This is a genomic window from Candidatus Symbiopectobacterium sp. 'North America' (assembly GCF_015762685.1).
In the GTDB taxonomy this organism is placed as follows: domain Bacteria; phylum Pseudomonadota; class Gammaproteobacteria; order Enterobacterales; family Enterobacteriaceae; genus Symbiopectobacterium.
The window spans coordinates 1-87,784 of the sequence record NZ_PEHF01000053.1 but is presented as its reverse complement, the minus strand read 5'-3'; the positions used below and the strand labels follow the sequence as shown (position 1 = coordinate 87,784).

The following is an 87,784-nucleotide window of genomic DNA, read 5'->3' as shown; positions in this document are numbered from 1 at the left end:
ATTGATCAGATCGCGCAAGTCGGACTGAGTTCCCTTCAAGTGATCTACTATTACGCAAAGTTATATTTAGCACAGTGAGTTACCACGCACGGGCACTGACTCTGCGGAACAGGGCAGAGCTAACAGGGATACGATGATTAACATTGTAAAAACCAAGGACGATCTGTAATCAATAGTGACAAAGGGAGATGATCATTCGCTGCGGAAATTGAATTATGGAGGCATGGCAATTACATCACACTACGGACAGAATCTGACATGTGCATCGGCACTGTCTGAGTGTGCAAGTATTACTTTCCATGCCTATCTAAAGCATGGGCTCATTGGTAATGCATTTAAACAATCAATAAGCTCTTATTAAAGGAAAAAAAAGGAACCAGTCGTGGTATCTTAGGGTTTAAGACGCTTTCAGACATAATCATAAAAAGTGCATTCAAATCACCATATATCGCTGTGCTGTGATGAAGTAAGTGGGTGCTCAGAATTTTCTTAAACTGATCTATAGTCTGAATGAAAGTCATGTAGGGACTTTCAACGCTTGGATGCTTAGATTGATAGAATGACGGTTTGTCTGCCAGTTGGTTCACTTCGCAAATGATTTCATAGAGGTTGACTAGACTTTTAATGTAGTGGTCGCGATCATGGATTGTGCAATGTTCCGCCAAAGTACCATAAACATCCTTGGTATATTCATTATGTATGACGAAGGTATTATTTCTTTCGTGATTTATATTCTCAATCATTCCTTCCACAACTACTTTAGCATTTCCTTTTAACGAACACCACTCTTCATCGTTTTTCGCAAGCTTCATTTTAGAGACTATTTCAGAAATGTATTTTCGTTGGCTATCACCCGGATCTGGCTTATGGTAGGCGTTTAATTCAGTTACGTAAGAATTAATGATTCCTTTGTTGTATGTTGCTGCTCCTGGGTTGGTTGCTACGTCGTCACGTAATGCACGCCTCATTGAGTGTTCATAAGGTTCGGAACCGATTCTGCTCATCGATATCTCCTTAACTATTGATGAGTATCATCGCTTATTGTCCCTCTAATAACAGAAGTCCGCCTCGAATATAATCATGAAAAAGGGAATAAGTAATATAAAAAAACATTATCGAGACACGCAAGCAGGTGCCTGCGTGTGAAGAACGAAAAGCGGAGATGGAGCATTTATCGCATGCGTCATTGACTAATCGATTGATGTGTATTTATTCTTTTCGGTTGCTCTATCGAAGGGCATACCATTCCTTATGTTTAAGTGAGTTTGCCATTGCGCCCCAAATATCGGACAGCACATTGACCGTAATTACCATCGCTCCGACGACCATGACCCCGGCGGATATCGCGGAGTAATCCTGCTGGCGAATCGCATCCACCAGCCAGCGTCCTAAACCGGGCCAACTGAACACCACTTCAGTAATGATCGCCAGCGCCAACATGGTGGAAAACTGAAGCCCCAATTGCGGTGCGATCGGTGGCAGTGCATTACGCAGCACATGGCGGCGAATGATGGCCAGGCGCGACAGGCCTAGGGTGGCGGCAGCTTTGACATAATTTTTACTGAACACGTCCGTCGTGCTGATGCGCATCAGTCGGATAACTTCCATCGTGGGGCCGACGGCTAGCACAATGATGGGCAAAATCAGATGGCGCACGGCGCTGATCAGCATTTCATCGCGATAAGGGGTGTCGGATAACCAGGCGTCAATGAGTGCAAATCCGGTCACAGATTCAACCTGATAGAGCAGATCGAAACGGCCTGAAACTGGCAACCAGCCGAGTTGCAGCGAAAACAGCAGCGTGAGCAATAGAGCCAGCCAAAATACCGGAATAGAAAAGCCCACCAACGCGATGGCGCTGATGATGATGTCAGGCGTTTTATTGCGCATCACGCCCGCGGTTACGCCGAGCGGGATACCCACCAACAAAGAGAGTGAGAATGCCAATACGCACAGTTCAATGGTGGCGGGAAGCACCTCCTTCAATTGCACACTGATCGATTCGCAGTTAATCGACGAAATGCCCAGATCGCCGCGCATCAGGCTGCGCATAAAGAAACCGTAGGCGTCAAACAACGTCGCGCCGCCCAGCGGAGCGTTGGGGGTGTAATAGCAGAGGCTGAAGCCGACCAGCGTCAGCAGCAGCAGGGTTATCAGCAACAACAACAGGCGACGCAGCGTAAAAATGATCATGGCTGTTCTCCCTCTTTACCCACCTGTGGTGGCGCTTCTGGCGTCGGGGTGTCACCAAACTCGCGATATACCCCGGCGAAAGAGGCATTGCCAAACGGACTTAATATCAGCCCTTTCATGTCATAGCGATAAGCCAGCATACGCAGCGAAGAGGCCAACGGTAGCACCGGTAACTGCTGTGCCAGTATCTGCTGGGCTTGCTGGTAGTACTCAATGCGTTTGGCCAACTGCTGTGAGGTGAGGGCGCTTTGCAGCACGCTGTCGAACGTAGGATCGCACCAATGCGTATAATTGGTTTGCGAGTGAATCGCGGCGCAACTGAGCAGCGGGTGGAAAAAACTATCAGGATCGTTACTGTCGGTGGTCCAGCCGGAGAGCGTCAGGTCATGGCTCATCTCCATCAGGCGCGCCTCCTGAAAACGGCCTTCGACGGGGACAATGGTCACTTTCACGCCTACCTGTGCCAAATCCGCCTGAATCAACTCCGCGGTCTTTAGCGGGCTGGGATTATAGGATTGCGACGCAACCGGCACCCACAGCTTGAGGTTAAGGTCAGTTGCACCCAGGGTTGTCAGCAAGTGGCGGGCTTCTTCCGGATTGTATTCGGTAATGCGCGATTCGCTGTCATAAGCCCAGGACGCGCGTGGCAGCAGAGACGCCGCCGTTTCTGCCGTGCCGTAATAGATGGACTGCATCAAACGGTCATTGTTGATTGCCAGCGCAATGGCTCGGCGAATGCGCATGTCGTCCAACGGCGGTTTACGCACATTGAAGGCTAGATACGCGATGTTCATCCCCGGACGCAGCGAGAGTCGTAACCGCGGATCGTTGCGCAAAATAGGCAACTGGTTGGCGGCAGGATAAGCCAACACGTCACACTCGCCGTTAAGCAATTTAGAGAGGCGACCGGTGCCTCCGACGCCCAAATCGACGACCACCTGCTGCATTCTCGGTTTTCCACGCCAGTAGCGGTCGTTGCGCATCAAGCGCAGATACTGACCGCTGCGATACGCTTCCAGGCGATAAGGACCGGTACCGACCGGCTCACGATCTAACAGTTCCTTTCTGTCCTGTTTGATCAACTGCTTACCATACTCGGCAGAAAGTACCGGTGCATAGTGGGTCGCCAGATGCCACAAAAAAGAGGCATCCGGACTTTTAAGGCGGATTTCCAGCACATAGTCGCCCAGCTTGTGGATGCTTTGCACCACATCGGCAAACTGCAAACTGGTGAAATAGCGGTATTCACCGCCGTTCACGTCATGATACGGGTGGGTTTTATCCAGCATCCGTTGCAGGCTGAAAATCACGTCATCGGCGTTTAACGGGCGCGTAGGCGTAAACCAATCGGTAGTTTGAAACGGCACATCGTGGCGCAGGTATAAACGGTAGGTAGCACCGTTATCCAGAACTTCCCAACGTTGCGCCAGTTCCGGCATCAAACGGTAGGTGTAAGGGTCCACATCCAGCAGTCGGTCGTAAAGCTGTGCTGCCAGCGTATCGATGATCACGCCGCTGCGCGCCATTTGCGGGTTGAAGGTATTGACCACGTCGTTAACGCAGTACACGAAACCGCTGTGGCGGATATCTTCCCGCTGCACCTGTGCGGGGTCTGCGGCGAACGCAGACCCTATCAGGCAGGCGGAGAACAGCGCGCCTATTTTTATCAGGCAGGAGGTGTATCCAGACATACGATGCGCTTTAGTTGGCTGAAAATCAGAGTTGTCATTATAAGAGTGTACCGCACTCTGCTAAAGCTCCCCACTCCGTAGATGCTCACCTGCTGTATTTTCCGTAAAATTTGGAAAAATGCAGCGCTGAACGGGGTATCAGACGTCTACATCGCTGAGGATAGAGTGCTACCTCACGAAATGATAACTTTTGTTATTTTTTCACTAAGGAATGAACGCCAATTGCCGTTATACAAAAGATAACTCTGAATGGGCCACGAGAATGCAAGATAACAGGGAGAAATGCGTGTGAGTGTAATTTCAGCCTATCCGTCAGCCTTACCATTAACGGCAACCTACAATGCTACGAATAAGGTGTCTGAATCTGATGCCGTCTTAGTCGGACGACAAAAGTCGATCGAAGCGTTAGCCTCGGTAGACTTGACCCTATCGCCTGAAGCATTAGCGCGTCTTAAGGAGGATTTTGCAAATGCGACGCCTCCGAGCCAAGAAGAGCAGGAAGCGGCAAAGAAACAGATGTTGGAGATGAGGAATACTTATCTTGATGAATTGGAGCGCACAGCACCCGGGGTGACGCATCCGCTATACAGTACTGTGGGCTCTGACGTGTCATTGACGGATTTTCGCGCTTTTTTTGCTCTGGCACCCAATGCTACGCGTGAATCGACTCGAGTATTAGCGGATGCCCTTTATGATGCCGTGACCACTCCACTCGAGAGTTCGACAGACAGCACTCAGGCCGCAGGTATTGCATTGATGCGGGAGACGTTGGATTTCATCAACAGCAACTACATACCCGAAGAGTATCAGGCGCAGGTCCGTGCCGATATTGATAACTATATGGAACGGCAACTGACAGCGCGTGATAAAAGCATGAAGCGAATGCTGGATAATGAATTAGATTATGCCAACTTCTTGAAAGATGAGCCTCGTATAGAAGAAGCGCAGGAGAACGTCAGCGCCTATGCTCAGGGTAATTACTGTGCTCAGAGAGAGCTCGGGCAAATGATGGCAATAAGTGAAAGCACAGAGGATACGCAGGTCATGGCGGATAAGCTGACACAGTGGTATTCGCAGATATACAGAGCAAGACGAACAGTTTGATACGCTGATTTCCAGTTGGCAGCAATTCATCGAAAAGTATCAAAAATAGAGAAGAACCCTACCGTTACTACGGAAATGAGAAAAATTCTTAACAAAGTGCTTTTCAAATGATAATGATAACTATTATCACTCATCACGCACTCCAGAAGGCTTCTCGTAAGCGCGGAAGGGGAGCACGACATTGCTCACATTGCTTCCAGTATTATTTTAGCCAGCGTTTGCTGGCTTTTTTATCTGCAATTTATGCCTCATTGCTGGTGATATCGTATTTTTTTAACAGCCCACGCAACTGGTGGTAGGTCAATCCCAACAGCGTTGCTGCCTTACATTGGTTAAAACGCGCTTGAGACAATGCTTTCTCAATGAGGGCTTTTTCTTGTGTCTGCTGCCATTCACGCAGCGCCAGTGGTAAACGCAGTAGGGTAGAAACAACGCAAACTGGAGTAACCGGTGTTTCAGCGGTGCGTTGAAATGGGTTAATAATAATAGCATCCAAGGGTTCTCCCGTCGCGCCATGGCGATAAACCGAGCGTTCAACCACGTTTTTAAGTTCCCGCACATTGCCAGGCCAGGCATAATTTAACAAGGTATCACGGGCGCGCGCAGAAAATCCGGTAAACAGGGGGAGTTGCAATTCCCGGCACATCTGAATGGCGAGGTGCTCCGCCAATAACATGATGTCCTGCTGGCGTTCGCGTAACGGGGGCAGTTGCACCACATCGAAAGCAAGTCTGTCGAGCAGATCGGCGCGAAACTTACCAGCCATAGCGAGTGCGGGCAGATCTTCATTGGTGGCACACACCAGACGTACATCAACCTGAATCGGCTGGCTGCCTCCCACGCGCTCCAAAACGCCGTATTCGATGACGCGCAGCAATTTCTCCTGTACCAGCATTGGCGCTGTTGCTAACTCATCGAGGAACAGCGTGCCGCCGTCGGCACGTTCAAAACGCCCCAGATGACGGCGTTGCGCGCCGGTGAACGCCCCGGCTTCATGGCCGAACAGTTCTGAATCCAGCAGATTCTCATTAAGCGCCGCACAGTTCAGGGAAATAAACGGGCCTTGCCAACGTGGCGACAGGTAGTGCAAGCGGCTGGCAATCAACTCCTTGCCGGTGCCGCGTTCGCCTAACACCAGCACGGGCTTGGTAAGATGTGCCAATTGTGAAACCTGCTCCAGCATTTCAACAAAGCTGTTGGCTTCACCCAGGAGATTCTCCTGACCTTTTTCCATCAGATATCACCTTTTGTTGCGGTTAATTTTGCTAACTATTGGTGTATTTAACTAATCTATCCGATGGTGGCCATTTGTCAAAAATAATAATCAATAATTTCAGTTGGATAAATTTATCGCCATGTTGGCATGCATCTTGTAATAGCAAGGGTGAACGCTAAGGTTGGTCGACATCAAGCATGACGAATCAACATCACCGCCCAGTGCATGCGCACTGTGATATGACCAAGAGGACACTGTAATGGGTATTTTTTCTCGTTTTGCCGATATCGTGAACGCGAACATCAATTCGTTACTGGACAAAGCGGAAGATCCGCAAAAGCTGGTGCGCTTGATGATCCAGGAAATGGAAGACACACTGGTAGAAGTACGCTCCACCTCTGCGCGGGCGCTGGCGGAGAAAAAACAGATTGCGCGTCGTGTCGAGCAGGCTGAATCCCAACAGAGACAATGGCAGGAGAAAGCTGAACTGGCGTTGCGTAAAGACAAAGACGATCTGGCGAGTGCGGCACTGCTTGAAAAACAGAAACTGGCCGACGCGATTGCGGTGCTGACCCGTGAAGCGGAAAATGTGGACGAAACGCTGACGCGCATGAAACGTGAAATTGGTGAGTTGGAAAACAAACTCACAGAAACCCGTGCCCGCCAGCAGGCGCTGTCCCTGCGTCATCAGGCAGCTTCTTCTTCTCGCGATGTGCGCCGTCAACTCGATAGCGGTAAACTGGATGAAGCGATTGCCCGCATCGAACAGTTCGAACGCCGCATCGATTCGATGGAGGCGGAAGCAGAGAGCGTCGGTTTCGGTAAGCAGAAATCGCTGGATCAGCAATTTACCGAGTTGCAGGCTGATGATGAAATCAGCGCCCAGTTGGCCGCGTTAAAAGCAAAAATCAAACCGGAAGCCTGATGGCGACTTGTCTGTTGGGCCGCTCGCACCACATTAACACGCCTATCAAGGAGATATAATGAGCGCTTTGTTTCTTGCCATCCCATTGACCATTTTCATGTTGTTCGTGGCCCCGGTATGGCTTTGGCTGCACTACAGTCAGCGCAAGCAACGTGATGCGGCGCAAGGGGAGGCATCTTGGGGGCAAAGCGATCTCCAGCGTTTGACCACGCTGTCTCAAGAAGCGAAACAGATGCGCTAGCGGATCCAGGCATTGGAAGAGATTCTGGATGCAGAACATCCCCACTGGAAGCAATCATGATAAAAGGAAAATTGAACGCGATGATGAATTCGCACGGTCGCAAGCTGTACCGTTTACCGCAAGAGGGTATGATCAAAGGCGTGTGCGCCGGGCTGGCGCGCTATCGTCCTCGATCCGGCGCCGGCGGGCGCTTATGAGCACGATGATGATGCCGTGCGCCCAAGTCAAACACTGAGCGAGGCCGATGCGGTATTGCGTGACAGTGAAGCGCGTTTGCGTGACATGGAGCGCTATGTCACCTCGGAGACCTTTGCGGTACAAAGCCGTTTTCGTCAACTGTGATGTCATCTACTGGCGTATGAATCATGAGGTATAGAACAAGGAGTGACGGATTGCCCCTAAAGCAACCTTTGCATCATTTACAGCATGAATTTGAAGCCCTGGTTAATCGCAGTGCCGATCGCCAACTGCGATTGGCCGTTACCGGGCTGAGCCGCAGCGGTAAGACCGCATTTATCACCGGGTTTGTCAATCAAGTGCTCAACGTGCATAACGGTGCGCAGTTGCCGCTTTTTTCCGCGGTGCGGGAAGGGAGATTGCTCGGCGCAAAACGGGTTCCTCAGCGAAATCTGGCAGTGCCGCGCTTCGCTTATGACGAAGGCATGATGTCGCTGTTTGGCGATCCGCCTCAGTGGCCGACGCCGACACGCGGCGTCAGTGAAATCTGTCTGGCGCTGCGTTACCGCTCCAACGATTCGCTGCTGCGCCACTTTAAGGATACCTCCACTCTTTATCTGGAGATAGTCGATTATCCCGGTGAATGGCTGCTGGATCTGCCGTTGCTGGAGCAAAATTACCTCGCCTGGTCGCGGCAAATGCTCGGGTTGTTGCAAGGTGAGCGCGCCTTGTGTGCCAAGCCGTGGTTAGATTTGTGCGACAAGCTCGACCCGCTGGTCCCCGCTGATGAAAATCTTCTGGCCGAAATTGCGCAGCGCTACACTGATTACCTGCTGCGCTGCAAGCAGGAGGGGCTGCATTTTATTCAACCGGGGCGCTTTGTGCTGCCGGGTGAATTGGCCGGTGCGCCGGTTCTGCAATTTTTCCCGTGGCCGCAGGCGCAACAACTGGAAGACGTCGCGCTGGCGCAGGCGGATGAAAAAAGCACGCTCGGCATGCTGCGCCGTCGCTATGACTATTACTGTCAAACCGTAGTCAAAGGTTTTTACAAGCACTACTTTTCACGTTTCGACCGCCAGATTGTGCTGGTGGATTGCCTGCAACCGCTCAATCGCGGGCTACACGCTTTTACTGATATGCGTCTGGCGCTGACGCAACTGATGCAAAGTTTCCATTATGGCAAACGCACCTTATTGCGCCGTTTATTTTCGCCGTGCATCGATAAACTGATGTTTGCAGCCAGTAAAGCGGACCATATCACGGCGGATCAGCATGCGAATCTGGTGTCGCTATTGCAGCAACTGGTGCAGGAAGCCTGGCAGAATGCGGCGTTTGAGGGTATCACCATGGATTGCGCGGGCATTGCGTCCGTGCAGTCAACCCAAAGTGGTATCGTGGAATATCACGGGCAGAACCTGCCCGCGTTGCGCGGACATCGTCTTAGCGACGGTGAACCGCTGACGCTCTATCCCGGTGAAGTGCCCGCGCGTTTGCCCGGTGCCGCCTTTTGGCAGCAACAGGGCTTCCATTTTGAAGATTTTCGACCTCAAGCGATGAACTTTGATACGCCGCTACCGCACATTCGGCTGGACAGCGTCATGGAATTTTTATTGGGGGATAAATTGCGATGAGTGAACCGCTAAAGCCGCGCATCACCTTTGATGATGAGACTTTCTCGGCAACCGCACCCACGTTACGCAGTACCGTCGCCTTTGATGATGATGCGTCGCGTCACTTCTCCCCGACGGTGCCCGAAGCAGAATTGAGCAGCGAGGGTGAGGCGGAGGCCGCCGTTGAAGCGGTGTTGCGACCACGCCGCAGCCTGTGGCGCAAACTGGTGATAGCAGGTATCACCTTATTCGGTGCCAGCGCGGTTGCGCAGGGCATCCAATCGGTACATACCGCCTGGCTGGAACAGCAGTGGATCGCTCTGGGTGGGTTGGCGGCGGGCGGTATGATAGTGGCCGCCGGGGCAGGCTCCCTGATTGCCGAGTGGCGGCGTTTGTACCGTTTGCGGGCCCGTGCCGAAGCGCGCGATAAAGCCCGAGAGTTGCTCGGCAGTCACGGTGTTGGGCTGGGGCGCGATTTCTGTGAAAAGCTGGCGCAGCAGGCCGGATTGGATGATGGGCATCCCGCACTCCAGCGTTGGCGTGCCTCGCTGCATGAAACACACAACGATAAAGAAGTGCTGGTGCTTTACGCCAATCTTGTGCAACCGGTGCTGGATAACCGCGCCCGCCGTGAGATCAGCTGTTCTGCGGCCGAATCGACGCTGATGATTGCGGTCAGCCCACTGGCACTGGTGGACATGGCTTTCATTGCCTGGCGCAATTTGCGCCTGATCAATCGTATCGCCGCGCTTTACGGTATTAAACTGGGCTATTTTAGTCGCATTCGCCTGTTTAAATTGGTGTTGCTGAATATCGCTTTCGCCGGTGCCTCAGAGATGATCCGTGAAATCGGTATGGACTGGATCTCGCAGGATCTCGCAGCGCGCCTCTCGGCCCGCGCTGCACAGGGAATTGGTGCTGGTTTGCTGACCGCGCGACTCGGCATCAAAGCGATGGAACTCTGTCGTCCATTGCCCTGGCTCGACGACAAGCCGCAGCTTGGGGATTTCCGGCGTGAATTGGTCGGGCAGATCAAGGCTGTGGTACAGAAAAAAACCACACCAACGCCGCCGTAACGCCCACGAACGCTCGAAATAGCGCCAACGGGAAAAAAGATGTTGCCACCTGTCAACTTTTGCTGACAGGTGGCTTCATCCGTGGGATGGGACGCGTTATGATGCCGGTGATATCCATTCCCCTGGAAGAAGGTAGCTGTTAATGCGTTTGGAAGTCTTTTGTGAAGATCGAATTGGCCTGACGCGCGAGTTGTTAGATTTGCTGGCCTCGCGCGCTATTGATTTGCGGGGCATTAAAATTGACCCCGCCGGACGGATTTACCTGAATTTTGCCACGCTCGGATTTGATGATTTTCGCGTACTGATGGCGGAGATCCGACGTATCGAAAGCGTGCGCGATGTGCGCACCGTGGCGTTCATGCCTTCCGAGCGAGAGCAGCGCGCGATGAATGCCGTTTTGGAATCGATGCCCGAGCCGGTTTTCTCCCTCGATCTGAAAGGCAATATTGAATTGTTCAATCCGGCGATGTTGGCGCTGTTCGAACAATCGGCTGACAGCATCGGCGCTGTCACCATTAACCATTTGATCCCCAATTACAACTTCACACGCTGGCTGGAGCGCGACGATCGCCGGCTGGAGGCGGAGCGTGTGGTGATTCGCGGGCAAGATTTCCTGTTGGAAATCACCCCTGTGTATTTGGATAATGACGCGGGCGAAAGCGTGATTGCTGGCGCGCTGGTCATGCTGAAATCGGCGGTGCGTATGGGCCGCCAGTTACAAGATCTGGCGGTTAACGATGAGAATGAATTTAATCATATCGTCGCCGTCAGCCCCAAAATGCGTCAGGTGGTTGAGCAAGGTAAAAAGCTGGCCATGCTCGATGTACCGCTGCTGATCGTGGGCGATACCGGAACCGGTAAAGATATGCTGGCCCGTGCGTGTCATCTGCGCAGTTCTCGCGGCAAAAAGCCTTTCCTGGCGCTCAATTGCGCTTCACTGCCTGACGATGTGATGGAAAGTGAACTGTACGGTCATGCTCCGGGAGCTTATCCCAATGCGCTGGAAGGCAAAAAAGGCTTCTTTGAGCAGGCCAATGGCGGTTCTGTACTGCTGGATCAGGTGGGCGAAATGTCGCCGCAGATGCAGACCAAGCTGCTGCGTTTTCTTAATGATGGTACCTTCCGTCGGGTAGGGGAAGAGAACGAGGTGCACGTTGATGTCCGGGTGATTTGCGCCACGCAAAAAAATCTGCTGGAACTGGTGCAGCGCGGTGAGTTTCGTGAAGATCTCTATTACCGGCTTAACGTGTTGATACTTGCCTTGCCGCCGTTGCGCGAACGTCCGGCGGATATCATGGCGCTCACCGAACAGTTCGTGGCGCGTTTTGCCGATGAGCAAGGCATTGCCAGACCCCGCATTGCGCCGGAGCTGTATCATCTGCTACCGCAGTACGGATGGCCGGGTAATGTACGCCAGTTGAAAAACACCGTTTATCGTGCGTTGACCCAGTTGGAAGGGCGCGAACTGCGCGTGCAGGATATCGATCTGCCTTCGTTCACCCTTGATACTGTACAGAACGATGACTTGCTTGAGGGGTCACTGGACGATATCAGCAAGCGCTTTGAACGTTCGGTGCTGACCCGCCTTTATCTGGCTTATCCCAGCACTCGTAAACTGGCAAAACGTCTGGGCGTTTCCCATACTGCCATCGCCAACAAATTGCGTGAATACGGATTGAGCCAGCGTAAAGCCGCCGATGAGGCGGAGGAATAATCCAACAAAAACGGCTGCCGAGGCAGCCGTTTTTTTATCCGCTGAAACTTATTTCAGTGCAGCCAGCGCGGCATCATAATCGGGTTCGGTGGTGATTTCGTCCACCAACTCGCTGTGCAGCACGTTGTCTTGCTCATCCAACACCACCACAGCGCGCGCGGTCAGCCCGTGCAGCGGGCCAGCGGCGATAGCAACACCGTAGTTATTCTTGAATTCCGCACCGCGCAGCAGAGAGAGCACTACCACGTTGTTCAGACCTTCTGCACCACAGAAACGCGATTGTGCAAACGGCAGATCGGCGGAGATACAGAGCACCACGGTGTTATCCAGCTCAGAAGCCAATTGGTTAAATTTGCGCACGGAAGCGGCGCAGACACCCGTATCAATACTTGGGAAGATATTCAGGATCTTACGCTTACCGGCGAACTGGGTCAGCGCGACATCGGAAAGGTCCTTGGCAACCAGTGTGAAGGCGGGAGCCTTAGCGCCTTTCTCAGGAAAGTTTCCGGCTACAGCGACAGGATTGCCTTGAAAATGCACATTTTTTGACATTTCTTTGTCCTTCAATTACAGGTGGTTAACACGGACATTAGTGTAGGGCAACATTAGCAAAATTGATATAAAAACTTTTGTTGCAACAAGGTGACACACGGGGACAGATAGCGTTCGCTAGCATCATCGGCGGAAACCGCAGGCAGCTCCAACGTGATGCAGGGCAACTGACGTTCCGCGCACCAACTGCCAAAAGAGCCCGGCGTGGGGTAACCAATATGTTCGACCTGCGGCAATGAGAAAGCCTATGAAAGCCATCCTGCCAGCGAAAAACGGTCCGGATCGTCGACGCAGGCAAGCGGCTCGAGGAAGGTGACAACCCAGGCTGGTTCGAGACGTTCAATCAGCGTGCACAATGCCTGGGTTTCAGGCTCTGAGCCGGGATATTCACCGGTGGAAAGCTGCACGTCGCGTTCAGGCGTGGCGCTGTTCCAGCAGTAGACCGTATTGGCTTCCTGCCAGTTGGCGGTGGGAAAATTACGTTTCAGATCAACTCCATTGGCGTTGGCTCGCATACCAAGCTGGCAGCCATCCGGATTGACGCATAGCACCAGATGCTGATGGCGTTGTTCCGGGAGTAACGTTCGTAGGGCGCAGGAGAGAACGGCGATTGACGCGGCTTCATCACCGTGCGTGCCTGCGAGAATCAGACCGGTGTTGCTACTGGTGTTCTTGGCAGGAAAGTAGAGTAACGGGGCGCCCAACGAGGATGAACCATAGCGTTCACCGGATACCTTAAGAGGTCCACGCTGGTGGCGTGGTGTCAGCAAACACGTGCTCGTCATGATGGTGCCAAAGCCTCATTGTGGTCATTCATCCAGGTACTTCATCATAAAAAGTGCGATGAAAAAAGCCTTATTCGTGCCCCGTTTCGCATTGATACACACAGAGCGCCAATGCAATAAGGCGACATAGCCCATTTCCCGCTATCATGGAGCCTGCTGGCGGTTATTTTGGGCACGATAACGGGTAGTGCCGTGGCGGCCAACGTGCCTGCCGATGCGGTATTGGCGGATAAACAGGAAATCGTCCGCCATATCAAGGATGAACCCGCATCTCTGGACCCGATTAAAGCAGTTGGTTTGCCCGAGGCGCAGGTGTCGCGCGATCTGTTCGAAGGTCTGCTGAATCAGGACGCACAAGGACGGGCGATACCTGGCGTTGCATTGCGCTGGCATACCAATGACAAACGAACCTTTCTGTTTACGCTGCGCGATGATGCGCGCTGGTCGAATGGCGATCAGGTGACCGCACAGGATTTTGTCTACAGTTGGCGGCGTCTGGTTGATCCCGCCAACTCCTCGCCGTTCGCCTGGTTTGCTCGTCTGGCGGGGATCGTGAATGCTGAGCAGATCATTGCCGGGACTCAGACGCCAGACCAACTGGGCGTGACGGCGGTGGATGCGCATACGCTACGCGTGCAGTTTAATAAGCCGGTGCCTTATTTTATCAATCTTGTCGGCCATTTCAGCCTGTTTCCGGTGCACCAGAAAACCGTTGAGCAATTTGGCAACGACTGGACTAAACCGGGGAATCTGGTGGGTAACGGCGCTTTCGCGTTAAGAGAGCGCGTGGTCAATGAAAAGCTGGTGCTGACACCTAACCCTTACTACTGGGATCGTGCCAACACCCGTTTGACCAAAGTGACCTTTGTGCCAATCAATCAGGAATCCAACGCCACCAAGCGCTATCTGGAGGGGGATATCGATATCACCGAATCTTTCCCCAAGCAGATGTACCAGAAGCTGCTCAAGGATGTGCCGGGACAGGTGTACACGCCGGAGCAGTTGGGAACCTACTACTACGCGTTCAACACCCAGCGTGCCCCGACCAATGATGCACGCGTACGCCGGGCGCTCTCCTATGCGATAGACCGCAAAATCATTGCCAAAAAGGTGCTGGGCACCGGAGAAAAACTGGCCTACCGCTTCACGCCTGATGTGACCGCCGGGTTTACGCCGGAGCCTAACCAGCTACAGCACTACTCGCAGGAAGAGTTGGATATGCAGGCCAAAGCGCTGATGGCAGCGGCGGGGTATGGGCCCGATCGTCCGCTGACGCTCTCGCTGTTGTATAACACGGCGGAAAACCATCAGAAAATTGCTATCGCCATCGCCTCAATGTGGAAGCAAAAACTGGGCGTCAACGTGAAGTTGACTAATCAGGAGTGGCAAACCTATATCAATAGCCGTAACAGCGGTGATTTTGATGTAATCCGCGCGTCCTGGGTTGGCGATTACAATGAAGCCTCTACGTTTCTGTCATTGCTGACCTCAACGCACAGTGGAAATATTGCGCGTTTTCACAGTGCGGATTACGATCGCGTGGTCAATGATGCCAGCATGAAAACCGATGCGGCGGCGCGCAACGCGCTGTATAACCAGGCCGAAAATCTGCTGCTGGATGCCGCGCCTATCGCCCCTATCTATCAATACACCAATGGACGCTTGATCAAACCATGGGTAAAAGGTTACCCGATCACCAATCCCGAAGATGTGGCTTACAGCCATACCCTCTATATCTTGAAACATTGATTGTTACTGTCAGCGATTAGGCAGCCCGTTTTGCGCGGGCTGCCTACGGATAGCGAACGACAAGCACCGAACAGGTGGTGTGTCGCACCACGGCGGCCGCGTTTGAGCCCAGTAAAAAGGTGGTGGCGCTGGGGCGGTGGGAGCCTATGATGATGAGGTCAGCATCAAGTGAGTCAGCAAGCTTCAGGATTTGCTCTTTGGGCGTGCCGGTCATGATGTGAGGCATAATCCTGTCTTCCGGCAGGTTAAAACGCTTGATGACCTCGATAAATGCCGCGCTGGTGTTGCGTTTCATCTCCTCGATATCGGGCAGCCCGGGAGGATAGGTAACACCAAGGGTGGTGTAATAGGGGTATGAAGGGATCACGGTAAGAAAGTGCACGTAGGTGTCATGTAGTTTCGCCAACGCTTCTACGTGCGCAACAACGCGTTGCGTTAATTCATTTTCAGATATGTCGATGGGAACGAGCACGGTCTTATACATATCACCTCCTGTTCATCATCTGATGTGGAAACAAGAGCTCATTTACACTGTAGCGGGTTTTGGCAAATCGGCAGTGATATGTGTCAAAAATGTGCTATTCAACGATGACGCAGACGCGCAACGATCGGAAGCGATTTTGTTACTGATTGAATTTGCGAAAAATCTAATTATCGCTAGGCTTTAGCTGTTGTAAAACCGTTACGGTATGACCGTCATTGTGATGGGGTAGCGTAATAGCCGTGGGAGAGAAAACATGAAACCGTTTGAAGGAAAAGTATTGCAGGATTCAGAGGCGGTTCATGCCTGCCAGTTGGATGGGAAGGGGGGAATCAAACCGATTTCGGCCGAGGGCATGGTCGATAGCGCCAATCCTTGCTGGCTGCATTTGGATTACAGCCTACCTGGCAGTGCGCGCTGGTTGAATGAAACGCTGCTGCTGCCTGACGGTATTCGTAACTTGTTGGCGGGAGAAAGTGCGCGTCCACGGGTTACGCGCCTGGGGGAAGGGACGCTCATCAACCTGCGCAGCATCAATCTCAATGCTGATTCACGCCCTGATCAGTTGGTGGCCGTGCGGGTCTTTATTACGGATACGCTGATTATCTCAACGCGCCGTCGTAAAATTGCCGCCATCAATGATGTGCTGACTGATTTGCAAGAGGGCAACGGCCCAACTGACAGCGGTAGCTGGCTGGTTTTCGTGGCGGAAGCACTGACGTACCAAACCAGTGAATTTATCGACGATCTGCTGGAACAGAAGATTCCGGCGCGCGGTACGCTGGCATTGATTCGCAAGCAGCTGATTGTGCTACGGCGTTACATGACACCTCAGCGCGATGTTTTTTCCCGCCTTTCGGGTGAACGTCTGGCCTGGATGGGCGATGACGATCGCCGCAGGATGCAGGAGATTGCCGAACGCCTTGGGCGCGGATTGGACGATCTGGATGCCAGCGTAGCCCGCACCACCGTTCTGGCTGATGAAATTACCTCGCAGATGACAGAAGCGCTGAATCGACGCACCTACAGCATGTCTGTGTTGGCCATGATATTTTTATCTACCGCTTTCTTGACCGGGCTGTTTGGCGTCAATCTGGGCGGGATCCCGGGCGGTGGTTCATCTATGGGATTTATCAACTTCTGCGTTATGTTGCTCGTCTTGGTGGGGGGCGTTGACCTGTGGTTAAAGCGCAGTAAATGGCTATGAAATTTTCCTACGGGTTACTGCGCTTGCTATCACAATATGTTGAGTGTCTTCAAAAAAATTGAATATATTGAGAAATATCAACATTTCATGCACTCAGGTACGGCACTATCACTCTCGCAGGTGAATGCAACGTCAAGCTATGGGCGTTGCGCTCCATATTGTCTTACTTCCTTTTTTGAATTACTGCATAGCACAATTGATTCACACCATGCCAACCTTTATGTCGGCATTTTTTTTGCCTGAATATCAGGTGGGCACCGTAGTGCCCTGGCATTATTGATTTCGATAACGTTAAGGCGCTCAGGTTTGGCAACGGCGTCGTCCTCGGGGTGCCAACCGACTGGCTGGAGCGGAAGTGTTTCACGATCGAACGCTAAATCGCCACCGTCAATCACTTCACTGCCGTGCTGGATTCCCTTAGAAATCGAAGAGGTGATGATAGGCCAAATGAGAGGGCACGAAGTTTTGCATGGCCGTAAACATGGTTTCAATACGGCCGGGATGGCGTTTATCCCAATCGCGAAGCATGTCTTTGATTACCTGACGTTGCAGATTAGGCTGCGATCCGCACAGGTTGCAGGGGATAATTGGGAGCGCGCGCGTCGGCAAAACGTTCGATATCTTTTTCACGACAGTAGGCCAGCGGGCGGATCACTACGTGTTTACCGTCGTCACTCATCAGCTTCGGCGGCAAGCCTTTTAGCTTGCCACCGTAAAACATTTTGAGAAACAGCGTTTGCAGCATATCGTCACGGTGGTGACCGAGCGCAATTTTGGTGGCTCCCAGCTCGGTAGCCGTGCGGTAGAGAATACCGCGACGCAGTCGCGAACAGAGTGAGCAGGTGGTTTTCCCCTCAGGGATTTTTTCCTTCACAATGCCGTAGGTGTTCTCTTCGACAATCTTGTATTCAATGCCCAGGCTGTCCAGATACTGTGGCAAAACATGCTCAGGAAAACCCGGCTGTTTTTGGTCGAGATTGACGGCCACCAGTGAAAAATTCACGGGGGCGCTATGTTGCAGATTACGCAGTATTTCCAGCAGCGTGTAACTGTCTTTACCGCCGGAGAGACACACCATAATGCGGTCACCCTCTTCAATCATATTGAAGTCAGCGATCGCTTCACCCACGTTGCGGCGTAAACGCTTTTGCAATTTGTTGATATTGTATTGCTGTTTTTGGTTAATTTATTGATTTTATTCCATTTAATTTCATTTCCATACCCTTGATGGGCACCACAGGGCAAATTGATTCACGGGGAAGGCCGTTTACTCGGCAGTCTAACCCGATCTGCATTGAGGCCTTCTATCCATTTGCCGTAGAGTTCATACACCTATTGTGCATTTTCATGCCTCATCTGAGTAGTGATAAACGGGGGGTTTGGCTCTTGCAGAAAGTAACCTGCATAGATCAGTATGGCGCGTATGGTACGGATTACAGCGACGAATGCCAGATCGTTTTATTGATAAGTTCCATAATCGTGCAATCGATGTGAGGGCGTCACTGGGTTTCTGTTTGCTGTGCTTCAATTGCTTCCCGAAAGCGAAGGTCGAATCGCAGAAAACACCCGATCAGCTCACCTTATATCCCAACTCGCATTGGGCGGGGATATAAGGGCATTTGCTAAAATATTACTCTGTCTCGTAGTCTTTCAATTTTATCAAACAACTGGACTTGATTTCATAGTTATAACATTTCTGAATGTAAGTGTCAGGATTCTCCTTCAGGGGATAGGGTATACATAAACTATTCTTTTGTGTGCAGCTATCAAATTGTGTACTTTTCACCTTTTGCTTAATGTTAAGCTTCCCTGTGTCTATGTTTCTTTGGTGTTCAACGACGCGCACAACCGGCTTATTAACGTCTTCTGGTCTTTCACAGGGATTTTCTTTTGAGTAAAGGAAGCAGTACCTCTGATAATTATCAGCATTAATATGTCTGACATGACAATCTTTATAATGTGTTGTTGAATTATCACACACTTTTGTTTGTTTAAAGAAATCGCCTCTTGGGTTCTTTCTCATTGATTATATAGGTTTTATTGTGCTCATGGTTGATGTTAACGGTTCTGCTTTTTTCGAAGATTGAGCCGTGTCGGGAGTAAATGGCAAACTTTCGGTTGTTGACTGTGGTACAGGTGGTAGTGGCATTGAAAATAGGCTTAACGGTGAATTGTTACTGGGGGGACAACTATTACCAGGTATCAGGCCGTTTTGTTGTCGTGCCCACAAAAAAGCGCCGCAACTTACACTGGCACCTGTTAGTAACCCTAATCCAAATATCGTTTTCCATCCACATGAGGGTGTACTGGAAAACGAAAAATTACTGGATTGCTGATTTTGTTGCATTAACCTATCTCTTTTTAGTACCAATGATTTCCCTTCCTCTATGAACGTCAACTCCTCGGGTGTTGCTTTGTCTTTTGATGCTGATGATGACGGAGAAAAAAATTCACTTATAGAACGAAGCAATGAGCGTTGCGTATCGAATGAACTTGAACAAGGTGTGTTTATACTATGTTCTTCTTGGGTGTTAGAGACGTTGGATATTTGATTGAGCGTCTCATTTGATTTTGTTTTTGGATTGTAATTTTGTATTTCTGCATTTCCGTGAAGGGGGCATATGATAGCACTAGTCTGCATTGAAACTCCATTTTAAATATCGATTTTTAAGTTTTAATACTAAGGGTTATATCGTCATGATAAAATTTATGGTTTTAACGTGATAGGACTACAATTATGAATTAAACCGAATATGTACAATTGTTAACTTAGTTTAAATGATTCTAAATTTGTTACAAATAACGATACTGTATTTAATTTAAAGGATTTATGATATTCTTTATGGATTATTATTTGTTAGCAGAGTTTTAGGTAATTATTTGATATAATGAATTTTATTGCTATTGCTATTGCTATTGCTATTGCTATTGCTATTGCTATTGCTATTGCTATTGAGTATGTGGTAAAAAATTTTTAAAGCAAGCAACCAAAGGTTTCCATCGTCAATCATGTGAGTTTAAATGATTAAAGTGAGGGATTGTAATTTATCTGATATTTTATTTTGAAATGTTTCACCTCAATCATTTTCATGTAAACATTCATTCATTTAGCAATGTGTTTCAATCATTCTGGCGGCTTTTTCACTTGGTCGTTATTAATGGCTAAGGGGTATGATGCGTTGAGTAATGTATCAAATCAGTAATCAAAATAAATTAATTCAGCGTCCAACACTCCGGCCTTTTGTCAGTGAGAGAAAGAAATATAATTGTTCTTCCTGTCCCTCGTAAAAATAAACAGAAAATTGGCTATTGTCGTGATTCAGAGCGTTATGGCAATTAGCAAGGGTGCGGGAAAGTGCGGTTCGCTGATGGGGGAATGCCGTGGGGGGCAACGTGTAACTTCAATGCGAAGACTCTGTTGATCGGAAGGTGGCGCTAAGGCACAAAAAAAGCTGCTACGGCAGCTTTTTTTCGTATAAGCATGTGCTTAGAAAAAGCCACCTTTCGGGGCATTTTCGAATAATTTGATATAGAAATCGAGGATGTCTTTAAAGAAAGCGCGAATTTTCATTTTTGACTCCGTATAACGTTAATAAGTTGGCGATATCTGTTGTTGCCTTGTTGCTCTCTATAATATGACTTTCGTCACACAATGCAAGTTTTTTGTGATGTATTTCGCAAATTTATCACGTCACCATTCCGCCTGTGGGGCTGAAAAATGATAGTGCGGATGGCGTGACGTACCGTGGAATACAGACGGTATCAGCGTGAAAACCATAACGTGATGATAATAAAATAAGTAATGGAGCCAATGAATGAAAGGGTATCAATGGCTATTGGTCGGTATTGGCGCAGTGCTGGTAACCGCATGCAGCAGTGACACATCAGGCCGCACAGAGCGAGGCCAATGCGTTAAACCGGAATGAGACAGCATTGTTGCTGAAAAGCAGCTCTCCGGCAGAGGTTAATTGTACGTTGGCGGGCCGCAGTCTCGGCAATTGAACGGCAGTAATATCGGCACCTGCCAGCTAGCCAACGGTAAACGTTGCGATGAATCATCGTTACTGAATGGGATGTGTCCGGCGGGCTGAGTTGCTATTGCCCGCCGATCAGGGATATACGCTCAACTGATTAGGGCAGGGTTCACCGTGGGCAAGTTGCTTGATGTTGCTCAGGGTGGTTTGAGAAATGCTGAGCAATGCCTCTTCGGTCAAAAAGGCCTGATGACCGGTAAACAGTACGTTGTGACAAGAGGATAAACGACGGAACACGTCGTCCTGAATCACGTCGTTGGATTTATCAACAAAGAACAGGTCGCGTTCGTTTTCATACACATCCATCCCGAGCGCGCCAATCTTTTGCTGTTTCAAGGCGTCAATGGCTGCCTGTGAGTCAATCAACCCCCCACGGCTGGTATTGACGATCATTACACCATCTTTCATTTGAGAAAAGGCGTTAGCATTCAACAGATGGTGATTCTATGGGGTCAGCGGGCAGTGCAGAGAGATGACATCAGACTGCGCATACAGCGTGTGCAAATCAACGTACTGCGCACCCAACTCCAATTTGGATAGGGATCGAAGGCCAGTAGCTTCATACCGAATCCTTTCAGGATACGCATGGTCGCGATGCCTATTTTCCCTGTACCGATGATCCCTGCCGTGCGCTGATGCATATTGAATCCAATCAGGCCTTCAAGAGAGAAATTGGCATCGCGGGTACGCTGGTAGGCGCGATGAATGCGGCGGTTGAGGCTGAGCATCAGCCCAATGGCGTGCTCGGCAACGGCTTATGGTGAATAGGCGGGTAAACGCACCACATTGATGCCTAGCGCTTTTGCCGCATCCAGATCCACGTTGTTAAACCCTGCGCAGCGCGAGGGTTTTTACGCCTAACTGTGCCAGTTCGGTAAGCACCTCGCGGCCGCCGTCATCGTTGACAAAAATGCATACTGCCTGACTGCCCACCGCCGTTTTGGCCGTTTGCGCGCTTAACATAAAATCAAAAAATTCAAGCTCGTAACCAAACTGCTGGTTCGCTTTTTCCAAAAATTTACGGTCGTACTGCTTGGTGCTGTAAATAGCGATTTTCATCACGCGTCTCTCCGCAAGAATACTTCCGCTACGTTAGCAAGAAAACCAGGGTGAGACAAACCACCGACAGTCATGTCGTGGTGGTTTGCTGAAAAAGAAAGTACATAAAAATCAGGTTATTATCTGCGCACCGTGCTGAACACAGAAACAGCGTCTGCCATGATAGAAATCTGCTTTTCCAGACAGTCGATCGCGGAACTGGAGTGGGTGGCCAGCAGCGTATTTTGGCGTGTTAGCTCGTCAATGTTATTAACTGCATCAGTAATCTGATTGAGTCCAATGGACTGCTCTTGGGTTGCCAGACTGATCTGACCCACCAACTGTGTGACCTGCTGCACCTGAGTAAGAATATTACCCATCGAATCACTGGTGTGGTACACCAGTTTGTCACTACGGCTGATGTTATCGATGGTGGTGTAAATAATGCTCGCGATATCTTTGGCAGGGGTCGCACTGCGTTGCGCCAGCGTGCGCACTTCGCCTGCTACCACGGCAAAACTTCGCCCCTGATCGCCTGCATGTGCGGCTTCCACGGCGGCGTTGAGCGCCAGAATATTGGTTTGAAAGGCCAGATTGTCCAGCACGTTAATAATATCGTTAATCGCTTGGCTGGATTGCGTCATGGTGTCCATCGTGCTGGCAACTTGCTGCACCGCTTTTCCACCCACGTCAACGGCGCTGTTGGCATCCATGGCACACTGCGAAGCCATGTGGGAGGCGGTCGCGTTATTCTTCACTGTAGCGGTCAACTGTTCCATCGATGCTGCCGTATTTTGCAGGCTTTGCGCCGTATCCTCACAACGCTGGCTTAATGTCAGGTTGTCATGGGCGATAGCACCGCAGACGCTGCGGACTTCTCTCAGTTGTCCGTTCACGTCATCCACAAAGGTGCGAAAATTCACGCCTGATTGATTGACGGCACGCAGCAGCATGCCAACCTCATCGACACGATTTAATTGAAAATGGTTATTTGCCTGACCCGAGGCGGAGTTAATAGCCTGAGAGAGAATCTTTTCTAACGGGGCGGCAATGTGTCGTACCAGAAACTCACTGGCAAGTAAGGTGGCAAAAAAGAATGAATACACATAACCCCGCTCAGACTGATCAGCAAATGCTGAAAACCATGAGGAGGCTAATTACTTTTTTGTGATAATGGTGATGCGAGATAAATAACAAAAAACGACCCTGTTCATTATAGGTGACGTCCAAAATTTTGAAGGGTGCTACAGCGCTTTTCGTGTGAGAAAAAAAGGCCGGATAGTGATCCTATCCGGCTGCGAAACGAGGCCTTAACGCGGGGCGTTGAAAACGGAAATGGCGCGGGCCATATCGGCAATTTGCCGCTCCAATTGATAGGTCGCTCTGTGCGACTGGCTGGCTAATACGGTATTTTGATGGGTCAACTCATCAATCTTGGTGACCGCGCTATTGATCTGGTTTAGTCCGTGTGATTGCTCCTGCGTGGCCAGGCTGATCTCCTGCATCAAATTGGTGACACGTTGCACCTGTTGCAGGATGTTCCCCATGGACGTATGAGTATGAGAAACCTGATGTTCTCCGGCGCGGATGGTGTTGAACGTCTCATCAATGATGGCAGCGATGTCACGCGCTGATGCGGCGCTCTTTTGCGCCAACGAACGTACTTTGCCGGCTACCACGGCAAAACTTCGCCCCTGTTCTCTGGCATGTGCCGCTTCCACGGCAGCGTTCAATGCCAGAATATTGGTCTGGAAGGCAAGGTCATCGAGTACGCTAATAATATCGGTAATACGCGCGCTGGACTGGGTGATCGCTGCCATGGTGGCAGACACCTGACCTACGGCCTCCTCGCCACTGTTGACCGCTCGATTGACATCCTGTGTGAAATGAGACGCTTGCAATGTGGCATCCGCATTGCTTTTAATGGTAGGGTAAGTTGTTCTACGGACGCCGCAGTCTGTTGCAAATTGTCTTCGGTGTCTTCGCAGCACTGCGACAGCGTATGATTACCCTGCGCGATATCGCGGCAGGCGGTATTCAGCGCTTGCAGGTTGCTGTTGACGTCGTCAACGAAGGTACGAAAGTTCAGGCCGGATTGGTTGACTGCACGCATCAGCATGCCGATCTCATCGATGCGATCCAGTTGTTCCATGGAGTCTGCCTGGCCAGCGGCGGCGCGCATTGCCTGTTGCAAAATGTGCGCGAGTGGTGCTGCTACCTGACGAACCAGTAATTCACAGCCCTCGATGGAGCTGGCGGCAAGTAGCCCCAGCCATAAGGGCGCAGAGGGGGTGCGTGCAGGGCTGCGCCCGCCAGCGATAAGGGCAACAGACTGCACAGCAGAAAGCAGATACTAATACGCCAGCGCAAGGGTAAGGTTTTTGTCAGGTTTAACCATCCCCACAGGCCGCGATAGACTAACAGACCTTGAAAAAAGGTTTGGCGTGTAAGTTTACCGCTGTTGACCCGGTCATAAAGGGCTTAAGCCTGGGCGATTTCCTCGTGGGTGGCGGCGATCCGTACAGACATGTACCCCGTAAGCCGATCGCCCTTTTTTAGCGGTGTTGTACTGGATTTTACCCAGTAGAATTCGCCATTTTTGCGGCGGTTTTTAACGATGCCCGTCCAGATGTTGCCCTTCTTTAGGGTGTTCCACATATCCGCGAACGCGGATGGCGGCATATCCGGGTGTCGGATAATATTATGAGGCTCCCCCATCAATTCCTCTGCGTGGTAGCCGCTTACCTGAATAAAGTCTTTGTTGGCGTAGGTAATAAAGCTACCGGGTGTGGTCACAGACATAAGCCGTGTCTCTGCGTCCAATGAATAGCACTGCGAGAGGATGGGAAGATTTTTGCGCATGACGTAGTCCTTTAAATACAAATTCCGGGTACAGCGTGGTTAACACAAGAAACTCATTAACTAACCTGAATGCCGTAACCCGTGGCCGTGGCACTTTTATGCTTATCAATGTGCCTTAAGCCTGCGATGATTTTGGTGCTAAAGCATTGCAGCTTTTACGCGTAAGTAAACATTTTATCACTAATCTGTAAGTAATATGTGCGCTGAATGGTGCAAAGCGTGACTGAATAGGTTAACGAAGTTAATAATGACGTGTACACACTTCTGGACAGGTGAAAAAAACTGCTGTCGATCGGATCCCCAATGAGAAAGTGTCTGTTTGCCGCAGGGAGCGCAATGCTGCTTGTACTGGTTATCTGGTACACCTCACCCCAGTGGCTGGCCTCTGTGGCGAGAAGCGTATTGCCTGAAGGCGCATCCTTTACCTTGAAATCCCGCCCTGTCTGGCACCAGGGCGTGAACACGGCGGGCGTGCGGATTGCGGTGGGCGACTGTGTGCTACTTGATGTCGATAATATCCAGCGCGCGCAGCAGCGCTGGCGCGTGGACATTGATCGCTTAACGCTGGACACTGCCTGCCAGCGTCTTCCGCAGACGCCGAGCCGGAGTTACTGGCAAAGTGGCAGGCGCGGCTGTTCGCTGCCGACATCAATATCGGCCCGGCCGTCTGGCGGTTTTGCCATGGGACAGTTATGCCGGGAAGGTACAGCTAGTGATTGATCGCCAGCAGCAATCCCTGCGTTACCAAAGTGAACTGCTATCGCTGACGGCAAAAGTCGAAGATACGCATTTTACGTTGGAGAGCGCGGAGTTCTCTGCACCGGATGTCGCTTCTCGTTTGGTGCTACGCGGTGAGGCCGATCTGGCGGAGAGCGTGTCGCAGCCTCCATTGCGTGGCGCGTTGCAAGGGCGCATGGAAAGCGGCAGTATCCCCGATCCGCTCACGCTGGCGCTGAACTGGCAGGGACCTCAAGGGGTTCTGCGTTTGGAGGCGCAACATGACAGCACGCCGTTGGTATCGCTGCCGTGGAAAATGAGCCCAGACCGTATCGATATCGAAAACGGCGTTTGGCGTTGGCCATACGCCACACAACCCTTATCCGGTAATGTCTCAATGACGCTGCATGACTGGCTCGATGGCTGGCAGCAAACGCGCATTGATGCGCGTTTGAATATGCTGACGCAAGGGCATAACGGCAGGGCCAACTCCGTGCTGGTGCTGGGACCCGGTCGAGTGGGGTTGATTGACAGCGCCTTACGCTTTCAGCTTACAGGGTAGGCCAATCTGTCTGACATTTCGTTGAGTGCCACCATTCCCGGTGAGATCCGCGGTTCTGTTATCAATCCAACGCTGGCGCTGCTGCCGGGATCGCTACTGCGTGCCTGGGGGTGACCTTCGGCGCAGACGGTGCTGGAGGAGGCGCGCTGGCCGTTGGCCGGTGTGCGCTTGAATGCCAACGGCGTGAATGGTCGGTTACAGGCAATCGTCCGCGCTCAGGATCGCTACTGGGGACGTATCGCGCTGCACCTGGATGGGCAGGCGCAAGATTTCTGGCCGGACAAGGGCCGCTGGCAGTGGCGTTATTGAGGCGAAGGGCGGTTGCCGCCGCTCGGGAGCCAGTGGGATGTCGCCGGGCATGGACGTTGGGAAGATGCGCTTATCACGGTTGAGCAACTCTCCAGCGGGTTGACCTGGGGGAAGGCGGATACCTTCCCCCCTCACAGTTGCTGTTTAGCGTCGAAGGACGTAGCCTATCCCATTTTCAATGGCAGGGCGATCTCAATGCGGAAGCGATTGGACCGGTAGCGCTGCGTGGCCGCTGGGATGGTGAACGTCTGCGCGGTATTGGATGGTGGGCGGCGCAGCCGTTAACCGTGTTTCAACCACTGCTATCGCCGAAACTGAACATTAACGTCCGTTCAGGGGAATTTTATGCGCAGGTGGCCTTTTCAGCCGCTCGCAAGCAGAACTTCAGTGCAGGTGGGCTCTGGGTGGTTAAAAATGGCAGCGCCTGGCTGCCGGATGGGGGAAGTGCGCGGCGTCAATTTTGTTTTACCGTATCGTTTTGCACAGCACCGCTGGGAATTCGGTGTCAAACAGCCCGTCACGCTGCATATCGACAAACTGGTCAGCGTCTTCACCATGCAGGATATCCATTTGGCATTGCAGGGCGCATATCCCTTCAGTGAGCGCAATCCTCTGATTTTGTCGCAGGCGGAGATGGGGGGCTCGGGGGGAGAGTCAGTCTCTCTGCACTGCGTTGGCCGCTGCGCGATCCGGTGTTGTTTACCGTCGAGGGCGTTGATCTGAGTGAACTGGTGACCGCGCTCAAGATAAAGCAGTTTGCTCTTTCAGGAAAAATGAGCGGTGTACTGCCGCTCGATTTCACTGACCCGAACAAGATGATCACACGCGGACAGCTTCGTAACGACAAATCACTTACGCTGCGTCTTGACCAACAGCTGGCCGATGAGCTGGCGCAACGTAACATGGCGCAAGGTTCCGTGGTGAACTGGCTACGTTATCTGGAAATCAGCCGTGCCTATGCTTCTGTGGACATGACGCCGCAAGGTGAAATGGCGCTGCTGGCGCATATTGAAGGCAAGAACTCGACGCGTAGCAGGCAAAAACCGGTCATACTTAACTACCGCCACTGGCAGGATTTGAGCCAGCTTTGGCAAAGCCTGCGTTTTGGCGGCACCGTGCAGGACACACTAGAGCAACGAGCCAATGAACGAGAATAAATTCAGGAAATTAGGCAGTGCGCGCACGCGACATCGTTCTGTCCGCGCACCATACGTGGCTGCAAGCCTGCTGGCGGTGCTGCTGGCAGGCTGTGTGCCGCGCATTGAGGTGGCTGCACCTACCACACCGATCACCATCAATATGAACGTCCGGGTTGAGCACGATATCACTATTCGTGCTGATAAGGATGCCACTCGATTGTTGGAATCCGGTAATAACGCGGCGGAGGCAGTGAGTGAAAGCGAAAGCCGAGTGGAAACCACAACCCGAGAACAGACGCGTGCGCAAACGGTAGTCACACCTGCGGCGGCGGTTCAGGGGCGCTGAAGCAAAAAAAGCGCGTCGAAAGACGCGCAGTGGCTAACCAAACACACAATACTGAGACAGGGTAGTAATGATGAATCTGGGGCCTGATGGCGCATGCGCCATCAGGTAACGGCAAGCTGGGATTACGCTGCTGCCAGTGAAGAGAGCTGTGCTTTTGCCGTTTCGGTCGCCTTCTGAGCAACATCCGGGCCGTAGCCGTATCCTTCTGCAAACACAAATTCCACGTTGGTAATGCCGATAAAGCACAGGAACAGACGCAGGTACGGTTCCAGTAGATCAGACGGAGTACCTTTGTGGATGCCGCCACGGCTGGTCAGTACGATAGCACGTTTGCCTTTCACCAGATCTTCCGGACCTTGTTCGGTGTAGCGGAACGTCACACCGCCGTGGGCAACCAGGCCAAAGTAGTTCTTCAACTGGGTCGGGATATTGAAGTTGTACATCGGTGCGGCCAGTAACACCACGTCATGCGCCTGCAATTCTGCAATCAGGGTATCAGACAGTGCCAGTGCTTCTTGTTGACGCGGTGTCAGCGGCGCATCGGAAGGACGCTGTACTCCCACCAGTTCACCATCCAGCACCGGAATCGGGTTGGCTGCAAGGTCACGCACGGTCAGAGTATCGTTCGGGTGCGCGGCTTGCCATTCGGCGACGAAGTGATCCGCCAGTTGGTTTGACTGGGAATACCCTGCCAGAATGATGGATTTCAGAACTAGTACTTTGCTCATTGTGTCATTCCTTTTCTCGTTTGGATGGGGTATGTCTTGTCATTGCCCCCGGATGACTAGCATCTTATGCAGTGTACCAACAGGTTGAAAGTGCAATATTTCGAAGGCATTGTTCGATTTTATTGAACAAGAGAAAAAGGGCTCGGTGATAACAGCCGCGCCGGCATGTGATAACATTCCCACCGAATGATAAAACGCAGGCGCAGAGGCAGCCTGCGTAGCGCTTGCGCGATATACGTTTGAGGAACAGAATTGTGACATCACCCCTTACAGAATTGTCATCTCAGTTGGATGAGCTCATGTTGCGCGACAGGTTGCGCCTGCAACGCCGTTTACAGGGGGCGGCGAGAGTGCGTAACCCACAGGCGCAAGCCGCTATTGCGCAGGAACTCGGTGTAGAGATCGCTGCAGCGCAAACGCGCGTTGTGCAGCGCCGGGCCAGTTGTCCGGCCATCAGCTACCCGCCCGCGCTGCCGGTAAGTCAGAAGCGTGACGAGATTTTGCGTGCGGTGCGCGATAACCAGGTGGTGATCGTTGCCGGTGAAACCGGCTCAGGCAAAACCACCCAGTTGCCGAAGATCTGCCTGGAACTGGGGCGCGGTGTCAGAGGCATGATTGGTCATACCCAGCCGCGTCGTCTGGCTGCACGTGCCGTGGCCGATCGCATCGCGGCGGAATTGGATACGCCGCTGGGCGGCTGTGTCGGTTATAAAGTGCGTTTTAACGATCAGGTGGGGGAAACTTCACTGGTGAAGCTGATGACCGACGGTATCTTGCTGGCGGAGATTCAGCAAGATCGGTTATTGATGCAGTATGACACCATCATTATCGATGAGGCACATGAACGTAGCCTGAATATCGATTTCATATTGGGCTACTTTCGCCAACTGTTGCCAAAATGCCCCGACCTCAAGGTCATTATCACGTCGGCAACCATTGACCCTGAGCGCTTTTCGCGCCATTTCGGCAATGCCCCGATCGTGGAATTGTCAGGGCGTACCTACCCGGTGGAAGTACGCTATCGTCCGGTGGTTGAGGAGGCGGATGACAGCGATCGCGATCAGCTACAGGCGATTTTCGATGCCGTCGATGAGCTGAGCCGCGAAGGGCTGGGGGATATTCTGGTGTTTATGAGCGGCGAGCGGGAGATTCGTGATACCGCCGATGCGCTCAACAAGCTGGACTTACCGCACACTGAGGTGGTGCCGCTTTATGCGCGCTTATCCAATCAGGAACAGAACCGTGTTTTCCAATCCCACGCCGGGCGGCGTATTGTGCTGGCCACCAACGTGGCGGAAACTTCACTCACGGTGCCGGGTATTCGTTATGTGATTGACCCTGGCACGGCGCGCATCAGTCGCTACAGCTACCGCACCAAGGTTCAGCGCTTGCCGATCGAAGCCATTTCGCAGGCGTCCGCCAATCAGCGTAAAGGGCGCTGTGGCCGCGTGGCCGCCGGGGTTTGTATTCGGCTCTATTCTGAACCCGATTTCTTGTCGCGTCCTGAATTTACCGACCCGGAAATCTTGCGCTCCAATCTGGCTTCGGTCATTTTGCAGATGACATCTCTCGGGTTGGGTGATATCGCTGCGTTTCCGTTTGTTGAAGCGCCGGATAACCGCAACATTCAGGACTGTGTGCGTCTGCTGGAAGAGTTGGGAGCGATCACTACCGCTGAGAACGGTCACTACCGCTTGACGACGTCAGGACGGCAGTTGGCCCAGTTGCCTATCGATCCGCGCCTGGCGCGCATGGTGCTGGAGGCCAGTAAAATCCGCTGTGTGCGTGAAGTGATGGTGATAACCGCTGCGCTGTCGATTCAGGATCCGCGTGAACGCCCACTGGACAAAAAGCAGGCGTCCGATGAAAAACACCGGCGCTTTGTCGATAAATCCTCCGATTTCCTCACGCTGGTCAACCTGTGGAACTACCTGCGTGAGCAGCAGCAGGCACTCTCCTCCAGCCAGTTCCGTAAACAGTGCCGCAGTGACTACTTGAGCTACCTGCGCGTGCGCGAGTGGCAGGATATTTACACCCAACTGCGTCAGGTTGTGAAGACCCTGGGCATCCCGGTTAACAGCGAACCGGCTGACTATCTTAGCGTTCACTGCGCTCTGTTGACCGGTATGCTTTCTCATATCGGTCAGAAAGATGTAGAAAAGCAGGAGTTTACCGGCGCGCGCAATGCACGCTTCGCGCTGTTCCCCGGTTCTGCGTTGTTTAAAAAGCCTCCTAAATGGGTAATGGTAGCGGAATTGGTGGAAACCAGTCGCTTGTGGGGACGCATGGCGGCCCGCCTGGAACCGGAATGGATTGAACCGGTTGCACAGCACCTGATTAAGCGCAGCTACAGCGAACCGTACTGGGAAAAAGGGCAGGGCGTGGTAATGGCGCAGGAAAAAGTCACGCTGTATGGCTTGCCGATTGTGGCGGCGCGAAAGGTTAACTACAGCCAGATTTATCCGGTGCTGGCGCGTGAACTGTTTATCCGCCATGCGCTGGTGGAAGGGGATTGGCAAACGGGGCACGCCTTCTTTCGTACGAACCTCAAACTGCTGGCGGAAGTGAAAGATCTTGAGCACAAATCACGCCGTCGCGACATTCTGGTCGATGACGAGACATTGTTTGCGTTTTACGATCAGCGCATCCCGCACGAGGTTATCTCAGCCCGTCACTTTGATAACTGGTGGAAAGCCGCCAGTCGTGCAGACGCAGACCTGCTCAACTTCGAAAAGAGCATATTAATTAAAGATGGCGCGGAAAAGGTCAGTGCCTTGGATTACCCCAATTTCTGGCATCAGGGGGCGATTAAACTACGTTTATCCTACCAGTTTGAGCCCGGTGCCGATGCGGATGGGGTCACGGTGCATATTCCGCTGCAGATTCTCAATCAGGTGCGTGAGGACGGGTTTGAATGGCAAATTTCCGGTCTGCGTGAAGACCTGATCATTGCCTTGATCAAGTCCTTGCCCAAACCGTTACGACGCAATTTTGTGCCGGCACCTAACTATGCTCAAGCCTTTCTCGGGCGTGCCACGCCGTTGGAACGGGGACTACTTGAATCGCTGGAGCGCGAACTGCGCTTGATGACCGGTGTAACCGTGCCGCGTGAAGAGTGGCAATGGGAACAGGTGCCCGATCATCTGAAAATAACGTTTCGCGTGATTGATGAAAAAAATCATACGTTACGCGAAGGCAAAGATCTGGCGGCGCTGAAAACCCAGCTTAAAGAGAAAGTGCTGCAGACCTTATCTGCCGTTGCTGATGATGGGCTGGAGCAACAGGGACTGCATATTTGGAGCTTTGGCACCCTGCCGGAACGCTATGAGCAGAAGCGCGGCGGTTACTCGGTGAAGGCTTACCCGGCACTGGTGGATGAGAAAGAAAGCGTCGCAATCCGGGTATTTGATACGCCGGAACAGCAGCAGCACGCGATGCGTCACGGCCTGCATCGCCTACTTTTGCTCAATATCCCATCCCCCATCAAATATCTGCATGAAAAGCTGCCGAATAAAGCCAAGTTGGGGCTCTATTTCAACCCCTATGGCAAAGTGCTGGATCTGATCGATGATTGCATCGCCTGCGGCGTTGATAAACTGGTGGCACAAGCAGGGGGCGTGGTATGGGAGGAAGCCGCGTTCCAGCAGTTGCATGAAAAGGTGCGCGCGGATCTGAACGAAACCGTGGTTGATATCGCCAGGCAGGTGGAGCAGATCCTGACCACTGTTTTCGCTATTAATAAACGTCTGAAAGGTCGGGTCGATATGGCGCTGGCGTTGGCCTTAAGCGATATCAAAGCACAACTGAGTGGCTTGGTTTATCGCGGCTTTGTTACCGATGTCGTCTGGCAGCGACTGCCCGATGTGTTGCGCTATTTGCAGGCGATTGAGCGTCGGCTGGAAAAATTGGCACAGGATGTTCACCGCGACAGGGCGCAAATGCTGAAGGTGGAGCAGGTGCAGCAAGCCTGGCAGCAGTGGTGGCATAAGGTGCCTGAAGCGCAGCGCGATGATGACAATGTGAAAAATATTCGCTGGATGATTGAAGAGCTACGCGTCAGCTATTTTGCCCAGCAATTGGGCACACCCTATCCCATTTCAGATAAACGGGTACTGCAAGCCATGGAGCAGATTGTGCTATAAGAGTTAGCGGCGTATTGTGAAGCAAAATGCGGGCGGAGCGGAAACGGTACGTCTGCTTTTTTATGTCCGCTGCTTTAGCAAAGAGGGGCGTTGTGTGAGTGATACGCAGTGGTAAGCACGACGGGGTACTGGGAGAAGGATAGGCGTCGGTCGGTGATAAAACGACGGAGGATTACGATTTTATGCTGGCACCATGTAACTCTAACCACTGTGCAAAATTGTCGGCCACCAACGGGCGCGAGAAATAATAGCCCTGGCCCTGATCGCAATTGTACTGCCCTAAATAATCGAGCGTTTCCTCATCTTCAATCCCTTCTGCCAGCACCAGATAATTCAATTTATGCAGCATCTCAATGGTGTGCTGCACGATAATGCGGCTGCTCTTATCCGTCTTCATATCCTTTGATCAGCGACTTATCGAGTTTGATCACTTGGGCTGGAGTGTTTTTCAGGTAGTTAAGGTTGCTGTAATCGGTTCCAAAGTCATCCAGGGAGATCATGAAACCCTGGTCTTTCAGTTTTTTAATGGTGGAGAGCGCGGCGGAGTTTTCGACTATTTTTGCGTTTCAAGGCATTCAAATTCAATATCGTGGATGCTGAGTTCATTGGTTCGTAGGATGCGTTGTAAACGTTCAATCAAATCTTCTTCGGCGAAATTGGTAACGGTGACGTTGACCGAGACGGAAATATTAATGCCAGATTGTCGCCATTTTCTGACTTGCCGTGCCGCCTGCTGAATAACCCACTCCGTTAGTGGACGCATCAGGGTGGTATCTTCGGCCAGTGGAATAAATTGGTCCGGGTAGATTTCACCGAATTCGGGGTGTCGCCAGCGAATCAACGCTTCGGCACCGATCACGCGCCGCGTTTTGATATGCAATTTCGGCTGGTACACCAGATACAGCCCTGGATGGTCGTGCTGCAAGGTATCCGATAAATCGTTAAGCAGCGTGAAAGCGCGCTTTTGGTACTCATCACTCTCTTTGTGATAGGCCATCAGGCGCGTATTTTTCTTAAGTGCATCGTGTAGCGCACTCAATGCCTCACGCAGAATACGTTGCGGGTCATCAATCGGGATCTGAAATTCGGTATAGCCGATAAAAATTTCCAGTTTCAACGGGATATGGCTGGTGAGGCTTCGCTGAATTCGGTCAGCGCACGACATCAGTGTACTCAGTACCTGCTCTTGCTGCTCTTTTTTGACCAGCAGTGCAAAACGGCCCGCAGAAATACTGTAGATGCTGGCTTGCCGGCTGATATTCAGTCGTAGGAACAGACCGATATCTTTGAGTACGCTTTCTACCGTTGGCATCCCGAGAGAGCGCGCCATTTCATAGATATAGGTAAGATCGATACTATCGGGCAGGATAAGAACGAAATCTTCGAAAATATCCGTGGACTGGCTGATATCTTCGATAAGACTCTGGCGATTGGGTAATAGGGTCACGGCATCGATCAGGCCAATGGCGTTGCGGTATTCGATCAGTGCCATGGTAATGGATGCCAGCGTTTTTAAATCACGGCGCTGCATTTTTGAAAACGAACGTGCAACATAGTCGACAACGCTTAGGGTGCCGATTGCATAACCGGCTTTGGTAATCAGCGGGATACCTGCATAAAACCGGATGTGAGGCTCACCGCTGACATACGGGCTGTTCTTAAAGCGCTCATCCTGCGATGTGTCATTGCAGACCAGCAGTTCGTTGGTTTGCATGGTGTACTGATCGAGTGCGCCGACTTTGCGCATCTCGCTGAGCACGAAATTGTGTTTGGCTTTGATATGCAATGAATGGGTATCACTGACGGTGATCAGCGCGCTGGGCATATTCAATATCTTGCTGGTCAACGAAGTGATTTGGCTAAGCACATTATCTTGAGAGGTATCCAAGAGGTATCCAGGTGAAACAATAACCTATCGAGCGCATGCATCCGCTGCTCCTCATCATGATTCAACTGTCTTAGCATTGATGACTCCATTTATGCGCTATAAGAACACCTCATCTTAGCCTATTCAATAGGGGACAAACCTGTCATTAGGCACCGCTATTCATGATATTTCACAGGATAAAAAACCGGAGAAGTACCGCGTTTGCATTATCTGATGAAAACGAGAAGGGCGTAGTAAGGCGATTTTACATGAAACCGATCGCCTGGCTAGCGCTTGTATGTACAGCGTTTAGCTTTACGCCGCGTTTGGCGATAAATTATTCTGAAACAGCAGCGTTTTTCATCGCATGACGTGCCAGCGCCTTCAATTGCCGTTGAATGGCGGTGATGGCAACCGCATGATTGTCAGCGCGATCGCGTTCGCTGGCATCTGGCGCAGAGCTTTGAATACCAATCAATTGCCAGCCTTGTAGTGTTTTCAGCATCAGTGGAGAACCGCTGTCGCCGGGTAAGGTGTCACACTGGTGAGATAAAATCGCGGACGCGGCCCAACCGGTAATCACACAATCCTGATGGCGATAGAGCGCTTCCAGGTGGTCTTCGGGATAGCCTGCCTGCGTGACCTTTGCTTGTTGTTGCGCCAGTGCGGCATTCAGTTCTGACTGCGTGCCATTCCAGGTGGTTAATGGCGTGATGCCCGCAGGCGTATCGCGCAGCCAAATCAGAGCATAATCCAGCGGTGCGGCGGCAGGAGAGACAATCCACCCTTCGCCGTCGGGCTGCAATTTTTTGCGTAGCGCGCTATTGGTCACTGCTTCGATGGCGTGTGTTTCATACTTCCATTCGCCATCGACTGCAATAAAACGTAGTGCAATCGGCTTGTCGGGTTTTCCTGACGGCGGCGTCAAGACGCAGTGACCTGTGGTTAATGCCAGATGCGGAGCAATTAGCGTGGCGGTACACAGGCTGCCGCTTGCGGTTTCCAGTTGACCAATGGCCTGCCAGGGCCAAGCGTTGGGTGTCGGCACCGGATCGCGGTCGTCATGATTGAAGAAAAGGATTTTCTGACGTTCCGCTTCCTAGGGGGATTGTTCAGCCCAGCTCTGGGCTGCGGTTAACGCTATCAAACAGAAAAACCAAGCCAGTTTATGCATCAATAGGATTACCTTGCGGAAAAAGCGATATCTTTTTACGTTGCCCACTAACTATAGTCAGGTTTGCCAGGATGGTGGGTTCAGGTGCTATCTGGAATCGATTTTGTGTTCGTCATAAAAAGAACAACAGCGTGATAAACCTGCACACCAGCACCAACGTAAACGCAATTTCAAATGAGTAGCGATGGAACATCATCAGGCACCCCATTAAATATACCGTGTGCGTCCGGGCATAGGGCGGCTACCGGGAGGGGAGCGGCTGGAATGCCTGTTATAAAAAAACACCCGATTCACCGGGTGTCATACTCGCTAACTCTGCGTGAAACCCGCTGGTGTTGGCGGCATTTTATGGCTAACAAGTCCCTGCCGGAGCAGGGATCTTGAGACAAGAAACGGTGATGCGGTTAGGCTACGGTAGGAGCCGGTTTTTTAGCGGCTTTCTTCACGTGTTTTTTGGCAGCCTGAGCTTTCTGTGCGGCAGGCTTAGTGGCTTTCTTCACGTGTTTTTTGGCGGCCTGGGCTTTTTGTGCGGCAGGTTTAGCGGCTTTCTTCACGTGTTTTTTGGCAGCCTGGGCTTTTTGTGCGGCAGGTTTAGTCGCTTTCTTCACGTGTTTCTTAGCAGCTTGCGCTTTTTGCGCAGCAGCCGGTTTAGCTTTTTTCACGTGCTTTTTAGCCGCTTGAGCCTTTTGTTCAGCCGGTTTGGCGGCTTTTTTAACGGTCTTTTTCGCATGTTCCTGAGCATGTGCAGCAGGTGTGGTTGCTGGCGCAGCCGTGGTGTTCGCTGCAAACGCGACAGAGGAGAGACCCAGAGCGGCACCTGCGATCAACACTAATACTTTTTTCATCATCAATTCCTCATTATTCCGTTCACATGTGGGCTCTGAAGCGGCCCGGTGAAAGAAGCATAAGAAAAAGCCCGTTGAGGGTCTGTGAGTCATTGGTATCGGTGTGTAACGCAATGTACACCCTAAGGATGGGAGTGCAGGGCGAACGGGGATATCGGTTTTGATCGGCCAGCAGAAACGGAAACGTGCGCCGCCCCATTCATTGCTCTCCACCACAATGGTGCCGTCATACGCCTGCACGATGGCATAAACAATCGCAAGGCCCAGCCCACAACCGCCACTGCTGTTTTCCAACCCTGCCTCCAGTCGGATAAACGGCTCAAATACCGTTTCCCGGTCTTCCTGAGCAATGCCGGGGCCATCGTCATCCACCTGAAGACAGGCCATTGGCCCATCTCGGGATACGCTGACGGTGATGTGTGAGTAGCAGAAACGCAGTGCGTTATTGACCAGATTATCTAGCACCCGCTCCATCAGGCGCATATCTAGATAGCCAATATCTGTACCGGGCAGCATCGACAGCGCGAATACCTTATCTGCGTGCAGCATGAGCCACTCATCGATTTTATTTTGCAGCCAGACCGTCACATCAATTTGCGTCAGGTGGAGTGAGACTTGTAGGCGATCGAGGCGTGCATAGGTCAGCAACTCGTCAATCAGCGCTTCCAATTGCCCAATGTCGCGGTTGAGCGCAGTTTGTTCATCCTCACTCAAATTGTCGCTCATGGCGAGGCGATAGCGCAGGCGTACCAGCGGGGTGCGTAATTCATGGGCAATGTTGTCGATCAGCCGCTTTTTACTGACAATCAGTTGATTGAGATTATCGGCCATTTGGTTAAATGCGATACCCAGTCGCACCATGCTTGATGTGTTGTCATAGTGCAGTCGCTCTTCAAGATGGACTTCACCCAATCGCTGCGCGGCATTTTCCAGCTTCAACATGGCCTGCGAATGCGGTCGCATCCACAAGAACACTGGCAGTGCCAGAGAAAGACCAATCAGCATCACAAACAGCAAATCCCACAGCCGCATTTCATGCAGGAAAAACAGATAAGGGATTGTCCCGACCGAGAGCACATAGTGAGAGCGCGGGATGCGCTGGATAAAGGTGTATTGATCTTCGATCGCGATAATTTCGCCCTGATTCAGCCGCTGTTGCGCTTTCGGCGATAAACGGTATTTACTCAGCGGCTCAATGTTCAGCGTGAACGACAGGTTCAGATCCATCTCATTGATAGTTTTATGCCATTCGTGCGGCGGGATGTTACGCAGTTCATTGCGGATCAGATAGAGCGAGCTTTTCATCAGATCGTCCATCGACTGACGGCCTGCGCGCTCTGCGGTCATTTTGTAGACCAACCCTACCAGCAGTGTCATTACCACGAAGCTGGCAAACAGTAACAGAAAAAACTGCACAAACAGTTTTCTCATGGTATGGCGCTCTCCCAGGCGTTCGGCGCGAAAAGGTGACCGTTGTTACGCACGATCTTGATACGGAAGGGCTCCAGTGCATTGTCGTGCAATTTTTTACGCAGACGGGAAATGGCCACGTCGATACTGCGATCCATACCGTCATAACTGACACCTCGCAGATTTTTGAGCAACAAATCCCTGTACATGGTGTGTCCGGCATGGGTCGCCAACTGCCACAGTAAATCGAAATCGGTGGTGGATAACACAATATTCTCTTCCGCCAGCGTCACTTCACGGTTGACCGGATCGATACACAGCAACCCGAAGTGCAGCGTTTTGTGCACCTGAACCTGCGCCTGTACCGCGGGCGTTTCAGGCGCAACCTGAGTGGCGGGTTGCGCTGAGTATTGACGCAGATGGAGTCGCAAGCGGGCAAGCAGTACGGCTGGCGGCGTCGTTTTCAAAATATAATCATCTGCGCTCATTTCCAGCGCCAATATGTGGTTCATGTCGCTGTCAAGCGAGGTCAGCAGCACGATCAGGCCGCTGTACAACGGGCGCAACTCGCGGCAGATGGTCATGCCATCTTTGCCCGGCAACATCACATCCAACAGCACCAGATCGGGGTTTTGCTGCGTGATGAAGTCGAGCGCTTTATCGCCGCGCGGCTCCAGATGAACATCTATGTCATGTTTTCCCAGATAAGCCGCAATCAGTTTGCCCACTTCAGGGTCATCTTCCACAAAGGCAATCTTATGCATAGTCACCGTAGCTATTGTTCTCTATCGTCAGCCTGCCGTGTGGCAAACCGTTTTCGTCTTGCGTTAGCATAGCGCCCACACATTAGCGGTGCCAGCAATGAAGCGTAAAAGGGTATATCGTGCAGATACCTGATTTCATTGAAATATCGTGAGCTTGATAACGTGCTCGCGCTGTCAAATCACTCACGCTCGTGACAATATAGAGGGGTAACCCGTGAGCCTGGTAAAACAGGGCAGATGTATTATTGACGCTTGATGAAAGGTGATTGACGTACAAGTGACGCGATGAACCCACTGGCGAACAGGAGAGAAGAACATGGGATATAACCCAGAGTCTGTGTGTTCCAATGAGGCGTTAGGTATTGATTACGCTGAGTATTTGGCAGCGCTGTGTAATAAACGCTGGCGTTTTATTGATGCCATGTATGGCGTGTTGCCGATTATCGGCATGGTGACGAAATCTGCGTCGGCCCGTCAGGTCGCCCCGCAAGAGCAAATGAAAATGCTGGCAATGCAGGTGCTTTCCACGCAGGTCAACGATGAAACCAACCTGACGCGACTGATCGCGCTGGCACAGCAGCAGAAACTGACAGCACTGAATATTGTGCTGCCGTATCCGTTGACGTCGCAACAGTTGGTGACGATCCCGCGAAGCCTGCGCGGCGTCAACAACGGTGTCGCAGCGTAATGAATGCCTGAACGTCCAGATTACACCGGTCTAGGCCGCTTGCGCGGCCCGATGGGTGATCAGATTAATCGATAGACTGCGTTGCTTCCAACGCTTGCTCCAGCGTGGGATAAAACGTGCGGCGTCCCGCGATAGGATGCACATTGGCGCGCGCCAACGTTTTCAGCGGTTGGAACGGAATATCGGTTATCAATAACTGCTTGTCAGCGGGTAATGCATCGCTGAAACTCAAGAACGCATTCAGTCCTCCGGCATCCAGAATCGGCACAGCGTCCCATTGCAGAATGATGGTCTGATAATTCTCGCTACGTTGCAGAATGTCGTTAAAAATGCGTTCCGCAGCAGCGAAAAACAGTGGGCCGTTCACCCGCAGTACCAGTCGCGTCGGCGATGAGGTTTCAGGGCGTTCGCTAAGCCGGGTCATTTGGGCGATGCAGCGCATAAACAGCAGAGAGGCCAACACAATCCCCACCGTAATCGCAATCACCATATCACAAACAGCACGGTCATTGACATGCAAAGCAGCATGACAATGATGTCATCTTTGGGGCCGTGACGCAGCAAATCCACCACTTTATGGGCTTCGCTCATGTTCCAGGCGACGATCAGCAGCAGCAGCGCCATGGCGGTCAATGGCAGATAAGAAAGCCAGGGGGCCAGCACCAAAAGCGCCAGCAGCACCAACAGCGCGTGCACCACCGCCGAAATGGGGGAGGTTGCCCCGGCGCGCACGTTGGCGGCGGAGCGCGCGATAGCCGCGGTGGCGGTGATGCCGCCAAAGAACGGCGCGATCAGATTACCCAAGCCTTGTCCCATCAATTCGGCATTGGAGTTGTGTTTTTTACCGGTCATACCGTTCAGCACCACCGCGCACAGCAGTGATTCGATAGCGCCAAGCATCGCCATGGAAAATGCCGCAGGGAGCAGGGCAGAAATGCTCTGCCAGTTGAGCGTCATGGCCGGTTCACCGGCTGCGGACACATTCCACGGTAGCTCCCACTGCGGCAGAATAGGCGGAATTCCCTGACCCTGCGAGCCATCAGCCAGCATATAGCTAAAGCGGGAGCCGATGGTGGCGACATCATGGCCCATCAGCGACATGATACCCATGACAGCAACGCCTGCCAGCAGCGCAGGCAAATGGCCCGGCAAGCGGATGCCCAGTTTGGGCCAAAAAACCAGCACTGCCAGCGTAGTCAGGCCAATAAGTGTGTCAGCCATCGTCAGCGTTGGGAGCGCTTGTGCCAGCGCCATCACTTTTTCGATATAGTGCTCCGGCACGGTGGTCAGGTGCAGACCAAACAGATCCTTAATCTGCATAGTGACAATGGTGATACCGATGCCTGAGGTAAACCCTAGAGTCACTGACAGCGGGATATATTCAATCAGGCGTCCAAAACGGCAGACGCGCATCAACACCAAAAACACCCCGGAAAGCAGTGTGGCCATCAGCAAGCCTGAGAGGCCAAACTGCTGGGAAACCGGATAAAGAATCACCACGAAGGCTGCCGTTGGGCCGGAAACGCTATAGCGTGACCCTCCGGTTACCGCAATGACAATCCCGGCAATTGCCGAGGTGTAAAGCCCGTACTGCGGTGGAACACCGCTGGCAATCGCCAACGCCATTGCCAGTGGAATGGCAATAATCCCTACGGTGATTCCCGCGATAATGTCGTGAACCAAACGTTGTGCGGTATATTTTTCGCGCCAACAGGCGGCGATCAGCGCACTAAAAAGCGTAACCCCGCTTACTCCATGCGTTTTCATCTTATGTCAGACCAAAAAAGGACAAAAAAATGGCGGGCAGTTGGCCCGTCGTCGATAAGTGAAGTGTAGGATACGCCTGTTAAGCGCGGAGTGTTAAGACTTACATCAAAATACAGGGTGCCCTGACGTAAAATCAGGGCCTTCCTGTAGGATCACAGCATGATTGTCATCAAATACGCAGCAAACAGCACTAAATGTGCGCTGCCGTTCAACACGTTGGTCCTGCCCGTTGAGAACGAAATATGACATAACATCAACACCGAGACCATGACGACGATGCTTGGCATTTCCAGACCGAAATTCAGCGTATTGCCCGTTAAGCTGGCAATGACGGTTACTGCTGGCACGGTCAGTGAAATCGTGGCGAGCACCGATCCGAAAAACAGGTTCATTGCACGCTGCACCTGATTACGCAGCACCGCTTTGATAGCGCCCAGCCCCTCAGGAGAGAGAATAAGCAGCGCCACCAGAAAGCCAGCGAACTGCTCTGGGGCATTCATGCGTGTCAGCAGCGCATTAAGCTGCGCAGAGTCCATTTTGGTGATACTGATCACCGCCACAAGATGAATTAGAAGCCAGGCGGTGTGCCACAACGAACTGTGTGAAGAGGGTTTGCCATGGTGCGGGTCGCCGTCATCACTTTCATCCTCATGTTCGTAGATAAACAGGCTCTGGTGCGTGCGCGTTTGGATCAGAAGAAACACGCCGTACATGGCGGCGGAGATGAGGGCGATAATCAGCGCTTGCCCGGTGGTAAAATTACTGCCCGGCAGTGAGGTGGGGAAGACCAGCACGATAATTGCCAGTGGGAAAATGGCCATCAGGTACTGCTTGATACCGATCAAATTAACGTGCTGAGTGGCAAATTTCCGACCGCCTAACAGTAAGGCAAATCCGACCAGGCCGCCGCTGACGATCATAATGATGGAATAAAGCGTATCACGCATCAGGTCTGGACCGGCATCGCCCGTGGCCATCAGCGCAGAGATCAGACTCACTTCAAGAATAACGACGAAGAGACTGAGGATCAGTGAGCCGTAGGGTTCGCCCAGTCGGTGGGCCAACACGTCAGCATGGCGCACTACGCTAAAGGCGCTGGCGAGAATGCCCACCAGTGCAATAAAGTTGATGCCAAGGATAGCCATCAGGTTTTGTGCATCGCTCCATTGCAGCAATACAAACAGCGCGATGATGGGGAAGATCAGGGAATATTCGTGGTGACGCGTTTTGATCACCTCGGTGTGCGACTTCATGGCGGGCGGCTCCTTATCATAAAGTATTGAGTCTTACTAACAGTGCCGCACACCTTATTGTTCTCTTTACATGCGCCACGCGGATAGCGACGGCAATGCATGGTTAAGGGTGTGACGTTGCGGAAAAAAGTGGCTTAGAGATAGTTATAGCCTAAAAAACAAATGCAAATTAGCAGAATGCGCGCAGCAGGTGGGAGATTTTAAGTAATTTTACATTTTTGAGGGCTAAAATAGGATTAGTGGGGAGAATTTGGCAGTTTTCTCCCCACTGTATTGATGTGGCTAGTGAATTTTAGCCCACTCAATCATCCGGGTTATCCATGACATCGTGACGTTTCTGGTGATAATCCTCTTCGTTTAACCCTTCACACCAATATGGCATGGCGTAGAGCTGATTTCTCTCAACCTTGAGTTCTCTGCGTACGTAACGGCGTAGTTGCACCACGATGCGGTCTTCGCCCGCCAGCCAGAAAAATGCACTGCTGGCGTCAATATCGCGCGTCACGGCGTGGAACTGTTGCAACAACGTATCTGTGCTGACGGTCGAGCCGACCACCCAATGCACGCTGAGGCCGGTGGGAGCGGCCAGTAGCAGACGATCGGCCTCGCTGTCGATGCGGATAACGGCATGGGGGGCAGCGCGCCGAGCAGCGCCGCAATAGCGGGCAACGAAGAGGGATCGCCTGCCAGATAATAGGCGCTGGACGCAGGCAGCATTGGGTGCGGACCACCCGGTTGAGTAATGCCTACTCTGTCTCCGGGCTGTGCGTTGCGGGCAAACGTGACGGCGGGTCCGCCGTGGTCGTGCAGCGCAAAGGCAACATCCACTTCGCCCAATTTGGGCCGGAATGCATAAATAGTATAAGTGCGCACGACGGGGCGCGCCTCACCTTCTGGCCATTGTGGGCGTCGTTCTCCCAAAGTGGGTAACGTAGGCTCTTTCTGGCCGGGGCGCGCTAAAAACAGTTTGATATGCGCGGCATGTCGCCCGACTGCTGGATAGTTGTGCAGTGTGTCGCTGTGAAAAGTGATGCAGCGCAAGTGCGGTGAGAGATCGGTGATGCGTTTAACCTGGATTAATCGGGGTTGGGCTGGGTGAAAACCTGTCGGATGAGCCATTAAATTTCTCCATCATTCAGCCGATATCGTTATTGATGTGATGGATAACATCGTAGCATGTTGATGATAGTGATTATTATTTTAGTGACAGGCAAAAAGCACGCGTGGCTAAAAAGGCGTTGTTCACCCTTTTTTGTTACGATTTCAGCGTTACATTAACCCTTTGTGATTAAGATCAAGCTTGATTGCCACACAAAAAATGGCATATTCTGGAATCAGTTGCAGAAATTTTAAGCAGTTACGCTGTTTTTGTCAGAAAGAACGCGGCGGTTATTGTTCGGTTATTGGCTGTTAAGGGGTAAGGTATTGTTAACAAGCGATTTTTTACAAAAAGCTGATTGTGGTACGTCTTTTGGTTGTATCGAAGAAAACTTGCTGCTCACGCCTCAGCAGCGAGCGGACTCCCTGAACCAGACGCTATCACGTCGCCCTGATAGCCCGGTGTGGGTCTTTGGCTACGGCTCACTGATGTGGAATCCGGTATTTACACCGGAGGAAGCCCGTTTGGCCACACTTCCAGGCTGGCAGCGCGCATTTTGCCTGCGCCTTACGGCAGGACGCGGTACGGCAACGCAACCTGGACGCATGCTGGCATTAACGCCAGGTGGGAAAACGACCGGAATGGCATTTCGTTTGCCGGAGGACTCACTGCGTGAGGATCTGAAACTGCTGTGGAAGCGCGAGATGATTACCGGTTGCTACCGTCCGGAATGGTGCGATCTGCACTGCCAAAACGGCGAAACACTCACGGCGTTGGTGTTTGTTTCGCAAGAGCAACATCCGCTGATTGAAGCGGATACCTGCATACACCGCGTTGCTCCCCTGATTGCCAGAGCCAGTGGTCCGCTGGGAACCAACGCACAGTATCTGTTTGCACTGGAAGAGGAGCTTAAAAAACACGGTATGGCCGATGAGTGCTTAACGGCGCTGGCGCAGCGGGTGAGAGAGCTTCAGGAACAGGCGAAGCAGATACATCCACAGCAGGGCGACTGGTGGGGCGTTTAGCATCGTTAACCAACATCGCGTTAATTAACACATCATCGAACAACACCTTAGCGCGTCGCCATTGACCGCAATAAATCAGTCAATGGCGACGCAACGGGTTACCAACCTACGCCAAGGCCTAGCGTATACATGGTATCGTCCACATCCCCTTGATTACTTTCGATGCGGGTGCGCACCACGCGCATACTCAATGAAGACCAGTCGGTCAATTTGAAGCGCAAGCCGCCTTCCGCTTTCAAATAGATGGGGGCAGTACCATCTAGAGAACGCCCAACTTCACCGTTGGTGAAGGCTTCAATGGTTTTGCTGTACAGATAACGGTTGTAGGCCCATTTCAGACCGGCGGAGTAGAAGTTGTCCTCTTTGCCTTCCGCTTCATTCTGATAGGTAAAGGTTTGGCTGTTGACCAGAGACGTCAGAGAGAACGCGCCTAAATCATTGTCCCAGAACTGGTAACCGGGACCAAGACCGAACGAGCGGTTGACCTTGATTTTCTCGATCCAGTCGCGTTTGTAATAGTAACGCGATTGGACGAACCATTGCTCATCGAGAAATTTATCCAGTGCGTATTCGCCGGAGGCATTCTTGGTGCTGCGAACATCATTCTCGGTGGCTTCGTGGTATGTACCATCCACGTTATGACGCCAGGTGCCGTGGCGCATCCGGGTATCAAGGGTGACGTCGTAGTTTTCTGTCTCGGTAGAGCTCTTCTTGTGCGACATCCCGGCGTCGATATTGCCTTTCCAGGAGAAGTCAGTGACCAACGGTTTTGCAGTAACGATAGATTTGATATTGGTCAGAGCCAGCGTTTGTTCACCTTGACCTGCACCGGCAGGCGCGCCGACGACGGAACGGTTTTCACCCGCTTTCAGGCTCGGATACAGCACGCCGTTTTCATAGCGTTCTCCCTGAATTACCAACCCGTGGTCGGATTCGAAGGTTTTGACCTGATCCCAGGCAACAGAAACGGAGCCTGCATAATCCGTGGTGATAAACAGTTTTCCGCCGTCAAGCAGCGTAATTTTCCCGGTAATTTTGTCCCCGTTGTTGAGCCAGACCGTATCGGCGTAGCTTGCAGACGTGCCAGTCATTGCTAGAGCAAAGGCCAACCCCAGGGAAGATAGTGCGCGTTTAGTATGTGTCATTTTTTGGGAGATAATACAGTGGAAGTCGTTGATGAATAATGCTGCCAATGGCGCTGGCTAAAGCAGTTGGGCCGTTAATTTCGGCACTGCAAACAGTAACAGGAAATGTGATCTGACTCTACAATAAAACATCGATTCGTTAGAATCTAAATTGTTATAAAACATATCAATGATGATTAAGCGCTATAACCAGATCAAAATCACCTTTCAATAAGGTGCTATCCCCTTTGCGCCGTCCGGTGGCGCGAAGAGAGGGGAGGGACATCACGCCGTTTGTTGTGGCTTGCGTAGGTTTCTCTCAGGACGCGCCTTACGTGGCAGAAAACGCGTTGTGAGAAATTGGCGCACCCGCGTCACAATTTGCTCCTGGAACAGTAAGCAGATAACCACGGTTGCCAGCAAAAATATACCGTAGCCGGGCAGTGAAAGCTGCACGTTCCCGGCGGCCACTGCGCACTGCTCCCAATCGTTAAAGAAGGTCTTAGGATCGCCGCACAACAACTGCTCCAGCGTTCGGAACAGATTAAACAGCGGGACATGAAACGCAAAAATAGAGAGTGATGCTGCACCCAACCGCGGTGACCAATGGCGCAGCCAGTGGCTATCCGGATCGCGTGCCAGCGTGCTCAGACACACTAATCCCACCTGAGCGGGCAGCAGCAGACCGTTGTGCAACAAGAAATACCAGTAGGCCTCGCCATTGTTGAACAACCAAGCACCTGCGATGAAATTCAGCAGAATGAACGCGGCAATCCCCGAACGTTGGCCGCTGGTCAGCGGCATTCTGGCGCGATCGCGATAATAGCGGAATAGAGCATAGCCTAAAATCCCTGCTAAAAATTCTGGCAAACGGAAAATAGGTCCGCGTTGCAGTAAACCGGTGTAGGGCATACCAAGCTGCTGCTTCCAAATAATCCAGGCAGGTGGTATCAAATAGAGCAGACAAACAATACCAAGCCACAGCCAGGGGTGACGACTATTAAGTAAGCGTGGCCCCAGTGCAGGGAACAGCAAATAGAAGAAAAACAGCGTTGAGAGCGACCACTGCGGGGCATTGAACGTCAGAAAGTGGGGATTCCACGCTTGCAGCATAAACACTTGCAGCAGGCCATTGAAGAGCAATTGTGCATTGGTCATGTAATGGCGCAGGCTTTCCGGATCGACATTCGGCTCATTGGTGTCATAAATGACAAAGCGTGCGCTGGCGACCTGACCTTCCGGCGGAACTGCTAGCCATTGCATCAGGGTGACCACGGCGATAGAGGCGAGCAGTGCCATGATATGGATGGGATAAAGGGTGAACAGCCGTTTGGCCCAAAAATGGCGGGCGGGTTCGCGCAATTGCCCACCGTGAATATAAACGTGGGCCAGCAAAAAACCGGAAAGCACGAAAAAGGTGCTGGTGGCGAAAAAAACCATGCTTGTCAGTTCACTTAAAAAAGGCATACGTTTTACCTGGGGATAAACATGGGCTGTGTGATAGATCATCACATAGCAGCTGAGCAGAAAACGCAGCCATTCCAGTCCGATAAAGCGTTCTGTACGCTGTTTAATCATGATTGTCCCTCTGCGCCGAGCAGCAATGCGCATTACGCCAAACGGCGTCGAAAATCATTACTGTGGCGAATAGCAAAAAACGACTCTTAATGTGAGTTTAGCGAAGTAAATAGAGGGAATAAGTAGGATTATGACAATAATCCCCACTCATAGTTTATGAATGGTTTAATATTCATGGTGTTATTTAACCAAATGAAAAGAAATGTAAAGTTTTTTAAAGAAGGAAGACTCTCTTTTTTCACCTGTATTCAGGTTTACCCGTGAATAAAATCCGATCGAACGCATGAATGACAGTAATGTTTATAGGGCGATTAAATCTCACAGAACAGCGCTAAGCAGCCTGGCAATCAAGGAGTAACAATGTTAATCGTGGATTTTTATTTGGTCGATGCGTTTACACAGCACACGTTTGGCGGCAATGCGGCAGCGGTATGCCCATTGACGGCATGGTTGCCGAATGAACGCTTGTTGCAGATGGCACGCCAGCACAACCAGAAACGGCCTTTTTTGTACCCTCAGAGCAGGGCTTTGCGTTACGTTGGTTTACCACGCAGGGTGAAATCAACCTGTGTGGACACGCCACGCTGGCGGAAGCGCATGTGATTTTCACCGCCATGGGGCACGCGGGAGATACGATCCGTTTCTCGACCCGTTTCGTCGGGGAACTGACAGTCACGCGCAGTGATGCGGGTTTGACGCTTGATTTCCCTGCCTGGCAGGCGGAGCCGGTCACGCCGCCCGCGCTGTTGTTGCGCTGTTTGGGGATCGACGACGCGGTTGAGGTACGTGCGGCACGCGATTATCTGGTGGTACTGGAAAACCAACAATAGGTCGAAGCGTTAACGCCAGATATTCACGCCATGAAACACTTGGGCAAATTGGTGTGCGTGACGGCACCGGGAGACGACTATGATTTTGTCAGCCGCTTTTTCTGCCCGGGAGAAGCCGTTGCCGAAGATCCGGTCACTGGCTCGGCGCACAGCATGTTGATTCCCTATTGGCACGATCGATTAGGAAAAACCACGATGCGTGCACGCCAGGTTTCAGCCCGTGGCGGCGATTTGCATTGCCAATGGCAAGGCGATCGGGTGCTGATTAGCGGCCAGGCTGTCACCTATCTGGAAGGTAAAGTCTTCTTGCGTTAACCGTCAACGTGGTGCTGCCCGGATGGCGCTTATGGCGGCTCCCGGCGATTAAAAGATTTTCTCTTGCAGCACCCACACTGCCGCTTTCACACGCGATTTCAGCTTCATTTTTTTCAGCAGATGCTTAACGTGCACCTTCACTGTACTTTCCGTGATGGAAAGCTTGCGTGCAATCACTTTATTGGCAAGCCCTTGTGCCAGCAGTTTCAGAATATCGCGCTCACGGGGCGTCAACTGCTGAATACTGCGATCGCTCCCCTGACGGTTTTCCCGCAGGCTGGCGGCGAGGATCGGCATCAGGGTTTCGCTAAGCACAATCTTACCCGATGCCGCCTGATGCAACGACACCAACAAATCTTCCGGTTCCATGTCTTTAAGCAGGTAGCCATTCGCCCCGTTTTTCAAGGCGCTCACCACGTCATCTTCATGATCGGAAACGCTAAAGACGACAACGCTGCCAGAGAGCGCCTTTTCTCGCAAACGCACCAGCGTCTCCAATCCGTTCATACCGGGCATGTTCAGGTCCAGCAAAATCAGGTCTGGATCTAACTCTGCCGCCAATATCACGCCTTGTTCCCCGTCGCTGGCTTCACCCACCACACGCAAACCGGGCACCATGCTGAGCAACTGTTTTACGCCATTGCGCAACATTGGATGGTCGTCAATCAATAAAAGGGTCGCGCTATCGTCGTTTGGCATTTCATTCGTCATGGTCTTCTCCTGTTAATTCCGGGCGGTAGCGGTTTTCTGCGTCAAAAGTCACTTTCACCTGCGTTCCGCCATCCTGATGGCGCGCAATAACACACTCTCCATGCAGGCTGTGTGCGCGGTCTCGCATGATAATCAAACCGTAATGATTGGCGCGCTGGCTATCTTGAACGATGCCGATGCCGTTATCACGTACGGTCAATTCGATACGTTTTTCGCGCCGCACCAGCGTAATGTCCACCTCGCTTGCCTGCGCATGTTTGTAGATATTGCTGAGCGCCTCACGCACGATTTGCAGGACATGAATTCCCTGATGGGCCGATACCGCTTGTGGTGGCAACTGATAATGCAACTGCAAAGGAAATCACAAGCGTTTTTCATATTTTTCGACGGTGGCGCGCAGTGCGGGCAACAGGCCAGATTCGTTGAGTTGCAGTCGAAATGTGGTCAATAGCTCACGCAGTTGACGCTAGGCGGTGTTCAGTTCTTCACGCATTTCGGTCAACTGACTGCGTATCTCATCTGACAGATTTCCGCCTTGCACCTGAATGCAACTGACATGAATTTTCAGGCAAGAGAGCGATTGGGCCAGTGAATCATGCAATTCACGCGCAATTGCCGCACGTTCTTCCATCAGTATCAGTTGCTGCTGGTGTTCAGATTGTCGTTCCAGTGTCAATGTACTGGTGAGTTGTCTCAGCAGGGTATTCAGCAACTGCTGTTGATCCGGGCTCAGTTCGCATTCACCGGCTCGAGTGGCCAGCACCATGCCATATTGATGGTGTTGATCGTGCAGCGTCCAAAATAGCGGCTCTCCGCTGGCAGTATTCGCGTTTCTGTATACACCGCAGCTTTGGCAATTGGCGTCAGGACAGCTCGCCGCATCGTAAGGTGCTTCGTGACTGAACTGATGAAACTGCTCCTGGTTATTGCTCTCATACAGTCGCAGTTGGATATTGTTCAGCGGCATTAGCGCGGGCAATTCGTTGAGAATAGGCATCACCCGACTGCACAGCGGCGCGTTGGTATGCAAACGACGGCTGGCGCGATACAGAAAGGAAAGGGTATCGTTTTTCTGGCGCAGACGGGTGGTCTGTTCCGCAACGCTTTGTTCCAACTGGTGGTAGATAGCGGAAAGTTCATCCGACATACTGTTCAACGCTTGCGCCAGCGTGCTCATTTCATCTTTGCCGGAGAGGCTGACGCGTTCACTGAAATCACCGTGGCCGATGGCTTGCGCCATGGCGACCAGCTTACGCAGCGGTGTCAGCAAACGGTGACGTAAATAGAGAATGGTTGCCAGCAGCACCATGCCCATCAGAGCGATAAACAGGCGTTGGATTTTGGTGACCAACGCAATGCGTTCTTCGGTGCTGTGGTTGATGGCGAACACCAGATCATCCAACTGCGCGACAAAGGCAGCAACATCTCTGGCGGCTTCATCCGGGCGAGACGCCTGCTGCAACTGGGGACGCAATTGGGTTTGCCAGAACGCGCGCAGTTGAGAAAACGGTTCGCTCAACCCTTCGCGCAGCACCGCCTGCTGTAAATCTCTGTTGGTCTCATCACGTTCGAGATCGTCCTGGTAAATGTGGCTGCTGTTGGATAACGGCATCATGGAGAGCAGGCGATAGCTCTGCATACGCAAGGAGCCCGCTTTATTGATGGCGTGCGCATTTCCTTGAATATTCTGCGACATTCAACTGGATATGCCCATACCCACAATGCCAAGCAGTCCGAGTAACAACATCAGCATCGCTACCTGGTGTGTCAGCGACAGCGGCAGTAAAAGACGTTTAACCATGGGAACTCCACGTCGCCATCCTTCGCTCAAAGCGTTGTTCAACAAATGTCCTGTTTTTGCACGTGTGCTGTATCGCTGAATCAGACGACAAAGCGAAAGGTATCTGATAGGTCTGCATTCTTCACCATCCTTCGCTATAACCCCATACCCCTTAATAAGTACCCACAAATATCCGTCTCGGGTCATAGCTGGGAGTAGTTGAGGGTGAAGTTGCGTTAACGGGCTGAATTCGCGGTTTTTATTTTTTAACGCAGGGTTACTCACAAGGTGGTGGATGGAGTAGAAAGGGCGTTTTTTACCTGACAGGGCGTTAATTCATATCAATTTTATTTACACTAGCATCCCTCATGTTGCGCCCTGAATGCCCTGTTATTTCCCTCAAAGTTATATACCGAGTTTTACTCACTGAGGTTTTTATGACGCAACCTTCAACAACAAATGATCCTACGTGCAAGCCGCTTAACGCGACCATTGGCGAGTGGTACCCGGAAGATCCCGATTTCTGGCAACGGCAGGGGCAGCGCATTGCCACCTGTAACCTGTGGATTTCCATCCCGTGCTTATTGCTCTCTTTCTGCGTCTGGATGCTGTTTAGCACCGTGGCCGTTAACCTGAATAAAGTGGGATTTCACTTCTCGACTGATCAGCTGTTTTTATTAACCGCGCTGCCCTCGGTGTCCGGCGCGTTGCTGCGCGTACCGTACTCCTTTGTCATCCCCCTCTTTGGTGGACGACGCTGGACCACCCTGAGTACCATGATTTTGGTGATCCCGTGCCTGTGGCTGGGGTTTGTGGTGCGGGATACGCAAACGCCGTATCACACCTTTGTCATCATCTCGTTGCTGTGCGGCTTTGCTGGGGCGAACTTTGCGTCCAGCATGGCGAACATCAGTTTCTTTTTCCCTAAAGCCAGGCAGGGGGGTGCGCTAGGGCTGAATGGCGGATTGGATAATCTGGGTGTTAGCGTGATGCAGATTCTGGTGCCGCTGGTCATTTTCTTGCCGTTGCTTGGCGCGGCTGGCGGTGTAGCACAGACGGATGGCAGCACGGTGTGGTTGTATCGCTCCGCCTGGATTTGGGTGCTTTTCCTGCTGGTGGCCTCGCTGGCGGCCTGGTTTGGCATGAACGATCTGAGCACCACCAAAGCCTCCATCAGTCAGCAAATGCCGGTGCTCAAACGCTTGCATTTGTGGGTACTCAGTTTTCTTTACCTCTCCACGTTTGGCTCGTTTATCGGATTTTCTGCGGGCTTTGCCATGCTCGCCAAAACGCAATTTCCCGATATTGTTATCCTGCACTACGCGTTTTTTGGCCCTCTGCTTGGCGCATTGGCGCGACCGGTGTGCGGCATGCTGTCCGACCGTTTTGCTGGCGTACGTGTCACGCTGATCAACTTTATCTTGATGGCGCTATTCTCGGTATTGCTCTATCTATCGTTGGCTACGGATGGTCATGCGGGCAGCTTCGCCGTGTTCTTTGGGTTGTTTATGCTGCTGTTCCTCACCGCCGGATTGGGCAGTGGATCGACCTTCCAGATGATTGCCGTGATTTTCCATCGTTTGACCGCAGAACGCGTTAAAGCGCGTGGTGGCAGCTATGACGATGCGCTGCGTGAAGCGGCGACAGACTCTGCTGCCGCGCTTGGTTTTATCTCTGCCATTGGCGCCATCGGCGGGTTCTTTATCCCCAAAGCGTTCGGTACGTCACTCGAGCTGACCGGTTCACCGGCGGGGGCAATAAAAGTGTTTATCCTGTGTTATGGGGTGTGCGTGTTGATCACCTGGCTGTTCTATGGGCATAAAACAGCGCGATAGCCGATAACCTGATGGTGAGCTACCCGTCACCTCTGGCATTCCGGCCCACCGCCGTCACTCCCATCCACTTCCATCATTCCGCCCACTTCCGTCATTCACGCGAAAGCGGGAATCGCTTGCAGAAGAAACGCGTTCATTCTCATCGAGATCCCCAGCTTTCGCTGAGGATGACGAAGCGTAAAATGACGGGTTCAGCAACCTCGCGCGGCGCATCATTGCGTCGCGTTTTGCTTTCTATCTTCCTCTCGCCACGCTACCTACCTCCAAATAGTCACGAGATGAAATCATTGTTATCCCTTTGGGTACAAAGATTATTAATATCTATATTTTTCATATTGATATGTTTTTTTGTTTTCATAATCCCTTGGTGGTATTTCATTCGATTTCGCCGTTTGACACACCGTATCGGCTACGCGCATTCATAACGACAGAAGCCAGCAGGCTTCGCAGTAGGAGAGTCCGGATGAGCAAATTTCTTGACCGGTTACGTTACTTTAAACAATTGGCCGAGCCCTTTGCAGATGGGCACGGTCAGACGCTCAATACCAACCGGGATTGGGAAGATAGTTACCGCAGCCGCTGGCAACACGATAAAGTGGTACGCTCCACGCACGGCGTCAACTGTACCGGATCGTGCAGTTGGAAAATCTATGTGAAAAATGGTCTGGTCACCTGGGAAACGCAGCAGACCGACTATCCTCGCACCCGCCCGGACCTGCCAAATCATGAACCGCGCGGCTGCCCGTGTGGTACCAGTTACTCCTGGTATCTTTACAGCGCCAATCGCCTGAAATACCCGATGATGCGTAAGCGTCTGCTCAAGCTATGGCGTGAAGCCAAACTGGCGTACTCCGATCCGGTCGATGCCTGGGCTTCTATCGTGACCGACCCGGCAAAAACCGCTTATTACAAGAAAATACGCGGTCGCGGTGGCTTTGTGCGCTCTGACTGGAACGAGGTCAACGAACTGATCGCGGCCTCCAACGTATACACGGCCAAAACCTTTGGACCCGACCGCATTATCGGCTTCTCGCCAATCCCGGTGACGTGGATGGTGTCTTATGCGGCGGGGGCGCGCTACCTGTCTCTGCTCGGCGGTGTCTGCCTGAGCTTCTACGACTGGTATTGTGATTTGCCGCCGGCGTCGCCGCAGACCTGGGGCGAACAGACCGATGTGCCGGAATCAGCCGACTGGTATAACTCGTCGTACATTATCGCCTGGGGTTCCAACGTGCCGCAAACGCGTACCCCGGATGCGCACTTCTTTGCCGAGGTGCGTTACAAGGGCACCAAAACCGTGGAGGTGACGCCGGATTATGCGGAAATCGCCAAGCTGTGTGACCAGTGGCTGAATCGGAAACAGGGCACCGACAGCGCTATGGCGCTGGCGATGGGCCATGTGATTCTCAAAGAGTTTCATCTGGACAACCCGAGCCGCTATTTCACCGACTACGTGCGCTGCTATACCGACATGCCGATGCTGGTGTTGCTGGAACCGCGTGAAGAGGGTTACTACGCGGCGGGCCGCATGCTGCGAGCTTCCGATTTGCTGGATAACCTCGGTCAGGAAAACCATCCGCAGTGGAAAACGGTGGCTATTGATGAGCAGAGTGGCACTCTCACTGCGCCACAAGGTTCCATTGGCTACCGTTGGGGCGATCAGGGCAAATGGAATCTGGAGCAGCGCGACGGAGTCAGTGGCGAAGAGGTACAACTGCGCCTGAGCCTGTTGGGTGTGCACGATGAGGTGGCAGAGGTTGGTTTCCCGTACTTTGGCGGATTACCGAGCGAGCATTTCAGCAGCGTTGCCCTTGACGAAGTGTTGTCCCATAAACTGCCAGTAAAACGCCTGACGCTGGCCGATGGCAGCGAAGCGTTGGTAGCCAGCGTTTACGACCTGACGCTGGCGAATTACGGGCTGGATCGCGGACTGAACGATGAAAACTGCGCTTGTGACTATGATGAGGTGAAAGCCTACAGCCCGGCGTGGGCCGAGCAGATCACTGGTGTTTCGCATTATAACATAGTACGTATCGCACGCGAATTTGCGGATAATGCCGATAAAACCCACGGCCGTTCAATGATTATCGTCGGTGCCGGTATCAACCACTGGTACCACATGGACATGAACTACCGTGGCCTGATCAACATGCTGGTGTTCTGCGGCTGCGTTGGTCAAAGCGGTGGCGGTTGGGCGCACTATGTCGGTCAGGAAAAACTGCGTCCGCAAACCGGTTGGACACCGCTGGCGTTCGGTCTTGATTGGCAGCGTCCGCCGCGCCACATGAACAGCACCTCCTTTTTCTACAACCACTCCAGCCAGTGGCGCTACGAAACGGTAGCACCGCAGGAATTCCTGTCGCCGCTGGCGGATAAATCCCGTTTTACTGGCAGCATAATCGATTTTAACGTGCGTGCCGAACGCATGGGCTGGCTGCCCTCTCCGCCGCAGTTGAACGTCAATCCGCTCAGTATCGCCGCCAACGCGTAGCAAGCGGGAATGACGCCGCAAGAGTATGCCGTGCAGGCGCTGAAAGCAGGCACTATCGCGTTTGCCGCTGAACAGCCGGACAACCCGCAAAACTTCCCGCGCAACCTGTTTATCTGGCGTTCTAACCTGTTGGGTTCGTCCGGTAAAGGGCACGAATACATGCTCAAATACCTGCTCGGTACTGAACACGGGCTGCAAGGCCAGGATCTCGGTAATCAGGGCGGCGTTATGCCGGAAGAGGTGGAGTGGCAGGTACAGGGCGGTGAAGGCAAGCTGGATCTGGTGGTGACGCTGGATTTCCGCATGTCCAGCACCTGTCTCTATTTCGATATCGTATTGCCGACGGCCACCTGGTACGAAAAAGACGACATGAATACCTCAGATATGCATCCGTTTATTCACCCGCTGTCAGCGGCGGTTGATCCTGCCTGGGATGCCAAGAGTGATTGGGAAATCTACAAAGGCATTGCCAAAACCTTCTCGTGCGTGTGCCAGGGGCATCTTGGCGTCGAAACCGATCTGGTGACGTTGCCGATTCAACACGATTTTGCGGCAGAATTGGTGCAGCCGTTCGGCGTGGATGATTGGAAAAAAGGCGAGTGCGATCTGATCCCCGGAAAAACCGCACCGCACCTGATGGTGGTCGAACGCGATTACCCGAATCTCTATGAACGCTACACCTCGGTGGGATCGTTGCTGGATAAACTGGGTAACGGTGGTAAAGGCATTGGTTGGAACACGCAAACTGAAGTCGATTTTCTGAGAAAACTCAACTACACCAAGGCTGAAGGCGCAGCGGCGGGGCGGCCAAAAATTGACACTGCCATCGACGCAGCGGAAATGATCCTGACGCTGGCACCGGAAACCAACGGTCAGGTGACGGTAAAAGCCTGTGAGGCGTTGAGCAAATTTACCGGTCGCGACCACACGCACCTGGCGCTGAATAAAGAAGATGAAAAAATCCGCTTCCGCGATATTCAGGCCCAGCCGCGCAAAATCATCTCTAGCCCGACCTGGTCAGGTTTGTAAGATGAACACGTCTCCTACAATGCCTGCTACACCAACGTGCATGAGTTGATTCCGTGGCGCACGCTGTCAGGCTGTCAGCAGTTGTATCAGGATCACGAATGGATGCGCGCCTTTGGAGAAAGCCTGCTGGTGTACCGCCCGCAAGTAGATACCCGCGCGGTGGCACCGGTGATTAATCAGAAACCAAACGGCAACCCGGAGAAGCCGCTCAACTTCCTGACGCCGCACCAGAAGTGGGGCATTCACTCCACCTACAGCGACAACCTGCTGATGCTGACGTTGGGGCGCGGTGGGCCGGTTATCTGGCTGAGTGAGGATGATGCACGGGATTTGGGCATTATGGACAACGACTGGATAGAGGCGTTCAACACCAACGGAGCACTGACGGCGCGTGCGGTGGTGAGCCAGCGCGTACCGGTAGGCATGACCATGATGTACCACGCGCAGGAGCGCATCGTGAACTTGTCCGGATCAGAGATCACCGCCCAGCGCGGCGGTATTCACAACTCGGTGACGCGTATTACGCCGAAACCCATGCACATGATCGGTGGTTATGCGCAGTTAGCCTACGGCTTTAACTACTACGGCACGGTCGGGTGTAACCGCGACGAATTCGTAGTGGTGCGCAAAATGAAACGTATCGATTGGTTGGATGATGAAGGCCAGGATTACGAACAGCCCGCAGCCCGTTCACTGACCGCGCAGGAGAAAGCCTGATGAAAATTCGTTCCCAAGTGGACATGGTGCTGAATCTGGACAAATGCATCGGCTGCCATACCTTCTCCGTTACCTGTAAAAACGTCTGGACCAGCCGCGAGGGGATGGGATACGCCTGGTTCAACAACGTCGAAATCAAACCGGGTGTGGGCTATCCCCACGCCTGGGAAGATCAGGACAAATGGAAAGGCGGCTGGATTCGTAAAATCAGCGGCAAACTGGAACCGTGCATGGGCAACCGCGTCAGCGTACTGTCCAAGATTTTTGCCAACCTGGATGTGCCGCAACTCGATGACTATTATGAGCCGTTTGACTACGACTATGAAAACTTGCGTAAAGCGCCGGAAGGGAAACATCAGCCGATAGCGCGTCCGCGCTCGCTGATTACCGGTCAGCGCATGAAGAAAATCGAAATGGGGCCGAACTGGGAAGATGATCTGGGCGGTGAGTTCAACGGGCGTGCCAAAGATAAAAACTTTGAGCATATGCAAAAGGAGATGTACGGCCAGTTCGAAAACACCTTCATGATGTATTGCCGCTCCTGTGCGAGCATTGCCTGAACCCGGCTTGCGTCGCGACCTGCCCGAGCGGTGCGATTTACAAACGTGGGGAAGACGGCATTGTGCTGATCGATCAGTATAAATGTCGCGGCTGGCGCATGTGCCTGACCGGCTGCCCGTACAAAAAAAATCTACTTTAACTGGAAGAGCGGAAAATCCGAAAAATGCATCTTCTGCTACCCGCGTATCGAAAGTGGGCAACCGACCCTCTGTGCTGAAACCTGTGTTGGTCGCATCCGCTATCTCGGTGTGCTGCTGTATGACGCCGATCGTATCGCTGAAGTGGCAGCCACGAAGAGCGAGCAGGATCTCTACCAGCGTCAGCTTGAGGTATTCCTCGACCCGAACGTGATTGCTCAGGCGCTGAAAGACGGCGTGCCGCGCGGGGTTATCGAAGCGGCACAGCAATCGCCGGTCTACAAAATGGCGATGGAGTGGAAATTGGCGCTGCCGCTGCACCCGGAGTATCGCACGCTGCCCATGGTGTGGTATGTGCCGCCGTTGTCACCCATCCAATCAGCCGCTGATGCGGGCGCGCTGGCACACAGCGGGGTGCTACCGGACGTGGAAAGTCTGCGCATTCCGGTGCAGTACCTGGCAAATCTACTGACGGCAGGTGATACCGCACCGGTACTGCTGGCGCTGAAACGCATGTTGGCGATGCGCCACTTTAAACGTGCAGAAACTGTAGAAGGGGTGATCGATACCCGCGCACTGGAGCAGGTGGGCTTGACCGACGCTCAGGCACAGGAAATGTATCGCTACCTGGCGATTGCCAACTATGAAGATCGCTTTGTCGTGCCGTCCAGCCACCGTGAGTTGGCGCGTGACGCCTTTCCGGAAAGCAAAGGATGCGGTTTCAGCTTCGGCGAAGGTTGTCACGGCAGCGACAGCAAATTCAACCTGTTTAACAGCAAACGCATTGATGCCATTGATGTCACCAGCAAAACGCGTGACATGAACAGTAAAGTGATGCAGGAGGATTGATGATGATGACGTTACGCATTATCGCCCGCCTGCTCGATTATCCCGATGGGGAGCTGTGGGCGCATCATCAGGAACTGATTGAGGCGCTGGCACAAGATGACGCGCTGTCACCGTCACTGCGCGAGCAATTGGCGCAGTTTATCCGACAACAGTGTGCGCAGGATCTGCTGGATAAGCAGGCCGAATAATGCGCGCTGTTCGACCGGGGCCGCGCGACGTCGCTGCTGTTGTTCGAACATGTGCACGGTGAGTCGCGCGATCGCGGTCAGGCGATGGTGGACCTGATGCAGCATTACCATGCGGCGGGTCTTGAGCTTGACTGTCGCGAATTGCCGGATTTTCTGCCGCTCTATCTCGAACACCTCTCGCGATTGGGATCAGCAGAAAGTCGTGCGGGGCTGTTGGATATCGCGCCCATTCTGGCGTTGCTCGGTGCACGTTTACAGCAGCGCGACAGCGATTATGCCCTGTTGTTTGATGTGTTGCTGACACTTTCTGGTAGTACATTAAAAAGTGACAATGTCACTCATAAAGTGGCGGAAGAAGCCCGTGACGACACGCCGCAGGCGTTGGATGCGGTATGGGAAGAAGAGCAGGTGAAGTTCTTTGCGGATAAAGGGTGCGATAGCGCGCAGCAGACCGCACACCAGCGTCGTTTTGCGGGCGCGGTAGTGCCCCAGTATCTGGATCTTGACGCACAACCTGCCGGAGGAAAAAACCATGCACTACGTTAATATGCTGTTGTTTGATATCTATCCTTATCTGGCTGCGCTATGACTATGGGCAATATTCGTGGCGTGCCGGTTCCAGCCAGATGCTGGATAAAAAGGGCATGCGCTTGGCCTCGAACCTGTTTCATCTGGGGATTTTTGCCGGTCACTTTTTGGGCATGCTGACACCACACTGGATGTACGAAGCCTTTTTTCCCATTGAAGTGAAGCAAAAAATGGCGATTCTCGGCGGCGGATCGGCCGGTGTACTGACGTTCGTGGGCGGTATTTCGCCGGCTCACTCATCCGCGCATTCGTGCTACATCCAGCGTTGGCGATATTCTCATCCTGTCGCTGTTGGTGATTTAGTCCGGATTGGGGTTGTTGACTATCCCGTTTTCCGCGCAGCACATGGACGGCAGCGAAATGATGAAACTAGTCGGCTGGGCACAGTCGATTGTAACCTTCCACGGCGGCGCATCGGCGCACCTGGACGACGTTTCCTGGGTGTTTAAACTGCATATTGTGCTTGGGTTAACCCTGTTTGTGCTGTTTCCGTTCTGCCGCCTGGTGCACATCTGGAGTGCGCTAGTAGAATATCTCACGCGTCGTTATCAGTTGGTGCGCAACCGCCGCTAAGTGATATCGGTACAGAAAATCCCGCCGTTATTCGGCGGGATTTTTTTGTTTCTGTATTGCCGTTATTTAAACAGTCCCAGCACAAAGTTCAGGATCAGCGATGGGATAGTGAAATCAGGGTCAGCAAAGGTCACCCCTTTCGCGCCCAGATCGGCAAACAGCGGCAGCGTGAGGGCGGGTAACACACAAAGCAACAGCCCATTGATAAAGCTGGCAATGATGGGACCTCTGAATCCGCCAGTCGCATTGCCGAAAATGGCTGCTGCGCCGCCAGTGATAAAGCTCGCCATAATACCGGGGACAATAATCGGCAGGCCGATAAATGGAAAGATCAAAATACAAATCAACTCAACCAGGAAGCTCACCAAAAAGCCGATCAGCGTCGCGTTAGGCGCTTTATCGAACAGCACCATAACGTCAACCGCAGGAACCGTTCCGGGGGCGAAGACTTTGGCAAACCCCTTAAATGCCGGAGCGATTTCAGCCGTAAACAGGCCGACGCCCGCTTTTGCCAAATAGAGATCACAGGCGAAGGTAGCGGATTGCTCCAAGATGAAAATCAGCACGTTTTTATCAGCCGCGCCGCTACCATACACCATCACCATGGCGTCTTTAATTTGCGGTTGGGTGGCAAAAATGCAGGAGATAACCAGCAAGATCAGCATGGTCAACAACGTGGCGACATTCGGCTCGCGCAAAAAGTCGAAGCGATTGCTGATTTTCAAATGCTCGGTGTCATGCTTGGTGTTGCCAAACCATTTCCCCATGTAAGAGCCGAGAATATAGGAAGAAATTGCCGCATTAGAGATAGAGTATTCATCAGAGCCGATGATTTTACGGCTGAATCGCCCCAAGACATGGGGAGCAAATGCCATGTAAAATCCGATGAATGCCGATGCGATGATAACGATAGACATCACGCTGTAGCCTAACTGCGCCAATACGGCGGTCAGAGCGAAGGCCATAAACAGCACCAGATGTAGCGATAAATAGATATTTTTCATACGGGTAAAACGGACTAACAGGATATTGATGATCATAGAGAACAGCAATATCAATGCTGCGGTGGTGCCTATTTTGTCAATAGTCGCTGCCATAATGGCTTCATTGCTGGGCACGACGCCAACAATGTTAAAGGCATGAGAAAATAAACTGCTAAAAGCGGTAAGCACTTTCATTAAAATGCCGCCACCCACTTTTATCATGGTAAAATCAATAAAAGACAGAAATGTCCCGGTTATTAATCGTGATAGCGTAGCTTTTTGGAATAATAATCCTAAAAAAGCGACGATGGCGATGATGAGAGACGGCGTTTTAACCAGACTTAATAATATGTCCATGTTGACCCTGTAGATATAGTGATGGCTAACGTACTTGCATAACAACGGCTCTTGGCATAACGGCACCTGGAGACTGGACGTGGCTGTTCCCGCCACTGTTATGCAACATGCGTTGACGTTATTAAGAGCCTATCCCAATAGGCTACCTTTCCTGCCTTTGGTGGTGTTCCACATCAGCAGATACTCTGCTTGTGCTGTAATTTCGGCGCGCTCTCGGTGGCGCAAACGGGCTGCGTCAATGACGCCTACTGGGATAGGCTCTACATCTTTAAAATTTAGCGTTACGATAATTATTGCCGTATTACTACAGCACGAATAACACATTTCTCTCAGCGCAATCTTTTTAATATGAGATCCGAATCTAAAAAATAAAATAATGTTCCTAAATTGTAAAGCATTGTTTCTTTGTTTTTTTAAATAGGAATTTTACTAATTAATACTGTGCGTTTTTAATAGTTAACTTTTCTAGGTAATCACTGGTTAATTTTTTGTTGTTATTCTTTTATAAGATATGAATCATAAAGGGTTTTATCTATCGAATAGGTTTTATTTTTTGTTTTAAGAATAAAACCGCACTCTATAAAACGTGATGAATTTTCTTAGGTTGTTGGGATTGAATTAATAGTAAACCTTTAATCTTCAATTACATTGTCTATAAAGCTCCGCATCGTAAGAGAACTTGCTCATTGCCATTTTTGCCTATACTTGATGAAGAATGGGTCGTTCGCGTATGTCTTGGATACGCGTTTTCATGGGTAAAACACTAGGTGGTTATGGGAATCTTGTCCTGGATTATCTTTGAGTTGATCGCGGGTATTTTGGCAAAATGGATCATGCCGGGCAAAGACGGTGGTGGATTTATTATTACGGTGTTGCTTGGCATCGTTGGCGCGGTGGTGGGCGGTTATATCAGCACCTTCTTTGGGTTTGGCCGTGTGGATGGCTTCAATCTCGGCAGTTTCTGCGTTGCGGTGATTGGCGCCCTGGTGGTGCTGTTGGTGTACCGTAAGATTCGCGCGTAATCGTATGAGGCGGGATAACTTTCCCGCCCTTACCCCTTTAGATAAGACCACAGGGTGAGCCCCAGTAGCATCAGTCCACCACCGAGGTTGATAGCAGTTTCCATCCTCTGCATAGTGATTGTGTGCGCCGAACGCAGCAGCACCTGCGTTGTTAGCAGTAAGCACCCACCCATGATGGCGACATGCATCGTTGCCAGCGTCATAAAGCTTATCACGCTCTGTGCCAGTGGCTGGTTATCACGCGCGGCGCCGGCAAACAGAGGCACTACCGTCACATACAGTAAAATGGCTTTGATATTGAGCACATTGGCAACGTAGGCGACGCGAATCCCCAATGAACGGCCGGAAGTGGGAGAGCGTGCAGACCCTTGCCAGCCACGTTGTATCAGGCGTGATGCCAGATAGACCAAGTACCCGGTGCCGAGCAGTGTGAGAGCGCGCATCAGTGCGGGATAGCGTAGCAACAGCGCAGAGATCCCAATGCTTGTCAGTATCGCGTGCGTATAAATGCCCAATGCGGTGCCGACAATAACACGCAGTACGCCACGAGCACCCTGTGTCACCGCATTATTGAGCGCCAGCGTGAAGCTGGCACCGGGCGACAGGGCGATGGGCATTATGGTAGCGATAAATCCGATTACATCCATGCAGTTAGCCGAAAAGGTATCTGTCTGCTGATGGTAGCGAATCACGACCTGAAAGGCTGTGACAAGAAGAGGATATTTGGCGTTGACGATTACACCTAGCTGAGCCTGGGTCAGACTGATGACGAAGCCACTTTACGCTTCGTCATCCTCTGCTTCCTTTGTACCATCCTTGGCTTCCCTCGCGTCATTCTCGGCGAAAGCCGGGGATCTCTCTGAGGATAAACGCGTTTCTTCTGCAAGAGATTCCCGGCTTTCGCCGGGAATGACAGGGGCGGTGGGAATTACTGTGTTAGATCGATTTGTCAATAATCTCGCCTAGGCGAGGTAGTCAGTGGGTAACAATCACATCCAACGCACGCAAGTGCTCCGGTTGCCAGGAGAGCAGCAATTCTGTGCCGGGCTTCCAGTGTGGTTGGATTTCGCTGGCAGGCAGTTTCACCATAAAAGGCGATTGGCCTGCCACTTCCGTCATCATGCGCACGTGATCGCCCAGATAGATAACTTGCTGAATACGCGCGCGAACCTGTTCTGAACCGGCAGTTAATGGATTGGCGTTGACGCGAATACGTTCCGGGCGGATACACAGACTGATTTTTTTGCCGGGCGAACTCGGGCGAACCTTGAGGGCGCGTAATACGGTGCCGTCGTCCAATGTTGCCAGATAGTAATCGCCATCAGTGCCGCTTTGCGTGGTAACCAGCGTATTATTTTCACCAATGAACTGCGCGACAAAGGTGTTCTGCGGGCGTTCATAAATATCGCTCGGGCTGTCCATTTGCTGGATGATGCCATCGTTGAACACAGCAACGCGGTTCGACATGGTCATGGCTTCGCTTTGATCGTGCGTCACATACACTACGGTTAAATCCAGTGATTCATGCAGGGCTTTAATCTTTAACTGCATGTGCTCGCGCAACTGCTTATCCAATGCGCCCAGCGGTTCATCCATCAGCACCAACTTCGGTTCAAACACCAAGGCGCGCGTCAGTGCCACGCGCTGTTGCTGCCCACCGGACATCTGCGCCGGGTAGCGATCCGCCAGGGCGGTGAGCTTAACGCGATCCAGAACGCGATCCACTTTCTCCTTGATATCACTCTTGTTCATGCGACGAATGGAGAGTGGAAACGCCAGATTCTCGGCAACGGTCATATGTGGGAACAGCGCATAGTTCTGAAACACCATGCCAATGCCGCGCTGGTGCGGCGGCAGGCTGTGCAGTGGGGCGTCTTTCAGCAAGATTTCGCCTTGAGCGGGGGTTTCAAACCCGGCCAACATCATCAAACTGGTGGTTTTACCGGAGCCGGAAGGGCCCAACAGGGTTAAAAATTCCCCTTCCTGGATGTCCAGATTCAGGTTCTTGACCACCAGACGATCGCCGTCGTAGGTTTTCTGAATATTCTTGAAGCTGACGTAGGTTCTCATGCGTCCAATCTCTCGCGTAACGGTATTATCACAGCCGTTATGCATAAAGCATGCCCACTCAATGAAATCGTTGTGTAACAACGTGGTTAAAAGTCAAAACAGGGGGTGAACGGTTATTGCTATGCGCCATCGTGGGGCGTCATTGCAGTGGTTTGCTTACGTGTGGTGCAGTGCGCCGCAGAAGCAGCGCACGATAACAGGGCACTAACGCGCAAGGCCGGGCAGGGTGCGCAGGCAGGCAACCACTACATCAAAAGCACGCACAATTTCACCCTCTTCAACGCTGGCATATCCCAGCAACAGGCCGCGTTCAGCGGTGGGGCGCAGGTAGTAGCTGGAGAGCGGTTTCACCATGACGCCGTGGCGGAGAATCTGCGTACTGAGCAACACGTCGTCCACCTGTGCAGGCAGTTTTAATAGCATATGCAGTCCGGCATTGCTGCGATCGCCGACATACTCGCTACCAAGGTGGGTTTCAATCAGTTGCGTCAACAGCGCGCGTCACCGGGCATAAAGTAGTCGCATGCGGCGAATATGTGCCGCATAGTGTCCTTCACGAATAAACTCACTCAGCGTTGATTGCGTTAGCCAGTGCCCGCCAAGGTATAGCTCGGCGTGGGCGACCTTGAGTTCCTGCGCTAATTGCGGCGGCAGTACCATATAACTGACGCGCAAACCGGGATAGAGCGTCTTGCTGAAGGTGCCGATGTAGATCACCGGTGCATTTCTATTCAGCCCTTGCAGCGCGGGCACCGGGTTGCCGGAGAAGCGGAATTCGCTGTCGTAATCATCTTCCACGATCCAGCTATTGTGCTCCTGCGCCAGTGCCAACAGCCGTTGGCGGCGCGCCAGACTCATCACGGCACCCAGCGGATACTGGTGCGACGGGGTTACGCAAATCAGACGCGGCGCGCGCCGGGGGGCGGTGTTTCCGGCGGAGCCATCCCCTGATCGTCCACGGCAATGGGCGTCACGCGCAATCAATTAATCGTTAGCACGTTGCGCATTCCCCAGTAGCAGGGGTCTTCAATCCATGCGCTATCACCGGGATTACATAGCATCTTGGCCAGAAGATCCATGCCCTGGTGGGTGCCTTCGGTGATCAGCACCTGCTCCGGCGTGCACTCCACTGAGCGGGCCACGGGCAGATACTCCGTCTGCGCCAACTGCAACTCCGGGCTGCCACCCATCGGTGAAGTAAGAGAGCTGTTCCGGCTTGATGCGTCGCATCAAGCGTGTTTGCGTGCGACGCCAGAGATCGTGCGGAAAGCTGGCAATATCGGAAATGCCCGGCATAAAAGCCCCCCACTGACGTGCTGAAGCACCGGCGTAGCCCAGCAGGTTCATCCCGCGCCGAGACCGTGCCGGTGCGGCGGCGTGTGAAGAGCCTTCCTGCGCATCAGGTACGCGCTCCATATTGCCATCCGGCAGTTGCTCTGTGACAAAGGTGCCGCAGCCGGGCCGGGTTTCGATATATCCCTCAGCCAGCAGTTGTTCATAGGTGGCCAGCACGGTGTTGCGTGACAGGCTGAGCTGTTGTGGCAGATCGCGAGATGAGGGCAGACGACTGCCCGTCGTGATAGCGCGCGCCAGTATGGCCTGACACAGCGTATCGTATAGCCGCTTGTTCAGTGTGCCTGACAGCTGTTTGGCTAACCGTTGCATCAATAAGTCGGTAAGCAGCGAGCGCAAAGTTGATCCCTCAAATTGTATAAACTGGCTTTGGATTATAGGACCAGAGAGCGCATAAATAGAATCAAATTTGATAACGGGTCTGTCGCCATCTCATTCACCGGCCTGTCAATACTACCTTGTGCTTTGGGTGCGAACGTAATCGGGAGCTGAAAAATGAGTAATAGCGAATTGAATCAACGCTGTTTAGCCGCTACACACGCGTGGTGTGGCTGTCATGTGTGATTTTTATGCGGCGCGTGCCGAGAACGCCACGCTGTGGGATGTGGAAGGCAACGAGTACATCGATTTCGCTGTCGGTATCGCCGTATTGAACACCGGTCACCGTCACCCGAAAATTGTGGACGCGGTGCGCAAGCAACTGGATTGCTTCACGCATACCGCCTATCATGTGATTCCCTACGGCAGCTACGTGGAACTGGCTGAGCGCATCAATGAGCGAGCCCCCATCGAAGAAACCGCTAAAACCGCCTTTTTCACCACCGGTGCCGAAGCCGTTGAAAATACCGTGAAAATTGCCCGTGCCTACACCAAACGCCCCGGCATCATCGCCTTTAACGCCGCGTTTCATGGTCGCACGCTGCTGACGTTGACGTTAACCGGCAAAGTGGCACCGTATTCTACCGGCGTCGGTCCGTTCCCCAGTTCGATCTTCCATGCGCTGTACCCAAATGAAGCGCGTGGCATCTCGGTTGAACGTGCGCTGGAGAGCCTGGATATTTTGCTGCATACCGATATCGGTGCCGATCAGGTGGCTGCCATTATTCTTGAGCCGGTTCAAGGGGAAGGGGGTTTTGTCCCGGCACCGCCGGCATTCATCACCACCATTCTCAAAGTGTGCGATGAGCACGGCATCCTGCTGATTGCAGACGAAGTACAAACCGGCTTTGCCCGCACCGGCAAACTGTTTGCTATGGAATACTACGCAGAGAAAGCGGATCTGATCACCATGGCGAAAAGCTTAGGGGGTGGCTTCCCGATTTCTGGCGTAGTCGGTCGCGCTAACGTGATGGATGCACCTGGCCCTGGCGGATTGGGCGGCACCTATGTGGGCAACCCGCTGGCCGTTGCTTCTGCGCTGACCGTGCTCGATATTATCGATGAAGAACAGCTGTGCCAACGAGCGCAACGCCTCGGGGCGCAGTTGGTGGAAACGTTGCAAGGTGCCAAGGCATCTTGTCCGGGGATTGTGGCGATTCGCGCCCAAGGGTCAATGGTGGCCGTCGAGTTTAACGATCCGGCGACTGGCAAACCTTCCTCTGAACTGACGCGCCGTTACCAACAGGCGGCGTTGGAACAAGGTCTGCTACTGTTAACCTGTGGAGTACACGGCAACGTGATTCGTTTCCTGTATCCGCTGACGCATCCCCGATGCGCAGTTCAGTCAGGCGCTGAAGATTTTGACCAGCGTGTTGGCGAAGTAACCAGAGGAATATTATGCAATTGAAAAACAAGGTGCTTTTCCGTCAGCAATGTTTGATCGACGGTGAATGGTAGAATAGCGAACGTGGTGACACCCTAAAGGTGACAAACCCGGCGACCGGGGCTGTGCTGGGTTCTGTACCATTAGTGACAGCGTCACAAACATCGACAGCGATTGCGGCAGCGGAAAAGGCGCTGGTAAGTTGGCGGGCATTGACGGGGAAAGCCCGTGCGAGCCTGCTGCAAAACTGGGCTCTCCTGATAGTTGAACATCAGGATGATCTGGCAGCGATCCTGACGTCTGAGCAGGGCAAACCGCTGGCGGAAGCGAAAGGTGAAATCACCTATGCCGCCTCGTTTATCGAGTGGTTTGCCGAAGAAGCAAAACGCATCGAAGGCAGCGTGTTGCAGACACCGCAAGGGCATCAGCGCCTGTTGGTGATCAAACAGCCGATTGGCGTGTGTGCGGCCATCACCCTTGGAATTTCCCGGCGGCGATGATCACGCGCAAAGTGGGTTCAGCACTGGCGGCAGGCTGCACCATGATTGTCAAACCGGCCGAGCAAACGCCCTTTACCGCGTTAGCATTGGCGGAGTTGGTTAATCAGGCGGGCATTCCACGCGGTGTGTTGCAGGTGATTACCAGTGAAGCGGCTGAGGTGGGTAAAGTGCTGTGCGACAGCTCGGTGATCCACAAGCTGAGTTTTACCGGGTAGACGGAAGTGGGCCGTATCCTGATGGCACAAAGTGCGCCGACGGTGAAAAAATTGTCGCTGGAGCTCGGCGGCAACGCCCCGTTTATCGTGTTTGATGATGCTGATTTGGAATCTGCCATCAAAGGTATTTTGGCCTCGAAGTTTCGTAACAGCGGGCAAACCTGCGTCTGCGCTAACTGTATCTACGTACAACAGGGTATCTACCCGGCGCTGAAACAGCGTTTGGTCGAAGAGGTTGAGAAGCTGAAGGTGGGCGAAGGTACGCAGCCGGGCGTTACGCAAGGGCCGCTGATTGATGCCGATGCTGTCGATAAAGTTGAGCAACACATTGCCGATGCGTTGGGTAAAGGCACAACGTTACTGACCGGTGGCAAGCTGCATACGCTGGGTGGCACCTTCTTTACGCCGACCGTGATTTCCGATGTTACGCCGCAAATGCGCTTTGCGCGCGAAGAAACCTTTGGCCCGGTGGCGCCGTTGTTCCCGTTCAAGGATGACGCCGAGGTTATCGCCATGGCGAACAACACCGAGTTCGGTTTGGCTGCCTACGTGTATACCCGCGATGCAGTACGCCAGTGGAAGGTGCCGGAAGCGTTGGATTACGGCATGGTCGGTATCAATACCGGTCTTATCTCCAACGAAGTGGCACCGTTTGGTGGGGTGAAACAGTCCGGTTTAGGACGTGAAGGCTCGCATTTCGGCATTGAAGATTATCTGGAGATGAAATATCTCTGCGTAGATTTGTCGTAATGCCAGGTGGCACGGTTCAGAAACCCACTTCTGACCGTGCCGCATTCTGGCGTAATGTTGCTGGCAGCCTCCGCCTTTTGCTGGTGCAGTGTGTGATCTGATGCACCACAACAAAGCAAAAAACGCGGCGTCAGGACAGAGCAGCCAGACATAAAAATTCCCTATGCCTTTTTCAGGCTCCAATCGCGGTAATTCAGCTAATCAGCTAGGGGTAATCCGAATTCATTGCACAGATTATGCTTTTTATTTGATGCATGATGCATCAAATAAATTGTGATGGGTACAGCCCACATTTTACGTTGACGAACTCTCCAGGAGCCGCACTATGTTGACCAAGAAGTTACCGTCCAATATGTCCGCAGTGAAAAAAATGGCGCTCTGTGCGCTGGTTACTGCCATGGCTTCGCAGGCCTATGCTGAAACCGTAACCGTTGTCTCGTTTGGCGGCTTGAACAAGGACGCTCAGGATAAAGCTTTCTACAAACCTTTCGCTGTGGCGGGTAAAGGAACGATAGAAGCGGGTGAATACAACGGGGAAATTGCCCGTATTCGCGCGATGGTGGAAACCGGCAAGGTTGGCTGGGATGTGGTTGAAGTGGAAGGGCCGGAGCTGGTACGCGGCTGTAACGAAGGGATGTTTGAGCCGCTGGATTGGAAAAAACTGGGTAACCCTTCTGACTTCGTGCAGGGCGCGGTTTCTGAGTGCGGCGCAGGGATTTTCCTTTGGTCTACGGTACTGACCTATAACGCGGCCAAACTGCCGCAGGCACCGAAAAGCTGGGCCGATTTCTGGGATGTGAAAACCTTTCCCGGCAAACGTGCGCTGCGTAAAAGCGCCAAGTTTACGCTGGAGTTTGCGCTGCTGGCGGATGACGTAAAACGTGAAGACCTCTACAAAGTGCTGGCAACCCCTGCCGGTGTCGATCGCACGTTCAAGAAGCTGGACCAAATCAAACCGAATATCCAATGGTGGGAATCCGGCGCGCAGCCGCTGCAATGGCTGGTGTCTGGCGATGTGGTAATGACCTCCGCCTACAACGGCCGCGTTACTGCGGCGCATAAAGAAGGACATGATTTCCGCATCGTATGGAATGACAGTATTTACGATCTGGACAGCTGGGCCATCGTGAAAGGCACTAAACATAAGGCGTTGGCAGAACAGTTTATTGCCTTTGCCAACCAGCCGGAAAACCAGAAAGTGTTTGCTGAAACCATCCCCTATGGTCCAACGCACGTTAAAACGACCAGCCTGATCTCACCTGACGTAGTGAAAAACCTGCCGACCGCGCCGGATAACCTGGCACAGGCCTTGCAAGTTGACACTGAATTCTGGATTGACCACGGCGAAGAACTGGAACAGCGCTTTAACGCTTGGGCTGCGCAGTAAGTTGGTTTTGCCGTATCTGTGATTGGAGGTAAATGTATGTCCCAGAATAACCTGGCTGCGGCGTTGCCGCCCGCCAACGAAAGAGAAGGGAGCCTGTTGCTGAAACAGCAGCTCAAAACGGCCGAAGCGCTGTATAAAAAGCGTTCTTTGCTGTTGATTGCGCCGCTGTTCCTTTTTTTGATGGTGAGCTTTCTCTTTCCGATATTTTCGATTCTGGGAAAAAGCATCTCGAATCCAGAACTGCGGGAAGCCATGCCGATGACCATTGCCGCATTGCGGCAATGGTCTGGCAACGAATTACCCAATGACGCGGCGTTTAATGCTGTGGCCGCCGATTTGCGTCAGGCGCGTAGCGCAGGACAGGTTGCCATGATCACCAAACGTCTCGGCTATGAAGGATCTGATTACCGTACCCTGATTAACCGCACCTTGCGCCAGTTGCCTGCACCTGACAGCAGTAACGTGCGTGAACAACTGATTCAAACGCAACCGATGTGGGGAGAACTCTCCACCTGGCGCACGCTGGATCGCGCTTCGCGCCCTTTCACCAGCTATTACCTGCTGGCGGTGTTCGATCATCGCGTTGACCCGGCATCGGGAAACATTGTTGCCCAACCGCCGGAACAATTGCTGTATGTCGATGTGCTGCTGCGTACTCTGTTGATGGCCGGTGTCGTGACGCTGCTGTGCGTTGGATTGGGCTATCCGCTGGCCTACTGGCTGGCAAAACAGCCGACTAACCGCGCCAACTTGCTGATGATTCTGGTGTTGCTGCCATTCTGGACCTCGCTGATAGTGCGCACTGCAAGTTGGATTGTGCTGTTGCAATCGGGCGGTTTGATCAACCGCGCCTTACTCGGTATTGGCATTATCAATGAGCCGCTGGTCATGGTGTTTAATCGCGTCGGTGTCTATATCTCAATGACGCACATTTTGTTGCCGTTTTTAATCCTGCCGCTGTATGCAGTGATGAAGGGGATTTCTCCCAGCTACATGCGTGCGGCTATTTCGCTGGGTGCGCATCCGTTTGAGGCTTTCTGGCGCGTGTATGTGCCGCAAACCTATGCCGGGATCACCGCCGGTGCGCTGCTGGTGTTCATGATGGCTATAGGCTACTACATCACACCGGCGTTGCTGGGCGGGCCGAGTGACCAGATGCTGAGCTACTTCGTGGCGTTCTTCACCAACACCACCATGAACTTGGGGATGGCAGCCGCGCTGGGTACACAACTGCTGATTATCGTAACGCTGCTCTACATTAGGAGAACCCTGATGAGACAACAAGGTGCCGTGGTCCTGCGTTTATGGAAAGGCTTCTTTAATTTTTACGGTGCAGCGATGCTGCTGTTCCTGGTGGTGCCAGTGCTGGTGATCGTGCCGCTGTCGTTTAACGCCGGTTCTTTTCTCAGCTATCCGCTGACCGGATTTTCGCTGCGCTGGTATCAGGAGTTTTTCAGTTCCAGCGCCTGGTTAGGGGCGCAGGGCAACAGCCTGATGATTGCCCCGCTATCAACGCTGTTAGCCACGGTGCTTGGTGTGCTGGCCTCCATCGGTCTGGTACGCGGTGAGTTTCGCGGCAAAGCGTTGGTGATGGCCGTGCTGATCTCCCCGATGATCGCGTCGGTGGTGATTGTGGCGGTCGGGATGTTCTTCTTCTTCGCCAAACTTTCGTTGCTCAATAGCTATCTCGGCTTGGTGCTGGCCAATGCCATGCTCGGTGTACCCTTTGTGGTGATTACCGTAACGGCCATGCTGAAAAATTACGATCACAACCTGACCCGTGCCGCCGCCAGCCTGGGTGCGCCGCCACTCTATGCGTTTCGCAAAGTGACGTTGCCGCTTATTGCGCCGGGCGTGTTCTCCGGTGCACTGTTTGCTTTCGCCACTTCGTTCGATCAAGTGATTGTCACGCTGTTTCTCGCCAGTCCGCGCTAGCGCACGCTGCCGCTGCAAATGTTTGCCGGTATCAGGGAAAACCTCGATCCAACTATTGCCGCCGCCGCTTCTATGATGGTGGGGGCTGCACTGGTTCTGCTGATTGTGATGGAAGTGCTGCGCAGGCGTGCGGAGAAACTCAGAGGTGGTCGCTAGCAGTCAGTCGAGTACTGTTTTTTGATTGTTAGTCTCCCGCATTGGGTGCGAACCTCGCGGGAGACTGAGAAGTCCGGTTGCCTAAGTGCCGAAAATTTTACACCGTCACCTGCATGACGTATGCCGTGCTTGTCGGGTCAGATTTTGCTGAACAGCGTGCTGTTTCGGTTTTTTTTAACGCTAAATTTTATGATGCATCAAATATCTAATGAGGTGTCTATGTCCGAGCAAAAGACCTTGTTGTTGACCGGCGCGAGTCGCGGGATCGGTCACGCCACGGTGAAGCATTTCCATGCGGCTGGATGGCGTATTTTCACCGCCTCACGGCAGAACTGGGTGGAGGATTGCCCGTGGGTTGAAGGGGTACTGAACCATACCCACCTCGATCTGGAAGATATCGATAGCGTGCAGGAGACGCTGCCGCTAATCAAAGAAAAACTCGGCGGCAGGCTGGATGCGTTGGTCGATAACGCCGGCATTTCACCAAAGGGTGTGGATGGCAGTCGCCTTGGCGTACGCCAGACTGACTACGCCACCTGGCTCAAGGTGTTTAACATCAACCTGTTTTCCTGCGCACTGCTGGCCAACGGACTGTTTGATGAACTGCGTGCCAGCCAGGGTAGTATTATCAATATCACCTCAATTGCTGGTGCGCGCGTGCATCCGTTTGCCGGCAGCGCCTATGCCAGCTCCAAAGCGGCACTCTCTGCGCTGACGCGGGAAATGGCAAACGAGTTTGGACGCTACGGCATTCGTGTCAATGCGATTGCTCCGGGGGAAATTGAAACCAGTATCCTGTCGCCGGGCACCGATGAGATCGTGGCGCGTCAGGTCCCGATGCAGCGTCTGGGAAAACCCGAAGAGGTGGCAAGCCTGATCTATTTCCTGTGCAACAGCGGTGCTTCCTATGTCAATGGGGCGGAAATTCAGGTTAACGGAGGCCAGCATGTGTGACGTTCAGAATGCAGGCACGCTGATGACGCAGGCCGTACCGGAGGTTTCTTGTCAGCAGGCGCAGGCGCTGGTCTGGCAATACTATGGTCTGCAAGGGGATGTAACCTTGCTAACCGGCGAACGTGATAAAAATTTTTGCCTGACAGTGCCCTCCGGGCGTCGCTATATGCTGAAGGTGATCAATGCCGCCGAATCCGTGGCCGAAAGTCACTATCAGACCGCGCTGTTGCTGCATGTTGCTCAGCAGGCAGCGGCGCTGCCAGTGCCGCGCGTGGTGCTGACGCGCTATCAGCAGGCGGAACCGGTGGTGTATATTGACGGCAACGCGTTGCGCATTCGTCTGGTGAGTTTTCTGGAAGGCACGCCACTGCACGCAGTAACACCGTCTATTGCGCTGATGGAAAGTTTAGGCAGCACGCTGGCACAGTTGGATGTGGCATTGAGCCGTTTTTTTCATCCGGCGGAACAACGGCAACTGTTGTGGGACATCAGCCGCGCCGAGCAAATTCGGCCTTATCTTGCATTTGTACATGACGCTGAACAGCAAGCGGCTATCACGCAGATCCTGCAACGCTACGATAGTCATGTGACACCACAGCTAAAAACGCTGCGCTAGCAGACCATCCATAACGATATGAATCCACACAACGTGCTGGCAGAAGTAGGGGACGCCACGCGGGTGAGTGGCATTATTGATTTTGGTGATGCCCTGTATGCGCCGTTGATCAATGACCTAGCGACAGCGTTGGCGTATCAGGTCCATGACGGGGACGATCCCTTCGCTTTTATTGTGCCGTTTACCACGTCTTACCATACGCATCTGCCGTTAACCGAACAGGAGATCGCGCTGTTGCCCGATCTCATCATGACGCATCTGGCGCTGATCGTGACCATCGCACAGTGGCGCGCTGCACGTTATCCGGAAAATCGTGACTATTTGCTGCGCAATTTGCCGAGTAGTTGGCGCAGCCTGCAACAAATGACCCGTTATTCGCACGACCAGTTCTGTCAGCGGATATGGCAGGGGATAAAGGAGATAAATAATGACTGAAGTGACAACGTCATCAGTAAATGGCAGCGCCGAACTGTTGGCGCGTCGTCAGCGCGTATTGGGTCAGGGTTATCGACTCTTCTACCAGGAGCCATTGCATCCGGTGCGCGGCGAGGACGTGTGGCTGTTCGATGCGCAGGGCAAACGCTATCTGGACGTGTACAACAACGTGGCATCGGTAGGACATTGCCATCCGGTGGTGGTGGAAGCTATTGCCCGGCAGAGCGCGCAGCTTAATACGCATACCCGTTATCTGCATCATGCCATCGTTGATTTTGCTGAAGATTTGCTGAGTGAATTTCCGGCTGAACTAGATAACCTGATGCTGACCTGCACCGGCAGTGAAGCTAACGATTTGGCCCTGCGCATTGCGCGGCATGTGACGGGCGGCACCGGGGTTATCGTGACACGCTGGGCTTATCATGGTGTTACCAGTGCGCTGGCGGAGCTTTCACCGTTACTCGGCGACGGTGTGGTGCGCGGCAATTATGTGAAACTGATTGATGCGCCAGATAGCTATCGTCGGCCCGGTGCGTTTTTGGCGTCGGTGCAGGCAGCATTGGCGGAGATGCATGCAAAAGGCATCCGTCTTGCGGTGCTGCTGTTCGATACCATTTTTTCCAGTGATGGCGTCTTCTCCCCCTTGGCTGGAGAAGTGGCGCAAGCAGTACAGTGGGTGCGCGACGCGGGGGGACTGTTTATTGCCGATGAAGTGCAGCCGGGTTTTGGTCGCACCGGTGAAGCCATGTGGGGATTCGCCTGCCATCAGGTGGTGCCAGATCTGGTCAGCTTAGGCAAGCCGATGGGCAACGGGTATCCGATCGCCGGACTGGTGGGTAAATCGGCGCTGTTCGCAGCGTTTGGCCGCGATGTGCGCTATTTTAATACCTTTGGTGGTAACCCGGTATCGTGTCAGGCGGCACACGCGGTGTTGCGAGTGATCCGCGAAGAGCAACTGCAACAAAACGCGTTGCGGGTCGGGCATTGCCTGCGTGAAGGGTTGCAAGCGTTAGCACAACGTCATGAACTGCTGGGCGATGTGCGCGGCAGCGGGATGTTTGTCGGTGCGGAACTGGTGAGTGACCGTGAAAACAAAACGCCAGCCAGCGCTGAGGCCGTGGCGGTGGTGAACACCATGCGCCAACGCGGCGTATTGATCAGCGCTACGGGGCCGACGGGCAATATTCTGAAGATTCGACCACCGCTGGTATTCAGGGAAGAGCATGCCACGCTGTTTCTCGATACGCTGGATGCCGTGCTGACAGAAGTGGCGCAGCGCTAAAGGCTGCGCCTGTCGGGGGCTTTGCGATTAGCTAACGCGTGCCCGTGATGCGTTGACACCTTCTTGCAACGACCGGGTAAACTCAGTGAAAGAGAGGGTATCCAGCTTCAGGGAAGGCAACACATCATTTTGCTCCCGCAGATCGCATTGCCACACGGCGCTGGCAAGGGTAATCGATGCACTGTGTAGCGGCAGCGCGATTCCCGCTTTGCGTGCGATCGCTTCCGCGAACACCAACCCATAGGGAGTATCTTCCAGAATAAAACGGGTATTTATGTCGACCGGGCCGGATGGTCCACCGCGTCGGCGGTGCAACTCGGCGGCGATCTCGCTCAGCGTACGGCAGGATACATCGAATGATTGCTGAAAATGTGCTTCAATGCTGTGCAGTCTCAGGCCAAAGGCGTGTGCCAAGGCCTGCCACTTCTGCTCCAGTGCCAGAATCAAATTCGCCACCCCATCTGTCATATAGTGATATTGCGGCCAGCGTTCCTGATGCTCAATGCGTGTGACATTACAGAGCGCCAACCCCAGATGCGTAATGGGATTGATATTGATTAATGACGTTGCCATGATATTGGATTACGGCTGGAATCGTTTGCCAACCAGCTGATCACACAGAGCGATGGCCGCCGCATTCTGTTCGGCAGGGAGCGTGGCGACATGTACACAGCGGCGTGTGGTCATCAGGGTGACGCCGTTTTCCTCTTTGCGCCGGGCGGTGAACGCGGTGGTTCCCCAAGTAATAATTGGTATGCTGACGGCGCGCTGTGACAGCAATTGTGACAAAAACAAGGCGTTTAATGAGCACGCGGAATTAATGATAACCGGTTGTCCCGTCGTCAGATGGGGTGCCAGCGTTTCCAACACCGTACGATGACCATAGCCCGGAATGCACAGCAGTACGGCATCTGCGCCGCGTACCGCAGTGGCGATGTCGGTGGTAACGGTTGGGCGACATTCCCCTTCGATGATGCCAGTATAGTGTAGCCCGGAATGGGCGGTAGAAATGCCTGCCAGCGTATGTGTCTCCCTTGCCCAGAGCACCGTCTGGTGACCGTGATGGCACAGCCAGGCTGCGCTGGCGAACCCGATATTCCCTGCAACTAAGAGTGCTACTTTCATCTGTGATTATCCTTTCAATCACGCAAATGTCGGTATCAGGCAAAGTGAATATCTCACCTTGCGTAATACACGAGGTAGTCGTGTATTCAAACCCAGGTTATTTCAGGCTGGACGTATCTTGCGGCGAAAACGCCAATAAGGGGTAACAAAAATAAATAATGTGAGCAGCACCAGAATGATATTGTTCATCGCTGACGCGCCAGGTACGCAGTAGTGGTTTTCTTTGCGCAGTCGCGATATCCACGCTAACCCAGCCCTATTGGCCTGATTCGACCCACGTCGCCTGCACATGATGACGTACCGGCAGGTTCAACGCCGTACGATTGAGGGGAATTACGCTTGTGACTGATTCTCCTCAGTGTGCTCAATGAACGCCAGCATGGTATCACTGCCATCGAGAATATCCTGTTGGATGGCATGCTGTGCGGCGGTTCCGTCCTGTTGACGTAGGGCTGCCACGACGTCTTGATGGTGCTCAATCGCCATCTGATGGGAGAAATGGGCATAGGCCTGGGCAATCAGCGGGCCGGTGCGCATCCACAGGCTGCCGATAAACTGGCTGAGCAGCGGCATGTCAGCCATCTGCGACAGCATCAGATGAAATTCGCTGTTAAGACGCAGTGCCGCGCTTAAATCGTTATCATCAATCGCCTGAAGATTTTGCGTGATATTGGCGTCCAACTCGGCAAGTTTACTCGGTGTCATCAGCGCGGCGGCGTGCAGCGCACCACTGCCTTCCAACGACACGCGCAAGGTGCGAATCTCAATAAACTGCGCGCTGGTGAGTTGTGGTACGCGGATATCGCGCGGTGTTTTCAGTATCAGCGCCTGTTCTTTGGCGAGTTGCAGGATGGCATCGCGCACCGGGGTGACGCTGGTCCCGACCTGAGTGGCCAACTCGCGAATACGCAGCCGATCGTCAGGTTTTAGCCGCCCCATAATCAGCGCTTCGCGCAGCATGGTGTACACACTGGAACCCAGATAATTGTGGTTGATTTGCCCAATTGGATAATTCACGCATTCACCCCGAGTAACAGCGCATTCCTGTCGCTTGAATCGGCGTATTATACAATACGATGCATCATCGTGCATCGACTTGCCGAAAAAGAAAACCGTTTTCCACGGCGAACGTGAAGATAAAATGCGCGGCTGCGCAATTTTGTTCTAAACCCAGCGAGAATGCGGAGTGACAATAGTGTGAATATCCGGATACTGCTAACAGAAGTGGTAACAGCAGGGAGCACTCTATGAGCAAAGCAACGCCACGTGAACAGGCGCAGTACCATCGATTGGAAGCCTTTGGCGGCTTGGAAATGTTGCAGGCGCGCTATTATCGCCAACGGTTTTCTCGCCATCTGCATGATACTTTTTGTGTTGGTGTGATTGAAGAAGGCGCTCAGCGTTTTTATCGCACTGGCGGTGAGCACGTTGCGCCACAGGGAGACATCATTTTGGTCAATGCGGATGATGTGCATACCGGGTGCTCGGCCCGTGAAAACGGCTGGGCCTATCGCGCCATTTACCCACATCCGGATCTGTTTCGCGCTATTTCCCACGATCTCCACCACTCCGAAGGGACGGTGCCGTGGTTTCCTGACGCGGTGCTACACGATCATGGGTTGGCGCAGCAGTTACAGATGGCATTTCGCTTATTGGCTCAGCCGGGCAACACGCTGTTAAAAGAGACATAGCTGTTTTCATCACTGAGTTGGTTGATGTTGCGTTACAGCAAAACCCGCCGTACGCCGCGCCCGTTGCCCTTTTCCGAACAGCGCGTGTTACAGATAAAAATGCTGCTGGATGATACGCCAGAGCAAGAGTGGTCCCTGAGCACGTTGGCGGCGATGGCGGAACTGAGCCCGTGGCACTATTTACGCCAATTTAAGGCGCTGGTGGGCATTCCGCCACACGCGTATCAGGTGCAGGCGCGGTTGCGCAAAGCCAAAACACTGATGCTGCACGGGCATACGCTCGCAGCGCTATCGTCGCAGTGCGGTTTCTCCGATCAGAGCCACTTTACCCGTCATTTTAAAAATGCCTTTGGCGCAACGCCCGGCAGTTTTATTCAAAGCATCGTCTGGGATCATACGGCGCGAGAGCCGCTGCTAGGTTAATTAATCACCTTAAAACGGCCGGGTTGGGCAGCAATCTTGTTCAATACGCTGTCCCCGAGGTTTGGCTAGCCTGAATGACCGCATCTATTACAAAGGTCTCAGATCGCTATGGAAAAGCATGTTTTATCACAACCGGGCGCTGCGCCAAACGCCAGTTTACCCGACACGCGGTGGCGCGATATTCGCGCCGGTGTTCTTGATATGTTCCCGTTTTGTCTGGCGGTGTTGCCCTGGGGCATTCTGGCGGGCTCGATGGCGGTGCAGGCTGGGTTGCCGTTCTGGCAATCCATTGGGTTGTCGGCGTTGGTGTTTGCCGGTGCAGCACAGTTGGTCACGCTGGGATTAGTGATGAGCGGCGCCAATGTCGTTACGATTCTGATCACCGTTTTCTTCATCACCACCCAACATATTATCTACGCGCTGACCTTGCATGATTACGTTTCCCGCCTGGCGCTGCGCTATCGTCTGCCGATTGGCTTCTTGCTCACGGATGAACTGTTTGCGCTGAGCGGAGGCAAGTCGGCACAGCAGTCGCGCTCTGTCAGCTATTTGATTGCTGCGGGCGGGTTTTTTTATGTCTGCTGGGTGATCTTCAGCCTTGCCGGTATCGTCATGGCTACACGGATACCTGATTTGGCCCGCTATCATTTAGATTTCTCGATTATCGCCACCTTTATTACCATCTTGGTACCGATGGTGCGCAGCATCAGTTCGTTACTGGGTGTGTTGCTGTCGCTGGTGCTCTCCATGGCGCTAGCCTATTTCCACGTGGAAGGTGCGGTGGTGATCGCCGGTCTGAGCGGCATGTTCTTTTCAGCATTGCTGTCACGACGTGGGGAGGAGGAGCTATGAGTGGTGCATTGTTGTTTGCGTTGGCGGGCATTGTGTTTTTCAATCGCTATCTGTTTCTTGAACCGCGTCTGCCAATTCGCTTGCCAGCACTGGTACAGCAAGCGCTGAAATATTCAGCCCCTTGCCTGCTGACAGCAATATGCGGTCCGATCATCTTGATGGATCACGGTATTGTGCGACCGATCGGCGATAATCCCTATTTGTGGGGCGCGCTGTTTAGCGTGATTATCGCTTTCTTTATCCGCAATATGCTGCTGGCAGTGGTACTGAGTTTGATCTTTTTTGCGCTTCTGCTTTCGCTGTAATCGGCGATCGTAAAGGCGGTTTATTATACTGGGCGCAGTATATCCCGTCGCTGCCCAGGTGTACTGCGCTTTTTGTCTCATCGTATCTCACGTTTAATATGCGCTATGGTTAAACCGCCTGCGACTCGGATTGCGCATTGAGCCAATAGATAAAACGAGAGGTTGATGGGCTATCCGGATCGCAAAAATCAATGTGGGTTCCCCGAGTGATTTTTATCAGTTCGACGGGAGTGCCTTTTTGCCGGGCTTGCCGCGCATAGTCGTCTATTTCGCCAATCGGGAGCACTTCATCATGCTCACCGTGAAAAATAACCTGTTTACCCTGGGCAGGTAGCAGGGCAATAGGAGAGGTATGGTGGTAAATATCTCTGTTTTCATCGGGCGTACAGCCGAGGAATGCCGTGATAAATTCCTGCCGTTGTATATCGCGATAGCTTTCTACTAAATCAATCACCGGGGTCAGACCGATGAAAACGTAGGGAATAATGGCCAATGCATGCTCACCCAAGCGGGCTTTATGATTGCCTAGCCACAGGCTCAAATGCCCTCCCACGGAATGACCGGCGATATATAACGGACGCAGAGCAAGCTGGGGATGCTTTTTACTTAACGGGGCTAATTGATTGATGGCGTCGATCGCATCGATAAACGTCTCGGGGTACCCCTGCGGGAGATAACCGACTTGACGATATTCGATATTCCAGACAGCAAAGTCATTTTCAACCAGTTTTACTGCCACCGCATCAAGTTGGCTTTTATCGTAAGGCATTTTCCAGAAACCGCCATGGAACAGGCAGACGGTCCCCTTGTTTTTCTGGGCGGGAATGTATTAATCCCCGGTCTGGTGCGAGTCGGTGCCATATTGTTCCGTAAAAACCTGATATTGCAGGTTGTTGTGCATAACCCTGTTTCCTTAAATCCTCTCTTCTAAAAATGATAAAGCTGGTTTGCTTTTTTATTCATTGACGCAACGTTCATTTCTCACTACTTTAACATAACGACATGATAATGTTTATATTATTGTTTTATATGTGTTATTTATCTTGATGTTCCCCTCGTGACATAAATAAGTAGCCAAACAGACAGGCAGCGCGCAGCCGGATTCCGTCAGTAGCGATGTTCCTGCAACGTATCCATTATCCGCATTCACGAGAGGAGTTAACCCGGTCATGATTCGGTTAGAAGGCGTGTGCATAGACTTTCCCGGTGGTAAAACCGGTCAGGTCAGAGCCGTCAACGATGTTAATTTAACGATCCGCTCCGGCGAAGTATTCGGCATTGTCGGCACTAGCGGTGCAGGGAAAAGCACGCTGCTACGCACCATTAATATGTTGCAACGTCCTACGCAGGGCCGCATCAGTATCGGTGAGACACTCATCAGCCAGGCCTCGGGACGCGAACTGCGTCAGCATTGTCAGCGTATTGGTATGATCTTCCAGCATTTTAACCTGATGCATACCCGCACCGTGTTTGAAAACGTGGCGTTTAGTTTGCGCTCCGTCGGGAAATCCCGCGCGGAGATCGCGCAACGGGTGCCGGAAATACTTGAACTGGTAGGGCTGTCCGAACGCGGTAATGCTTATCCGGCGCAGTTGAGCGGCGGCCAGAAACAACGAGTGGGTATTGCTCGCGCCATTGCCAACCATCCCGATGTGTTGTTGTGTGATGAACCGATCTCGGCGCTCGATCTGGAAACCTCGGCGTCGATTCTGGAACTACTGAAAAATATCAATCGTCAGTTGGGCATTACCATGGTGCTTATCTCCCACGAAATGAACGTCATCAAAAGCATCTGTCACCGTATGGCGGTGATGACGGGCGGCAATATCGTGGAGGAAGGCGATGTGTTTGATGTGTTCTGCGTGCCAAAACATCCTTTTACCCGAAATGAGCGCGCGCTCGGGCATATCATTGCCCAGATTTCGCATCAGGATGGCGCACAGGCGGATAACGTCGGTGCCGCACTGGCCTATATTGGCCAACACACATTTGGCGTGGAGGTTGTCAATGAATGAGTTAATGGGTGAATTGAGCGTTGCGTTTGGTGAAACCTTTACCATGGTGTCGATTTCGACCCTGGGCGCGCTGTTGCTCGGGTTGCCGCTCGGTATCGCTATCTATGTGACCGATCGTCATCTTTTCTGGCAGAACCGCGTGGTCTACATGCTCTCCACCGTGCTGGTGAATATTATCCGCTCGGTGCCGTTTGTGATTCTGCTGGTGTTGCTGTTGCCGCTTACGCAGTGGTTGTTGGGCAGCACCATCGGCCCGGTGGCCGCGGCGGTGCCGATGTCGGTGGCAGCCATCGCGTTTTATGCCCGACTGGTGGACTCCGCGCTGCGTGAGGTCGATCCCGGTATTGTGGAAGCGGCTGAAGCGTTTGGTGCCAGTCCTATGCGGATCATTGCTACCGTCTTGTTGCCGGAAGCGCTGGCGGGGCTGCTGCGTGGATTGACCATCACGTTGGTCAGTCTGATTGGTTATTCGGAGATGGCCGGTATTGTTGGCGGTGGTGTTGGGGATCTGGCGATCCGTTTTGGCTATTACCGTTATGAAACCGAAGTGATGGTGATCACCGTGATTGCGCTGGTGGTACTGGTACAACTGGTGCAAACCGCCGGGGATTGGGTATCACGCTGGGCCAACAAGCGTGAGAAACGCTGAGGCCAGATACTGAGAATACAGGGTTATAGACGCATGAAAATTGACAAGATTGTACTGCGCAAAATGAAGATGGCTCTTAAGACGCCGTTTACCACCAGTTTTGCCACCCAAACGGAAAAACACTTCACCATTGCGGAAGTCCATGCCGGGAGCGTTATCGGTTACGGTGACTGCTCCGCGATTTCGTTGCCGTTCTACAACGAAGAGACTAACGTTACTGCCTGGCACATCATGCGGGATTTTCTGATCCCGATGGTGAAGCAGGCCGGAACGATTACCCATCCCTCTGAAGTGCGTGAAATCTTTATGCCGGTAAAACGCAATAACTGCGCCAAAGCGGCGATTGAGGGCGGTATCTGGGATGCCTTTGCCAAACAGCAAGGTATTCCACTGCATCAGGCGATTGGTGGCACGCGCGATCGGGTGGAAGCGGGCGTCAGCATCGGCATTCAATCTTCCCCGCAAAAGCTGGTCGAGGTGGTCGCTGGCTATCTGGACGAAGGTTATCGCCGTATCAAGATAAAAATCAAACCGGGCAAGGACATTGATTACATCGAGGCGCTGCGCAGCACCTTTGGCGATATCACGCTGATGGCCGATGCCAACTCGGCCTATTCGTTGGACGATATCGATTTCTTCAAGCGCCTCGATCGTTTCAATCTGCTGATGATTGAAGAGCCACTGGCGCACGATGACATTGTCAATCACCGTAAACTTCAGGCAGCGATTGCCACACCTATTTGTCTGGATGAAAGTATCGCCTCCGTTGAGGATGCGCGTAAAGCCATCGAGTTGGGCAGCGCCCGCATCATCAATATCAAGGTGGCGCGGGTGGGCGGTATCACCGAAACCAAACTGATCCATGGCTACTGCCAGGCGCATCAGATCCCTGAGTGGTGCGGCGGCATGCTGGACACGGCGGTGGGCAAAGCGCACAACATTGCGGTGGCGATGTTGCCCAACTTCGTTTACGCCCACGATATTCCGCCTTCCAGCCGCTACTGGCATGAAGATTTTATGCTACCGCTGGTGGAAATGGACGCGGATAGCTGCGTCGCGGTGCCAAACGCGCCCAGGATCGGCTTTGATATCAACCCCACGTTGTATCAGCGCTATTGCTACGACGAGGAAACGTTTCAATTTTAATGCTGGGTTCAGCATTGGGGCGTCAACACCAGGGAAACGCCCACTCTACTAAAACAGGAAACGCAACATGACATTCAAAAAATGGTTACCGCTGCTGCTAGTTCCCTTGCTGGGGTTCGGACAAGCCTATGCCGCTGATACGGCGAAAGAGATCACGATCGGCGTTTCACCCGGCCCCTATGGCGATATGGTAAAACAGGCCATCAAACCGGAACTGGCAAAGAAAGGCTATACCGTTACTGTACGTGAATTCAGTGACTATATTTAGCCTAATCTGGCTCTGTCAAACAATAGCATTGATGCCAACTTGTTCCAAAACCGCCGCTATCTGGATCGTTTTAGCGCCGATAAAGGGTTGAAACTGTCTGAAGTGATCACCGTACCGACGGCGAGCATGGGCTTCTATTCCAACAAGGTGAAACACCTTGATGAACTGAAGGCCGGTGATGTGGTGACGTTGCCGAACGATCCGTCCAATCTGGCGCGTTCGTTAGATTTTTTGCAAAAATATGGACTGATCAAGATTAACCCGGATATCACCCCCACCAAGGCATCGCTGCGTGACATCACCGAAAACCCGAAAGGATTGGTGTTTAAACCGTTGGAAGCCGCACAATTGCCGCGCGCGTTAGGCGGCGTAATTGGATCACTGATCAACGCCAATTTTGCCATCTCTGCTGGGCTGAAACTGGCTGATGCCATTCAGTTGGATATTCTGCCGGAAGACCTGAAAAACATGATTGTGGTACGAGCGGAAGATGCCGATAAGCCGTTTGCACAGGATCTGAAAGCGGCTGTTGAATCGCCGGAGTTTGAGGTCTTTTTCGATCGCAAAGACACCATGTTCTCTGCGTTCCAGAAACCAGAATGGATGACGGCGCGTCACAAGCCGTAAGCGTGTCCTCTCCACAGCGCAAAGGCCGCATCAGCGGACTTTTAGGCGGATGACACGTCTTCCTGACACAATCATTCCCGCGCAGGTGGGAATCTCTTGCCGGTGACACACGTTTCTTCTGGCAGAGATCCCCGGCTTTCGCCGAGGATGAGGACAAGGATGCCGAGGATGACGAGGGGGAAAGTAGCTTTGTCTGACTACTCTTGGCTATACATCGCGATGTTTTGCCAGCAGAGCGCTACCTTGTTCTCCCAGTTCCCAGAACAATCCTGTCATGATCGCCACCCCTTCCTCCACCACCGGTCGCAGCAGGTGCTCATTGACCGCATGCTGGCCGCAAGTGGGATAAGAGTGGGGGATCCAAAGCGTCGGTAATCCCAAAATGTCCGCAAACACGTCATTGGGCAGTGAGCCACCCAGATTGGGCAGCAGCGTTGGTGGCTTACCGCTGATTTCGCGCATCAGGTCCAGTGTCCGATCTACCAGCGGATTTTGTGGATCAAAACGCGTGGCGGGGGAGCTATTGAGCAGTTCCACCTCAATATGCCCATAGCCGTGCTGAGCCAAATGACGACGTACATGGTCAACCAGCCGGTCACTGTCAGTACCGACCACAAAGCGCAGTTGGCACACTACCGTCGCCGACGCCGGAATGGCGTTGACCGGACGTGACGGATTGCCCGTAACAAACGAAAGCACCTCAAGCGCGTTCCATCCCAGCAATTTCTCGGCGGCGCTCAGGCCCGGTTCACCCCAATGTGGGTCGATATCCGGGTCACCCGGATTACCAGCCGGTACCACATCTTGTAGTATCGTGCGCAGCGCGGGCGTTAGCGGTGGGGGCAGCAAATCGTCGATCAGAATCTTGCCGTTGCCGTCAACCAGCGTGGCGATGGCGTTGGCAAGCTGTGTGCCGGGGTTGCTGAGTAGTCCCCCCCAGTTGCCAGAGTGATAGGCGCGATCGCGCCCCTGCACATGCAGTTTGAAATTGATGCAGCCGCGTGAACCTAAAAACAGCGTTGGGCTATCGGCATGCAGGCGGGGACCATCGGAGGCGATAAAAATATCCGCTGCCAGCAGCGCCGCGTGTTGGCGACACACGTCGGCCAGCCCTGGAGAACCAATCTCTTCGCCCATTTCAAACAGCAGCTTGCAGTTGAATCCCAGCCGCGCACCGCGTGCCAGATAGACTTGTTCCAGCGCCAGTAAATTGATGGTGTGCTGACCTTTATTATCCGCGCTTCCGCGCCCGTACCAGCGGTCTTGCTCTTCGATCAACTGCCACGGATCCAATCCCGCGCGCCAGTTGGACGTATCACCGAACACCACATCCCCGTGCCCATAAGAAAGGAGCGTGGGTAGTGCAGGATCTTCAATGCGTTCCGCCAACATAAAGGGCATCTCCGGTGCTGCCTCTGTGGTAATAAAATGGCAGACAAAGCCCATGGTTTCCAATACCGGACGCAGCTCGTCGCTCAGGTAAGCGCGCAGGGCGGCATGATTATCGAGTTTCTGGCTCTCGGTGGCTAGCGCCAGGAGGCGTGCCAGCGTGCGAGCAAAATCGCCACGCGGCGCGGCGAATGACATCGGAACGAGTCATAGATTCCTTTATGATTGTTTTGGAAAAGCAAAGGCTATTTAAGGGAAAAACTAGCTTTGCCACCATAATAAAATTTGCAATCAAGCTTTGCTTTTCATATAAACCTCAAACGGCCTATTGGGAATTTCTCAGATTATGTTGAGCAGTGAACTCCATTATTTTCTGGCTGTAGCAACGACGGGCTCACTGAGTGCCGCCAGCCAGCAGCTTTTCGTGGCGGTGTCCGCCATCAGTCGACAGGTTCAGCGTTTGGAAGAGCGCATGGGCGTGTCGCTGTTTGAGCGCCACGCGCGCGGCATGATTTTGACTGACGCAGGTCGTATTCTGGAAAATCATGTGCGCAAAAGCATGATGGATTTGGACGCTGCGGTGGCTGAAATTCAGGGGCTGAGCGCGCAGCGTAAAACGCTGATCAGCGTCGGGTGCACCGAAGGAATGGCCTTCGATGCGTTGCCCAATGTGTTTGCCCACTTTCAACAATCATACCCGGAGACGGCGTTTCACTTAAAAGTGGGATCGGCACAGCAGGTCTCGCAGATGGTTCGTTATGGTGAAGTGGACGTGGCGTTGCAATTTGCGTTTGCACTAGAGCGCGGTGTTGAGGTGCTGCTTTCGCTACCCGCGCCGTTACTGTTGTTGATGGCGGAGGATCACCCGCTGGCAGGTAATACTATCCTGTTAGCCGATCTAGCCGCTTACCCGCTGGCGTTGCCTGAACCGACCACCACGCTGCGTCAACTGTCCGATCTCTCCTGCCGCATGCAGGGCACCTACCTGGAACCCACGCTCTGTTGCAGCAACTTCACCACCCTCTATCACTATGTACTCTCCACGCCGCAAGCCGTAACGGCATGCAGCTTTTACTTGGTAATGTATAAGTGCCGACAAGCACCGCTCCAGCTGGCGAGGTTGGCGATGCGCCAACTGGAACAGCGCTCCTTGCAGGTGCAAATTCAGTCTGGGCATACACTCACCGGTGTGCAACAGGCGTTTATCGCCATGATGCAAAATGAATTTCACGATGCGGAGCCTTACTGTAATTCGCTGTTTGAGATCGATGAGTAGCTGATAGTGATCGGGAGCCTTTCACTGACTTCAGGTAAAAATCGGATTTAGTGTTCAGAACAACCTCGATAACATTCGTGTAGCATAGACGATGTATCAGCAAAACAGCCGATGTTGTTCGACCCGCTTTGTTGGGGGGACGGTTTTTTGCTGATGAAACACATGGAGATTCGTTATGTTACGCAAGCGGCCGATGGCATGTTATGCCAACAGGAAAGGCGCTCTTTGTTTAGATGGCCCCGTCATCCACCGATTACACGCTGCTTATCCCATAAAAGCGCTTTCGCCTAAACAAACGCCTTCAATGGCTCTGCTGCGGCGGTCGTTACGCCGCCAGGGCGGTGAGGGGCGGGGTGTACTGTATTGCCATGGGTCTTCCCCGATCATGGTGGTACACACCCTCAATCAAGTATAATTATCTATACTTGTACCTTCCCAAAGGAGG

At 52.6% G+C, this 87,784-nt stretch carries 55 protein-coding genes and 24 pseudogenes; 43 read left to right on the top strand and 36 right to left on the bottom strand.

The genetic code is table 11. From position 1 onward, the window contains the following. Nucleotides 1-335 precede the first annotated feature (335 nt). From CS369_RS12150 to sapA, 3 genes are all read right to left on the bottom strand, one after another. Entirely contained in the window at nt 336-1,004 is a 669-nt protein-coding gene (locus CS369_RS12150; RefSeq protein ID WP_196907289.1) for an NleF caspase inhibitor, read from the bottom strand. A 223-nt stretch (nt 1,005-1,227) separates the two neighbouring features. Beyond that, nucleotides 1,228-2,193: a putrescine export ABC transporter permease SapB gene (sapB, locus tag CS369_RS12145; RefSeq protein ID WP_196907288.1), complete on the bottom strand. Its 966-nt coding sequence runs from the start codon at nt 2,191-2,193 to the stop codon at nt 1,228-1,230. Next, the gene (gene sapA, locus CS369_RS12140; RefSeq protein WP_196907287.1) at nt 2,190-3,884 is read right to left on the bottom strand and encodes an ABC transporter substrate-binding protein SapA; all 1,695 of its coding nucleotides are present in this window, start codon (nt 3,882-3,884) and stop codon (nt 2,190-2,192) included. Before sapA ends, sapB begins: the two co-directional genes overlap by 4 nt. Nucleotides 3,885-4,172: 288 nt before the next feature. Here sapA and CS369_RS12135 point away from each other — a divergent pair, with 288 nt between their 5' ends. Further along, nucleotides 4,173-4,988 carry a hypothetical protein gene (locus CS369_RS12135; protein ID WP_196907286.1) on the top strand — a complete coding sequence of 272 codons (816 nt, stop codon included), beginning with the start codon at nt 4,173-4,175 and terminating at the stop codon, nt 4,986-4,988. A 241-nt stretch (nt 4,989-5,229) separates the two neighbouring features. Here CS369_RS12135 and pspF read toward each other — a convergent pair whose 3' ends face one another. Beyond that, a complete protein-coding gene (gene pspF, locus CS369_RS12130) occupies nt 5,230-6,222 on the bottom strand; it encodes a phage shock protein operon transcriptional activator (protein ID WP_196907285.1) in 993 nt (330 codons plus the stop codon). Between the two features lie 241 nt (nt 6,223-6,463). On the opposite strand from pspF, the gene pspA reads away from it, so the two are divergent. The 6 genes and pseudogenes from pspA (at nt 6,464) to tyrR (ending at nt 11,947) form a co-directional block, all read left to right on the top strand. After that, on the top strand, nt 6,464-7,129 hold the full coding sequence (pspA, locus tag CS369_RS12125; protein ID WP_196907284.1) for a phage shock protein PspA: 666 nt from the start codon (nt 6,464-6,466) through the stop codon (nt 7,127-7,129). Nucleotides 7,130-7,187: 58 nt separating this feature from the next. Continuing rightward, complete coding sequence (gene pspB / locus CS369_RS12120; RefSeq protein WP_196907283.1) at nt 7,188-7,370, top strand: envelope stress response membrane protein PspB; 183 nt, start codon at nt 7,188-7,190, stop codon at nt 7,368-7,370. Nucleotides 7,371-7,450: 80 nt separating this feature from the next. After that, a pseudogene (locus CS369_RS12115) lies at nt 7,451-7,712 on the top strand (PspC domain-containing protein). A gap of 68 nt (nt 7,713-7,780) precedes the next feature. Next, nucleotides 7,781-9,178, top strand: coding sequence for a YcjX family protein (locus CS369_RS12110; RefSeq protein ID WP_196907294.1), 1,398 nt, complete (start codon nt 7,781-7,783; stop codon nt 9,176-9,178). Further along, complete coding sequence (locus CS369_RS12105) at nt 9,175-10,233, top strand: TIGR01620 family protein (RefSeq protein WP_196907282.1); 1,059 nt, start codon at nt 9,175-9,177, stop codon at nt 10,231-10,233. Before CS369_RS12110 ends, CS369_RS12105 begins: the two co-directional genes overlap by 4 nt. Before the next feature lie 142 nt (nt 10,234-10,375). Further along, nucleotides 10,376-11,947, top strand: coding sequence for a transcriptional regulator TyrR (gene tyrR, locus CS369_RS12100; RefSeq protein ID WP_196907281.1), 1,572 nt, complete (start codon nt 10,376-10,378; stop codon nt 11,945-11,947). A gap of 48 nt (nt 11,948-11,995) precedes the next feature. On the opposite strand, the gene tpx is transcribed toward tyrR, so the two are convergent. Then, a complete protein-coding gene (gene tpx / locus CS369_RS12095) occupies nt 11,996-12,499 on the bottom strand; it encodes a thiol peroxidase (RefSeq protein WP_196907280.1) in 504 nt (167 codons plus the stop codon). Between the two features lie 53 nt (nt 12,500-12,552). Continuing rightward, nucleotides 12,553-13,284, bottom strand: a pseudogene (gene mpaA, locus CS369_RS12090) (murein tripeptide amidase MpaA). Nucleotides 13,285-13,452: 168 nt separating this feature from the next. Here mpaA and CS369_RS12085 point away from each other — a divergent pair. Further along, a complete protein-coding gene (locus CS369_RS12085; protein WP_280514780.1) occupies nt 13,453-15,033 on the top strand; it encodes an ABC transporter substrate-binding protein in 1,581 nt (526 codons plus the stop codon). Between the two features lie 43 nt (nt 15,034-15,076). On the opposite strand, the gene uspF is transcribed toward CS369_RS12085, so the two are convergent. Further along, the gene (uspF, locus tag CS369_RS12080) at nt 15,077-15,517 is read right to left on the bottom strand and encodes a universal stress protein UspF (RefSeq protein ID WP_196907279.1); all 441 of its coding nucleotides are present in this window, start codon (nt 15,515-15,517) and stop codon (nt 15,077-15,079) included. A gap of 253 nt (nt 15,518-15,770) precedes the next feature. Between uspF and zntB the strand changes: the two genes are divergently transcribed. Further along, nucleotides 15,771-16,721: a zinc transporter ZntB gene (gene zntB / locus CS369_RS12075; protein ID WP_196907278.1), complete on the top strand. Its 951-nt coding sequence runs from the start codon at nt 15,771-15,773 to the stop codon at nt 16,719-16,721. A gap of 218 nt (nt 16,722-16,939) precedes the next feature. On the opposite strand, the pseudogene ttcA reads toward zntB, so the two are convergent. Next, nucleotides 16,940-17,907: pseudogene (ttcA, locus tag CS369_RS12070) on the bottom strand (tRNA 2-thiocytidine(32) synthetase TtcA). An 840-nt stretch (nt 17,908-18,747) separates the two neighbouring features. Beyond that, on the bottom strand, nt 18,748-19,362 hold the full coding sequence (locus CS369_RS12065; RefSeq protein ID WP_196907277.1) for a hypothetical protein: 615 nt from the start codon (nt 19,360-19,362) through the stop codon (nt 18,748-18,750). 1,327 nt (nt 19,363-20,689) lie between these two features. Between CS369_RS12065 and CS369_RS25205 the strand changes: the two genes are divergently transcribed. Beyond that, nucleotides 20,690-20,812, top strand: coding sequence for a DUF333 domain-containing protein (locus CS369_RS25205; RefSeq protein ID WP_374191058.1), 123 nt, complete (start codon nt 20,690-20,692; stop codon nt 20,810-20,812). Nucleotides 20,813-20,830: 18 nt separating this feature from the next. On the opposite strand, the pseudogene CS369_RS12055 reads toward CS369_RS25205, so the two are convergent. The 3 pseudogenes from CS369_RS12055 to CS369_RS25200 all read right to left on the bottom strand — a co-directional run bounded on the left by CS369_RS12055 (nt 20,831) and on the right by CS369_RS25200 (nt 24,655). Continuing rightward, nucleotides 20,831-21,814 (bottom strand): annotated as a pseudogene (locus CS369_RS12055) (2-hydroxyacid dehydrogenase). Between the two features lie 119 nt (nt 21,815-21,933). Then, nucleotides 21,934-22,866, bottom strand: a pseudogene (locus tag CS369_RS12050) (methyl-accepting chemotaxis protein); the annotation flags it as partial. 237 nt (nt 22,867-23,103) lie between these two features. Then, a pseudogene (locus CS369_RS25200) lies at nt 23,104-24,655 on the bottom strand (methyl-accepting chemotaxis protein). A 336-nt stretch (nt 24,656-24,991) separates the two neighbouring features. Between CS369_RS25200 and CS369_RS23625 the strand changes: the two are divergent. From CS369_RS23625 to CS369_RS12035, 7 genes are all read left to right on the top strand, one after another. Then, entirely contained in the window at nt 24,992-25,375 is a 384-nt protein-coding gene (locus tag CS369_RS23625) for a hypothetical protein (RefSeq protein ID WP_244664973.1), read from the top strand. Next, complete coding sequence (locus CS369_RS23620) at nt 25,368-25,934, top strand: hypothetical protein (RefSeq protein WP_244664972.1); 567 nt, start codon at nt 25,368-25,370, stop codon at nt 25,932-25,934. Before CS369_RS23625 ends, CS369_RS23620 begins: the two co-directional genes overlap by 8 nt. A 129-nt stretch (nt 25,935-26,063) precedes the next feature. Further along, a complete protein-coding gene (locus CS369_RS23615) occupies nt 26,064-26,243 on the top strand; it encodes a hypothetical protein (protein WP_244664971.1) in 180 nt (59 codons plus the stop codon). Nucleotides 26,244-26,255: 12 nt separating this feature from the next. After that, a complete protein-coding gene (locus tag CS369_RS23610; protein ID WP_244664970.1) occupies nt 26,256-26,462 on the top strand; it encodes a hypothetical protein in 207 nt (68 codons plus the stop codon). A 168-nt stretch (nt 26,463-26,630) separates the two neighbouring features. Next, nucleotides 26,631-26,966, top strand: a complete 336-nt coding sequence (locus CS369_RS23605; RefSeq protein ID WP_244664969.1) for a hypothetical protein — start codon at nt 26,631-26,633, stop codon at nt 26,964-26,966. Continuing rightward, nucleotides 26,939-27,400, top strand: a complete 462-nt coding sequence (locus CS369_RS23600; RefSeq protein WP_244664968.1) for a YdbH domain-containing protein — start codon at nt 26,939-26,941, stop codon at nt 27,398-27,400. The genes CS369_RS23605 and CS369_RS23600 overlap by 28 nt, the downstream gene beginning before the upstream one ends. 55 nt (nt 27,401-27,455) lie before the next feature. Next, on the top strand, nt 27,456-27,728 hold the full coding sequence (locus CS369_RS12035; protein ID WP_374191057.1) for a YnbE family lipoprotein: 273 nt from the start codon (nt 27,456-27,458) through the stop codon (nt 27,726-27,728). Nucleotides 27,729-27,850: 122 nt separating this feature from the next. On the opposite strand, the gene CS369_RS12030 is transcribed toward CS369_RS12035, so the two are convergent. Continuing rightward, a complete protein-coding gene (locus CS369_RS12030; protein WP_196907274.1) occupies nt 27,851-28,456 on the bottom strand; it encodes an FMN-dependent NADH-azoreductase in 606 nt (201 codons plus the stop codon). Between the two features lie 254 nt (nt 28,457-28,710). Between CS369_RS12030 and hrpA the strand changes: the two genes are divergently transcribed. Continuing rightward, the gene (hrpA, locus tag CS369_RS12025; protein WP_196907273.1) at nt 28,711-32,598 is read left to right on the top strand and encodes an ATP-dependent RNA helicase HrpA; all 3,888 of its coding nucleotides are present in this window, start codon (nt 28,711-28,713) and stop codon (nt 32,596-32,598) included. Nucleotides 32,599-32,770: 172 nt separating this feature from the next. On the opposite strand, the gene CS369_RS24630 is transcribed toward hrpA, so the two are convergent. The 7 genes and pseudogenes from CS369_RS24630 to rstA all read right to left on the bottom strand — a co-directional run bounded on the left by CS369_RS24630 (nt 32,771) and on the right by rstA (nt 38,658). Further along, a complete protein-coding gene (locus CS369_RS24630; RefSeq protein ID WP_280514779.1) occupies nt 32,771-32,995 on the bottom strand; it encodes an EAL domain-containing protein in 225 nt (74 codons plus the stop codon). After that, a complete protein-coding gene (locus CS369_RS24625) occupies nt 32,982-33,098 on the bottom strand; it encodes an EAL domain-containing protein (RefSeq protein WP_280514778.1) in 117 nt (38 codons plus the stop codon). The genes CS369_RS24630 and CS369_RS24625 overlap by 14 nt, the downstream gene beginning before the upstream one ends. A 53-nt stretch (nt 33,099-33,151) precedes the next feature. Then, entirely contained in the window at nt 33,152-34,486 is a 1,335-nt protein-coding gene (locus CS369_RS12020) for an EAL domain-containing protein (protein ID WP_280514777.1), read from the bottom strand. A gap of 316 nt (nt 34,487-34,802) precedes the next feature. After that, a pseudogene (locus tag CS369_RS12015) lies at nt 34,803-35,639 on the bottom strand (serine protease). 404 nt (nt 35,640-36,043) lie between these two features. Further along, complete coding sequence (asr, locus tag CS369_RS23595) at nt 36,044-36,484, bottom strand: acid resistance repetitive basic protein Asr (RefSeq protein WP_244664977.1); 441 nt, start codon at nt 36,482-36,484, stop codon at nt 36,044-36,046. 156 nt (nt 36,485-36,640) lie between these two features. Continuing rightward, a pseudogene (gene rstB / locus CS369_RS12010) lies at nt 36,641-37,915 on the bottom strand (two-component system sensor histidine kinase RstB); the annotation flags it as partial. Next, on the bottom strand, nt 37,912-38,658 hold the full coding sequence (rstA, locus tag CS369_RS12005; protein ID WP_196907271.1) for a two-component system response regulator RstA: 747 nt from the start codon (nt 38,656-38,658) through the stop codon (nt 37,912-37,914). The gene rstA and the pseudogene rstB, both read right to left, overlap by 4 nt. A 316-nt stretch (nt 38,659-38,974) precedes the next feature. On the opposite strand from rstA, the gene CS369_RS12000 reads away from it, so the two are divergent. Continuing rightward, nucleotides 38,975-39,346, top strand: a complete 372-nt coding sequence (locus CS369_RS12000) for a hypothetical protein (RefSeq protein WP_307833698.1) — start codon at nt 38,975-38,977, stop codon at nt 39,344-39,346. A gap of 64 nt (nt 39,347-39,410) precedes the next feature. Here the strand turns inward: CS369_RS12000 and dauA are convergent. From dauA to CS369_RS11985, 3 genes and pseudogenes are all read right to left on the bottom strand, one after another. Further along, a pseudogene (dauA, locus tag CS369_RS11995) lies at nt 39,411-41,113 on the bottom strand (C4-dicarboxylic acid transporter DauA). Nucleotides 41,114-41,265: 152 nt separating this feature from the next. After that, nucleotides 41,266-42,366, bottom strand: coding sequence for a sodium-potassium/proton antiporter ChaA (chaA, locus tag CS369_RS11990; protein ID WP_196907270.1), 1,101 nt, complete (start codon nt 42,364-42,366; stop codon nt 41,266-41,268). A gap of 301 nt (nt 42,367-42,667) precedes the next feature. Continuing rightward, nucleotides 42,668-43,485: pseudogene (locus tag CS369_RS11985) on the bottom strand (siderophore-interacting protein). Nucleotides 43,486-43,791: 306 nt separating this feature from the next. On the opposite strand from CS369_RS11985, the gene CS369_RS11980 reads away from it, so the two are divergent. Continuing rightward, nucleotides 43,792-44,490: a gamma-glutamylcyclotransferase gene (locus CS369_RS11980; protein ID WP_196907269.1), complete on the top strand. Its 699-nt coding sequence runs from the start codon at nt 43,792-43,794 to the stop codon at nt 44,488-44,490. Nucleotides 44,491-44,588: 98 nt separating this feature from the next. On the opposite strand, the gene CS369_RS11975 is transcribed toward CS369_RS11980, so the two are convergent. Both CS369_RS11975 and CS369_RS11970 read right to left on the bottom strand, forming a co-directional pair. Next, nucleotides 44,589-45,635 (bottom strand): DUF481 domain-containing protein, encoded by a 1,047-nt coding sequence (locus tag CS369_RS11975; RefSeq protein WP_196907268.1) that lies wholly within the window; start codon nt 45,633-45,635, stop codon nt 44,589-44,591. Nucleotides 45,636-45,899: 264 nt separating this feature from the next. Further along, nucleotides 45,900-47,192 (bottom strand): acyltransferase, encoded by a 1,293-nt coding sequence (locus CS369_RS11970; protein ID WP_196907267.1) that lies wholly within the window; start codon nt 47,190-47,192, stop codon nt 45,900-45,902. Between the two features lie 360 nt (nt 47,193-47,552). Here CS369_RS11970 and CS369_RS11965 point away from each other — a divergent pair. Continuing rightward, nucleotides 47,553-48,337, top strand: a pseudogene (locus CS369_RS11965) (PhzF family phenazine biosynthesis protein). 48 nt (nt 48,338-48,385) lie between these two features. On the opposite strand, the gene narL reads toward CS369_RS11965, so the two are convergent. Continuing rightward, nucleotides 48,386-49,036 (bottom strand): two-component system response regulator NarL, encoded by a 651-nt coding sequence (gene narL / locus CS369_RS11960; RefSeq protein ID WP_196907292.1) that lies wholly within the window; start codon nt 49,034-49,036, stop codon nt 48,386-48,388. Between the two features lies 1 nt (nt 49,037). Next, a pseudogene (narX, locus tag CS369_RS11955) lies at nt 49,038-50,849 on the bottom strand (nitrate/nitrite two-component system sensor histidine kinase NarX). A 416-nt stretch (nt 50,850-51,265) separates the two neighbouring features. Here narX and CS369_RS11950 point away from each other — a divergent pair. The 5 genes and pseudogenes from CS369_RS11950 to narI all read left to right on the top strand — a co-directional run bounded on the left by CS369_RS11950 (nt 51,266) and on the right by narI (nt 59,796). After that, on the top strand, nt 51,266-52,663 hold the full coding sequence (locus CS369_RS11950) for a NarK family nitrate/nitrite MFS transporter (protein WP_196907266.1): 1,398 nt from the start codon (nt 51,266-51,268) through the stop codon (nt 52,661-52,663). Nucleotides 52,664-53,126: 463 nt separating this feature from the next. Further along, nucleotides 53,127-56,900: pseudogene (locus CS369_RS11945) on the top strand (nitrate reductase subunit alpha). Continuing rightward, nucleotides 56,900-58,447 (top strand): annotated as a pseudogene (narH, locus tag CS369_RS11940) (nitrate reductase subunit beta). The pseudogenes CS369_RS11945 and narH overlap by 1 nt, the downstream one beginning before the upstream one ends. 2 nt (nt 58,448-58,449) lie before the next feature. Further along, nucleotides 58,450-59,181: pseudogene (narJ, locus tag CS369_RS11935) on the top strand (nitrate reductase molybdenum cofactor assembly chaperone). After that, nucleotides 59,168-59,796: pseudogene (gene narI / locus CS369_RS11930) on the top strand (respiratory nitrate reductase subunit gamma). Before narJ ends, narI begins: the two co-directional pseudogenes overlap by 14 nt. 62 nt (nt 59,797-59,858) lie before the next feature. Here narI and CS369_RS11925 read toward each other — a convergent pair. Then, nucleotides 59,859-61,136: a PTS ascorbate transporter subunit IIC gene (locus CS369_RS11925; RefSeq protein ID WP_196907265.1), complete on the bottom strand. Its 1,278-nt coding sequence runs from the start codon at nt 61,134-61,136 to the stop codon at nt 59,859-59,861. A 773-nt stretch (nt 61,137-61,909) separates the two neighbouring features. Here CS369_RS11925 and CS369_RS11920 point away from each other — a divergent pair. Next, complete coding sequence (locus CS369_RS11920) at nt 61,910-62,158, top strand: GlsB/YeaQ/YmgE family stress response membrane protein (RefSeq protein ID WP_196907264.1); 249 nt, start codon at nt 61,910-61,912, stop codon at nt 62,156-62,158. A 29-nt stretch (nt 62,159-62,187) separates the two neighbouring features. On the opposite strand, the gene CS369_RS11915 is transcribed toward CS369_RS11920, so the two are convergent. The 3 genes and pseudogenes from CS369_RS11915 to CS369_RS11905 form a co-directional block, all read right to left on the bottom strand. Next, nucleotides 62,188-62,805: a LysE family translocator gene (locus CS369_RS11915; protein WP_196907263.1), complete on the bottom strand. Its 618-nt coding sequence runs from the start codon at nt 62,803-62,805 to the stop codon at nt 62,188-62,190. 328 nt (nt 62,806-63,133) lie between these two features. Beyond that, nucleotides 63,134-64,228, bottom strand: coding sequence for an ABC transporter ATP-binding protein (locus tag CS369_RS11910; protein ID WP_196907291.1), 1,095 nt, complete (start codon nt 64,226-64,228; stop codon nt 63,134-63,136). Nucleotides 64,229-64,432: 204 nt separating this feature from the next. After that, nucleotides 64,433-65,920 (bottom strand): annotated as a pseudogene (locus CS369_RS11905) (PLP-dependent aminotransferase family protein). A gap of 156 nt (nt 65,921-66,076) precedes the next feature. Between CS369_RS11905 and CS369_RS11900 the strand changes: the two are divergent. From CS369_RS11900 to CS369_RS11865, 8 genes and pseudogenes are all read left to right on the top strand, one after another. Further along, nucleotides 66,077-67,344 (top strand): annotated as a pseudogene (locus tag CS369_RS11900) (4-aminobutyrate--2-oxoglutarate transaminase). A gap of 13 nt (nt 67,345-67,357) precedes the next feature. Next, nucleotides 67,358-68,808: pseudogene (locus CS369_RS11895) on the top strand (NAD-dependent succinate-semialdehyde dehydrogenase). 325 nt (nt 68,809-69,133) lie between these two features. Next, nucleotides 69,134-70,195 (top strand): ABC transporter substrate-binding protein, encoded by a 1,062-nt coding sequence (locus tag CS369_RS11890; RefSeq protein ID WP_374191056.1) that lies wholly within the window; start codon nt 69,134-69,136, stop codon nt 70,193-70,195. 36 nt (nt 70,196-70,231) lie between these two features. After that, nucleotides 70,232-71,455, top strand: a pseudogene (locus tag CS369_RS23590) (ABC transporter permease); the annotation flags it as partial. Nucleotides 71,456-71,467: 12 nt separating this feature from the next. After that, nucleotides 71,468-72,286: pseudogene (locus CS369_RS23585) on the top strand (ABC transporter permease). Between the two features lie 219 nt (nt 72,287-72,505). Continuing rightward, nucleotides 72,506-73,240, top strand: a complete 735-nt coding sequence (locus CS369_RS11875; RefSeq protein WP_196907260.1) for an SDR family NAD(P)-dependent oxidoreductase — start codon at nt 72,506-72,508, stop codon at nt 73,238-73,240. Then, nucleotides 73,194-74,291: pseudogene (locus CS369_RS11870) on the top strand (phosphotransferase). The gene CS369_RS11875 and the pseudogene CS369_RS11870 overlap by 47 nt, the downstream one beginning before the upstream one ends. After that, complete coding sequence (locus tag CS369_RS11865) at nt 74,284-75,573, top strand: aspartate aminotransferase family protein (protein ID WP_196907259.1); 1,290 nt, start codon at nt 74,284-74,286, stop codon at nt 75,571-75,573. The pseudogene CS369_RS11870 and the gene CS369_RS11865 overlap by 8 nt, the downstream one beginning before the upstream one ends. Nucleotides 75,574-75,600: 27 nt before the next feature. Here CS369_RS11865 and CS369_RS11860 read toward each other — a convergent pair whose 3' ends face one another. The 3 genes from CS369_RS11860 to CS369_RS11850 all read right to left on the bottom strand — a co-directional run bounded on the left by CS369_RS11860 (nt 75,601) and on the right by CS369_RS11850 (nt 77,715). After that, complete coding sequence (locus CS369_RS11860; RefSeq protein WP_196907258.1) at nt 75,601-76,146, bottom strand: NAD/NADP octopine/nopaline dehydrogenase family protein; 546 nt, start codon at nt 76,144-76,146, stop codon at nt 75,601-75,603. A gap of 9 nt (nt 76,147-76,155) precedes the next feature. After that, entirely contained in the window at nt 76,156-76,698 is a 543-nt protein-coding gene (locus CS369_RS11855) for a 2-dehydropantoate 2-reductase N-terminal domain-containing protein (RefSeq protein WP_196907257.1), read from the bottom strand. A gap of 333 nt (nt 76,699-77,031) precedes the next feature. Next, the gene (locus tag CS369_RS11850) at nt 77,032-77,715 is read right to left on the bottom strand and encodes a GntR family transcriptional regulator (protein WP_196907256.1); all 684 of its coding nucleotides are present in this window, start codon (nt 77,713-77,715) and stop codon (nt 77,032-77,034) included. Between the two features lie 230 nt (nt 77,716-77,945). Between CS369_RS11850 and CS369_RS11845 the strand changes: the two are divergent. From CS369_RS11845 to CS369_RS11835, 3 genes and pseudogenes are all read left to right on the top strand, one after another. Next, nucleotides 77,946-78,812 (top strand): annotated as a pseudogene (locus tag CS369_RS11845) (AraC family transcriptional regulator). A gap of 108 nt (nt 78,813-78,920) precedes the next feature. Next, nucleotides 78,921-79,664, top strand: coding sequence for an AzlC family ABC transporter permease (locus CS369_RS11840; RefSeq protein ID WP_196907255.1), 744 nt, complete (start codon nt 78,921-78,923; stop codon nt 79,662-79,664). Further along, nucleotides 79,661-79,969, top strand: a complete 309-nt coding sequence (locus CS369_RS11835) for an AzlD domain-containing protein (protein ID WP_196907254.1) — start codon at nt 79,661-79,663, stop codon at nt 79,967-79,969. The genes CS369_RS11840 and CS369_RS11835 overlap by 4 nt, the downstream gene beginning before the upstream one ends. 109 nt (nt 79,970-80,078) lie before the next feature. Here the strand turns inward: CS369_RS11835 and CS369_RS11830 are convergent, their stop codons facing one another. Next, nucleotides 80,079-80,795 carry an alpha/beta hydrolase gene (locus CS369_RS11830; RefSeq protein ID WP_280514782.1) on the bottom strand — a complete coding sequence of 239 codons (717 nt, stop codon included), beginning with the start codon at nt 80,793-80,795 and terminating at the stop codon, nt 80,079-80,081. A gap of 343 nt (nt 80,796-81,138) precedes the next feature. Between CS369_RS11830 and CS369_RS11825 the strand changes: the two genes are divergently transcribed. The 4 genes and pseudogenes from CS369_RS11825 (at nt 81,139) to CS369_RS11810 (ending at nt 84,674) form a co-directional block, all read left to right on the top strand. Further along, nucleotides 81,139-81,984, top strand: a complete 846-nt coding sequence (locus tag CS369_RS11825) for a methionine ABC transporter ATP-binding protein (protein WP_196907252.1) — start codon at nt 81,139-81,141, stop codon at nt 81,982-81,984. Continuing rightward, complete coding sequence (locus tag CS369_RS11820; RefSeq protein WP_196907251.1) at nt 81,977-82,633, top strand: methionine ABC transporter permease; 657 nt, start codon at nt 81,977-81,979, stop codon at nt 82,631-82,633. The genes CS369_RS11825 and CS369_RS11820 overlap by 8 nt, the downstream gene beginning before the upstream one ends. A gap of 33 nt (nt 82,634-82,666) precedes the next feature. Beyond that, entirely contained in the window at nt 82,667-83,779 is a 1,113-nt protein-coding gene (gene menC / locus CS369_RS11815; RefSeq protein WP_196907250.1) for an o-succinylbenzoate synthase, read from the top strand. Between the two features lie 67 nt (nt 83,780-83,846). After that, nucleotides 83,847-84,674: pseudogene (locus CS369_RS11810) on the top strand (MetQ/NlpA family ABC transporter substrate-binding protein). A gap of 207 nt (nt 84,675-84,881) precedes the next feature. Here the strand turns inward: CS369_RS11810 and CS369_RS11805 are convergent. Then, on the bottom strand, nt 84,882-86,261 hold the full coding sequence (locus CS369_RS11805) for a M20 family metallopeptidase (protein ID WP_374191055.1): 1,380 nt from the start codon (nt 86,259-86,261) through the stop codon (nt 84,882-84,884). A 148-nt stretch (nt 86,262-86,409) separates the two neighbouring features. Here CS369_RS11805 and CS369_RS11800 point away from each other — a divergent pair, with 148 nt between their 5' ends. Continuing rightward, a complete protein-coding gene (locus tag CS369_RS11800; protein ID WP_196907249.1) occupies nt 86,410-87,339 on the top strand; it encodes a LysR family transcriptional regulator in 930 nt (309 codons plus the stop codon). Nucleotides 87,340-87,784 lie beyond the last annotated feature (445 nt).

Excerpts from the sequence above, each read along its gene's own strand:
- CS369_RS11970 (WP_196907267.1), bottom strand. The coding sequence starts at position 47,192 with ATGATTAAACAGCGTACAGAACGCTTTATCGGACTGGAATGGCTGCGT.
- CS369_RS11835 (WP_196907254.1), top strand. The coding sequence starts at position 79,661 with ATGAGTGGTGCATTGTTGTTTGCGTTGGCGGGCATTGTGTTTTTCAAT.
- pspB (WP_196907283.1), top strand. The coding sequence starts at position 7,188 with ATGAGCGCTTTGTTTCTTGCCATCCCATTGACCATTTTCATGTTGTTC.
- CS369_RS11820 (WP_196907251.1), top strand. The coding sequence starts at position 81,977 with ATGAATGAGTTAATGGGTGAATTGAGCGTTGCGTTTGGTGAAACCTTT.
- rstA (WP_196907271.1), bottom strand. The coding sequence starts at position 38,658 with ATGCATAAGATTGCCTTTGTGGAAGATGACCCTGAAGTGGGCAAACTG.
- CS369_RS11975 (WP_196907268.1), bottom strand. The coding sequence starts at position 45,635 with ATGACACATACTAAACGCGCACTATCTTCCCTGGGGTTGGCCTTTGCT.
- CS369_RS11915 (WP_196907263.1), bottom strand. The coding sequence starts at position 62,805 with ATGGATGTAATCGGATTTATCGCTACCATAATGCCCATCGCCCTGTCG.
- CS369_RS12150 (WP_196907289.1), bottom strand. The coding sequence starts at position 1,004 with ATGAGCAGAATCGGTTCCGAACCTTATGAACACTCAATGAGGCGTGCA.
- CS369_RS11920 (WP_196907264.1), top strand. The coding sequence starts at position 61,910 with ATGGGAATCTTGTCCTGGATTATCTTTGAGTTGATCGCGGGTATTTTG.
- CS369_RS11860 (WP_196907258.1), bottom strand. The coding sequence starts at position 76,146 with ATGGCAACGTCATTAATCAATATCAATCCCATTACGCATCTGGGGTTG.
- CS369_RS12065 (WP_196907277.1), bottom strand. The coding sequence starts at position 19,362 with ATGCAGACTAGTGCTATCATATGCCCCCTTCACGGAAATGCAGAAATA.
- narL (WP_196907292.1), bottom strand. The coding sequence starts at position 49,036 with ATGCCAAACGACGATAGCGCGACCCTTTTATTGATTGACGACCATCCA.
- CS369_RS11840 (WP_196907255.1), top strand. The coding sequence starts at position 78,921 with ATGGAAAAGCATGTTTTATCACAACCGGGCGCTGCGCCAAACGCCAGT.
- CS369_RS11890 (WP_374191056.1), top strand. The coding sequence starts at position 69,134 with ATGTTGACCAAGAAGTTACCGTCCAATATGTCCGCAGTGAAAAAAATG.
- CS369_RS11800 (WP_196907249.1), top strand. The coding sequence starts at position 86,410 with ATGTTGAGCAGTGAACTCCATTATTTTCTGGCTGTAGCAACGACGGGC.
- CS369_RS12030 (WP_196907274.1), bottom strand. The coding sequence starts at position 28,456 with ATGAGCAAAGTACTAGTTCTGAAATCCATCATTCTGGCAGGGTATTCC.
- uspF (WP_196907279.1), bottom strand. The coding sequence starts at position 15,517 with ATGTATAAGACCGTGCTCGTTCCCATCGACATATCTGAAAATGAATTA.
- CS369_RS11925 (WP_196907265.1), bottom strand. The coding sequence starts at position 61,136 with ATGGACATATTATTAAGTCTGGTTAAAACGCCGTCTCTCATCATCGCC.
- sapA (WP_196907287.1), bottom strand. The coding sequence starts at position 3,884 with ATGTCTGGATACACCTCCTGCCTGATAAAAATAGGCGCGCTGTTCTCC.
- CS369_RS11855 (WP_196907257.1), bottom strand. The coding sequence starts at position 76,698 with ATGAAAGTAGCACTCTTAGTTGCAGGGAATATCGGGTTCGCCAGCGCA.
- CS369_RS24625 (WP_280514778.1), bottom strand. The coding sequence starts at position 33,098 with ATGATCTCCCTGGATGACTTTGGAACCGATTACAGCAACCTTAACTAC.
- pspA (WP_196907284.1), top strand. The coding sequence starts at position 6,464 with ATGGGTATTTTTTCTCGTTTTGCCGATATCGTGAACGCGAACATCAAT.
- asr (WP_244664977.1), bottom strand. The coding sequence starts at position 36,484 with ATGAAAAAAGTATTAGTGTTGATCGCAGGTGCCGCTCTGGGTCTCTCC.
- CS369_RS23625 (WP_244664973.1), top strand. The coding sequence starts at position 24,992 with ATGCTGCTTGTACTGGTTATCTGGTACACCTCACCCCAGTGGCTGGCC.
- pspF (WP_196907285.1), bottom strand. The coding sequence starts at position 6,222 with ATGGAAAAAGGTCAGGAGAATCTCCTGGGTGAAGCCAACAGCTTTGTT.
- tyrR (WP_196907281.1), top strand. The coding sequence starts at position 10,376 with ATGCGTTTGGAAGTCTTTTGTGAAGATCGAATTGGCCTGACGCGCGAG.
- CS369_RS11875 (WP_196907260.1), top strand. The coding sequence starts at position 72,506 with ATGTCCGAGCAAAAGACCTTGTTGTTGACCGGCGCGAGTCGCGGGATC.
- CS369_RS11865 (WP_196907259.1), top strand. The coding sequence starts at position 74,284 with ATGACTGAAGTGACAACGTCATCAGTAAATGGCAGCGCCGAACTGTTG.
- CS369_RS11950 (WP_196907266.1), top strand. The coding sequence starts at position 51,266 with ATGACGCAACCTTCAACAACAAATGATCCTACGTGCAAGCCGCTTAAC.
- zntB (WP_196907278.1), top strand. The coding sequence starts at position 15,771 with ATGAAACCGTTTGAAGGAAAAGTATTGCAGGATTCAGAGGCGGTTCAT.
- tpx (WP_196907280.1), bottom strand. The coding sequence starts at position 12,499 with ATGTCAAAAAATGTGCATTTTCAAGGCAATCCTGTCGCTGTAGCCGGA.
- chaA (WP_196907270.1), bottom strand. The coding sequence starts at position 42,366 with ATGAAGTCGCACACCGAGGTGATCAAAACGCGTCACCACGAATATTCC.
- CS369_RS12105 (WP_196907282.1), top strand. The coding sequence starts at position 9,175 with ATGAGTGAACCGCTAAAGCCGCGCATCACCTTTGATGATGAGACTTTC.
- CS369_RS24630 (WP_280514779.1), bottom strand. The coding sequence starts at position 32,995 with ATGAAGACGGATAAGAGCAGCCGCATTATCGTGCAGCACACCATTGAG.
- CS369_RS11910 (WP_196907291.1), bottom strand. The coding sequence starts at position 64,228 with ATGAGAACCTACGTCAGCTTCAAGAATATTCAGAAAACCTACGACGGC.
- CS369_RS11825 (WP_196907252.1), top strand. The coding sequence starts at position 81,139 with ATGATTCGGTTAGAAGGCGTGTGCATAGACTTTCCCGGTGGTAAAACC.
- CS369_RS11805 (WP_374191055.1), bottom strand. The coding sequence starts at position 86,261 with ATGTCATTCGCCGCGCCGCGTGGCGATTTTGCTCGCACGCTGGCACGC.
- menC (WP_196907250.1), top strand. The coding sequence starts at position 82,667 with ATGAAAATTGACAAGATTGTACTGCGCAAAATGAAGATGGCTCTTAAG.
- CS369_RS12000 (WP_307833698.1), top strand. The coding sequence starts at position 38,975 with ATGGGATATAACCCAGAGTCTGTGTGTTCCAATGAGGCGTTAGGTATT.
- sapB (WP_196907288.1), bottom strand. The coding sequence starts at position 2,193 with ATGATCATTTTTACGCTGCGTCGCCTGTTGTTGTTGCTGATAACCCTG.